Source organism: Streptomyces cacaoi, from assembly GCF_006539165.1.
Lineage (GTDB): Bacteria > Actinomycetota > Actinomycetes > Streptomycetales > Streptomycetaceae > Streptomyces > Streptomyces cacaoi.
Window position 1 is genome coordinate 1 of the sequence record NZ_BJMM01000022.1, and the last position, 115,343, is coordinate 115,343.

General features: G+C 73.1%; 101 protein-coding genes, 1 tRNA gene and 1 pseudogene (1 of these 103 running past the window's edge). 83 read left to right on the forward strand and 20 right to left on the reverse strand.

What is annotated here, in order from left to right; all coding sequences use genetic code 11:
• The first annotated feature begins 103 nt into the window (after positions 1–103).
• Positions 104–176: transfer RNA gene (locus SCA03_RS20370), tRNA-Glu, on the forward strand.
• 335 nt (positions 177–511) lie between these two features.
• Here the strand turns inward: SCA03_RS20370 and ndgR are convergent.
• Positions 512–1,228 (reverse strand): IclR family transcriptional regulator NdgR, encoded by a 717-nt coding sequence (ndgR, locus tag SCA03_RS20375; protein ID WP_030884359.1) that lies wholly within the window; start codon positions 1,226–1,228, stop codon positions 512–514.
• Between the two features lie 142 nt (positions 1,229–1,370).
• Here ndgR and leuC point away from each other — a divergent pair, with 142 nt between their 5' ends.
• The 4 genes from leuC to SCA03_RS20395 all read left to right on the forward strand — a co-directional run bounded on the left by leuC (position 1,371) and on the right by SCA03_RS20395 (position 4,746).
• The gene (leuC, locus tag SCA03_RS20380; protein ID WP_030884354.1) at positions 1,371–2,795 is read left to right on the forward strand and encodes a 3-isopropylmalate dehydratase large subunit; all 1,425 of its coding nucleotides are present in this window, start codon (positions 1,371–1,373) and stop codon (positions 2,793–2,795) included.
• Positions 2,796–2,813: 18 nt separating this feature from the next.
• A complete protein-coding gene (gene leuD / locus SCA03_RS20385) occupies positions 2,814–3,407 on the forward strand; it encodes a 3-isopropylmalate dehydratase small subunit (RefSeq protein WP_030884351.1) in 594 nt (197 codons plus the stop codon).
• A gap of 287 nt (positions 3,408–3,694) precedes the next feature.
• Positions 3,695–3,949 (forward strand): SCO5555 family protein, encoded by a 255-nt coding sequence (locus SCA03_RS20390; protein WP_086813992.1) that lies wholly within the window; start codon positions 3,695–3,697, stop codon positions 3,947–3,949.
• A 125-nt stretch (positions 3,950–4,074) separates the two neighbouring features.
• Positions 4,075–4,746, forward strand: coding sequence for an HU family DNA-binding protein (locus SCA03_RS20395; protein ID WP_030884344.1), 672 nt, complete (start codon positions 4,075–4,077; stop codon positions 4,744–4,746).
• Between the two features lie 102 nt (positions 4,747–4,848).
• Here the strand turns inward: SCA03_RS20395 and SCA03_RS20400 are convergent, their stop codons facing one another.
• Positions 4,849–5,052: a hypothetical protein gene (locus SCA03_RS20400; protein ID WP_030884341.1), complete on the reverse strand. Its 204-nt coding sequence runs from the start codon at positions 5,050–5,052 to the stop codon at positions 4,849–4,851.
• Positions 5,053–5,115: 63 nt separating this feature from the next.
• A complete protein-coding gene (gene cofC, locus SCA03_RS20405) occupies positions 5,116–5,778 on the reverse strand; it encodes a 2-phospho-L-lactate guanylyltransferase (protein ID WP_170298000.1) in 663 nt (220 codons plus the stop codon).
• 230 nt (positions 5,779–6,008) lie between these two features.
• Here cofC and SCA03_RS20410 point away from each other — a divergent pair, with 230 nt between their 5' ends.
• The 3 genes from SCA03_RS20410 to SCA03_RS20420 are packed head-to-tail and all read left to right on the forward strand — an operon-like array spanning position 6,009 to position 9,020.
• The gene (locus tag SCA03_RS20410; RefSeq protein WP_030884335.1) at positions 6,009–6,827 is read left to right on the forward strand and encodes a lysophospholipid acyltransferase family protein; all 819 of its coding nucleotides are present in this window, start codon (positions 6,009–6,011) and stop codon (positions 6,825–6,827) included.
• A complete protein-coding gene (locus SCA03_RS20415) occupies positions 6,824–7,825 on the forward strand; it encodes an NAD(P)H-dependent glycerol-3-phosphate dehydrogenase (RefSeq protein WP_030884332.1) in 1,002 nt (333 codons plus the stop codon). Before SCA03_RS20410 ends, SCA03_RS20415 begins: the two co-directional genes overlap by 4 nt.
• Positions 7,826–7,883: 58 nt before the next feature.
• Positions 7,884–9,020, forward strand: a complete 1,137-nt coding sequence (locus SCA03_RS20420; protein WP_086813990.1) for a D-alanine--D-alanine ligase family protein — start codon at positions 7,884–7,886, stop codon at positions 9,018–9,020.
• A gap of 81 nt (positions 9,021–9,101) precedes the next feature.
• Here the strand turns inward: SCA03_RS20420 and SCA03_RS20425 are convergent, their stop codons facing one another.
• Both SCA03_RS20425 and SCA03_RS20430 read right to left on the reverse strand, forming a co-directional pair.
• Positions 9,102–9,617, reverse strand: a complete 516-nt coding sequence (locus SCA03_RS20425; RefSeq protein ID WP_030884325.1) for a DUF3515 domain-containing protein — start codon at positions 9,615–9,617, stop codon at positions 9,102–9,104.
• Positions 9,618–9,637: 20 nt separating this feature from the next.
• Complete coding sequence (locus SCA03_RS20430; protein ID WP_030884322.1) at positions 9,638–9,871, reverse strand: Lrp/AsnC family transcriptional regulator; 234 nt, start codon at positions 9,869–9,871, stop codon at positions 9,638–9,640.
• A gap of 331 nt (positions 9,872–10,202) precedes the next feature.
• Between SCA03_RS20430 and SCA03_RS20435 the strand changes: the two genes are divergently transcribed.
• A complete protein-coding gene (locus SCA03_RS20435) occupies positions 10,203–11,171 on the forward strand; it encodes a thiamine-phosphate kinase (protein WP_086814008.1) in 969 nt (322 codons plus the stop codon).
• Between the two features lie 24 nt (positions 11,172–11,195).
• Positions 11,196–12,131: a bifunctional hydroxymethylpyrimidine kinase/phosphomethylpyrimidine kinase gene (gene thiD / locus SCA03_RS20440; protein ID WP_086813988.1), complete on the forward strand. Its 936-nt coding sequence runs from the start codon at positions 11,196–11,198 to the stop codon at positions 12,129–12,131.
• Positions 12,132–12,376: 245 nt separating this feature from the next.
• On the opposite strand, the gene rpmB is transcribed toward thiD, so the two are convergent.
• Positions 12,377–12,562: a 50S ribosomal protein L28 gene (gene rpmB / locus SCA03_RS20445; RefSeq protein WP_016470082.1), complete on the reverse strand. Its 186-nt coding sequence runs from the start codon at positions 12,560–12,562 to the stop codon at positions 12,377–12,379.
• 256 nt (positions 12,563–12,818) lie between these two features.
• On the opposite strand from rpmB, the gene SCA03_RS20450 reads away from it, so the two are divergent.
• From SCA03_RS20450 to mutM, 9 genes are all read left to right on the forward strand, one after another.
• Entirely contained in the window at positions 12,819–14,609 is a 1,791-nt protein-coding gene (locus SCA03_RS20450; protein ID WP_230988831.1) for a DAK2 domain-containing protein, read from the forward strand.
• A 147-nt stretch (positions 14,610–14,756) separates the two neighbouring features.
• Entirely contained in the window at positions 14,757–17,030 is a 2,274-nt protein-coding gene (gene recG / locus SCA03_RS20455; RefSeq protein ID WP_230988833.1) for an ATP-dependent DNA helicase RecG, read from the forward strand.
• Between the two features lie 118 nt (positions 17,031–17,148).
• Complete coding sequence (rsmD, locus tag SCA03_RS20460) at positions 17,149–17,757, forward strand: 16S rRNA (guanine(966)-N(2))-methyltransferase RsmD (RefSeq protein ID WP_030884310.1); 609 nt, start codon at positions 17,149–17,151, stop codon at positions 17,755–17,757.
• A gap of 53 nt (positions 17,758–17,810) precedes the next feature.
• The gene (coaD, locus tag SCA03_RS20465) at positions 17,811–18,290 is read left to right on the forward strand and encodes a pantetheine-phosphate adenylyltransferase (RefSeq protein WP_030884308.1); all 480 of its coding nucleotides are present in this window, start codon (positions 17,811–17,813) and stop codon (positions 18,288–18,290) included.
• A gap of 68 nt (positions 18,291–18,358) precedes the next feature.
• On the forward strand, positions 18,359–19,627 hold the full coding sequence (locus tag SCA03_RS20470) for a F0F1 ATP synthase subunit B (protein WP_086813982.1): 1,269 nt from the start codon (positions 18,359–18,361) through the stop codon (positions 19,625–19,627).
• Positions 19,628–19,918: 291 nt separating this feature from the next.
• On the forward strand, positions 19,919–20,476 hold the full coding sequence (locus SCA03_RS20475; protein ID WP_051846852.1) for a YceD family protein: 558 nt from the start codon (positions 19,919–19,921) through the stop codon (positions 20,474–20,476).
• 2 nt (positions 20,477–20,478) lie between these two features.
• On the forward strand, positions 20,479–20,652 hold the full coding sequence (gene rpmF / locus SCA03_RS20480) for a 50S ribosomal protein L32 (protein WP_016470089.1): 174 nt from the start codon (positions 20,479–20,481) through the stop codon (positions 20,650–20,652).
• A 19-nt stretch (positions 20,653–20,671) separates the two neighbouring features.
• The gene (rnc, locus tag SCA03_RS20485) at positions 20,672–21,508 is read left to right on the forward strand and encodes a ribonuclease III (RefSeq protein ID WP_030884302.1); all 837 of its coding nucleotides are present in this window, start codon (positions 20,672–20,674) and stop codon (positions 21,506–21,508) included.
• A gap of 109 nt (positions 21,509–21,617) precedes the next feature.
• Positions 21,618–22,505 (forward strand): bifunctional DNA-formamidopyrimidine glycosylase/DNA-(apurinic or apyrimidinic site) lyase, encoded by an 888-nt coding sequence (gene mutM, locus SCA03_RS20490; protein WP_030893709.1) that lies wholly within the window; start codon positions 21,618–21,620, stop codon positions 22,503–22,505.
• A 28-nt stretch (positions 22,506–22,533) separates the two neighbouring features.
• On the opposite strand, the gene SCA03_RS20495 is transcribed toward mutM, so the two are convergent.
• Positions 22,534–23,469 (reverse strand): CAP domain-containing protein, encoded by a 936-nt coding sequence (locus tag SCA03_RS20495; RefSeq protein ID WP_086813980.1) that lies wholly within the window; start codon positions 23,467–23,469, stop codon positions 22,534–22,536.
• 271 nt (positions 23,470–23,740) lie between these two features.
• Here SCA03_RS20495 and SCA03_RS20500 point away from each other — a divergent pair, with 271 nt between their 5' ends.
• From SCA03_RS20500 to SCA03_RS20515, 4 genes are all read left to right on the forward strand, one after another.
• On the forward strand, positions 23,741–24,004 hold the full coding sequence (locus tag SCA03_RS20500; RefSeq protein WP_030884297.1) for an acylphosphatase: 264 nt from the start codon (positions 23,741–23,743) through the stop codon (positions 24,002–24,004).
• Positions 24,005–24,317: 313 nt separating this feature from the next.
• Positions 24,318–24,524 carry a hypothetical protein gene (locus tag SCA03_RS20505; RefSeq protein WP_030884295.1) on the forward strand — a complete coding sequence of 69 codons (207 nt, stop codon included), beginning with the start codon at positions 24,318–24,320 and terminating at the stop codon, positions 24,522–24,524.
• A gap of 282 nt (positions 24,525–24,806) precedes the next feature.
• Positions 24,807–28,367 (forward strand): chromosome segregation protein SMC, encoded by a 3,561-nt coding sequence (smc, locus tag SCA03_RS20510; RefSeq protein WP_086813978.1) that lies wholly within the window; start codon positions 24,807–24,809, stop codon positions 28,365–28,367.
• Positions 28,368–28,657: 290 nt separating this feature from the next.
• The gene (locus SCA03_RS20515) at positions 28,658–30,094 is read left to right on the forward strand and encodes a sugar porter family MFS transporter (RefSeq protein WP_030884289.1); all 1,437 of its coding nucleotides are present in this window, start codon (positions 28,658–28,660) and stop codon (positions 30,092–30,094) included.
• A 68-nt stretch (positions 30,095–30,162) separates the two neighbouring features.
• On the opposite strand, the gene SCA03_RS20520 is transcribed toward SCA03_RS20515, so the two are convergent.
• Positions 30,163–31,173: an LLM class flavin-dependent oxidoreductase gene (locus tag SCA03_RS20520; protein ID WP_030893714.1), complete on the reverse strand. Its 1,011-nt coding sequence runs from the start codon at positions 31,171–31,173 to the stop codon at positions 30,163–30,165.
• 122 nt (positions 31,174–31,295) lie between these two features.
• Between SCA03_RS20520 and ftsY the strand changes: the two genes are divergently transcribed.
• Positions 31,296–32,528, forward strand: a complete 1,233-nt coding sequence (gene ftsY, locus SCA03_RS20525; protein WP_030884283.1) for a signal recognition particle-docking protein FtsY — start codon at positions 31,296–31,298, stop codon at positions 32,526–32,528.
• Positions 32,529–32,675: 147 nt separating this feature from the next.
• Here the strand turns inward: ftsY and SCA03_RS20530 are convergent, their stop codons facing one another.
• Entirely contained in the window at positions 32,676–33,371 is a 696-nt protein-coding gene (locus SCA03_RS20530; RefSeq protein WP_086813974.1) for a bifunctional DNA primase/polymerase, read from the reverse strand.
• 368 nt (positions 33,372–33,739) lie between these two features.
• On the opposite strand from SCA03_RS20530, the gene nsdA reads away from it, so the two are divergent.
• The 21 genes from nsdA (at position 33,740) to SCA03_RS20635 (ending at position 54,780) form a co-directional block, all read left to right on the forward strand.
• Positions 33,740–35,230 carry a transcriptional repressor NsdA gene (nsdA, locus tag SCA03_RS20535; protein ID WP_030884278.1) on the forward strand — a complete coding sequence of 497 codons (1,491 nt, stop codon included), beginning with the start codon at positions 33,740–33,742 and terminating at the stop codon, positions 35,228–35,230.
• 302 nt (positions 35,231–35,532) lie between these two features.
• Complete coding sequence (locus SCA03_RS20540) at positions 35,533–36,834, forward strand: ammonium transporter (protein ID WP_086813972.1); 1,302 nt, start codon at positions 35,533–35,535, stop codon at positions 36,832–36,834.
• A gap of 339 nt (positions 36,835–37,173) precedes the next feature.
• Positions 37,174–38,727 (forward strand): signal recognition particle protein, encoded by a 1,554-nt coding sequence (gene ffh / locus SCA03_RS20545; RefSeq protein ID WP_030884272.1) that lies wholly within the window; start codon positions 37,174–37,176, stop codon positions 38,725–38,727.
• A gap of 41 nt (positions 38,728–38,768) precedes the next feature.
• Positions 38,769–39,323 (forward strand): GNAT family N-acetyltransferase, encoded by a 555-nt coding sequence (locus SCA03_RS20550; protein WP_051846865.1) that lies wholly within the window; start codon positions 38,769–38,771, stop codon positions 39,321–39,323.
• 82 nt (positions 39,324–39,405) lie between these two features.
• Positions 39,406–40,836 (forward strand): proline--tRNA ligase, encoded by a 1,431-nt coding sequence (proS, locus tag SCA03_RS20555; protein WP_086814001.1) that lies wholly within the window; start codon positions 39,406–39,408, stop codon positions 40,834–40,836.
• 209 nt (positions 40,837–41,045) lie between these two features.
• Complete coding sequence (locus SCA03_RS20560; RefSeq protein ID WP_170298136.1) at positions 41,046–41,711, forward strand: hypothetical protein; 666 nt, start codon at positions 41,046–41,048, stop codon at positions 41,709–41,711.
• A gap of 191 nt (positions 41,712–41,902) precedes the next feature.
• Positions 41,903–42,343: a 30S ribosomal protein S16 gene (rpsP, locus tag SCA03_RS20565; protein WP_030884264.1), complete on the forward strand. Its 441-nt coding sequence runs from the start codon at positions 41,903–41,905 to the stop codon at positions 42,341–42,343.
• Between the two features lie 2 nt (positions 42,344–42,345).
• Positions 42,346–42,585, forward strand: coding sequence for an RNA-binding protein (locus tag SCA03_RS20570; RefSeq protein WP_030884261.1), 240 nt, complete (start codon positions 42,346–42,348; stop codon positions 42,583–42,585).
• A 133-nt stretch (positions 42,586–42,718) separates the two neighbouring features.
• Positions 42,719–43,288 carry a ribosome maturation factor RimM gene (rimM, locus tag SCA03_RS20575; RefSeq protein ID WP_030884257.1) on the forward strand — a complete coding sequence of 190 codons (570 nt, stop codon included), beginning with the start codon at positions 42,719–42,721 and terminating at the stop codon, positions 43,286–43,288.
• Positions 43,285–44,100 carry a tRNA (guanosine(37)-N1)-methyltransferase TrmD gene (gene trmD / locus SCA03_RS20580; RefSeq protein ID WP_030884253.1) on the forward strand — a complete coding sequence of 272 codons (816 nt, stop codon included), beginning with the start codon at positions 43,285–43,287 and terminating at the stop codon, positions 44,098–44,100. The genes rimM and trmD overlap by 4 nt, the downstream gene beginning before the upstream one ends.
• 126 nt (positions 44,101–44,226) lie before the next feature.
• The gene (rplS, locus tag SCA03_RS20585) at positions 44,227–44,577 is read left to right on the forward strand and encodes a 50S ribosomal protein L19 (RefSeq protein ID WP_030884250.1); all 351 of its coding nucleotides are present in this window, start codon (positions 44,227–44,229) and stop codon (positions 44,575–44,577) included.
• A gap of 45 nt (positions 44,578–44,622) precedes the next feature.
• The gene (gene lepB / locus SCA03_RS20590; protein ID WP_030893723.1) at positions 44,623–45,342 is read left to right on the forward strand and encodes a signal peptidase I; all 720 of its coding nucleotides are present in this window, start codon (positions 44,623–44,625) and stop codon (positions 45,340–45,342) included.
• Positions 45,335–47,011 carry a signal peptidase I gene (lepB, locus tag SCA03_RS37285; protein WP_371863963.1) on the forward strand — a complete coding sequence of 559 codons (1,677 nt, stop codon included), beginning with the start codon at positions 45,335–45,337 and terminating at the stop codon, positions 47,009–47,011. The genes lepB (SCA03_RS20590) and lepB (SCA03_RS37285) overlap by 8 nt, the downstream gene beginning before the upstream one ends.
• The gene (lepB, locus tag SCA03_RS20600; protein WP_086813999.1) at positions 46,905–47,951 is read left to right on the forward strand and encodes a signal peptidase I; all 1,047 of its coding nucleotides are present in this window, start codon (positions 46,905–46,907) and stop codon (positions 47,949–47,951) included. The genes lepB (SCA03_RS37285) and lepB (SCA03_RS20600) overlap by 107 nt, the downstream gene beginning before the upstream one ends.
• A 68-nt stretch (positions 47,952–48,019) precedes the next feature.
• Positions 48,020–48,760 (forward strand): signal peptidase I, encoded by a 741-nt coding sequence (gene lepB / locus SCA03_RS20605; RefSeq protein WP_086813970.1) that lies wholly within the window; start codon positions 48,020–48,022, stop codon positions 48,758–48,760.
• Positions 48,761–48,799: 39 nt separating this feature from the next.
• Positions 48,800–49,123 carry a DUF2469 domain-containing protein gene (locus tag SCA03_RS20610; RefSeq protein ID WP_030884234.1) on the forward strand — a complete coding sequence of 108 codons (324 nt, stop codon included), beginning with the start codon at positions 48,800–48,802 and terminating at the stop codon, positions 49,121–49,123.
• 558 nt (positions 49,124–49,681) lie between these two features.
• Positions 49,682–50,002, forward strand: a complete 321-nt coding sequence (locus SCA03_RS36380; RefSeq protein WP_051847227.1) for a YraN family protein — start codon at positions 49,682–49,684, stop codon at positions 50,000–50,002.
• The gene (locus tag SCA03_RS20620) at positions 50,002–51,618 is read left to right on the forward strand and encodes a YifB family Mg chelatase-like AAA ATPase (RefSeq protein ID WP_141275559.1); all 1,617 of its coding nucleotides are present in this window, start codon (positions 50,002–50,004) and stop codon (positions 51,616–51,618) included. Before SCA03_RS36380 ends, SCA03_RS20620 begins: the two co-directional genes overlap by 1 nt.
• On the forward strand, positions 51,615–52,916 hold the full coding sequence (gene dprA, locus SCA03_RS20625) for a DNA-processing protein DprA (RefSeq protein WP_141275560.1): 1,302 nt from the start codon (positions 51,615–51,617) through the stop codon (positions 52,914–52,916). Before SCA03_RS20620 ends, dprA begins: the two co-directional genes overlap by 4 nt.
• A 295-nt stretch (positions 52,917–53,211) precedes the next feature.
• Positions 53,212–54,066, forward strand: coding sequence for an RNA polymerase sigma factor WhiG (whiG, locus tag SCA03_RS20630; protein WP_030892655.1), 855 nt, complete (start codon positions 53,212–53,214; stop codon positions 54,064–54,066).
• Between the two features lie 153 nt (positions 54,067–54,219).
• The gene (locus SCA03_RS20635) at positions 54,220–54,780 is read left to right on the forward strand and encodes a TetR/AcrR family transcriptional regulator (protein WP_030892657.1); all 561 of its coding nucleotides are present in this window, start codon (positions 54,220–54,222) and stop codon (positions 54,778–54,780) included.
• Between the two features lie 317 nt (positions 54,781–55,097).
• Here SCA03_RS20635 and SCA03_RS37405 read toward each other — a convergent pair.
• Positions 55,098–55,568 (reverse strand): annotated as a pseudogene (locus SCA03_RS37405) (M23 family metallopeptidase); the annotation flags it as partial.
• 1,085 nt (positions 55,569–56,653) lie between these two features.
• Here SCA03_RS37405 and rpsB point away from each other — a divergent pair.
• From rpsB to SCA03_RS20685, 9 genes are all read left to right on the forward strand, one after another.
• Positions 56,654–57,547, forward strand: coding sequence for a 30S ribosomal protein S2 (rpsB, locus tag SCA03_RS20645; RefSeq protein WP_030895006.1), 894 nt, complete (start codon positions 56,654–56,656; stop codon positions 57,545–57,547).
• Positions 57,548–57,689: 142 nt separating this feature from the next.
• Positions 57,690–58,526 (forward strand): translation elongation factor Ts, encoded by an 837-nt coding sequence (gene tsf / locus SCA03_RS20650; protein WP_086817629.1) that lies wholly within the window; start codon positions 57,690–57,692, stop codon positions 58,524–58,526.
• A gap of 187 nt (positions 58,527–58,713) precedes the next feature.
• The gene (pyrH, locus tag SCA03_RS20655) at positions 58,714–59,466 is read left to right on the forward strand and encodes a UMP kinase (RefSeq protein ID WP_030890604.1); all 753 of its coding nucleotides are present in this window, start codon (positions 58,714–58,716) and stop codon (positions 59,464–59,466) included.
• A 209-nt stretch (positions 59,467–59,675) separates the two neighbouring features.
• The gene (frr, locus tag SCA03_RS20660) at positions 59,676–60,233 is read left to right on the forward strand and encodes a ribosome recycling factor (protein ID WP_030890599.1); all 558 of its coding nucleotides are present in this window, start codon (positions 59,676–59,678) and stop codon (positions 60,231–60,233) included.
• A gap of 39 nt (positions 60,234–60,272) precedes the next feature.
• Positions 60,273–61,481: a phosphatidate cytidylyltransferase gene (locus SCA03_RS20665; RefSeq protein WP_030890596.1), complete on the forward strand. Its 1,209-nt coding sequence runs from the start codon at positions 60,273–60,275 to the stop codon at positions 61,479–61,481.
• Positions 61,482–61,665: 184 nt separating this feature from the next.
• Entirely contained in the window at positions 61,666–62,778 is a 1,113-nt protein-coding gene (gene rlmN, locus SCA03_RS20670; RefSeq protein WP_086817630.1) for a dual-specificity RNA methyltransferase RlmN, read from the forward strand.
• 165 nt (positions 62,779–62,943) lie between these two features.
• Entirely contained in the window at positions 62,944–64,020 is a 1,077-nt protein-coding gene (locus SCA03_RS20675; RefSeq protein WP_086817633.1) for a thiamine ABC transporter substrate-binding protein, read from the forward strand.
• A complete protein-coding gene (locus tag SCA03_RS20680) occupies positions 63,996–65,714 on the forward strand; it encodes an ABC transporter permease (protein ID WP_030890587.1) in 1,719 nt (572 codons plus the stop codon). Before SCA03_RS20675 ends, SCA03_RS20680 begins: the two co-directional genes overlap by 25 nt.
• Positions 65,715–66,767, forward strand: coding sequence for an ABC transporter ATP-binding protein (locus SCA03_RS20685; protein ID WP_086817631.1), 1,053 nt, complete (start codon positions 65,715–65,717; stop codon positions 66,765–66,767).
• Positions 66,768–66,773: 6 nt separating this feature from the next.
• Here SCA03_RS20685 and SCA03_RS20690 read toward each other — a convergent pair whose 3' ends face one another.
• From SCA03_RS20690 to SCA03_RS20705, 4 genes are all read right to left on the reverse strand, one after another.
• Positions 66,774–67,973: a hypothetical protein gene (locus tag SCA03_RS20690; protein WP_086817632.1), complete on the reverse strand. Its 1,200-nt coding sequence runs from the start codon at positions 67,971–67,973 to the stop codon at positions 66,774–66,776.
• Positions 67,955–68,734, reverse strand: coding sequence for an ABC transporter ATP-binding protein (locus SCA03_RS20695; protein WP_030890577.1), 780 nt, complete (start codon positions 68,732–68,734; stop codon positions 67,955–67,957). Before SCA03_RS20695 ends, SCA03_RS20690 begins: the two co-directional genes overlap by 19 nt.
• Positions 68,735–68,896: 162 nt before the next feature.
• The gene (locus SCA03_RS20700) at positions 68,897–70,294 is read right to left on the reverse strand and encodes an aspartate aminotransferase family protein (protein WP_051847066.1); all 1,398 of its coding nucleotides are present in this window, start codon (positions 70,292–70,294) and stop codon (positions 68,897–68,899) included.
• Entirely contained in the window at positions 70,279–70,770 is a 492-nt protein-coding gene (locus SCA03_RS20705) for an Lrp/AsnC family transcriptional regulator (RefSeq protein ID WP_030890571.1), read from the reverse strand. The genes SCA03_RS20700 and SCA03_RS20705 overlap by 16 nt, the downstream gene beginning before the upstream one ends.
• A 164-nt stretch (positions 70,771–70,934) precedes the next feature.
• On the opposite strand from SCA03_RS20705, the gene SCA03_RS20710 reads away from it, so the two are divergent.
• Entirely contained in the window at positions 70,935–72,368 is a 1,434-nt protein-coding gene (locus SCA03_RS20710) for a gamma-aminobutyraldehyde dehydrogenase (protein WP_030895012.1), read from the forward strand.
• Between the two features lie 90 nt (positions 72,369–72,458).
• On the opposite strand, the gene SCA03_RS20715 is transcribed toward SCA03_RS20710, so the two are convergent.
• Complete coding sequence (locus SCA03_RS20715; protein WP_078874031.1) at positions 72,459–73,493, reverse strand: adenosine deaminase; 1,035 nt, start codon at positions 73,491–73,493, stop codon at positions 72,459–72,461.
• Positions 73,494–73,706: 213 nt separating this feature from the next.
• Here SCA03_RS20715 and SCA03_RS20720 point away from each other — a divergent pair, with 213 nt between their 5' ends.
• From SCA03_RS20720 to SCA03_RS20755, 8 genes are all read left to right on the forward strand, one after another.
• The gene (locus tag SCA03_RS20720; RefSeq protein WP_141275562.1) at positions 73,707–74,273 is read left to right on the forward strand and encodes a DUF4190 domain-containing protein; all 567 of its coding nucleotides are present in this window, start codon (positions 73,707–73,709) and stop codon (positions 74,271–74,273) included.
• Positions 74,274–74,561: 288 nt separating this feature from the next.
• A complete protein-coding gene (locus SCA03_RS20725; protein WP_030890560.1) occupies positions 74,562–76,085 on the forward strand; it encodes a gamma-aminobutyraldehyde dehydrogenase in 1,524 nt (507 codons plus the stop codon).
• A gap of 120 nt (positions 76,086–76,205) precedes the next feature.
• Entirely contained in the window at positions 76,206–77,444 is a 1,239-nt protein-coding gene (locus SCA03_RS20730) for an ABC transporter substrate-binding protein (RefSeq protein ID WP_030895015.1), read from the forward strand.
• Positions 77,445–77,506: 62 nt separating this feature from the next.
• The gene (locus tag SCA03_RS20735; protein ID WP_086817434.1) at positions 77,507–78,772 is read left to right on the forward strand and encodes an ABC transporter ATP-binding protein; all 1,266 of its coding nucleotides are present in this window, start codon (positions 77,507–77,509) and stop codon (positions 78,770–78,772) included.
• Positions 78,769–79,701, forward strand: a complete 933-nt coding sequence (locus tag SCA03_RS20740; protein WP_086817432.1) for an ABC transporter permease — start codon at positions 78,769–78,771, stop codon at positions 79,699–79,701. Before SCA03_RS20735 ends, SCA03_RS20740 begins: the two co-directional genes overlap by 4 nt.
• Entirely contained in the window at positions 79,701–80,615 is a 915-nt protein-coding gene (locus SCA03_RS20745) for an ABC transporter permease (RefSeq protein ID WP_086817430.1), read from the forward strand. Before SCA03_RS20740 ends, SCA03_RS20745 begins: the two co-directional genes overlap by 1 nt.
• A gap of 136 nt (positions 80,616–80,751) precedes the next feature.
• A complete protein-coding gene (locus SCA03_RS20750; RefSeq protein ID WP_086817428.1) occupies positions 80,752–82,194 on the forward strand; it encodes an NAD(P)/FAD-dependent oxidoreductase in 1,443 nt (480 codons plus the stop codon).
• Positions 82,195–82,322: 128 nt separating this feature from the next.
• Complete coding sequence (locus tag SCA03_RS20755) at positions 82,323–82,817, forward strand: hypothetical protein (protein ID WP_086817426.1); 495 nt, start codon at positions 82,323–82,325, stop codon at positions 82,815–82,817.
• Positions 82,818–83,119: 302 nt separating this feature from the next.
• On the opposite strand, the gene SCA03_RS20760 is transcribed toward SCA03_RS20755, so the two are convergent.
• Together SCA03_RS20760 and gabT are read right to left on the reverse strand one after the other, a co-directional pair.
• Positions 83,120–84,103 (reverse strand): phosphatase PAP2 family protein, encoded by a 984-nt coding sequence (locus SCA03_RS20760; protein ID WP_230988832.1) that lies wholly within the window; start codon positions 84,101–84,103, stop codon positions 83,120–83,122.
• 444 nt (positions 84,104–84,547) lie between these two features.
• Positions 84,548–85,897 (reverse strand): 4-aminobutyrate--2-oxoglutarate transaminase, encoded by a 1,350-nt coding sequence (gene gabT / locus SCA03_RS20765; protein ID WP_030890537.1) that lies wholly within the window; start codon positions 85,895–85,897, stop codon positions 84,548–84,550.
• 824 nt (positions 85,898–86,721) lie between these two features.
• On the opposite strand from gabT, the gene SCA03_RS20770 reads away from it, so the two are divergent.
• The 12 genes from SCA03_RS20770 to SCA03_RS20825 all read left to right on the forward strand — a co-directional run bounded on the left by SCA03_RS20770 (position 86,722) and on the right by SCA03_RS20825 (position 103,520).
• Positions 86,722–88,776: a type IV secretory system conjugative DNA transfer family protein gene (locus tag SCA03_RS20770; protein WP_037852873.1), complete on the forward strand. Its 2,055-nt coding sequence runs from the start codon at positions 86,722–86,724 to the stop codon at positions 88,774–88,776.
• 114 nt (positions 88,777–88,890) lie between these two features.
• Positions 88,891–90,753: a PucR family transcriptional regulator gene (locus SCA03_RS20775; protein WP_086815342.1), complete on the forward strand. Its 1,863-nt coding sequence runs from the start codon at positions 88,891–88,893 to the stop codon at positions 90,751–90,753.
• A gap of 223 nt (positions 90,754–90,976) precedes the next feature.
• Positions 90,977–92,431, forward strand: a complete 1,455-nt coding sequence (locus tag SCA03_RS20780; RefSeq protein WP_030887290.1) for an aldehyde dehydrogenase family protein — start codon at positions 90,977–90,979, stop codon at positions 92,429–92,431.
• Positions 92,432–92,585: 154 nt separating this feature from the next.
• Entirely contained in the window at positions 92,586–93,353 is a 768-nt protein-coding gene (locus tag SCA03_RS20785; RefSeq protein WP_086815341.1) for a metallophosphoesterase, read from the forward strand.
• Between the two features lie 200 nt (positions 93,354–93,553).
• Positions 93,554–93,802, forward strand: coding sequence for a hypothetical protein (locus SCA03_RS20790; RefSeq protein ID WP_141275563.1), 249 nt, complete (start codon positions 93,554–93,556; stop codon positions 93,800–93,802).
• 387 nt (positions 93,803–94,189) lie between these two features.
• Positions 94,190–96,115, forward strand: a complete 1,926-nt coding sequence (locus SCA03_RS20795; protein WP_086815340.1) for an acyl-CoA dehydrogenase family protein — start codon at positions 94,190–94,192, stop codon at positions 96,113–96,115.
• Between the two features lie 75 nt (positions 96,116–96,190).
• Complete coding sequence (gene dxr, locus SCA03_RS20800; protein WP_030887299.1) at positions 96,191–97,468, forward strand: 1-deoxy-D-xylulose-5-phosphate reductoisomerase; 1,278 nt, start codon at positions 96,191–96,193, stop codon at positions 97,466–97,468.
• A complete protein-coding gene (locus SCA03_RS20805) occupies positions 97,465–98,769 on the forward strand; it encodes a M50 family metallopeptidase (protein ID WP_030887302.1) in 1,305 nt (434 codons plus the stop codon). The genes dxr and SCA03_RS20805 overlap by 4 nt, the downstream gene beginning before the upstream one ends.
• A gap of 158 nt (positions 98,770–98,927) precedes the next feature.
• Positions 98,928–100,085 carry a flavodoxin-dependent (E)-4-hydroxy-3-methylbut-2-enyl-diphosphate synthase gene (gene ispG / locus SCA03_RS20810; protein WP_030887306.1) on the forward strand — a complete coding sequence of 386 codons (1,158 nt, stop codon included), beginning with the start codon at positions 98,928–98,930 and terminating at the stop codon, positions 100,083–100,085.
• A 128-nt stretch (positions 100,086–100,213) separates the two neighbouring features.
• Positions 100,214–101,056 carry a GNAT family N-acetyltransferase gene (locus SCA03_RS20815; RefSeq protein WP_371863964.1) on the forward strand — a complete coding sequence of 281 codons (843 nt, stop codon included), beginning with the start codon at positions 100,214–100,216 and terminating at the stop codon, positions 101,054–101,056.
• A 75-nt stretch (positions 101,057–101,131) separates the two neighbouring features.
• On the forward strand, positions 101,132–101,710 hold the full coding sequence (locus tag SCA03_RS20820; protein ID WP_051847071.1) for a GNAT family N-acetyltransferase: 579 nt from the start codon (positions 101,132–101,134) through the stop codon (positions 101,708–101,710).
• A 97-nt stretch (positions 101,711–101,807) separates the two neighbouring features.
• Entirely contained in the window at positions 101,808–103,520 is a 1,713-nt protein-coding gene (locus SCA03_RS20825) for a proline--tRNA ligase (RefSeq protein WP_030887315.1), read from the forward strand.
• Between the two features lie 220 nt (positions 103,521–103,740).
• Here the strand turns inward: SCA03_RS20825 and SCA03_RS20830 are convergent, their stop codons facing one another.
• From SCA03_RS20830 to SCA03_RS20840, 3 genes are all read right to left on the reverse strand, one after another.
• On the reverse strand, positions 103,741–104,697 hold the full coding sequence (locus SCA03_RS20830) for an aminoglycoside phosphotransferase family protein (protein ID WP_030895036.1): 957 nt from the start codon (positions 104,695–104,697) through the stop codon (positions 103,741–103,743).
• A gap of 101 nt (positions 104,698–104,798) precedes the next feature.
• Positions 104,799–105,278 (reverse strand): ferritin-like domain-containing protein, encoded by a 480-nt coding sequence (locus SCA03_RS20835; RefSeq protein WP_086816802.1) that lies wholly within the window; start codon positions 105,276–105,278, stop codon positions 104,799–104,801.
• The gene (locus SCA03_RS20840; RefSeq protein WP_086816800.1) at positions 105,275–105,877 is read right to left on the reverse strand and encodes a hypothetical protein; all 603 of its coding nucleotides are present in this window, start codon (positions 105,875–105,877) and stop codon (positions 105,275–105,277) included. The genes SCA03_RS20835 and SCA03_RS20840 overlap by 4 nt, the downstream gene beginning before the upstream one ends.
• Positions 105,878–106,138: 261 nt before the next feature.
• On the opposite strand from SCA03_RS20840, the gene rimP reads away from it, so the two are divergent.
• The 8 genes from rimP to SCA03_RS20880 all read left to right on the forward strand — a co-directional run.
• The gene (gene rimP, locus SCA03_RS20845) at positions 106,139–106,681 is read left to right on the forward strand and encodes a ribosome maturation factor RimP (protein WP_030887327.1); all 543 of its coding nucleotides are present in this window, start codon (positions 106,139–106,141) and stop codon (positions 106,679–106,681) included.
• A gap of 2 nt (positions 106,682–106,683) precedes the next feature.
• The gene (gene nusA, locus SCA03_RS20850; RefSeq protein WP_030895040.1) at positions 106,684–107,712 is read left to right on the forward strand and encodes a transcription termination factor NusA; all 1,029 of its coding nucleotides are present in this window, start codon (positions 106,684–106,686) and stop codon (positions 107,710–107,712) included.
• Between the two features lie 162 nt (positions 107,713–107,874).
• Positions 107,875–108,162 (forward strand): YlxR family protein, encoded by a 288-nt coding sequence (locus tag SCA03_RS20855; protein WP_078873844.1) that lies wholly within the window; start codon positions 107,875–107,877, stop codon positions 108,160–108,162.
• Positions 108,163–108,317: 155 nt separating this feature from the next.
• A complete protein-coding gene (gene infB, locus SCA03_RS20860; RefSeq protein WP_078873845.1) occupies positions 108,318–111,332 on the forward strand; it encodes a translation initiation factor IF-2 in 3,015 nt (1,004 codons plus the stop codon).
• A 158-nt stretch (positions 111,333–111,490) separates the two neighbouring features.
• Positions 111,491–111,787: a DUF503 domain-containing protein gene (locus tag SCA03_RS20865; RefSeq protein ID WP_030887336.1), complete on the forward strand. Its 297-nt coding sequence runs from the start codon at positions 111,491–111,493 to the stop codon at positions 111,785–111,787.
• Positions 111,788–111,811: 24 nt separating this feature from the next.
• Entirely contained in the window at positions 111,812–112,273 is a 462-nt protein-coding gene (rbfA, locus tag SCA03_RS20870) for a 30S ribosome-binding factor RbfA (RefSeq protein WP_030887338.1), read from the forward strand.
• Positions 112,274–112,276: 3 nt separating this feature from the next.
• Positions 112,277–113,227, forward strand: coding sequence for a tRNA pseudouridine(55) synthase TruB (truB, locus tag SCA03_RS20875; protein WP_086816798.1), 951 nt, complete (start codon positions 112,277–112,279; stop codon positions 113,225–113,227).
• Positions 113,228–113,693: 466 nt separating this feature from the next.
• On the forward strand, positions 113,694–115,343 hold the beginning of the coding sequence (locus SCA03_RS20880) for a serine protease (protein WP_174864505.1). It continues 2,232 nt past the right edge of the window; the window shows 1,650 of its 3,882 coding nt (coding positions 1–1,650); the start codon lies at positions 113,694–113,696; its stop codon lies beyond the right edge, outside the window.

Below are 115,343 nucleotides of genomic sequence, written 5' to 3' on the forward strand. Positions count from 1 at the left end.
CCTAGCACGCCGCCCTCTCAAGGCGGTAGCGCCGGTTCGAATCCGGTCGGGGGTACGGTTCCGGCCCAGGATCCACAGGATCCCAGGGCGCGGTTCCAGGAGAGCCCCCGTTGTGTAGCGGCCTAGCACGCCGCCCTCTCAAGGCGGTAGCGCCGGTTCGAATCCGGTCGGGGGTACTCGATCATGAAGGCCCCGCACTTCCCGGTGCGGGGCCTTCGGCGTTCACGAGACCGTGCCGGACGCCGCACCCTCACCGGCCGGGCACCCGCGTGCGCCGGCCCCGAGTTCACTCCTCGTACGCCGGTACCGCGTGGCGTTCCCGCTGCTTCCCCTCTGCGTCCACGCGGCACGAGTCCGCGGAAATCCCCTGCCCGGGCGGCACTTGACCGTGGCGACGGGTACGTTGCCGCGCCCGGCCGCCAACACCCGCCCGCCCGGGCCGCGTTCGACCGGCGTGCCCCGGCGGGGGAGTGGTGGCGGAACGAGAGCGCCCCGGCCGGGCCCGGCGGGCTCAGCTGGGACGCCGCAGCGCCTCGCTGAGCCGGGCCGCCGCGTCCACGATGGCCTGGGCGTGCATCCGGCCCGGGTGGCGGGTGAGCCGCTCGATGGGGCCGGAGACGGAGACGGCGGCGACGACGCGGTTGGAGGGGCCGCGCACGGGCGCCGAGACGGAGGCCACACCCGGCTCCCGCTCGCCGATGGACTGGGCCCAGCCGCGGCGGCGGACCCCGGAGAGCGCGGTCGCGGTGAACCGGGCGCCCTGTAGGCCGCGGTGCAGCCGCTCGGGCTCCTCCCAGGCCATGAGGATCTGCGCGGCGGAGCCGGCCTTCATCGGCAGCGTGGAGCCGACCGGCACGGTGTCCCGCAGTCCGGACAGCCGCTCCGCCGCGGCCACGCAGATGCGCATGTCGCCCTGCCGCCGGTAGAGCTGTGCGCTCTCGCCCGTCACGTCCCGTAGGTGGGTGAGCACGGGCCCGGCCGAGGCCAGCAGCCGGTCCTCACCCGCGGCAGCGGCCAGCTCGCCGAGCCGCGGGCCGAGTATGAAGCGGCCCTGCATGTCGCGGGCCACCATGCGGTGATGTTCGAGGGCCACCGCCAGGCGGTGCGCTGTGGGGCGCGCGAGACCGGTCGCAGCGACCAGCCCGGCGAGGGTGGCCGGACCGGACTCCAGAGCGCTCAGTACGAGAGCCGCCTTGTCGAGAACGCCGACGCCGCTAGAGTTGTCCATGCGTCGATACTCCCGTCTCACAGTATGAAACGCAAGTTCAATTTCCCCGGGGACGCGCCAACCTGGAGACCACACCGCAGCACTGGAGCGGTGAACTGGTCTCGACATGTGGTCGGCAGCGCTGCCGACCGGAGGGAAAGCGATGGGACGGACACTCGCGGAGAAGGTCTGGGACGACCATGTCGTCAGGCGCGCCGAAGGCGAGCCGGACCTCCTCTTCATCGATCTGCATCTGCTGCACGAGGTGACCAGCCCGCAGGCCTTCGACGGACTCCGCAAGGCCGGGCGGACGGTGCGCCGCACGGATCTCACCATCGCGACGGAGGATCACAACACCCCCACCCTCGACATCGACAAGCCGATCGCCGACCCTGTCTCCCGTACACAGCTGGAGACGCTGCGCAAGAACTGCGCGGACTTCGGGGTGCGTCTGCACCCGCTGGGCGACGTCGAGCAGGGTGTCGTGCACGTCGTCGGCCCGCAGCTGGGGCTCACCCAGCCGGGGACGACCGTCGTCTGCGGCGACAGCCACACCTCCACGCACGGCGCGTTCGGCGCGCTGGCCTTCGGTATCGGCACCTCGCAGGTCGAACACGTGCTGGCCACCCAGACGCTGCCGATGGCGCCGTTCAAGACGATGGCGGTCACCGTGAACGGTGAACTGCCCGAGGACGTCACCGCCAAGGACCTCATCCTCGCCGTCATCGCCCGGATCGGCACCGGCGGCGGCCAGGGCTACGTCATCGAATACCGCGGCGAGGCCATCGAGAAGCTCTCGATGGAGGCCCGGATGACGATCTGCAACATGTCCATCGAGGCAGGCGCGCGCGCCGGGATGATCGCCCCCGACGAGACCACCTTCGCCTACGTCCAGGGCCGCGAACACGCGCCCCGGGGCGCGGAGTGGGACGAGGCCGTGGCCTACTGGAAGACCCTGCGCACCGACGAGGACGCCGTCTTCGACCACGAGGTCGTCATCGACGCCACGGAGCTGGCGCCCTTCGTCACCTGGGGCACCAACCCCGGCCAGGGCGCGCCGCTGTCCGCCACGGTGCCCGAGCCGGCGTCCTTCGCCGACGAGAGCCGGCGCCTCGCCGCCGAGCAGGCGCTGGAGTACATGGGCCTGCGGCCCGGCCAGCCGCTGCGCGAGGTCGGTGTCGACACCGTGTTCGTCGGCTCGTGCACCAACGGCCGTATCGAGGACCTGCGTTCGGCCGCCGCCGTGCTGGACGGCCGGACCGTGGCCGAGGGCGTGCGGATGCTGGTCGTGCCCGGTTCCGTGCGGGTGGCGCTCCAGGCCGTCGAGGAGGGGCTGGACAAGGTGTTCACCGCCGCCGGCGCCGAATGGCGGCACGCCGGGTGCTCGATGTGCCTGGGCATGAACCCCGACCAGCTCAGCCCCGGGGAGCGCGCCGCGTCCACCTCCAACCGCAACTTCGAGGGCAGGCAGGGCAAGGGCGGCCGCACCCACCTGGTCTCCCCGCAGGTCGCCGCGGCCACCGCCGTCGTGGGCCGGCTGGCCTCTCCCGCCGATCTGTCCGACGTGACCGAGCCCGCAGCGGTCTGAGGATAAGGAGCCCTGTTCATGGAAGCCTTCACCACCCACACCGGCCGTGCCGTCCCGCTGCGTCGCAGCAACGTCGACACCGACCAGATCATTCCCGCGCACTGGCTGAAGAAGGTCACCCGCGACGGTTTCGAGGACGGTCTGTTCGAGGCATGGCGCAAGGACCCGGACTTCGTGCTCAACCAGAGCGCGTACAAGGGCGCGACCGTGCTGGTGGCCGGCCCCGACTTCGGCACCGGCTCCTCCCGTGAGCACGCCGTCTGGGCACTGCAAAACTACGGCTTCAAGGCCGTCATCTCCTCGCGCTTCGCCGACATCTTCCGCGGCAACTCCCTGAAGAACGGGCTGCTCACGGTCCTTCTGCCGCAGGAGACGGTGGACGCGCTGTGGAAGCTGACCGAGGCCGATCCGACCACCCCCGTCACCGTCGACCTCGTCGAGCGGAAGGTCGTCGCGGCAGGCATCGAGGCGGAGTTCGAGCTGGACGAGAACGCCCGCTGGCGTCTGCTGGAGGGGCTGGACGACATCAGTCTGACCCTGAAGAACGAGGACGCCATCGTCGCGTACGAAGCCTCCCGCGCTTCCTTCAAGCCCCGCACACAGGCGGCCTGAGTCCCCTTCACCGATGTGCTGCGCCCCCGCCACCGAGGCGGGGGCGCAGTGCTGTGTGCGCACGTGTGTGCGTGAATGAATGACGTGAATTAATCTTGAGCACCGGTTCCTTTCGTACTAAGGGACGGTGCCGCTCGTAACCCGCCCAGGCGGGCCGCGACGTCGGGGCCCAACTACCGCTGTGACCAGGGCTGTTGGCGCCACCGGGGGTGTCGGGGCCGCCCTCGCCGCCCCGCTACGGGGCCCCGCTGGAAGCGACAACTCATCCCAGATGGCACAATCACCGCATGGAACGCGACGGTCAACTGGAGCTCTACGACCGGCTCGCTACCCGACTGAAGGAAGCGCATTCCCGGGTGCGCTCCCCGCAAGTCCCCGACAGCGCACGGGTCGCGCTGACCCGGAAGCTGCTCATCATCACCGCGGCTTCGAAGCACGATCTCGCCGATGCGCAACGGCGCCTGGAGCGCCTGATGACCGACATCGACGAGGGACGATTCCCCGACGGGCACAGGGACGTGCACGTCGACGGACTTCAGTGAAGGTCGAGTCCGTTGCGGCACAAGGGTGATTCGCCCGTTTCGTGTTTGATTTGCGGTATATATCTGCCTAACGTGCGAAAAAGCTTGAACACATTGGTTCCAGCAATGTCTCCGAAGGGGAAGACGTGAACAAGGCGCAGCTCGTTGAAGCAATCCAAGACCAGCTCGGTGGACGTCAGCAGGCCGCGGACGCGGTCGATGTCGTTCTCGACGCCATCGTCCGTGCGGTCGTCTCCGGTGAGCGTGTTTCGGTCACCGGCTTCGGTTCTTTCGAGAAGGTCGACCGCCCGGCCCGTTACGCGCGCAACCCGCAGACCGGCGAGCGGGTGCGGGTGAAGAAGACCTCCGTGCCCCGCTTCCGCGCGGGCGCCGGCTTCAAGGACCTGGTGAGCGGGGCGAAGAAGCTCCCGAAGAACGATGTCGCGGTGAAGAAGGCCCCGAAGGGCAGCCTCTCCGGCGGCACCGCCACCAAGAAGGCCGCCGCCAAGAAGGCCACCGCGAAGAAGACCTCGGCCGCCAAGAAGGCGACCCCGGCGAAGAAGACCACCACGGCGAAGAAGACCACGCCGGCGAAGAAGACCACCACGGCCAAGAAGACGACCCCGGCGAAGAAGACGTCGGCGGCGAAGAAGTCGACGACGGCGAAGAAGGCCACCCCGGCCAAGAAGACGTCGGCGGCGAAGAAGACCACCGCCAAGAAGGCGCCCGCACGCAAGAGCACCGCGAAGAAGGCGCCGGCGCGCAAGACGGCGGCACGCAAGACCACCGCCAAGAAGACCACCTCGCGCAGGCGGTAATCCCCCGCGGCAGCGTTCGCCGCACGCGGCATCGCCGGGCCGGGCTCCTTCGGGAGCCCGGCCCGCGGCCGTTCCGGGCACCGGCGCGCTACGGAGCGTGCGTCACAGGGTCTGTAGCGTGACGAGGGTGATGCGCCGCTCGGCGCCGTCACCGTCCGTCTCGATCCGCACGCGCTGACCGGGGCGCAGCAGGCGCAGCCCGCCCGCCTCGAAGGCCGCGGCGTCGAAGGAGAGGGGGCTCCCGTCGTCCAGCAGGACGCTGCCGGTGCGGGAAGCGGGGTCGTAGGTGTACGCCGTGGCCTGCATGCAGCGCACCCTACCGGGGCGCACGGCGGCCCGCGCGGGCTCGGGGCAGCGGCTCACGCCGGCTCAGCAGACGGCCCGGCCCGCGAGCAGCGCCGAGGTGAACTCCCCCACACCCAGCTTGAGAGCGGCGCGGAGATCTGCCGGGGTGTCCACGTCCTGCCGCACGCTCTCCACGCCCCTCGCGGCGATCTCCCGGGCGCCGGAGGCGCGGTGACGGGCCCGCGAGCGGCCGCCGAAAGCCGGCTCCAGCGCGGCCCCCGGCACGGCGGACAGAAATGTGGTGCCGATTTCAGCGGCGTCGGGGAGAAAAGCGCGGGAATAGCGGGATGCCGCATTCAGGACCCGGTGCAATTCCTCGGGGCGCAGCGCCGGGAGATCCGCGTTCAATGCCGCCAGAGCCGCTCCGGAATCCGCCGAGCGCACGGCGTCGGCGCCGTGGGAGAGCGCCGCGTTCAGGCCGTCCGCCGGTTCGTCGGGCACGATGCGGGCGCCCAGTGCGGCGAGTGCCCGGCCGGCCTGCGGATCGTCCGTGACAACCACCACATTCCGCACCGGTTCGCAGGCGAGTGCGGCCTGCACGGTGTCCTGTGCGAAGGCCAGCGCGAGCCGCGGCAGGGGAGTGCCGTCCGCGGCTCCGGAAAGCCGGCTCTTGGCCCGGGAGAGCGGCTTGAGCGGGATCAGCAGGGTCCACGCCACTGGCGTCACAGGTGGCTGTGTCGGTTGCATCGGCACCATTCTGGCCTCCCGCCGGGAGACGCGAGAGCCGTGGGGTTACGGTGTGCACGACACCTGAGGACGGACAGTGTGCTCGACAGGGGGGCCGTGCGCGGCGACACTTGTGCGGTTGTCGATTCCCCCCAGAGGAGATGGTGTCCGGGTGTCCCGCCATACTGCGTCCGCCCCGGGAACAACGCCCGGCCCACCGGCCGGAAAAGCAGAGCACAAGGGGGCCAGCAATGTCGCGGAGTGACGGGAAAACCGGGAAGGGCTTCTGGTACCGACTGGCTGCGGTTTTGGCGAAACCGCCGCTCGTCCTCTTCTTCCGGCGCGACTGGCGCGGCATGGAACACATGCCGGCCGACGGCGGGTTCATCACCGTCGTCAACCACAACTCGGCGCTGGATCCGCTCTCCTACGCGCACTACCAGTACAACACCGGGCGGGTGCCCCGCTTCCTGGCCAAGGACAGCCTGTTCAAGAGCGGTTTCGTCGGCACGGTGATGCGCGGGACCGGGCAGATCCCCGTCTACCGCGACTCCACCGACGCCGTCGACGCGTTCCGGGCCGCCGTCGCCGCCATCGAGCGGGGCGAATGCGTCGCCTTCTACCCGGAGGGCACGCTCACCCGCGACCCCGAGCACTGGCCCATGGTGGGCAAGACCGGTGCGGCCCGGGTGGCGCTGCTGACCAAGGCGCCGGTCATCCCCGTGGCCCAGTGGGGCGCCAACCTCGCCGTGCCGCCCTACGCCAAGCAGAAGAAGCTGCGGCTCTTCCCGCGCAAGACCCTCACGGTGCAGGCCGGTCCGCCGATCGACCTGTCGCGCTACCACGGCAAGGAGCCCACCGCCGAGGTGCTGCGCGAGGTGACCGACGTCATGATGGACGCGATCACCGAGCAGCTCGCGGTCATCCGCGGTGAGGCCCCGCCCGCCGAGCGCTACGACCACCGCAAGGTGGCCACGCGCCGCCGGGAGAGCCGTCAGCAGCGACTGCCGCAGCAGCAGGGCCGGGCAGCCGCCCCCGCCGAGGCGGCGGAAGGAGAGAAGAACGCGTGACGAAAGCCGCTGTGTTCGGCACCGGTTCGTGGGGCACCGCCTTCGCGATGGTGCTCGCGGACGCCGGGTGCGAGGTGAGCCTGTGGGGCCGCCGGGCCGAGGTCGTCGAAGCGGTCAACGCCACGCACCGCAACCCCGTGTACCACCCCGGCACCGAACTGCCCGCCGGCGTGACGGCCACGACCGATCCCGCCGAGGCCGCGCGTGACGCCGAGTTCACGGTGCTGTCCGTGCCCTCGCAGACGCTGCGCGGCAACCTGGAGTCCTGGGCGGGGCTGTTGCACCCGGACACCCTGCTCGTCTCGCTGATGAAGGGCGTCGAGCTGGGCACGGCCAAGCGCATGAGCGAGGTCGTCGAGGAGGTCGGGAAGGTGCCCGCCGAGCGGGTCGCGGTGCTCACCGGGCCCAACCTCGCCCGGGAGATCGCCGCCCGGCAGCCCGCAGCCGCCGTGGCCGCCTGCGCCGACGAGGCCGCGGCACGCGCGCTCCAGGCGGCCTGCCACACCGCGTACTTCCGGCCGTACACGAGCACCGACGTCGTCGGCTGCGAACTGGGCGGCGCGGTCAAGAACGTCATCGCGCTGGCCGTGGGCATCGCCGACGGCATGGGCCTGGGCGACAACTCCAAGGCGTCGCTGATCACCCGCGGGCTGGCCGAGACCACCCGGCTCGGGCTCGCGATGGGCGCCCAGGAGCAGACGTTCGCGGGGCTGGCGGGCATGGGCGACCTGGTGGCCACCTGCTCCTCGCCGCTGTCGCGCAACCACACCTTCGGTACCAACCTGGGCCGCGGCATGACGCTCCAGGAGACGATCGCCGTCACCCGGCAGACCGCGGAGGGCGTCAAGTCCTGCCAGTCCGTGCTGGACCTGGCCCGGCGGTACGGGGTGGAGATGCCGATCACCGAGACCGTCGTCGGCATCGTGCACGAGGGCACGGCTCCGCACGTCGCGCTCAAGGAGCTGATGTCGCGCAGCGCCAAACCCGAACGGGCCTGACGCGCGGCGGCGTCCGGATCGTCGGCCCGCACGGGTGACGCGGTAAAGTCCCAGCGTTATGAGCAGCCACAGCCCCTCACCCAAGCCCCGAGTCGCCGTCGTCTTCGGCGGGCGCAGCTCCGAGCACGCGATCTCCGTCGTCACAGCGGGAGCCGTGCTCTCCGCCATCGACCGTGACAAGTACGAGGTGCTGCCCATCGGCATCACGGCGGACGGCCGCTGGGCGCTCACCGCGGACGATCCCGAACGGATGGCGATCGAGGACCGCAAGCTGCCCGACGTCGCCGAGCTGGCCGACTCCGACACCGGCGGGGTGCTGCTGCCGGTGACCCCCGGCGCGCGCGAGGTGGTGCACACCGAGCCCGGTCAGGTGCCCAAGACGCTCGGCGAGGTCGATGTCGTCTTCCCCGTCCTGCACGGCCCGTACGGCGAGGACGGCACCCTCCAGGGGCTGCTGGAGCTGTCGGGGGTGCCGTACGTGGGCGCCGGGGTGCTGTCCTCGGCGGTCGGCATGGACAAGGAGTACATGAAGCGGATCTTCACCTCCTTCGGCCTGCCGGTGGGGCCGTATGTGACGATCCGGCCGCGGGAGTGGGAGCGGGACCCGGCCGGTGCCCGCAAGAAGATCGTGGACTTCGCCGCCGACCACGGCTGGCCGGTGTTCGTGAAGCCCGCCCGGGCGGGCTCCTCCATGGGGATCAGCAAGGTCGATCAGCTGGCGGGCATCGACGAGGCCGTCGAGGAGGCCCGGCGCCACGACCCGAAGATCATCGTCGAGTCGCTGCTGTCCGGCCGCGAGATCGAGTGCGGCGTCCTGGAGTTCGAGGACGGGCCGCGGGCGAGCGTCCCGGCCGAGATCCCGCCGGTCAGCTCGCACGACTTCTACGACTTCGAGGCCAAGTACATCGACTCGACCTCCGGCGTCGTCCCCGCCCCGCTGACCGAGGAGCAGACGGCGCGGGTGCAGGAACTGGCCGTCCGCGCCTTCGAGGCGGCGTCCTGCGAGGGCCTGGTGCGGGCCGACTTCTTCCTGGGCGACGACGGCGAGTTCGTCATCAACGAGATCAACACGATGCCCGGGTTCACGCCCATCTCGATGTACCCGCGCATGTGGCAGGAGAGCGGGGTCAGCTACCCCGAACTGGTCGACCGGCTCCTCCAGGCCGCGCTGAACAGGCCGACGGGGCTGCGCTGACGCGGCGGTACGTCCGAGGGCACATCGGAGGGACACATGGCGCGGGGCGCGGCGGCGCTGCCGGGGAGCCGCTCCCCGCGCTCACTCCGGGTTCTTCTCCGGCACCGCGCCGTCGACGGCCTTCGCCAGATCGGTCAGCGCGTTGACCTCCGGCGCGTAGTGGTCCGGGACCTCCACCTCGACGTAGGCGACGCGCCCGGTGGTCGTGAAGCGGTAGCCGCCGTCGTGCTTCTCCAGCAGCCAGGACACCCCGTTGACCTCGGCCGCCTCCGCGACGGGGTCGTACTCCTCGCTGCCGGGCCTGAGCTTCTCCGGCGCGGGCACACCGCAGCGCAGTGCGATGGCCGGATCGCCCCACACCGCCGTGTAGTCCGACTCCGGTTCGGCTGTGCCGCGGCGCTGCCCGTCCACCTTCTGCGGCAGTGCGTCGTGGAGGGCGCGGCACGCGGCCGCGGCCCGGCCCGACGGGCTGGGAACCGCGGGGTGCGCACCGTCGTCGCTGAACGAACAGGCGGAGACCAACAGGGCGAGGGAGCCGCACGCGGTGAGGAGCGCACCGGGGGCGGCTCGCGGGACGGACCGGCGACGAGTGCTCACCGGGCGAGCATACGGGGGGTCTAGAGATGGACGATGGGGCAGGTCAGGGTGCGCGTGATGCCCTCCACCTGCTGCACCTTCGCCACCACCATGCGGCCGAGTTCGTCGACGGTGTCCGACTGGGCACGCACGATCACGTCGTACGGACCCGTGACATCCTCGGCCTGGATCACGCCGGGGATCTTGGAGACGATCTCGGCGACGGCCGAGGCCCTTCCGACCTCGGTCTGAATCAAGACGTACGCCTGTACCACGGAACCTCCCAGGGGGCCGCGAGGATCATGCGGGGCGAGAAGAGTCGCCACCGTACCGCGTCCTCCTACCCGCCGGGAGGCCCGCGCAGCCGCCCGGTACGGCGGTTGACGCCCGCCGGCGGCGGCCCGGACAGGCGTGTGGACGGCAACGCGCGGCGCCGGCCGGGCCGGTGTACCCCGGGCAGCGCGCGGGCCGCGCACACTGTGGACACAGCGAGAGAGCGACTGACGTGAGCGAAGGGGCCATGCAATGCGGGATCTGAACGGCGGCACCGCGACCGGACCCTCACCCTCCGGCGTGGAGGCCGCCAGCGGCCCCGCACCGGGCCGGGTGCCGGGCACCGTGGGGGAGTTGGGGGAGTTCGGCCTCATCCGGGAGCTGACCTCCCGGCTGACGTCCACGCCCGCCGTGCGTCTCGGACCGGGTGACGACGCCGCCGTGGTCGCGGCCCCCGACCGCCGGGTCGTCGCCTCCACCGACATCCTGCTCGAAGGACGCCACTTCCGCCGTGACTGGTCCACCGCCTACGACGTGGGCCGGAAGGCCGCAGCGCAGAACCTCGCCGACATCGCGGCCATGGGCGCCGTCCCCACCGCGCTGCTGCTCGGCCTCATCGTGCCCGCCGAACTCCCCTCGAACTGGCCCACGGAGCTGATGGACGGCATCCGGGACGAGGCGCAGGTCGCCGCGGCCGCCGTGGTCGGCGGCGACGTGGTGCGCGGCGACAGCATCGCCGTCTCCATCACCGCGCTCGGCGATCTGCGCAACAAGGAGCCCGTCACCCGTTCCGGGGCCGCACCGGGCGACCGTGTCGCCGTCACCGGCTGGCTGGGCTGGTCGGCCGCCGGACACGCGGTGCTCTCCCGCGGGTTCCGCTCGCCGCGCGCCTTCGTCGAGGCCCACCGCCGGCCCGAGCCGCCCTACCACGCCGGTCCCGCCGCCGCGGGGCTCGGCGCCACCGCCATGACGGACGTGAGCGACGGGCTGATCGCCGACCTCGGCCACATCGCCGAGGCCAGCCGCGTCCGTATCGACGTCCGCTCCCGCGATCTCGACGTGCCCGCGCAGATGGCCGACATCGGCCAGGCCGTCGGCGTCGACCCGTTGCAGTGGGTGCTCACCGGGGGCGAGGACCACGCGATCGTGGCCACCTTCCCCGCCGACCAGAAGCTGCCGGCACGCTGGCGGATCATCGGTGAGGTGCTCGCGCCCTCCGCGCTGCCGCACGTCACGGTCGACGGCGCACCCTGGGACAGAGCCGGAGGCTGGGACCACTTCTCGGACCCCGTCGAGCGCTGACGGCCGCGGGGTACCGTCGGGCGCATGCGACCCGAGCCCTCCGGGCCCTCCGAGGCCCCTTCCTCTCCGTCCGCTTCCCCGTCCGGGCCTTCCTCCGCGGCGTCGTCCGCTTCCCCCGGGCCGATATCCGCGCCGCCGCAGCAGGCCGCGGACGACCGGGCGGGGATCCCGCCGTACGTGCCGCCGCGGGTGCTGACCGTCGCCGGGTCCGACTCCGGCGGCGGGGCGGGTATCCAGGCCGATCTGAAGACGATGCTGGCGCTGGGCACCCACGGGATGAGCGTGATCGCGGCCGTCACCGCACAGAACTCCCGCGGTGTGCAGGGCTACTGGGAGCTTCCCGTCGAGGCGGTGCGCGCGCAGTACCGCAGCGTCGTGGACGACATCGGGGTACAGGCCGTCAAGACCGGCATGCTCGCCTCGGCCGAGCTCGTGACGACCGTCGCGGGGCTGCTCGGCGCGACCCCGGCCCCGGTCGTCGTCGACCCGGTGGGCGTCTCCAAGCACGGGGACTCCCTGCTGGCCCCCGACGCGGTGGACTCCGTCCGCACCGAACTGCTGCCCGTGGCCACCGTGGTGACGCCCAACCTCGACGAGGTCGCCCAGCTGACGGGCGTGCACGTCGAGGACGAGACGGGGATGCGGCAGGCCGCCGAGGCGGTGCTCGGGCACGGGCCGAAGTGGGCGCTGATCAAGGGCGGGCATCTGCCCGGCGAGCCCGTCGATCTGCTCACCGACGGTGACGAGGAGCACTGGCTGCGCTCGCCGCGGCACGACAACCGGCACACCCACGGCACCGGTTGCACGCTCGCCAGCGCGCTCGCCGCCCATCTCGCCCTGGGGCTGGAGGTGCCCGCGGCGGCGAAGGCGGCCAAGGAGTTCACCACCGGGGCGATCGCCGCCGGCTTCCCCCTCGGGGACGGGCTCGGGCCCGTCGACCACGGCTGGCGGCTGCGGTAGCGCGGACGCGGCGGCCCGGGCACCCGCGGGTGCCCGGGCACGCGGAAAGCCCCGGGCACGCGGAAAGCCCCGGGCACGCGGAAGGCCCCGGGCACGCGGAAGGCCCCGGGCACACGGAAGGCCCCGGGCGCAGGGGGCCCGGGGCCGAGCAGCGTGCGGGCACACCAAAACCGGCCCGCTGCGAGGCGGGCCGGCTGTGTGTCCGGCTTACGGCAGGGAGCTGGCGCTGCGAGACGTCGAGGACGTCAGCGCGAGACCTTGCCGGCCTTGATGCACGAGGTGCAGGCGTTGAGGCGCTTCGGCGTCCCGCCGACCACGGCACGCACACGCTGGATGTTCGGGTTCCAGCGACGGCGGGTGCGGCGGTGCGAGTGGGAGATGTTGTTGCCGAACTCCGGCCCCTTGCCGCAGACGTCGCAGTTCGCAGCCACGGGTCACTCCAAAGACTTCAGATACACGTACGGTGAATCCCGGCGGTGCAGGATCACGGATGACCGGCAGAGCCAGGGGGGAACGCTGCCGATCGGAGCGAATCGAGCGAACCGTCCGGATCAGGCAACCGGAGCAGCATACAACGGCCCCTCTCGAACACGGAAACCAGGGCCTTCCACCCCGCCCCCGACCTGGGCTTCCGTCGCCGCTCGCACTAGCCTTCGGGCAACCCCGCGCCCACAGGAGGTCCCGCACGTGCCGTATCCGCTCGACCCCGTCACGGTACGGCGGTGGTGCTCCCTGGGCCGGGCGGCCCTGCGCGCGGAGTGCGCGCGGATGGACGCGATCAACGTCTTCCCGGTCGCCGACGGCGACACCGGGACCAACCTCTGCCTGACCTTCGAGGCCGCGGCGGAGGCCGGGGAGGCGGCGGGCACCGGAAGGGCCGGGAAGCCCGGGGTCACCGGGGAGGCCGGAGAGCCCGGAGAACCCGGAGAGGCCGGGACCGGCGAGGGCTCCGGAGGTCCGGGAGGCGCCGGGGACGAGGCCGCCGGGGTGCGGGTGCTGCGGGCCATGGCGCGGGCGGCGCTGCTGGAGGCGCGGGGCAACTCCGGGACGATCCTCGCTGAGTACCTGCGCGGGATGGCCGAGGGCCTCGCGGAGGCCGTCGCGGCCGGACCGGGCGACCGGCTCGCGCCCGTACTGCGGCGCGCCGCGCAGGCCGCGTACGCCGCCGTCGCACGCCCCGTCGAGGGCACCGTGCTCACCGTCGCCACGGCCGCGGCCGACGCGGCGGAGGCCGGCCGGGATCCGCTCGCCGCGGCCCGCGCCGCCCTCGACGCCACCACCGGCCGGCTGTCGGCGCTCTCCCGCGCCGGTGTCGTCGACGCGGGGGCCCTCGGCCTGGTCGCGCTGCTGTCCGCTCTCGACGCCGCCCTCGCCGGCGAGGCGGGGCCCACCGCTCCCGGCGGCCGCGCGGCGCCGGAGCCGGCAGCCTGCGCGGCAGTGCCCCGGCCGGCCGCTCCGCCGCCCGGGCCCGAACCCTGCTTCGAGGTGATGTACCTGCTGGAGGGCGCCGACGCGGCCGCTGTCGACGACCTGCGTGACGCCCTGGACGCACTCGGTGACTCGCTCGTCATCGGCGGCGGCGACGGCGGCGGGAGCGTCGGCGGTGACGGCGTCGACAGTGGTGACGGCGGTGACGGTGCTGCCCTGTGGAGCGTGCACGTCCATGTGCACGACGCGGGCGCCGCCGTCGAGGCCGGTCTGGCGGCCGGGCGCCCCCGCCGGATCCGGATCGCGTATCTGCCCGTCCGGCCCGCCGCCGACTGCGCCCCCGACGGCACGGGCGGGCCCGGGGAGACCGGAGCGGCCCAGACGGCCGGGCAGGGCACGCGCGCCGTCGTCGCCGTCGTCCCCGGGGACGGGCTCGCCGGGCTGTGCCGCGAGGCGGGCGCCCACGTCGTGCCCGCGCACGAGGCCGGGCGGGCCGGTGCGCTGCTGGAGGCCGCGGACGCGTCCGGCGCCGCCGAGGTCGTACTGCTGCCCAACGGCACGGAGTTCCAGGCCGCGGCCGCCCGCGCGGCCGAGGCCGCGCGCTCCCGGGGCGTGCGCGCCGCCGTCATCCCCACCCGCGCCGCCGTGCAGGGGCTCGCCGCGCTCGCGGTGCACGCGCCGGAACGCCGGTTCGACGAGGACGTCGTGGCGATGACGTCCGCCGCCGGAGCCACCCGGTACGGCGAAGTGACCGTCGCCGCACGGGAGTCGTGGACGACGGCGGGCGTCTGCCAGGCCGGTGACGTGCTCGGCCTCGTCGACGGCGACATCGCCGTCATCGGCCGCGGCGTCGGCGACGTGGCGGCCGAGGTGCTCGACCGGATGCTGGCCGGCGGCGGCGAACTGGTCACGCTCGTGCTCGGCGAGGGGGCGCCGGCGGGGCTCGCGGGCGCCCTGCGCTCCCATGTGCGCGCCCGGCACCTGGCGGTGGACACCGTCGTCTACGAGGGGCAGCGCCAGGACGCGCTGCTGCTGCTCGGCGTCGAGTGACCGGCACCCGGTGACCGGCTGACGCGCCCCGCCGCCGCTGTCGGAGCCGTCCGGCAGGATGGACGCGTGCCTGCGTCAGAACCCACGCGAGACGAACCGCTCCAGGAGCCGCTGAAGAACCTGCTCGGCGGCAGCACCGCCAAGGTGATGTCCGAACATCTCGGGCTGCGCACCGTCGGCGATCTGCTCCACCACTACCCGCGCCGGTACGCCGAGCGCGGCGAGCTGACGCGGCTGTCCGACCTCCCGCTGGACGAACACGTCACGGTCGTCGCGCAGATCGCCGACGCACGGGTGCACACCTTCAACCGGGGCAAGGGGCAGCGCCTGGAGGTGACGCTCACCGACGGCAGCGGCCGGCTCCAACTGGTCTTCTTCGGCCGCTCCGTCCACTTCCACAAGCGGGAGCTGCTGCCCGGCCGCCGCGGTATGTTCGCGGGCAAGGTCGGCGTCTTCAACCGCAGACTCCAGCTCTCCCACCCGGACTACAAACTGCTGGACGAGGAGAGCGGCCGCGCGGACGTGGAGCGCTTCGCGAACGAACTCCTGCCGCTCTACCCGGCGTGCAAACAGCTGTCGTCCTGGAGCATCGAGCAGTCGGTCGGCACCGTGCTGAACACCCTTCAGGCCACCGGCTGGCGCGGGCTCGCCGATCCCCTGCCCGCCGCCCTGCGCGAACAGCGCGGCCTGCTGCCCCTGCCCGAGGCGCTGGAGAAGATCCACCGCCCGCGCACCAAGGCCGACATCGCACACGCCCGCTCCCGCCTCAAGTGGGACGAGGCGTTCGTGCTCCAGGTCGCGCTGGCCCGGCGCAGGGCCAGTGAGACGGAACTGCCGGCGGCCGCACGGGAGCCGGTGCCGGGCGGGCTGCTGGACGCCTTCGACGAGCGGCTGCCGTTCACGCTCACCGAGGGCCAGCAGGCCGTCGGCCGGGAGATCTTCGCCGACCTGGCGACGGAACACCCCATGCACCGCCTCCTCCAGGGCGAGGTGGGCTCCGGCAAGACGCTCGTCGCGCTGCGGGCGATGCTCGCCACCGTCGACGCGGGCGGCCAGGCGGCGCTGCTGGCCCCCACCGAGGTCCTGGCCCAGCAGCACCACAGGTCCATCACCGAGATGCTGGGGGAGCTGGCGGGGGAGGCAGAGCAGCGCGGAGCGCTTCCGGCGACGGGCGGTGGTGGGCGACGGGCGGGCCTGCCGGGCGGCGCCGCGCAGGGCACCCGCGTCGTGCTGCTGACGGGCTCGATGGGCGCGGCGGCCCGGCGCCAGGCCCTGCTCGACCTGGTCACGGGCGAGGCGGGCATCGTCGTGGGCACACACGCCCTCATCGAGGACAAGGTCACCTTCCACGATCTGGGTCTCGTCGTCGTCGACGAACAGCACCGCTTCGGTGTCGAGCAGCGCGACGCCCTCCGCGCCAAGGGCAAGCAGCCCCCGCATCTGCTGGTCATGACGGCGACGCCCATTCCGCGGACGGTCGCCATGACCGTCTTCGGCGACCTGGAGACGTCCGTCCTCGACCAGCTCCCGGCCGGCCGCTCCCCGATCGCCACCCACGTCGTCCCCGCGAAGGACAAGCCGCACTTCCTCGCCCGCGCCTGGGAACGGGTGCGCGAGGAGGCCGAGGCGGGGCACCAGGCGTACGTCGTCTGCCCGCGCATCGGGGACGAGGACGAGACGGGCGCGGCACGCGGCACGCGCCAGGCCGCCGGGGCCGCCGAAGCCGCCGGAGCCGCCGAGAACGCCGGGGCCGCCGAGGACGCAGCGGACGCCGAGGAGCCCCCGGCCGAGGACGGCGCGGACAAGCGCCCCCCGCTGGCCGTGGTCGACGTCGCCGCGCAGCTCACGGCCGGGCCGCTGTCCGGCCTGCGGGTCGAGGTGCTGCACGGCCGGCTCGCGCCGGAGGCGAAGGACGAGGTGATGCGGCGCTTCGCCGCCGGCGAGGTGGATGTGCTGGTGGCGACGACGGTCATCGAGGTCGGCGTCAACGTCCCCAACGCCACCGGCATGGTGATCATGGACGCGGACCGTTTCGGCGTCTCCCAGCTGCACCAGCTGCGCGGCCGCGTCGGCCGGGGCTCGGCGCCCGGCCTGTGCCTGCTCGTGACGGACATGCCGGAGGCGAGCGCCGCCCGCTCCCGGCTGGAGGCGGTCGCCGGCACGCTGGACGGCTTCGAGCTGTCCCGCATCGACCTCGAACAGCGCCGCGAGGGCGACGTCCTGGGCCAGGCCCAGTCCGGCGCCCGCACCTCCCTGCGGATGCTCGCGGTCATCGAGGACGAGGACGTCATCGCCGAGGCCCGCCAGGAGGCCACCCGGCTGGTCACCGAGGACCCGGGCCTGGAGGCGCACCCCGAACTGCGCACCGCGCTGGACGCGTTGCTCGACGAGGAACGCGAGGGCTACCTCGACAAGGGCTGACCGCCCGGCCCCCGGCCGTCCGCGGGGAGCACGTCCCCGGGAGTCCGCCCGCCGGAGGGCCGCCCGGTGCCGCCGTGGGATCCTCGAAGCCCCTCCCCGGACCACCGAAGGACCTTCCATGACCCGCGTCATCGCCGGAGCCGCCGGCGGCCGGCGCCTGGCCGTACCGCCGGGCACCGGCACCCGCCCCACCTCCGACCGCGCCCGCGAGGGCCTCTTCTCCAGCTGGGAGGCACAGCTCGGCGGGGCCGCCGCCTGGCAGGGCGTCCGCGTGCTGGACCTGTTCGCGGGCTCCGGCGCGGTCGGCCTGGAGGCGCTCTCCCGGGGCGCGGCGCACGCCCTGCTCGTCGAGGCGGAGCCGCGCGCCGTGCAGGTCATCAGGGAGAACGTGCGCGGCGTCGGGCTGCCCGGCGCCGAGGTGCGCGCCTCGAAGGCCGGGCGGGTCCTGGCCGGCGACCCGCCGGCGCACCCCTACGACCTCGTCTTCCTCGACCCTCCGTACGCGGTCACCGACGACGATCTCCGCGAGATTCTGCTCACACTCCGTGCGCGGGGGTGGCTGACCGCCCACGCGCTCGCCACCGTGGAGCGCAGCACCAGGGGCGGCGATTTCCGCTGGCCGGAGGGGTACGAGCCGCTCCGGTCCCGTCGTTACGGCGAGGGAACCCTTTGGTACGGTCGCGCCGCCGCGCGGGAGGCAGCCCAGGCCGCCGCCGCGTCATGCTGAGTTCATCCGGGGCCGGGCCCCGGGCCCGCCGTCCGGAGAGCGAGGAGACGCCAGTGCGTCGCGCAGTCTGTCCGGGGTCCTTCGACCCCATCACCAATGGACACCTCGACATCATCGCCCGCGCATCCAAGCTGTACGACACCGTGTACGTCGCGGTGATGATCAACAAGTCGAAGCAGGGCCTGTTCACGGTCGACGAGCGCATGGACCTGATCCGCGAGGTCACCGAGAGCTTCGGCAACGTCCGGGTGGAGGCGTTCCACGGTCTCCTCGTCGACTTCTGCAAGGAACGCGACATCCCGGCGATCGTCAAGGGCCTGCGCGCCGTCAGCGACTTCGACTACGAACTCCAGATGGCGCAGATGAACAACGGCCTCTCCGGCGTCGAGACGCTCTTCGTCCCGACCAACCCCACCTACAGCTTCCTCTCCTCCAGCCTGGTCAAGGAGGTCGCCACCTGGGGCGGCGACATCTCCCACCTCGTCCCCGACGCCGTCCACGAGGCGCTGTCGCGCAAGCTCGACAGGTCCTGACACACAGCGCAGGCCCTCCTTCGGGGAACGGGTGACGACCGCGCGGCCACGGGCCGTACAGTCACCCCGTGGACGTACAGCAGAAACTCGACGAGATCGTGGCGGCCGTCGACGGGGCCCGCTCGATGCCCATGTCCGCCTCCTGCGTGGTCAACCGGGCCGAACTGCTCGCCATGCTCGGCGAGGTGCGCGAGGCGCTGCCCGGCTCGCTGGCCCAGGCGCGCGAAGTCCTCGGCGGCCGCGACCAGGTGGTCGCCGAGGCCCGCGAGGAGGCCGAACGGATCCTCGACTCGGCCCGCGCCGAACGCGGCTCCCTCGTCTCCGGCACCGAGGTCGCCCGCCGCGCCCAGGAGGAGGCCGACCGGATCCTCGCCGAGGCCCGCCGCGAGGCCGAGGAGATCCGCACCGAGGCCGACGACTACGTCGACAGCAAGCTCGCCAACTTCGAAGTCGTCCTCAGCAAGACCATCGGCTCCGTCGACCGCGGCCGCGAGAAGCTCCTCGGACACGGCCCCGGCGCCGAGGAGTGGAGCGAGGACTACGCCGAGGACGCCCCCGAGCGCACCGGCGACCCGGAGGAGCTGCGCCGCCGTGCCGACTCCTACGTCGACGCCCGCCTCGCCTCCGTCTCCGCCGTGCTCGCCAAGACCCTGGAGGCCGTCGGCCGCGGCCGGGACAAGCTGCGCGGCCACCAGCCGGTGGACGAGCTGGCCGCCCACATGGCCGCCCAGGACGGCACGGACGGCTTCGCCGGCCACACCACCGACGCCGACTACCTCGCCGGGCTCGCCTCCACCGACGACCCGTACCGCCCCGCCGACGGCACCGACGGCGCCGAGGGCACCCACGGCGGCTACGGCACCCGGACCGCACCGGCCCAGCCGCCCGCCCCGCCCGCGGCCCCGCCGATGCCGCAGACCGCGCCCGCGGCCGACCCGTACCAGATCCCGCAGCAGGCCCAGGCCCAGCAGCAGTACGGCTACGACGGACAGCAGGACCCGTCCTACGCCCACACCGCCCAGCCCGGGAGCTTCGAGGGCTACGGCGGCTACGGCAGCGGCTACGGCGGCTACGACAACGGCGGCACCGACGGCTACGGCGGCGCCTACGCCCCTGCCGACGCCTACGGCACCCCGGCCGACCCCTACGCCTGGAACCAGCAGCCGCAGCCGGCGCACTACCCCCAGCAGGTGCCCTACACCCACTACCCGGAGGGGGCGCCCCAGCACGCACCGCAGCAGTCCGGGGGCCAGCTGGAGGAGACCAGCCTCTTCGAGACGAGCATGCTCGATCTGGAGCAGGTCAGGGAGTTCGAGCGCCGCAACCGCCAGGGCTGACCACCGCGCCCCGCCGCCCGGCTGCCCTCCTCGCCGGTACCGCCGCCGGGCGGCAGCCGGGCGCCGGGCGGCCTCCGCCCGGATTGGGTCATCGCGGGGGCGTCCAGTATTCTGTCTCTTCGGCTGCGCGTACGCGGTCGGACAGCGATCGATCAGCCCCCGGCTGCGGCAGGGAAGCGGCTGTGCGAGCTGAGTTTCACCCGGAGAAAGCAGGAAGCCCTGAACGCCCCCCTCGACCACCGCGCCCCTCTCGTGTTCGACACACGCGAGCTGGGACGGCGTCCTGGTGCGATGAAGCGGCTCTCCCGCGAGGTGGAGTCCCCCGGCGATCTCGGAGTCGAGTTCATCCGGGTGCCCGACGGCGCGACGATCCAGCTGGATCTCCGTCTGGAGTCGGTCATGGAGGGGGTGCTCGTCACGGGCACCGCCCGTGCACCGCTGACGGGTGAGTGCGTAAGGTGTCTGGAGCCGATCGAGCAGGAGCTCGAAACGGACTTCCAGGAGATGTTCTCCTACCCCGACGCCGATGACCGGGGCCGCCCCCAGGCGGACGCCGGCGACGACGCCGAGGACGAGGACAGGCTCTTCCTCGAGGGCGATCTGTTCGACCTCGAACCCGTGCTGCGTGACGCGGTGGTGCTCGCACTGCCGTTGCAGCCGGTGTGCCGGGAGGACTGCCCCGGCCTGTGCCCCGAGTGCGGGGCCAGGCTCGCGGACGATCCCGGTCACAAGCACGACGACGCCGTCGACATCCGTTGGGCGGCATTGCAGGAACTCGCCGAGACCATGAAGGACGGCGAGAAGGACAACGCGCCCCGCTCCGGCGGGGATGACCCACAGGAGAAGTAGCCGTGGCTGTTCCGAAGCGGAAGATGTCGCGCAGCAACACGCGCCACCGCCGGTCGCAGTGGAAGGCTGCGGTCCCCACCCTGGTGAAGTGCGAGCGCTGCCGCGAGCCGAAGCAGCAGCACATCGCGTGCCCGAGCTGCGGCACCTACAACAAGCGTCAGGTCCTCGAGGTCTGATCGGCGGGTGACGGGCTTCATGTCGGACGCCAGTACTCCCGACACCTCCGACCGCGCAGCGGGCGGACCGGCGGAGCTGGTGGATGCGGCCTCGTCCTACACGCTTCTGGAAGGGCGGCTCGGGTATCACCTGGAGTCCGCCCTTCTGGTGCGTGCACTGACGCACCGCTCGTACGCGTACGAGAACGGTGGGCTGCCCACCAACGAACGTCTCGAATTCCTCGGTGACTCCGTCCTCGGGCTGGTCGTCACCGACACCCTCTACCGCATGCACCCCGACCTCCCGGAGGGGCAGCTCGCGAAGCTGCGTGCCGCGGTGGTCAACTCCCGCGCCCTCGCCGGCGTCGCACGCGGGCTCGACCTGGGCGCCTTCGTCCGGCTCGGCCGCGGCGAGGAAGGCACCGGCGGCCGGGACAAGGCGTCGATCCTGGCGGACACCCTGGAGGCCGTCATCGGCGCGGTCTATCTCGACCAGGGGCTGGACGCGGCCTCCGAACTGGTGCACCGCCTGTTCGACCCGCTGATCGAGCGCTCGTCCAACCTCGGAGCGGGCCTCGACTGGAAGACGAGCCTTCAGGAGCTGACGGCCGCCGAAGGACTCGGCGTCCCGGAGTACCTGGTCTCGGAGACCGGTCCCGATCACGAGAAGACCTTCACGGCTGCTGCCCGCGTCGGTGGTGTCGCGTACGGCACCGGCACGGGACGCAGCAAGAAGGAAGCCGAGCAGCAGGCGGCCGAGGCCGCCTGGCGGGCCATCTCCGAACGGAGCGGCTCCGCCGCCGGTGAGGCGACGGCCGACGGCTCCGGCAAGCACGCGGCCGGGCAGGGCTCGCAGGGCGCCTCCACCGGAAGCTGAACCTCCGCTGCCGCGGCCCGGCGCACGCCCGGGCCGCGGCAGCGTACCGCCACGGCGTGGCGCACCGGGGCAGGGCACCCGCGCCGGCCGCCCTCCCCGAAGGAGACCCGTGCCCGAGCTGCCCGAAGTCGAAGTCGTCCGCCGCGGTGTCGAACGCTGGGCGGCCGGCCGCACGATCGCCTCCGTCGACGTCCTCCACCCCCGGGCGGTACGCCGCCACACCGCCGGCGCGCAGGACTTCGCCGCCCGTCTGCGGGGGCAGCGCCTGGGCCCGGCCCTGCGCCGCGGCAAATATCTGTGGCTGCCGCTCGCCGACGAGGCGCACGCCGTCCTCGTCCATCTGGGCATGAGCGGCCAGCTCCTCATCCAGCCCGCGGCCACCCCCGACGAGCGGCATCTGCGGGTGCGGATCACCTTCGACGACGCCGAGGCGGGCGAGCTGCGCTTCGTCGACCAGCGCACCTTCGGCGGGCTCTCGCTCCACCCGTGCACCGCGGACGGACTGCCCGAGGTGATCGCCCATATCGCCCGCGACCCGCTCGACCCGGAGTTCGACCAGGCGGCCTTCCACACCGCGCTGCGCCGCCGCCGCACCACGATCAAGCGCGCGCTGCTCGACCAGTCGCTGATCAGCGGCGTCGGCAACATCTACGCGGACGAGGCGCTGTGGCGCTCCCGGCTGCACTACGACCGCCCGACCGGCACCCTCACCCGGCCCCGCACCGCCGAACTCCTCGGCCACATACGGGACGTGATGACGGCCGCCCTGCACGCGGGCGGCACCAGCTTCGACAGCCTCTACGTCAACGTCAACGGCGAGTCCGGCTACTTCGAGCGCTCCCTGGACGCCTACGGCCGCGAGGACGAGCCCTGCCGCCGCTGCGGCACCGCCATGCGCCGCCGGCCCTGGATGAACCGCTCCAGCTACTTCTGCCCCCGCTGCCAGCGCCCGCCGCGTACCGCCACGACCCCGCCCCTGACGCCCGGCCGCACCTGACCGCCGGCCGCGCGGACCGGCCGCCGTTTCAGAAGCCGAAGTCCTGTGTCCACCAGGGGCCGCCCTCGGCGAAGTGCGCGCCGACGCCGAGCGTGCGGTAGTCGCAGTTGAGGATGTTGGCCCGGTGGCCCGGGCTCTTCATCCACGAGTCCATCACCGACTGCGCGTTGGCCTGGCCCCGGGCTATGTTCTCGCCGCCCAGATCGGTGACGCCCGCGTCCTCGGCCCGGTCCCAGGGGCTGCGGCCGTCCGGCGCGGTGTGCGAGAAGAACCCGCGCCGGGCCATGTCCTCGCTGAAGTCCGAGGCCAGGTCGCCGAGCTCGTCGTCCGCCCGGACGGGCCGGCAGCCGGCCTTCGCCCGCTCCTGGTTGACCAGCGTGAGCACCTGCTCCTCCGCCGCGCTCTCCGGATCGGCCGTGCCGTCGCTCCCGCGCGGCGCGCCGCCGTGCCCGCCGCGGTCCGCGCGGTCCTGCGCCGGGCTCTCCCGCGCGGGCTCCGCCGGCCCCCGCGAGGCGTCCTCGTCGTCCGTGTGCCGGGACGAGGGTGTGGCCGCGGGCGCTTCCGGCCGCTGCGAGGGGCCGGTGCCGGGCCGGGACGGCGACGGCGGGGCGGCGGAGGGGCCGGACCGCTCCTGGTCGTGTCCGGTGGCGGGGTCGCCCGTCCGGTCCGGGACGGCCACGGACGGTGTGGTCCCGGGCACCAGTCCGGACGGCCCGTCGGCCTGCACCCTGCCGTCCTCCGGCCCGGAGCCCAGGTCGCCGGGCCCGGGCACCAGCCCGGAGGCGACCGCGACGGCTCCCATCGCCATCGCGGCGGAGGCCCCCAGCAGCCCGGTCCGTACCGGTGCGGCGCCGCGGTTGTGGGCGCGCGCGGCCCGGTGGCGGGCCCCGGCGGCGCCGGTGTCGTGCGGCCCGGGGGCGGTTGTGGGAGGCGGAGTCGGGGTGTCCCGTCGGTGGCGGCCCATCTGCGCTGTCCTCACAAGTGCTCGGCGATCACGACGGCTTGGTCCGTCGGCTTCACCCCTGCGTGTGAAGCGGGTCGACGCGCAATGTACGGCATCGCACGCCACCCGGATGTGCCCGCCGAGGAATTGTCCGGATAGCGTGCACCCCATGTCTGCAAGCGCATCGCACGAGAGCGCGGGCCCGCTCGCGGCGCCCGGGGGAGAAGGGGAGCCCGTCGGTCCGGCCCCGGCCGGGGCGCCGGCGGAGCCGGCCGCGGGAGAGCCGGCCCGGCTGACGGCCTGGGTGCGCGGCGAGGTACAGGGAGTCGGGTTCCGCTGGTTCACCCGCGCCGCCGCGCTGCGCATCGGCGGTCTGGTCGGCTTCGCGCTCAATCTGGCGGACGGCCGGGTCCAGGTGGTGGCCGAGGGCGCGCGGGAGGAGTGCGGACTGCTGCTGGACTGGCTGCGCGGCGAGGACACGCCCGGCAGGGTCGACGGCGTCACCGAGATCTGGGACGCACCGCGCGGTGGCTATCTCGGCTTCGCGATTCGGTGATCCACAACGGTTGCCAAGACAGGCGCGCCGTGCAAAGCTGCCGCAACGACCGAGCCGAGTGGATCTTCCCAGCCCCGTCGGGCGGCCACCCTCCGGCGCTTCCGCGCCGTCGAGCCTGTGGCACGCCCGGGGCTGCTGTGTGTGATCGTGTTGACCGTCAAACCATTTGGTGAGACTCTGGAAGCCCCGCGCACCTGAGCTGTTTGATCGAGAGATTGCAGCAGAAAAGTCCAGAGCAGACTCTTGCGGGTGCGTTTTCCCTCACGACCCACCTGACCGACGATCGGTCACTCAGTGTGGAGGACCATCCATCATGGCAAAGGCGCTTCTCGGTTACGTCGGCGGCTCCGACCCCCGAGTTCTCGCCGAGATGCGACGGCTTCAGCAGCGTGTTCAGGACCTGGAATCCGAGCTCGTCCGGATCCAGGCCGAGAACGACGCCCTGGCGGCCGCCGCCCGGCACTCCGACTCGGTACTCGACGGCATCGACGTACCCAAGGGTGAGCCTGCTCTGACCTGACGGCCCGCCGGGCGCGACGGGCTGAAGCAGGACAGCCGTATACGGAATCTGTAAGGGACGCTTCGGCGTCCCTTCATCGTGTTTCCCCCTCGACGCTCCCCGCGCGCCGCGCCGGGACCTCGGTTCCCTCCGCCCACCGTCTCGCCGGCGCCGCTTTTCGTTACCGACTGATGTGCCCCCGCCACCTTCGGGTGAAACACCGCGGGGACGCGTGACAACCGCTCCGCGCGGTGGCGCCGTCCACGCGACATCCGCGGGCCGACATCGGTAGGGTCCACACGCGTGCACCTCAAGAGCCTGACACTGCGGGGGTTCAAGTCCTTCGCCTCCGCCACGACGCTGCGCTTCGAGCCCGGCATCACCTGCGTCGTCGGCCCCAACGGCTCCGGGAAGTCCAACGTCGTCGACGCGCTGTCCTGGGTCATGGGGGAGCAGGGCGCCAAGTCGCTGCGCGGCGGCAAGATGGAGGACGTCATCTTCGCCGGTACCACGGGGCGGCCCCCGCTGGGCCGTGCCGAGGTCTCCTTGACCATCGACAACGCCGACGGGGCGCTCCCGATCGAGTACGCCGAGGTCACCATCACGCGGATCATGTTCCGCAACGGCGGCAGCGAGTACCAGATCAACGGAGAGACCTGCCGGCTGCTGGACATCCAGGAACTGCTGTCCGACTCCGGCATCGGGCGGGAGATGCACGTCATCGTCGGGCAGGGCCAGCTCGACGGTGTGCTGCACGCCGATCCCACCGGGCGGCGGGCGTTCATCGAGGAGGCCGCCGGCGTCCTCAAGCACCGCAAGCGCAAGGAGAAGGCGCTGCGGAAGCTGGACGCGATGCAGGCGAACCTGGCGCGGGTGCAGGACCTCACCGACGAACTGCGGCGGCAGCTCAAGCCGCTGGGCCGGCAGGCCGCCGCGGCACGCAAGGCCCAGGTGATCCAGGCCGAACTCCGGGACGCACGGCTGCGGCTGCTGGCGGACGACCTCGTCCAGCTGCGGGAGGCCCTGCGGACCGAGATCGCCGACGAGGCGGAGCTGAAGCGCCGCAAGGAGGACGCCGAGGCCCGGCTGAAGGAGGCGCTGCGGCGGGAGGCCGACCTCGAACAGCAGGTCCGTACGCTGGCGCCGCGGCTGGAGCGGGCGCAGCACACCTGGTACGAGCTCTCCCGGCTGGCCGAGCGGGTGCGCGGCACCGTGGGCCTGGCCGACCAGCGGGAGCAGCACGCCGCCGCGCCGCCCGCCGAGGAGCGGCGGGGCCGGGATCCGGAGGACATGGAGCGCGAGGCCGCGCGGATCCGCGAACAGGAGGCGGAGCTGGAGGCCGCGCTGGAGGCCGCGTCCACCGCGCTGGAGCAGACCGTCGCCCACCGCGCCGAGCTGGAGCGGCAGTTGGAGCAGGAGGAGCGCCGGCTGCGGGACGAGAGCCGGGCGCTCGCCGAGCGGCGCGAGGGGCTGGAGCGGCTGCGCGGCCGAGCGGGCGCCGCGCGCAGCCGGGCCGGTTCGGCGCAGGCCGAGATCGACCGGCTGGCGGCTGCCCGGGACGAGGCGCTCCAGCGGGCCGCCGAGGCGCAGGAGGAGTACGAGGCGCTGCGCGCCGAGGTGGAGGGGGACGGCGCCGAGGATGGTGACGACGGCGGTCTGGAGGGCGTCCACGAGGCCGCCAAGCGGGAACTGGCCGAGGCGGAGACGGCGTTCGGGTCGGCGCGGGACGCGCTCACCGCTGCCGAGCGGGAGCGGGCGGCGGTCTCGGCGCGGCACGACGCGCTGGCGCTGGGGCTGCGCCGCAAGGACGGCACCGGGGCGCTGCTCGCGGCGCGGGACCGGCTGACCGGGCTGCTGGGCCCGGCGGCCGAACTGCTGACCGTCACCCCGGGGTACGAGCTGCCGATAGCGGCGGCGCTGGGCGAGGCCGCCGACGCCGTCGTCGTCGAGACGGTTTCGGCCGCGACGGAGGCGCTGCGGCTGCTGCGCAAGGAGGAGGGCGGCCGGGCCGCGCTGCTGGTCGGGGAGCCGGGGGATCCGGGCGCTGCCGCCGGGCCCGGTACCGGCGCCGGGGTCGGCCGGGACGCCGTCTCGCTGGTCGCCGCGCCGGAGGCGATCCGCCCCGCGGTGGCGGCGCTGCTGCGCGGGACGGTCGTCGTCGACACGATCGAGGACGCCGAGGCGCTGGTGGGCGCGCGGCCGGAGCTGACGGCGGTGACGGCCGAGGGCGACATCGTGGGGGCGCACTTCGCCAAGGGCGGTTCCGAGGGCGCGCCCAGTCTGCTGGAGGCGCAGGCCGCGGTGGACGAGGCGGCGGCGGAGCTGACGCGGCTGGATACGCGCTGCGCCGCGCTCGCCGAGGAGCAGGAGCGCGCGAAGGAGCGCCGGCGTGCGTGCGCGGCGCGCGTGGAGGAGTTGGGCACGCGGCTCAGCGCGGCGGAGCGGGAGAAGTCCCGGATGGCCGGGCGGCTCGGCACGCTCGGCGGCCAGGCCCGTGCGGCACGGGGGGAGGCGGACCGGGCGGCGGCCGCGGTCGGCAAGGCACAGGAGGCGCTGGAGCGGGAGACACGGCAGGCCGAGGAGCTGGCGGAGCAGCTGGCGGTGGCCGAGGAGGAGCAGGAGGCGGAGGGCGCCGCCGAGCCGGACACCTCGGTGCGGGACCGGCTGTCGGCGGATGCGGCCAACGCGCGGCAGACGGAGATGGAGGCGCGGCTCCAGGTCCGTACGCACGAGGAGCGGGTCAAGTCGCTGGCGGGGCGCGCGGATTCGCTGGACCGCGGCGCGCGGGCGGAGCGGGAGGCGCGGGCGCGCGCCGAGGCACGGCGGGCCCGGCTGCGGCACGAGGCGGAGATCGCCGGGGCCGTGGCCTCCGGCGCGCGGCAGCTGCTCGCGCACATCGAGGCGTCCGTGGAGCGCGCCGGGCAGGAGCGGGAGGACGCCGAGCGGGCGAAGGCGGAGCGCGAGCAGGCGCTGGCCGCCGAGCGCGAGCGGGGCCGCGAGCTGAAGGACGAGCTGGACAAGCTCACGGACTCGGTGCACAAGGGCGAGGTGCTCGGTGCCGAGAAGCGGATGCGGATCGAGCAGCTGGAGGCCAAGGCGCTGGAGGAGCTGGGGGTCGAGCCCGCCGGGCTGGTGCGGGACTACGGCCCGGACCAGCCGGTGCCGCCGCCGGCCGAGGGCGAGGAGGCCGATCCGCAGGCGCAGCCCGTCCCGTTCGTCCGGGCCGAGCAGGAGAAGCGGCTGAAGGCGGCCGAGCGCGCCTACCAGAAGCTCGGCAAGATCAACCCGCTGGCGCTGGAGGAGTTCGCGGCGCTGGAGGAGCGGCACCAGTTCCTCAGCGAGCAGCTGGAGGACCTGAAGAAGACGCGCGCCGATCTGCTCCAGGTCGTCAAGGAGGTCGACGAGCGGGTCGAGCAGGTCTTCACCGAGGCGTACCACGACACGGCGCGCGAGTTCGAGGGCGTCTTCTCCCGGCTGTTCCCGGGCGGTGAGGGCCGGCTGGTGCTCACGGACCCGGACGACATGCTGACCACCGGGGTCGATGTGGAGGCCCGTCCTCCGGGCAAGAAGGTCAAGCGGCTCTCGCTGCTGTCGGGTGGCGAGCGGTCGCTGACGGCGGTGGCGCTGCTGGTGTCCATCTTCAAGGCGCGGCCGAGCCCCTTCTATGTGATGGACGAGGTCGAGGCGGCGCTGGACGACACCAATCTCCAGCGGCTGATCCGGATCATGGAGGAGCTGAAGGACAGCTCGCAGCTCATCGTGATCACGCACCAGAAGCGCACGATGGAGGTCGCCGACGCGCTCTACGGCGTCTCGATGCAGGGCGACGGCGTCTCCAAGGTGATCAGCCAGCGGCTCGGCTGAGGCGGGCCCAACCGGCCCCGCCCGCACGGGCGTTGACCCCTCCGGGGCCACCGGTCTCCCTTCTGGGAGCGGTTCCCGGAGGGGTTTTCTTCATGCTTCTAACGCAGCCCTCCACGGCGTGTGTCCGGGTTCGCACGGAGCCCCCTATTGACTTCGATACGTGAAGGCATACAGTCGATGGCGCCACCCGAGCATTCAAGCTGTGTCGCCTCTTGCGGGCGTCGTCCCCGAAGGTGGCGTCCCCCCACCGGCTTCCCACCGGCACCGTCGCCGGACCTCAGGAGAAGAACGTGACCAGCACCGCGCAACCAGCGCCGACAGCGCGGTCCGAGGTGAGCGTGCCGTCCGCGCCGCACCTCGGCCGAGTCGTCTTCATCACCGCCGCGGCCGCCATGGGCGGCTTCCTCTTCGGCTACGACAGCTCAGTGATCAACGGCGCCGTGGAGGCCGTCCGGGGCCGCTTCGACGTCGGCTCCGCCCTCCTCGCGCAGGTCATCGCCGCCGCGCTGATCGGCAGCGCGATAGGCGCCGCGATAGCCGGACGGGTCGCCGACCGCATCGGCCGCATCCCGGTCATGCGGATCGCCGCCGTCCTGTTCACCGTCAGCGCCGTCGGCTCCGCGCTGCCCTTCGCCCTGTGGGACCTCGCCCTGTGGCGTGTGCTGGGCGGCATCGCCATCGGCATGGCCTCCGTCATCGGCCCCGCCTACATCGCGGAGGTCTCCCCGCCCGCCTACCGCGGCCGGCTCGCCTCCTTCCAGCAGGGCGCCATCGTCCTCGGCATCGCCGTCTCCCAGCTGGTGAACTGGGGCATCCTCAACCTCGCCGGCGGAGACCAGCGCGGCACCCTGGCCGGCCTGGAAGCCTGGCAGTGGATGCTCGGGATCATGGTCGTCCCGGCCGTCGGCTACTTCCTGCTGTCCTTCACCATCCCCGAATCGCCCCGCTTTCTGATCTCCGCCGGACGCGAGGCCGACGCCCGGCGGGTCCTCGCCGGTGTCGAGGGGGAGCACGGCGGACTCGGCGCACGCGTCCGCGAGATCGAGACGGCGATGCGCACCGAGCACCGGTCCACCTTCCGGGACCTGCTGGGCGGCCGCGCCGGACTGCTGCCCATCGTCTGGATCGGCATCGGGCTCTCCGTCTTCCAGCAGCTCGTCGGCATCAACGTCGTCTTCTACTACTCCTCGACGCTGTGGCAGTCGGTGGGCATCAACCCCGAGAGCTCGTTCTTCTACTCGTTCACGACCTCGATCGTGAACATCGCCGGCACCGTCGTCGCGATGCTGTGCGTCGACAGGATCGGCCGCAAGCCGCTCGCGCTGATCGGCTCCGCCGGTATGACCGTCTCCCTGGCCGCCGTCGCCTGGGCGTTCGCCGCCCGGACCGGCTCCGGCGACGACGTCACCCTGCCCGATGTGCAGGGCGCCGTCGCGCTCGTCGGCGCGCACGTCTTCACCCTGTTCTTCGCCCTCTCCTGGGGCGTCGTCGTGTGGGTGCTGCTCGGCGAGATCTTCCCGAGCCGGATCCGGGCCGCCGCGCTCGGCGTCGCCGCCGGCGCCCAGTGGATCGCCAACTGGGCCATCACCGCCAGCTTCCCGAGCCTGTCGGAGTGGAACCTGTCGTCCACGTACGTCGTCTACACCGTCTTCGCCCTGCTCTCGATCCCGTTCATCCTCAAGTGGGTGCCGGAGACCAAGGGCAAGGCGTTGGAGGAGATGGGCTGATCAACCCCGCCCTGCCCACTCCTCGCCGCGGGCGCCGGCCCGGACAGCCGGGGCGGCGCCCGCGACCGCTACGCGGACAGCTCGCCCAGCCGCGGCACGACCTTCTCCACCAGCAGCCGCAGCGAACTCCAGCCCTCCTCGACGGGCATGCCGCCGCACAGCGGATGCAGCAGCAACTGCCGCTCGCCCGCGTCCGGTTGCCGGGACAGCAGCTCAAGACACTCGTCCGGCGTCACGAACCGGTACACGCCCTCCTCGCGCAGCTCCTCCACCGTGCCGGACCGCGTACGCATCAGCGAACGTGCGTCCGCCTCCTGCCACGAGGCGTACCGCTGTGCCTCGTACAGGAAGTGCTGCCCCAGCTCGGCCCAGGCCCGCTCCGGATCCTCGGTCAGATGCAGCGTCGGCAGCTCCTCGGGCGGCATCAGGCACAGCGGCGTACTGCCGTGCTCGGCGCACCGCTCCTCGTAGTAGCGGGCCAGCTCGGGCAGGTGCGCCGGCAGGAACAGCGGCAGCCCCAGCCGGGCGGCACGCCGCGCCGTGGGACGGGAGCCGCCGCCGACGCACAGCATCGGATGCGGACTGCTGTGCGGCCGCGGCGTCACCCGCACCCGCCGGCCCCGGTAGGTGAACGGCTCGCCCGTCCAGGCCGCCAGCACGGTCTCCAGCATCTCGTCCTGGAGCGCACCGCGGCGCGCGAAGTCCAGGCCGAACGCCTCGTACTCCTCGGGCCGGTAGCCGATGCCGGCCACCGTCATCAGCCGCCCGCCGCCGACCAGGTCCAGCACCGCCAGCTCCTCCGCCAGCCGCAGCGGGTCGTACAGCGGGCCCAGGATCGCGCAGGCCGCCACGGCGACGCGCCGGGTGCGGCCGAGCAGGGCACCGGCCAGGGTCAGCGGGGAGGGCAGCCAGCCGTCCTCGGAACCGTGGTGCTCCTCGACCATGAGAGAGGTCACACCCTGCTCGTCGGCGTATCCGGCCATCTCCAGTGCCGCCCGGTAGCGCTCGCCCGGTGGCTCGGGAGGGGCCGCCGGCGAAGAAGCGGGCGGGTGTACGAGGTTGAAGCGGATGTTGCTCATCACTGTCGGCACGGTCACGTGGACACCCCTGTTCAGCCGTCGGTACGGCGCGGACCGTAGCGAAGCGCGCACGAAGAGGGAATGGCCCCGAAGCACGGACGGTGGCGGATACTGGTTCCGCTATGGAAATCGTCATCCTTGTTGTAGTCATCGCCGTGGTCCTGGTGGGCGCCGCCGCCGGGCTCGTCGTCAGCGCGGGCCGCCGGAAGAAGGCGGCCGGCACCGAGCAGCCGGCGCCCCCCACGGCCACCACGACCGAGACCCGCACCGCCGAACCCCACGTCGGTGAGGAGGCCGAGGGCACCACGGAAGGTGCCCGCAGAACCATCGAGGAGGTCGGCCTTCCCGAGGCCGAGAGGGAGCCCGAGGCCGAGGCCGCGCCGGCCCCCGCCGCCCCCGCCGAGCCCGAGGTCGAGATCCCGGCCCCCGCCGCCGGCCGGCTGGTCCGGCTGCGCGCCCGGCTCTCCCGCTCCCAGAACTCCCTCGGCAAGGGCCTGCTGACCCTGCTCTCGCGGGAACACCTGGACGAGGAGACCTGGGAAGAGGTCGAGGACACCCTGCTGACCGCCGACGTCGGCGTCGGCCCCACCCAGGAACTCGTCGAGCGGCTGCGCGAGCGCGTCAAGGTCCTCGGCACCCGCAGCCCGGAGGAACTGCGCGGTCTGCTGCGCGAGGAACTCCTCACCCTCGTCGGCCCGGACATGGACCGCACCGTCCACACCGAGGCGCAGGGCGCCGACGACCGGCCGGGCGTCGTCCTCGTCGTCGGCGTCAACGGCACCGGCAAGACCACCACGACGGGCAAGCTCGCCCGGGTCCTGGTGGCGGACGGCAAGTCCGTCGTGCTCGGCGCCGCCGACACCTTCCGCGCCGCCGCCGCCGACCAGCTGGAGACCTGGGGTACCCGTGTGGGCGCCCGCACGGTGCGCGGCCCGGAGGCCGGCGACCCGGCGTCCGTCGCCTTCGACGCGGTCAAGCAGGGCACCGAGGCGAGCGCCGACGTCGTCCTGATCGACACCGCGGGGCGGCTGCACACCAAGACCGGCCTGATGGACGAGCTGGGCAAGGTCAAGCGCGTCGTCGAGAAGCAGGGCCCGGTGGACGAGGTGCTGCTGGTCCTGGACGCGACCACCGGCCAGAACGGGCTCGTGCAGGCCCGGGTGTTCGCCGAGGTCGTGGACATCACCGGCATCGTGCTCACCAAGCTGGACGGCACGGCCAAGGGCGGCATCGTCGTCTCCGTGCAGCGCGAGCTGGGCGTGCCCGTCAAGCTCGTGGGCCTGGGCGAAGGCGCCGACGACCTCGCGCCGTTCGAGCCGGAGGCCTTCGTGGACGCGCTCGTCGAGGAGGCGTGAGCGCACCGGTGCCCCGGCCTCCGGCCGACCGCACCCCCGCGTTCGCGCTGCCCGCACCGCAGCCCCTTCCGCACCGACCGGAGCCGTCGCGGCGTACCCCCGTACCGCCGCGGCGGCTCCGTCCTGTGCGGCCCGGTGCCGGCCCGTTCAGCGGGTGGCCGAGCGGTGGCACACGTAGGCCAGCGTGCCCAGCAGCAGCCGGGCCTGCGGCGGGCGGCGCCGCTCCGGTGCCGGCGCCCGCAGCCAGCGCACCGGGCCGTCGCCGGCCAGGTCCGAGGGGGGAGCGGTGATGTACTCGCCGGCGCCCCGCGCCCGCAGATCCAGTCCCGCGTCGTCCCAGCCCATCCGGTAGAGCAGCTCGGGCAGTTCGGCGGCGGCGCCCGGCGCGACGAGGAACCAGGCCCGGCCGTGCGGGGTGGCCGCGACCGGGCCCAGCGGCAGGCCCATCCGCTCCAGCCGGGCGAGCGCGCCGCGCGCCGGCGCGTCCGCCACATCGATCACGTCGAACGCGCGCCCGGTCGGCAGCAGGACGGCCGCGCCGGGCACCTGCGCCCAGGCGTCCGTGGCCTCGGCGAGCGTCGAGCCGGCCGGCACTTCCAGACCGGCGTCCAGCGGATGCGCGCCGGGCGAGGGGCAGACGCCCGCACCGCACGAGCACCGCAGCCGTCCGCCGGAGCGGGCCGCCCGCGCCCCCGGCACCACGTCCCAGCCCCACAGGCCGGTGTACTCGGCGACCGCGGTGCACACCGAGGTGCGGGCACGCTTCCGCGCACCGGGCCGCGTCAATTCCCTGATCTCACGCAGACCGCCGAGACCACCGATGGCGCCGATCGTGAAGCCCATGCTCCCTCCAACGGGTCCCCTCAGCCTGTAGTTACGAGCGACGCTGCGCACAGTGACGACCGGACGGCGAGCGGAGCGGCCGTGACTCCGCGCAGGCGTTCCAGGGCGTCAAGTCAAGCGGCTGGAGAGGCTCCCGGGTTCATTCGAAGGGGTGGCGAATGGTGGCGATTTCCCGACCGCACTCGCGCGACTCGTGATCGTAGGATTACTTTCGGTGCACACAGTGGAGAGCAACTCTGCGGCCGGACCCGTCGGTTGGGGCTCCGCTGCCGGATGTGACCGGCAGCCGGGCGGCACCGCCGACGCGTCCCGGGAGCGCCGGACGGCGGTCCCGCACACGGCCGCGAGGCGGAGTGGGGGCGTGTCCCGTGAACGACGGTGGCCAGGCCGGCAAGTGCCCGAACGAACGGCTGGGCTCGTGGTTCCTGCGCAGTGGGTGGTCCAAGGGCGAGCTGGCCCGTCAGGTCAACCGCCGTGCGCGGCAGTGCGGTGCGCACCACATCAGTACCGACACCTCGCGGGTACGCCGCTGGCTGGACGGCGAACAGCCGCGCGAGCCCATCCCGCGCATCCTGTCCGAGCTGTTCTCCGAGCGCTTCGGCTGCGTCGTCGCGGTCGAGGACCTCGGTCTGCGGCCCGCCCGGCAGTCCCCCGCGGCCTCCGGGGTCGACCTGCCCTGGGCCGGGCCGCAGACCGTGGCACTCATCAGCGACTTCACCCGCAGCGATCTGATGCTGGGGCGCGGCGGATTCCTCGGCGCCTCCCTGACGATGTCCGCCGGGCCCGCGCTCATCGAGCCGCTGCAACGGTGGCTGGTGCCGGCACCCGCCGGTGAGGCCCCCGCCGGCGCACCGTCCGGCGCCGCCCGGCGCGCCCCCCGGCTGTCCGGCCCGGAGCTGGAACTGCTGGAGCAGACGACCGGCATGTTCCGCAGCTGGGACGCGCAGTGCGGCGGAGGGCTGCGCCGCAAGGCCGTCGTCGGGCAGCTGCACGAGGTCACCGAGCTGCTCCAGGAGCGCCACCCCGAGCCGGTACGGCGGCGGCTGTTCCGGGTCACCGCCGAACTCGCCGAGCTCGCCGGGTGGATGAGCTACGACATCGGGATGCAGCCCATCGCGCAGAAGTACTTCGTGCTCGCGCTGCACGCCGCCAAGGAGGCCGGGGACCGGCCGCTGGGCTCCTATGTGCTCAGCAAGATGGCCCGCCAGATGATCCACCTGGGCCGCGCCGAGGACGCCCTGGAGCTGATCCACCTCGCCCAGTACGGCAGCCGGGAGGGCTCGACGCCCCGGACGCAGGCGATGCTGCACGCGCTGGAGGCCCGCGCCTACGCCAACATGGGCCAGCCGGGCAAGTGCAAGCGGGCCGTGCGGATGGCCGAGGACACCTTCGCCGACACCGGTGCGCACGACGGCGACCCGGACTGGATCCGCTTCTTCTCCGAGGCCGAGCTGTACGCGGAGAACGCCCACTCCTACCGGGATCTCGCCTACTCGGCCGGGCGCAGCCCCAGCTACGCCTCGCTCGCACGGCCCGTGATGGAGCGCGCCGTCGAACTGTTCGGGCGTGAGGCCGCGGAGACCGAGGGCGGCGGCCACCAGCGCTCCTACGCGCTCAACCTCATCGGCATGGCCAGCGTGCATCTGCTCCAGCGCGAACCGGAGGAGTGCGCGGCCCGTGCCGCCCAAGCCATCGATGTCGCCGGGCAGTTGCGCTCCGAGCGGGTCAACAACCGGCTGCGGCGCACCGCGGCCGGCGCCGTGCGGGAATTCGGGCGCAGCGGTGAGGTCGTGCACCTGAGCGAGCGGCTGCGTACCGAGCTGCCCGAGAACGAGTACGCGCGGGCGGCCGCGGGCTGAACCGGCCGCGGGCCGGAACGGCCGCCGGGTCGACGCCCCCCCCCGGCGCGCTCCGCCGCCGGTGCTCCGGCGCGCCCCGGCCGTGCCGTCGCTCTGCCGCGGCGGTGCCGTTCCGTCCGGGCCCGGGCGCGCGCGGCCCGCGAGCGGCGCACGACACCTCCCCGTAACGCACCGGGCCGCGATGTCACCGCGGGGAAACACCGGACGGCACCGCTGGAAACCGCGCTCGGCGAATCTGGCGCACACGACCCGCCCCGGGCCCTGTGCGCGGGGCGTGACCCGCTCGACGCCGAGGAGCCGAAGTGAACGGCGCGGACACCGCCTTCGTCCTGATCAGCGCAGCACTGGTGATGCTGATGACACCCGGCCTCGCCTTCTTCTACGGAGGCATGGTCCGGGTCAAGAGCGCACTCAACATGCTGATGATGTCCTTCGTCTCGCTGGGCATCGTCAGCGTCCTGTGGGTGCTCTACGGCTATTCCCTGGCCTTCGGGCCGGACGTCGGGGGCGTCGTCGGCTCCCTCGATCTCGCCGGCCTGCGGGGGATCTCCGCCGGGACCCTCACCGGCGAGGACGGCATCCCCGTGCTCGCCTTCGTCCTCTTCCAGATGATGTTCGCCGTCCTCACCCCGGCACTGATGAGCGGGGCGCTCGCGGACCGGGTGAAGTTCGGCGCCTGGGCGGTGTTCCTCGCACTGTGGGTCACCGCCGTCTACTTCCCCGTCGCGCACTGGGTGTGGGCAGACGGCGGCTGGCTGCACGAGCTGGAGGTCGTCGACTTCGCCGGCGGGACGGCCGTGCACATCAACGCCGGGGCCGGGGCGCTCGCCGCCGTCCTCGTGGTCGGCCGCCGCCTCGGCTTCCCCGCCGAACCCATGCGGCCGCACAGCCTTCCGCTGGTCGTCCTGGGGGCGGCGCTGCTGTGGTTCGGCTGGTTCGGGTTCAACGCCGGCTCCGCGCTCGCCGCCGACGGCAGCGCCGCCACCATGGCGCTCAACACCCAGATCGCCACCGGCGCCGCCGTCTGCGGCTGGCTCGTCCACGAGCGGCTGCGGCACGGCGCGTGCACCACGCTCGGCGCGGCCTCCGGAGCCGTCGCCGGGCTCGTTGCCATCACACCGGCGGGCGCCGACGTCAGCCCGCTGGGCGCGCTGCTGACCGGCCTCGTCGCCGGGCTGGTCTGTGCCTGGGCCGTGGGCCGGAAGGTCGCGCTCGGCTTCGACGACTCCCTCGACGTCGTCGGTGTCCATCTCGTCGGCGGCCTCGTCGGGACCCTGCTGGTCGGCTTCCTCGCCGTCGACGGCGTGGGCGGCCTCGAACAGTTCGGCAAGCAGGCCCTCGGCGCCTTCTCCGTCCTGGCCTTCTCCTTCGTCGTCTCCTGGCTGCTGGCCCAGCTCGTGCACAGGACGATCGGGTTCCGCGCCGAGGCGGAGGACGAGCGCGCGGGCGTCGACCGGGCCTATCACGCGGAGACCGCCTACGACTTCGGCGCCGTCGGCTCCTCGGCCCGCCCCCGCACATCCGTGGCGCGGCCCGTCTCCCGGATCGCGGCGGTGCCGCCCGGCACGGACGGCGCCAAGGTGGACGTGAGCGCGGAGGTGTGAGCGCCCACAGCTGAGCGCGGACGCCTGACCGCCCTCAGCTGTCCGACTGCCTCCATGGGGGCGCGGAATTTCCGAGCGGGCACATATGAGGCACATCACCGGAGCGGGCGGGCAGCTGCGCCGCCTCGCCGCGCTCGGGTCCTGCCCGGCCACCCGGTGTGCCGCGCCCGGCACCCGAGGAGAGCCCGGCCGGGCCGCCGCCACGGGGGAGGGCGCGGGCCCGGGCGGGCGGGGCCCGGGTGCGGCGGGGAATCCGGCAGGCGGGGATGCCCGTGCGGCGCGGGCGGATACCCTTGGCAGGACTGACCCCCGCCATCGACCCGAGGACCGACGAGCGCTGTGTTCGATACCCTTTCCGACCGCCTGAGTGCGACGTTCAAGAACCTCCGGGGCAAAGGGCGCCTCAGCGAGGCGGACATCGACGCCACCGCCCGCGAGATCCGTATCGCTCTGCTGGAAGCGGACGTGGCCCTTCCTGTCGTCCGCGCCTTCATCAAGCAGGTGAAGGAGAGGGCGCTCGGTGCGGAGGTCTCCAAGGCTCTCAACCCCGCCCAGCAGTTCATCAAGATCGTCAACGAGGAACTGATCGGCGTCCTCGGCGGCGAGACCCGTCGGCTGCGGTTCGCGAAGACCCCGCCGACCGTGATCATGCTCGCCGGCCTCCAGGGCGCCGGCAAGACCACCCTGGCCGGGAAGCTCGGCCTGTGGCTCAAGCAGCAGGGCCACACCCCGATGCTGGTCGCGGCCGACTTGCAGCGGCCCAACGCCGTCAACCAGCTGTCGGTGGTGGCCGAGCGCGCGGGTGTCGCCGTCTTCGCGCCGGAGCCGGGCAACGGCGTCGGCGATCCCGTCCGGGTCGCGCAGGACTCGATCACCTACGCGCGGGACAAGCAGCACGACGTGGTCATCGTCGACACCGCCGGCCGGCTCGGTATCGACCAGGAACTGATGCAGCAGGCGGCGGACATCCGCGACGCCGTCTCGCCCGACGAGATCCTCTTCGTCGTCGACGCCATGATCGGCCAGGACGCCGTCTCCACCGCCGAGGCGTTCCGCGACGGCGTGGGCTTCGACGGTGTCGTGCTCTCCAAGCTCGACGGTGACGCCCGCGGTGGTGCGGCCCTCTCGGTCGCCCAGGTCACCGGCAAGCAGATCATGTTCGCCTCGAACGGCGAGAAGCTCGACGACTTCGACGCCTTCCACCCCGACCGGATGGCCTCGCGCATCCTCGGCATGGGCGACATGCTCACCCTGATCGAGAAGGCCGAGCAGACCTTCAGCCAGCAAGAGGCCGAGAAGATGGCCGCCAAGCTGGCGAAGGGCCCCAAGGAGTTCACGCTCGACGACTTCCTGGCGCAGATGGAGCAGGTCCGCAAGATGGGCTCGCTCTCCAAGCTGCTCGGCATGATGCCCGGCATGGGCCAGATGAAGGACCAGATCAACAACCTCGACGAGCGCGAGGTCGACCGCACCGCGGCCATCATCAAGTCCATGACGCCCGCCGAGCGCGCCGAACCGACGCTCATCAACGGCTCGCGCAGGGCCCGTATCGCCCGCGGTTCCGGCGTGGACGTCAGCGCCGTCAAGAACCTCGTCGAGCGCTTCTTCGAGGCCCGCAAGATGATGTCGAAGATGGCCCAGGGTGGCGGCATGCCCGGAATGCCCGGCATGCCGGGCCAGGGCGGCGGCTCCAAGAAGAAGGGCAAGCAGCAGAAGAAGGCCAAGGGCAAGCGCCAGTCCGGCAACCCGATGAAGCGCAAGCAGCAGGAGGAGGCCGCCGCCGCACGCAAGGCCGACTCCGACGGCAACGCCTTCGGTATCCCCGGCCCCGGCCAGGACGCGGGCAGCTTCGAACTGCCGCAGGAGTTCAAGGACATGCTGCCCCCGAAGTGAACCCGCCGTGACGGGGGCGGATGATGACAGGCATGTCGTCCATGCCGCCACGTGTCTACATCCGTCCCCCGCAGGCCACCGACGCCCGGCTCTACAGCGAGGCCGTCGTCCGGTCCGCCGACCACCTCAGGCCCTGGAACCCCGTCGAGCCCGACGGCCTTCCCGACCTGCTGCGCCGCCAGGGCCCCACCCTGCGGACGTTCATGATCTTCGACCGGGAGGACGACGGCCTCGTCGGCAGGGTCAACGTCGCCAACATCGTCCGCGCCCGCTTCCGCAACGGTGCGCTCGGCTACGACAGCTACCTTCCCTACGCCGGCACCGGACGTATGACCGAAGGGCTCCGGCTCGTCGTCACCCGCTGCTTCGCGCCCGTACCCGAAGGGCTCGGACTGCACCGCCTGGAGATCAACGTCCAGCCGGAGAACTCCCGCTCCCTCGCCCTCGCCAAGCGCCTCGGCTTCCGCCACGAGGGGTTCTCGCCGCGCATGCTCTACCTCAACGACGCCTGGCGCGACCACGAACGCTTCGCCCTCACCGCCGAGGAATGGCCGCCGGCTCCCTCCGGCACATCCGTCACCTCCGACGCCGTCTGACACCCCGGCGCACGCCCCCGCGCGCCCCGCCCAGGGGAAAACCGGCCGGACGCGCGACGTGCCCGGCCCTACGATGCCCGGCATGGCAAAGACACCCGTCCTCACGCCCAGGGCGCAGGACTTCCCGCGCTGGTACCAGGAGTTGGTGAACAAGGCGGAGCTGGCCGAGAACGGGCCGGTGCGCGGGACGATGGTGATCCGACCGTACGGCTACGGCATCTGGGAACGCATGCAGGCCGGCCTGGACGCACGCATCAAGGAGACGGGCGTACAGAACGCCTACTTCCCGCTGCTGATCCCGCAGTCCTACATGACGAAGGAGGCCGAGCACGTCGAAGGCTTCTCGCCGGAGCTGGCCGTCGTCACCCACGGCGGCGGCAAGGAGCTGGAGGAGCCCGCCGTCGTCCGGCCCACCTCCGAGACGATCGTCAACGAGTACTTCGCCAAGTGGGTGCACAGCTACCGCGATCTGCCGCTGCTGATCAACCAGTGGGCCAACGTGGTCCGTTGGGAGATGCGGCCCCGGCTGTTCCTGCGCACCTCCGAATTCCTCTGGCAGGAAGGTCACACGGCGCACGCCACCTACGAGGAGGCGCGCGACTTCGCGGCCCGCATCCACCGCGACGTGTACGCCGCCTTCATGACCGACGTCCTGGCCGTCGACGTCGTGCCCGGCCGCAAGACCGCACGCGAACGCTTCGCCGGAGCCCTCAACACGCTCACCCTGGAGGCGATGATGGACGACGGCAAGGCCCTCCAGATGGGCACCAGCCACGAACTCGGCCAGAACTTCGCCCGCGCCTTCAACACCGTCCACACCACCCGCGACGGCCGCCGGGAACACGTCTGGCAGACCTCCTGGGGCAGCACGACACGCATGCTCGGCGCCCTGGTCATGGCGCACGGCGACGACGACGGCCTGCGGCTGCCGCCGCTGCTCGCCCCGCAGCAGGTCGTCGTCCTCGCCGTCAAGGGCGACGAGCCCGTGCTCGCGCGGGTGCGCGAACTGGCCGCGCGGCTGCGCGTCGAGGGCCTGCGCGTACACGTCGACGACCGCACGGACGTCCCCTTCGGCCGCCGCGCGGTCGACTGGGAGCTCAAGGGCGTGCCCTTCCGCGTGGAGATCGGGCCGCGCGACCTCGACGATCCGTCGGGAGCCGGGGGAACCGCGACCCTGGTGCGGCGCGTTCCCGGTACCAAGGAGCAGCGCCCGCTCGCGGAACTGCCCGCGCTGCTGCCCGGCCTCGTACAGGAGGACCAGGCGCTGCTGCTGCGCCGCACACGCGAGCGGCGTACGGAGCGCACCAGCGACGTGCGTACCATCGACGAGGCCGCACAGGCAGCGGCGGCCGGCGGCTGGGCCCGCATCCCCTGGGCCCTGCTCGGCCCGGAAGGCGAGCGGCAGCTGGCGGCGCGGTCGGTGACGGTGCGCTGTCTCACCGCGGAGGACGGCACCGTCCCGGCCGAGGACGACGCCCCGGGGAACCTGGCCCTGGTGGCCCGCGCCTACTGACGCGGGGGCCCGCCCCGACGAGCGGAGCACGAGCGGGCACGGCACCGGCGCGGCCGGACCGCGAAACGTCCCGGGATGCGCCCGGTGCCGCGCTTCCGGGATTTCCGGCGGCTTCCGGGGGCTTCCCGGGGCTTGCGGCCGGTTCGGCGCGCCCGCCCCGGCTCGGGCGCCAAAGCCGAGAACTGACTGGTACGTGCAAATTATTTGGGATGCCCCGGAATCGGAACACCGCCGCTGTCCCGCTCGTTGGGAACGACGTGAGCACGACACCACCAGTTCTCGCCGCCGAGCTGGCAGCCGCCTGGGCCGATATTCAACGGCACCACCCCGAGCTGCCGGATCTGGCCGCACCTGAATCGCTGATCGGGGAGTCGTCGTCCGCCTGCGGCGCCGGGCTCTCCTTCGAACGGCTGCTGCACGAGGCAGTCCACGGCATCGCGGCGGCCCGCGGTGTGCGGGACACCTCGCGGGCCGGCCGCTACCACAACCGCCGGTTCCTCGCGATCGCCGAGGAGCTGGGGCTGGACCACCCCGAGGAGCCGCACCCCAGCAGCGGCTTCTCGCTCGTGGCCCTCACGCCCGAGACGAGACGGCGCTACCGCACGACGACGGAACGCCTCCAGCGGGCCCTGAAGGCGTACAGCGCCGCCACCGAGAACGACACCGGGCGCAGCTTCCGCGGCCCGGCCGCCCGGCACGGCTCCTCCGGTGGCGGGGTGCGGGTCAAGGCCGTCTGCGAGTGCGGGCGCAACGTCCGGGTCGTCCCCTCCGTGCTGGCCCAGGCGCCGATCATGTGCGGGGCCTGCGGCAAGCAGTTCCGCATCCCGGCGGACGCGGCCGCCGTACAGCCCGAGCCGGTCGGCGCGGGCCGCTGAGACGCACAGCCGGCGGGGGGGGAGGGTTTCCTGGGGGTCCGAGCGGTGTGGCATCATGGTCGGCTGAACTCGGCAGCCGCACAGGATCCCTCTCTCCTCCGGCTGACGCGTCCATCGGACACCCGGCACCTCAACCCCACGGGGATCGCCCGTCGTGTCCACCCACGTCAAGACCAGGAGACACCACACCCGTGGCAGTCAAGATCAAGCTGAAGCGTCTGGGCAAGATCCGTTCGCCTCACTACCGCATCATCGTCGCCGACGCCCGCACCCGCCGTGACGGCCGGGCCATCGAGGAGCTCGGTCTCTACCACCCGGTGGAGAACCCCTCGCGTATCGAGGTCAACTCCGAGCGTGTGCAGTACTGGCTGGGTGTCGGCGCGCAGCCGACCGAGCCGGTCGAGGCCATCCTCAAGGTCACCGGTGACTGGCAGAAGTACAAGGGTCTGCCGGCCCCGGCGCCGATGAAGGTCGCCGAGCCCAAGGCCGACAAGCGTGCGCTCTTCGAGGCCGCGGCCAAGGAGTCGGCGGACGAGCCCCAGGGTGAGGCCATCACCCAGAAGGCGAAGAAGGGCGACAAGAAGGCGGACGAGTCCAAGGCCGACTCGGCGTCCGAGTCGACCGAGGCGTGACCATGCTCGAGGAAGCCCTCGAGCACCTGGTGAAGGGCATTGTCGACCACCCCGACGAGGTGCAGATCGCGTCCCGCAATCTGCGCCGCGGGCGCGTGCTGGAGGTCCGGGTCCACCCCGACGACCTCGGCAAGGTGATCGGCCGCAGCGGCCGCACCGCACGCGCGCTGCGCACCGTCGTGGGTGCCCTCGGCGGCCGTGGCGTCCGCGTCGACCTCGTCGATGTGGACCAGGTCCGCTGAACGCTGGACATGTAACCGCATGCAGCACCGGCACGGGCCGGGGACGGCACACCGCCGCCCCCGGCCCGTTGTCGCGGGCGCACCGCCTCGGCCGGTGGCCGCGGGGCGCACACACCGAGCACGGAGAGACACAGTGCAGCTAGTCGTCGCGCGCATCGGGCGCGCCCACGGCATCAAGGGCGACGTCACGGTCGAGGTCAGGACGGACGAGCCCGAACTGCGGCTGGCACCCGGCGCCACCCTCGCCACGGACCCGCCCACCGCCGGGCCGCTCACCATCGAGGCCGGCCGCGTGCACAGCGGCCGGCTGCTCCTGCGCTTCGAGGGCGTCGGCGACCGCAACGCCGCCGAGGCCCTGCGCAACACCCTGCTCATCGCCGAGGTCGACCCGGACGAGACGCCCGAGGACCCGGAGGAGTTCTACGATCACCAGCTCGTCGACCTCGACGTCGTCACCCGCGACGGCACCGCCGTCGGCAGGATCGAGTCGGTGGCCCATCTGCCCGCCCAGGATCTGCTCGTCGTCCGCGCCGAGGACGAGCGCGAGATCCTCATTCCGTTCGTCGCCGAGATCGTCCCGGAGATCGACCTGGACGCCCAGCGCGCCGTCGTCGACCCCCCGCCGGGCCTGCTCGACGGCGGGAGCGAGACGGACGCCGCAGCGGGCGAGGGCGGAAGCGAAGACGAGGGACGGTCCCGGTGAGGCTCGACGTCGTCACGATCTTCCCGGAGTACCTGGAGCCGCTGAACGTCTCCCTGGTCGGGAAGGCCCGCGCCCGCGGCGACCTCGACGTCCGCGTCCACGATCTGCGTGCCTGGACCCACGACCGGCACCACACGGTCGACGACACCCCCTACGGCGGCGGCCCCGGCATGGTGATGAAGCCGGAGCCCTGGGGGGAGGCGCTCGATGAGGTCCTCGCCGACGCCGGGGACGACGAGCAGCCCGTCCTCGTCGTCCCCACGCCCAGCGGGCGTCCCTTCACCCAGGAGATGGCCGTCGAGCTGTCCGGCAAGCCGTGGCTGGTGTTCACCCCGGCCCGCTACGAGGGCATCGACCGCCGCGTCATCGACGAGTACGGCGAGCGGCTCGATGTGCGCGAGGTCTCCATCGGCGACTACGTCCTGGCCGGCGGGGAGGCACCCGTCCTGGTCATGGTGGAGGCCATCGCGCGGCTGCTGCCCGGGGTGCTGGGCAACGCCGAGTCGCACCGTGACGACTCCTTCGCACCCGGCGCCATGGCCGGGCTGCTGGAGGGTCCCGTCTACACCAAGCCGCCCGAGTGGCGCGGCCGCGGCATCCCCGAGGTCCTGCTCAGCGGGCACCACGGCAGGATCGCGCGGTGGCGCAGGGACCAGGCGCTCGCCCGCACCGCGGACCACCGGCCCGATCTGATCGCGGGATGCGACCCGTCGGCCCTCGACAAGCACGACCGCGCGGCGCTCGAAGCGCTGGGCTGGCGGCAGGGAACGGACGGCCGATTTTGGCCGGAAGGCGAGCACGTGGAAGAATAGGCCGCTGCCTCACATCCGGCCCGCGACCCTGCCACAGGGGGACCGACGCCCGGCCGGAGTGACGCTCCCATCACTCAACGATCATTCCGTTGATGACCTGTGGCATCAGCGAGGAAGCAGACGGACATGTCCCACCTTCTCGACAGCGTCGACGCCGCGTCCCTGCGCAGCGACATCCCGGCGTTCCGCCCCGGCGACACGGTCAACGTGCACGTGCGCGTCATCGAGGGCAACCGCTCGCGTGTGCAGCAGTTCAAGGGCGTCTGCATCCGCCGCCAGGGCGACGGTGTGCGCGAGACCTTCACCGTCCGCAAGGTCAGCTTCAGCGTCGGTGTCGAGCGCACCTTCCCGGTGCACACCCCGATCGTCGAGAAGATCGAGGTCGTGACCCGCGGTGACGTCCGCCGCGCCAAGCTGTACTACCTGCGCGAGCTGCGCGGCAAGGCCGCCAAGATCAAGGAGAAGCGCGAGAACTGATCTCGCGTACTGCGGTGTCCCTAACGGGGGTTAGGCTTCCGTCCGATGGACACCCAGGAACAGCAGAACGCATCGGAGCGCGACCGCTCTTCCGTACCCCCCGAGGGACAGAAGCGCTGGTCGCGCTCCGTTCGTCTGTGCCTGTGGGGCGGTGGCGTACTGGGTGCCCTCTTGCTGACCAATGTCTTCGTGATGCAGCCTTTTCTGATTCCGAGCTCCTCGATGGACCCCACGTTGCGCGTCGGTGACCGCATCCTCGTCAACAAGCTCGCGTACCGGTTCGGGGGCCTGCCGGAGCGCGGCGACGTGATCGTCTTCGACGGCACCGGGTCGTTCGCCGGCGACGAGGAGACCGGCTCCGGCTCGGTGGCCTCGGCGCTGCGTGAGGCCGGCGCGGCGGCGGGCCTCGTCCCGTCCGCCGAGTCCGACTACGTCAAGCGCGTCGTCGGTGTCGGCGGGGACCTGGTGAGCTGCTGCGACAAGCGGGGGAGGATCGAGGTGAACGGCCGCCCGGTGAACGAGCCCTATCTGCATCCCGGCGACGCACCCTCCGCCGTCCCCTTCGAGACCCGCGTTCCCGAAGGACGGCTGTGGGTCATGGGCGACCACCGCGCCCGCTCCAGCGACTCCCGCGACCATCTCGGAGAGCCCGGCGGCGGCACCGTCCCCGTGGAGCGCGTGATCGGCCGCGCCGAGTGGATCGGCTGGCCGCCCAGCCGCCTCGGATCGGTGGCAGCCGGCGCCGCGCCGGGCGGCCATGACTGACCGCACCGGGCACGGCCCCGGTGGAACCCCCCGCCCCCGGCGGCGCTACGCCTACGGCGTCCCGAGCGAGTACGACGACGAGTACGGGCAGTACGACGGGCCGGGCGCAGCCGGCAGCGCCGCCCACGGCAACGGCCACGCGAGCCCGGAAACCCCGCCCGGACCGCCCGCACCGCCCGGCATCCCGGGCCCCGGACCCGGATACCCCCGGCAGCAGCCCGCCGCCCCGGCGAACGGTCACGGCCCGGCAGCGCCGCCGCCGAACGGCCCCGGCCCGGCCGCACCGCCGAACGGCCAGGGCCCCGGCTACGGAGCGTCCGGCCACGGCCGGCCCGGCTTCGGACCGCCCGGCTCCGGCGGGGCACAGCAGCCGTGGCCGCAGGGCGAACCGCCCGCGCCCGGCGTCTACAACCCGTACCAGGGCCGCTACACCTACACCGAGCCCTACGACTACACCTCCGGCAGCGCCACCGGCGGCCCGCCCGCGCACGGCGGACACCCCGCGCCGCCCCCGCCCGGCCCGGCGCAGGAGCCGCCCGCGCCCGACGCGGGGGAGACGCTGGCGCTGCGCGGTCCCCGCTCCGTCCCGCCGCGACAGCCCGGCGCACCGGCCGGCGCCGACGGGCACGGGCCCGCGTACGAGGGCCCCGGCGAGAGCCGGGACGAGGGCCAGGCGGCGCCGACCCGGCGTGCGGGCCAGGGCCGGGCCGACCGCAGGCGGGCGGCGAAGCGCATCAAGCGGCGCCGGCGGCTGTCGGCGACGAAGGAGATCCCGATCCTCATCGGGGTCGCCATCCTCATCGCGCTGGTGCTCAAGACCTTCCTCGTGCAGGCGTTCGTGATCCCCTCCGGCTCCATGGAGCAGACGATCCGGGTCGGGGACCGGGTGCTGGTGGACAAGCTCACCCCCTGGTTCGGCTCCAGGCCCGAGCGCGGGGACGTGATCGTCTTCGAGGACCCCGGGGGCTGGCTGGACGAGGAGCACAAGCCGAAGAAGGACCCTCCGTTCGGCATCAAACAAGGCAAAGAATTCTTGACCTTCATCGGTCTGCTGCCGTCCGACGATCAGCAGGACCTGATCAAGAGAGTGGTCGGCGTCGGCGGTGACACCGTCGCCTGCTGCAACGACCAGGGCCGTATCACCGTCAACGGGCACCCGTTGAACGAGCCGTACGTCCACCCGGGCAACGAACCCTCGCGGATCAAGTTCAAGGTGAAGGTGCCCCAGGGGCGGGTCTTCGTGCTGGGGGACCACCGTGCCAACTCCGGGGATTCCCGCTACCACATGCGGGAACCGCACCAGGGAACCATCTCGGAGGACCTGGTCGTTGGCCGGGCAGTCGTCATCGCCTGGCCCTTCGATCATTGGAGACGCTTGGAAGAGCCGAAAACCTTCGCGTCGGTCCCCGATGCGGCCGGTGCGGCCGCGGCGCCCGCAAGACGAGAGAATCCAGTGGCGCAACTCCCGTTCTCTGCGGAACTCCCGCTCGTTATGGGAGTGGTGGGCCTGTACCGGCTCTCGGACAGGCGGCAAGGCAGTGTGAGGAGTGAATGTGGGGGACTTGGCGGTCGGCGCACGGTCCGGCTCCGGCGACCCGGAGGACGAGCGTCCCGGACGGGACGGCAAGGCGGGCGACGCGGGGCCGCCGGCCGTGGACAGAGGGAGTGACGGGGTGACCGCCGGCGCGGAAGGCACGTCCCCGGGGGACGACGGCAGCAACGACCGGGCGTCGGACGTACCCGGCGGCACGGACGCCGCACAGTCCGGCCAGGGAGCGAAGAACGCGAAGAACCCGAAGAAGCAGCAGCGCGCCTTCTGGAAGGAACTGCCGCTGCTCATCGGGATCGCGCTGGTCCTGGCCCTGGTCATCAAGACCTTCTTCGTGCAGGCGTTCTCCATCCCCTCCGACTCGATGCAGGACACCCTCCAGCGAGGGGACCGCGTCCTCGTCGACAAGCTCACCCCGTGGTTCGGCTCGACGCCCGACCGGGGCGAAGTGGTCGTCTTCCACGACCCGGGCGGCTGGCTGCCCGAGGCCACGGTCGACGAGAACCCGGTCCAGCAGGCGCTCAGCTTCATCGGTCTGCGCCCCTCGGCCAACGAGAAGGACCTCATCAAGCGGGTCATCGCGGTCGGCGGCGACACCGTGCAGTGCGAGGAGGGCGGCAAGGTCCGCGTCAACGGCACACCGCTGGACGAGAAGGACTACATCTACCCCGGCAACACCCCGTGCGACGACAAGCCGTTCGGCCCGGTGAAGGTTCCCGAGGGCAAGCTGTGGGTGATGGGCGACCACCGCCAGGACTCCCTGGACTCGCGGTACCACCAGAACCAGCCCGGCGGCGGATTCGTCCCCGAGGAGCAGGTCGTCGGCCGCGCGATCGTCAAGGCGTGGCCCATCAACCGCTGGGGCACGCTCCCGGTCCCCGACACCTTCGACCAGAAGGGCGTACAGGCATCCGGAGCCCTGGGCGCCGCGCCCGCCGCCCTCGGTGTCGCCGGGGCCCTGCCGCTGGTGCTGTGGCGGCGCAAGCGGCTTCTCACCAGGGCACCGGGGCTCGCACCGCAGGGCGCAGCGGCCGGCCGAAGGGATCCTGCCGAGGGCTGACGTCCTCCCGTACCCCCGGGTAGTGTTCGCGCAGATCTTCGAAGGCGCGCGAGAGCGGGGGAGCGGAAGTGGGCAAGACTCAGCGTCCCGACGCCGAAGAGGGCCACAGCCGCCTGGGGAACACACTCTCCGGGCTGGCGGTGGCCCTCGGCTGTGTCCTCTTCCTCGGCGGTTTCCTCTGGGGCGCCGTGCTGTACAAGCCGTTCACCGTCCCCACCGACTCCATGGACCCGACGGTGAAGTCCGGCGACCGTGTGCTCGCCGAACGCACCGACGGCGCCGATGTGCACCGCGGCGATGTCGTCGTCTTCCAGGACGCCGTGTGGGGCGACATGCCCATGATCAAGCGGGTGGTCGGTGTCGGCGGCGACAAGGTCGCCTGCTGCGACCGGGACGGACGGCTCACCGTCGACGGCATCCCCGTCGACGAGCCCTATCTCCGCTCCCAGGGGCGTGGCGGCCGGGAGCCCTTCTCCACCACCGTGCCGGACGGCAAGCTCTTCCTCCTCGGCGACAACCGGCAGGACTCGCTCGACTCCCGGACCCACCTGGAGGACGCCGGACGCGGCGCGGTGCCGCGCTCGGCCGTCTCCGCCCGGGTCGACGCCGTGGCCTGGCCGATGGGCGAGGCGGGCATGCTCCCGGAGGCCACCGGCTTCGCCGACCTGCCCGCCGGCACCTCCGAGCCGGGGCCGCTGCCGCTCGTCCTGCTCAGCGTCGTCGTCGGCGCGGTCCTGGTACTGGGCGGCGCCGCCTACGGGCCGCTCGCGCGGCGCTTCACAACATCGGCACGCCGCCGCTCCGGGTGACGCACAATGGGGGGACGCACGGCTGAAGGGGAACATGCCATGAGCGCCGAGGACCTCGAAAAGTACGAGACCGAGATGGAGCTGAAGCTCTACAGGGAGTACAGAGACGTCGTCGGTTTGTTCAAGTATGTGATCGAGACCGATCGGCGCTTCTATCTCACCAACGACTACGAGATGCAGGTCCACTCCGTGCAGGGCGAGGTCTTCTTCGAGGTCTCGATGGCGGACGCCTGGGTCTGGGACATGTACCGGCCGGCACGTTTCGTCAAACAGGTCAGAGTCCTCACCTTCAAGGACGTGAACATCGAGGAACTCAACAAGAGCGAACTCGATCTGCCGGAGGACACCGGCTTCAAGAACTGACGGGTCGGCCCCACCGGTCCACCGGCCCGGGCACCATCGACCCGGCCCCTCCACCACCACACCGACGCCCGGACCACCGCGGTCCGGGCGTCGTCACGCGACCTCACACACACGGGTGACGAAGTTGTCCACACCCGCGAGGTTGTCCCCAGAAAACGACCAAGATCCCCACGCCGCTTCCCGCCGGGCCACAGTCGGCCTCGGAGGTGATGGGGAATGACCACCGACAAGACCCGCCCCACCCGGCCCGCACCGGCCACCGCCCCGGCCGACGGAAGCGGAGAACCCACCGCACGCACCGCACGCCGAAGCCCACAACGCCCACCCGCCCGCACCCGGACCCGCCCTCCCGCCCCACGGACGGCCCCGGACACCGCACGCACGCGGTCCGCGAGTTCCCCCGGGCCCACCGGCCCCCGAACAGCGGCCAGGCCGGCAGCCCCCGCAGCGGCCAGGCCCGCCCGCCCCGGCACCCCCGAGCCCGCGCCCGGCACACGGAACCCAGGAAAGGCACGCAACGCCCTCGGCCGCTACGGCGAGGACCTCGCCGCCCGACGGCTGCGCGAAAGGGGCATGGTCGTCCTCGAACGCAACTGGCGCTGCACCGAAGGCGAGATCGACCTCATCGCCCGCGATCGCGACGCCCTCGTCATCTGCGAGGTCAAGACCCGCCGCACCACCGCCTTCCAGCACCCCATGGAGGCGCTGCCGCCACGCAGGACCGCGCGCCTCAGGCGCCTCGCCGCACGCTGGCTCAGCGAACGCTGGCTCGCACGCCACGGCCAGCCGCCGCCCGGCGGCGTCCGCATCGACCTCATCGGCGTCCTCCTGCCCCAGCGCGGCGCACCCACCGTCGAACACATCCGGGGAGTCGGCTGATGGCATTCGCCCGGACCAGCTCCGTCGCCCTCGTCGGCGTCGAAGGCGTACCCGTCGAGGTACAGGCCGACCTCGAACCCGGCGTCGCCGCCTTCACCCTCGTCGGCCTCCCGGACAAGAGCCTCACCGAAAGCCGCGACCGGGTACGCGCCGCCGTCGTCAACTCCGGCGTGCCCTGGCCCCAGAAAAAGCTCACCGTGGGACTCAGCCCGGCCTCCGTGCCCAAGAGCGGCAGCGGCTTCGACATCGCCGTGGCCTGCGCCGTCCTCGCCGCCGCCGAACGCATCGACCCCCGCACCATCGCCGGGCTCATGATGATCGGCGAACTCGGCCTGGACGGCCGCATCCTGCCCGTCCGCGGCGTCCTCCCGGCCGTCCTCGCCGCCGTCGACGCCGGATACCGGCACGTCGTCGTCCCCGACCAGACCGCGGCCGAAGCCTCCCTCGTCCCCGAGGTCTCGGTCACCGCAGTACGCAGCCTCAGCCAGCTCATCGCCCACCTGACCGGCGAACCCCCACCCGAGGAGAGCGACGACCGCCCCGACCCACCCGTCCCCGGCGGAAACACCCTGCAACAGTTCACCGACCCCCGCATCACCGCCGACCCCGGCCGCGACCGCCTCCTGGACCTCGCCGACGTCACCGGCCAGCAACACGCCCGCCGAGCCCTCGAAATCGCCGCCGCCGGACGACACCACCTCTTCTTCACCGGGCCACCCGGAGCCGGGAAAACGATGCTCGCCGAACGCCTCCCCGGGCTGCTGCCACCGCTCAGCCGCACCGAAGCCCTCGAAGTCACCGCCGTGCACTCCGTCGCCGGAGTGCTCCCGCCCGGCCAGCCCCTCGTCGTCCGGCCGCCCTACTGCGCACCACACCACTCCACCACCATGGCCGCACTCATCGGCGGCGGCACCGGCGTACCCCGGCCCGGAGCCGTCTCCCTCGCCCACCGAGGCGTCCTCTTCCTCGACGAAGCAGCCGAATGCGGCCCCCGCGTCCTCGACGCCATGCGGCAACCCCTCGAATCAGGCCACGTCACCGTCGCCCGCGCCGCCGGCATGATGCGCATGCCCGCCGCCTTCCTCCTCGTCCTCGCCGCCAACCCCTGCCCCTGCGGCCGGCACGGCAGCCCCGGCACCGCCGCCCTGGGTTGCGAATGCCCTCCCGCCTCCGTCCGCCGCTACCGCGCCCGGCTCTCCGGCCCCCTCCTCGACCGCGTCGACCTGCGCGTCCCCGTCCAGCCCCTCGGCCGCGCCGAACTGGCCGCCGCCGGAACACGCGGCGAACCCACCGCGGCGGTCGCCGACCGCGTGGCAGAAGCCCGGCACCGTGCCGAAGCCCGCTACCGGGAAACCCCCTGGAAGACCAACAGCGAAGTCCCCGGCCACGAACTGCGCACCCGTTACCCCGCCGAATCCGGCGCCCTCCACGAAGCGGAAGCCGACCTCGAACACGGCGTTCTCACCGCACGCGGCCTCGACCGGGTACTCCGCGTCGCCTGGACCATCGCCGACCTCGCAGGCCACCCCTGCCCCACCCGCGACGACGTGAACAGCGCGCTGGAGATGCGCACCGGCGTCCGGCGCGGCCGACTCGTACCGGAACGCCCCGCATGACCACCCACGACACCCCACCCCACGACTCCGGGACCCACCCGTCCCTTCGGCACGAGCCCCGACAAGAGCCACCCGAGCCAGAGACCGGCCCGAAAGCCCCCTCCACCACCCGCCCGCACAACGGAACTTCGCCACCGGAAGCCCCGCCCGACAGCCCGGCACCGCCCTCCGACGCCGAACGCCTCGCCCGCGTCGCCCTGACCCGCATCGCCGAACCCGGCGACACCCTCGTCGGCGGCTGGCTCGCCACCCTCCCGCCACGCGCCATCCTCGACGCCCTCACCACCCCCGGCGCTCCCGCCCTGCCGGACGCCTCCCCACGGCGCTGGGCCGGCCTCAGAGCGCGCGCCCAGAACATCCGCCCGGAGGACGACCTCGAATCGATCACCCGCGCAGGAGGACGGTTCCTGTGCCCCGGAGACCCCGAATGGCCCCGACAACTGGACGACTTGGGACCGGCCCGGCCCATCGGCCTCTGGGTACGCGGCACCCCCTCGCTCCGTACCCTCGCCCTGCGCTCCGTCGCCCTCGTCGGCTCCCGCGCCTGCACCGACTACGGCGCACACTGCGCCACCCACCTCGCGGCAGGTCTCGCCGAACGCGGCTGGAGCGTCGTCTCCGGCGCCGCTTACGGCATCGACGCCGCCGCGCACCGGGGAGCCCTCGCCGCCGGCGGGCCCACCCTCGGCGTACTGGCCTGCGGAGTCGACGTCGGCTACCCCTCCGGCCATCAGGAACTCATCCGGACCATGGCCGAACGCGGGCTGCTCCTCGCCGAACTCCCACCGGGCGCACACCCCACCCGGCCCCGGTTCATCCTGCGCAACCGTGTCATCGCCGCCCTCACCCCGGGAACCGTCGTCGTCGAAGCAGCGCTGCGCAGCGGGGCGCTCGTGACCGCACGGCGCGCCCTCGCACTCGGACGACATCTGATGGGCGTCCCCGGTCCCATCACCTCGGGACTCTCCCAAGGTGTGCACCAACTCCTGCGCGGCGAAGCCGTAGTGATCACGGACGCCGACGAAGTGATCGAAATGGTCGGCATGATGGGCGAACTCGCTCCACAGCGCCGCGGCCCCTCCGTCCCACGCGACGCGTTGAACGCCGAATGCTCACGCGTTCTGGAAGCCATGCCCGGCCGGGCATCAGCCGAACCTGCCGGGCTCGCCCGCGCCGCCGGGGTACCGACCCGGCTCGTTCTCGCGCATCTGCACGAGCTCCAGGCCCTGGGATTCGTCGAACGCGACGGTGCGCACTGGCGGTTGGCGAGACCGGGGAAGGCGCACTCGATCGAGTGAAGAGCCGGTCCTTGACCTGGGGCTATCGAGTGAAAGGCTGAGCCATGTGCACGTGCCGCCCGGCGCCCACCGGGTGGACGACGGGCGCTGGCGCACCCGTCTCACGTGCACCGCGTCGGGCGATGAGGCTCTTCCGGAAGCGACGGGACCGGGCTGGTGGGCACGGAACCGGGCACAGAGACGTCTGATCGCCCAAAGCGACGCTACGGTCACGCTACGCTCACACCATCTCTCAATGAGACACACGGTTCCGCACACCAACAGACCACCACCAGCAGAACGGCTCAAGGGACGCATGCCTCAGCATTTCTCCCGGCCCGACCACACGGCCACAGCGGCCACCGCCGCCGTACAGGCCGCGGTGGACGACGACACGGCCAGGACTGCGCCCAGCTCGCTGGAGGAACTGTGGCGGTCCTACAAGGCGAACGGCGACAGCAGACTCCGCGAGCAACTGATCCTGCACTACTCGCCGCTGGTCAAATACGTGGCAGGAAGAGTCAGCGTCGGCCTGCCACCCAACGTGGAACAGGCCGACTTCGTCTCCTCCGGGATCTTCGGACTCATCGACGCCATCGAGAAGTTCGACCCCGAACGCTCCATCAAATTCGAGACCTACGCCATCACCCGCATCCGCGGCGCCATGATCGACGAACTGCGGGCGCTCGACTGGATCCCCCGCTCCGTCCGGCAGAAGGCCCGCGCCGTCGAACGGGCCTACGCCACGCTGGAAGCCAGACTCCGCCGCAGCCCCTCCGAGGCAGAGGTCGCCGACGAGATGGGCATCGCCACGGAAGAACTCCACGGCGTTTTCAGCCAGTTGTCCCTCGCCAACGTCGTCGCCCTCGAAGAGCTGCTGCACGTCGGCTCCGACGGCTCGGACCGGCTCAGCCTCATGGACACCCTTGAGGACACCGCAGCCGACAACCCCGTCGAGATCGCGGAGGACCGTGAACTGCGCCGGCTGCTCGCCCGCGCCATCAACACGCTCCCCGACCGCGAAAAGACCGTGGTCACGCTCTACTACTACGAGGGACTCACGCTCGCCGAGATCGGCCAGGTCCTCGGCGTCACCGAGAGCAGGGTCAGCCAGATCCACACCAAGTCCGTCCTCCAGCTGAGAGCCAAGCTCGCCGACGTCAGCGGCTGACCGGCCACCGGACGGGCCGGGACACAGAGGGCGAAGCCGCCCCACAGGAGAAACGGAACGGGCCGCCCTCCCCAGGAAAGCGGGGGCCTGCCTGTAGGGACGACGGGCCGTCGTCCGTAAGCTGGATATGTGCCCAGGATTCGAGCGGCCTCCGTGGCCGAGCACCGGACAATGCAGCGCGCGGCCCTGCTGGACGCCGCCCGGTCACTGCTGTCCGAGGGCGGAACGGAAGCGCTGACCTTCCCCGCGCTCGCCCAGCGAACGGGACTCGCACGCTCCTCCGTCTACGAATACTTCCGCTCCCGCGCAGCCGTCGTCGAAGAACTCTGCGCCGTCGACTTCCCCGTCTGGGCAGCCGAGGTCGAATCGGCGATGGCCGAGGCCGACAGCCCCCGCGACAAAGTCGAAGCCTATGTGCGCCAGCAGCTCACCCTCGTCGGAGACCGCCGGCACCGCGCCGTCGTCGCCATCTCCGCCGGTGAACTCGACGCCGGCGCCCGCGAACGCATCCGGGCCGCGCACGGAGGACTGATCTCCATGGTCGTCCAGGCGCTGGAAGACCTCGGACACCAGCAGCCCCGACTCACGGCGATGCTGCTGCAAGGCGTCGTGGACGCCGGCGTACGGCGCATCGAAATGGGAGCCGCCGAAGTACCGGAAGAGATCATCCAGGCCACCGTGTCGATGGCGCTGGACGGGGTGAAGGGCGCCTGAGCGAAACGCTCGCCTTGGGGCCCCTCCCCCCCTCCCCCTCCCCTCCCCCTCCCCTCCTCCCCCCACCTCCTGCTCTGTCACGCCTTTCGGATGAGCGTGATGGCAGCTCGGAGCCGTGCGACACCGGTGCGGTGTCGCCCTGTGTTGTCGCGTGAGCGTGTGCTCCGGCGCAGTCGGCGGTGTGCCCAGCCGGCTGCGCAGATGAGTAGTGCGGTCGTCATCACGGTGTGTGAGGTCTGCCTGTCACCGGCGGTCCGGGGTGCGCCGATGAGCGTGTGGTGTGCGGGTCCGCCTTCCCGTGGGAGCGGGATGCCGTGGACGGGCAACAGTCGGCTGGGGCCGTAGCCGAGCAGCCCGGGCGGCAGCAGGGTCAGTGGGTCCAGGTAGCGCCTGCCGCGGAGGAGCCCCCAGTGCAGGCAGGCGGCAGGGCAGTGTCTTCGGACGGCCTTGCGCTGGTGGGGTCTGTCCTTCCGCTGGTCAGGGGTGTCGGGTTTGCTCTCGCTGTCGGGGGCGAGGGTGCCCACTTGTTGTCCGGCGGTGACGTGGTCGCCTTTGTGCACGGTGGGGTGCACTGGCTGGTAGGCGGTGCGCAGGGGCGGTTTGCCGGTGGCGTTCAGTTCGATGGAGACGACTTCTGTGCCGGCGACTTTTCCGGCGAAGGAGACGGTGCCTGCGGCGACTGCGCGGACGGGTTCGCCGGGTGCGGCTGCGAGGTCCACTCCTCGGTGCCCTGCGGCCCAGGGGGCGGGAGGTGGCTCCCAGCCGCGGCGCACGGCGGGGCGTGGTCGGCCGTCGGGCGCCTCGATGGGCCAGGCCCGGTCACGGGGGTCGGTGTCGGTGTCGGTGTCGTGGGGTTTTTCTGCTGGTCGGTGACGGGGGTGCCCGCTCCCGGAAGTGTGTTCCGGGAGCGGGCGGGCTCCCGCACCCGCCGACGGGGGACGGGCAGGAGCGGGCGCGGGAGCGGTCCGGGGTGGGGCGGCCGGTGCCGAGGGGGCGAGGGCGAGTGCGAGGGCGGTCGCCGCGGTGAGGGTCGCGGTGGCCGGGGCCCACGTGCTGCGTGGGCCGGGTCGGTGTCCGGGCCCTGCGCGCGGGCGGAGCTGTGAGGGCCTGCCGAGGAGGGCGGGGCGCCGTGGCTGCGGGACGGGTGCGCGGCGGGATCGGCGTCGGGGGTCCGGGCGGTGCCGGGGGCGTGAGGTGCCGGGCCGCACCGGCGGCACGGGAGTCGTCGGGTGCGAGAGGCCAGGAAGCGGCGGTTGGGTCGGTGGGGGCGAAGGGTCCGGGAGCGGCGCGGGGGTGGGGGTGACGTCGCCAGGGGCTGTGGTGGCGGTGGAGGTTGCGCCGGTGTCGGGGGTCGCACCGGTGTCAGGGGGTGTGCCGGTGCTCGGGGCTGTAGTGGGGGCGGGGGTGGTGGGGGTGCCGGGAGGGCTGGTGGGTGTGCTGGGGAGGGGGTTCGGGGGTGGGGAGTGGTGGGGCATGGGATGAGGGTGCCGGGGCGGCGGGGTGGGTGGGGATCTTGGTGGAAATCTGGGGAGTACCGGGGAGTTGTGGAAAAGTCGGTCGCTCGGGCGGGTGGCCGGGGGTGGGGGAGACGTGGGTGTCGGGTGGGGAGGGGGAGAGGGGGTTGCGGTACCCGGCGGGAGCGGGGGGTGGCGCGGGTCCCGTACACTGCTGGTGCGGCCCGGGTGACCGGGCTGACTTCGCACGCCCCGCCACCTTCCTTCGGTGGCCGCGCCACTCGGTCCCAGGGACGGTCTGCAGCACGGTGCTTGCGCACGGTGTTCCGGTCGGTTCCCGGGCGGCGCGCAGGGGCGTCAGGACGCGGGGGCCATCCGGCCCGCGCTGATGACAACCGAGCAAACCAAGGAGAACGGCCATGGCCGTCGTCACGATGCGGGAGCTGCTGGAGAGCGGCGTCCACTTCGGGCACCAGACCCGCCGCTGGAACCCGAAGATGAAGCGCTTCATCTTCACGGAGCGCAACGGCATCTACATCATCGACCTGCTCCAGTCGCTGTCGTACATCGACCGCGCCTACGAGTTCGTCAAGGAGACCGTCGCGCACGGTGGCTCCATCATGTTCGTCGGCACCAAGAAGCAGGCCCAGGAGGCCATTGCCGAGCAGGCCACCCGCGTGGGCATGCCCTACGTGAACCAGCGCTGGCTCGGCGGCATGCTGACCAACTTCTCCACCGTCTACAAGCGTCTGCAGCGCCTCAAGGAGCTGGAGCAGATCGACTTCGAGGACGTGGCCGCCTCCGGCCTCACCAAGAAGGAGCTGCTGGTCCTCTCCCGTGAGAAGGCCAAGCTGGAGAAGACGCTGGGCGGTATCCGCGAGATGCAGAAGGTGCCCAGCGCCGTCTGGATCGTGGACACCAAGAAGGAGCACATCGCCGTCGGTGAGGCGCGCAAGCTCAACATCCCGGTGGTCGCGATCCTCGACACCAACTGCGATCCCGACGAGGTCGACTACAAGATCCCGGGCAACGACGACGCGATCCGCTCCGTCACGCTGCTGACCCGTGTGATCGCCGACGCCGTGGCGGAGGGCCTGATCGCCCGCTCGTCCGGTGGTTCCGGCGAGGCCAAGGGCGAGAAGGCCGCCGGTGAGCCGCTGGCCGAGTGGGAGCGCGACCTCCTGCAGCAGGGCGGTGCCGAGAAGGCCGCCGAGGCGGAGAAGCCGGCCGAGGCCGCTGCCGCCCCGGCTGCCGAGGCCGCTCCGGCCGCCGAGGCCGAGCAGGCCGAGAAGCCCGCCGAGCAGCAGGGCTGATCCGCCGGCCGCGCGATGCGCGGGTCCCGCAGACCACGGGAGGTACGGCGGGGGCAGGCGCCCCCGCCGTACAGCCGTGGGGTGGTCCGCTCCGCGCGGCCGATCCATCCTCATCGACTTTCCGAGAAGAGATTCACAGACCATGGCGAACTACTCCGCCGCCGACGTCAAGAAGCTCCGGGAGCTCACCGGCGCCGGCATGATGGACTGCAAGAAGGCGCTGGACGAGGCCGAGGGCGACGTCGACAAGGCCGTCGAGATCCTGCGTGTCAAGGGTCAGAAGGGCGTCGCCAAGCGCGAGAGCCGTACGGCCGAGAACGGCGCGGTTGTCGCCCGGATCGCCGCGGACAACTCCGCCGGTGTGCTGGTCGAGCTGAAGTGCGAGACGGACTTCGTCGCCAAGGGTGACAAGTTCCTCGCGGTCGCCGAGGCCATCGCCGCGCACGTGGAGTCGGTCTCCCCGGCGGACATCGAGGCGCTGCTCGCGTCCGAGATCGAGGCCGGCAAGACGGTGCAGGCGTACGTCGACGAGGCCAACGCCACCCTCGGCGAGAAGATCGTGCTGGACCGTTTCGCGCAGTTCTCGGGTGCCTACGTCGGCTCGTACCTGCACCGCACCAGCCCGGACCTGCCCCCGCAGGTGGGTGTGCTGGTCGAGCTGGACTCGGCCGACGCCGACATCGCCAAGGACGTCGCGCAGCACATCGCCGCGTTCGCGCCGAACTACCTCTCGCGTGAGGACGTTCCGGAGGAGACCGTCGCCAACGAGCGCCGGATCGCCGAGGAGACCGCGCGTGAGGAGGGCAAGCCGGAGCAGGCCCTGCCGAAGATCATCGAGGGCCGGGTGACGGGCTTCTTCAAGGAGAACGCCCTGCTGGACCAGCCCTTCGCGAAGGACAACAAGAAGTCCGTCCAGAAGGTTCTGGACGAGGCCGGCGTCTCGCTGAAGCGCTTCGCCCGCTTCCGCGTCGGCGCCTGACGGCCACCTGACGTAACCCACGAGCCGGTTGTGCGTCCGTCCCCGAGGGGACCGCGCGGCGTACGGAACCGGCCCGGCCCGATAAGCTCGGGTACAGGGCAGTTGTGACGAGGAGGCCATTGCCGGACAGGGAACCGCGAGGATCCGACGGCAGTGGCCTCTTTCGTATGTGCACGAGGAGATCTCCATGAGCAAGGACACCGACAAAGACAGCGATCGACGGCGGCGCTTTCTGCTGAAGCTCTCCGGCGAGGCGTTCGCCGGCGGAGGCGGCCTCGGTGTCGACCCCGACGTCGTGCACAAGATGGCGAGAGAGATCGCCTCGGTCTGCCGGGACGGCGCGGAGATCGCCGTCGTCATCGGCGGCGGCAACTTCTTCCGCGGAGCCGAGCTCCAGCAGCGCGGCATGGACCGGGCCCGCTCCGACTACATGGGCATGCTCGGTACCGTCATGAACTGCCTGGCCCTCCAGGACTTCCTGGAGAAGGAGGGCATCGATTCGCGGGTGCAGACCGCCATCACCATGGGCCAGGTCGCGGAGCCCTACATTCCGCTGCGGGCCATCCGGCATCTGGAGAAGGGCCGCGTCGTGATCTTCGGCGCGGGCATGGGGATGCCGTACTTCTCCACCGACACCACGGCCGCCCAGCGCGCGCTGGAGATCAACGCCGAGGTCATGCTGATGGGCAAGAACGGCGTGGACGGTGTGTACGACTCCGACCCGGCGCACAATCCCGCCGCGGTGAAGTTCGACGCGCTGGAGTACGGCGAGGTCATCACGCGGGATCTCAAGGTGGCCGATGCGACGGCGATCACGCTGTGCCGGGACAACAAGCTGCCGATCCTGGTCTTCGAGCTGCTGGCCGAAGGCAACATCGCCCGTGCGGTCAAGGGTGAGAAGATCGGCACCCTGGTGAGCAACCAGGGCACCCGCGGCTGAGCGCGCCGGAAACCGGCGGCCCGCCCGGTGACGCCACAGGCAACCCCGCGGCGTCCGAAGGGCCCGGTACGGGGATGGACAACGGCCTGCCGGTCGTACACCGTGCAGGAACCGGGGCACTGCGGGGGCCGGGGCGGCCCGCGGGCCGGGTTTTGCTTCACAGCCCCGGATGAACCAGTCAGGCTCATTCATCGAACCAGGAGCACGTGGTGATCGAAGAGACCCTCCTCGAAGCCGAGGAAAAGATGGAGAAGGCGGTTGTGGTCGCCAAGGAGGACTTCGCCGCTATCCGCACCGGCCGTGCGCACCCGGCGATGTTCAACAAGATCGTGGCGGAGTACTACGGGGCGCCGACGCCCATCAACCAGCTCGCGTCGTTCTCGGTGCCCGAGCCGCGGATGGCCGTGGTGACGCCGTTCGACAAGAGCGCCCTGCGCAACATCGAACAGGCCATCAGGGACTCCGATCTGGGCGTCAACCCGTCCAACGACGGCCAGATCATCCGGGTCGTCTTCCCGGAGCTGACCGAGGAGCGGCGCAGGGAGTTCATCAAGGTCGCCAAGACCAAGGGTGAGGACGCCAAGATCTCGATCCGCAGTGTCCGCCGCAAGGCCAAGGAGACGCTCGACAAGTACGTCAAGGACGGCGAGGTCGGCGAGGACGAGGGCCGGCGGGCCGAGAAGGAGCTGGACGACACCACCGCGAAGTACGTGTCGCAGGTGGACGAGCTGCTCAAGCACAAGGAGGCCGAACTCCTCGAAGTCTGAGGTCCATCAGCGAAGGTCCGAGGTCGAAGGCTGCAATCTGTGAACGACTCAACCTGGGGAGCGGCGCAACCGAGCGCGGAGTACTGGGGCTCTCCCGGCCAGGGGCCCGGTGTGCCGCCGGTGGCCCCCCGGCCCGCCGGAGCGGGCGCGCCCGGATACGACGTGAGCGCCGTCGTGCACGATGTGGACGGCGAGGCGTCGCAGACTCGGCGTATGCCCATGGTGCCCGACCCAGGTGAGGAGGCCGGCGGCGCGGACGCCGGCCGCCGCTTCGGCCAGCGCGGTCCCGATGCTGCCGGCGGATCCGACGACGGCCGGCGCGGCCAGGAGCCCGCCGGCGTCCCTCCTGTTTCTCCCGGCTCGCCTGCCTCTTCCGCTTCGTCCGCGTCTTTCGATGCCGCTTCGGCGCCCGAGCAGGGGGAGCGCAAGAAGAAGCGTGCCGGCCGTGATCTGCCTGCCGCGATAGGGGTCGGGGTCGGTCTGGGTGCGGCCGTGGTGGCCGCGCTGCTGCTGTACAAGCCGGTGTTCCTCGGCGTCATCGTCGTCGCGGTCGTGGTCGGCCTGTGGGAGCTGACGTCGCGGCTGTCGGAGCGCAAGGGCATCCGGGCGCCGCTGGTGCCGCTCGCGGTGGGCGGTGCCGCGATGGTGGTCGCCGGGTACGTGCGGGGAGCCGAGGGCGCGTGGGTCGCGATGGGGCTCACCGCGCTGGCCGTGCTCGTGTGGCGGATGACGGAGCCGCCCGACAACTATCTGCGCGATGTGACGGCGGGACTGTTCGCCGCGTTCTATGTGCCGTTCCTGGCCACGTTCGTGGCCCTCATGCTGGCCGCGGACGACGGGCCCTGGCGGGTGCTGACGTTCCTGCTGCTGACCGTCGTCAGCGACACCGGTGCCTATGCGGTGGGCTGGCGGTTCGGGCGGCACAAGCTCGCGCCGCGGATCAGTCCCGGCAAGACCCGGGAGGGGCTCGTCGGCGCGGTGACGTTCGCCATGGCGGCCGGTGCGCTGTGCACCGAGTTCCTCATCGACGGCGGTACCTGGTGGCAGGGGCTGCTGCTGGGGCTGGCCGTGGCCGCCACCGCCACCCTCGGGGATCTGGGGGAGTCGATGATGAAGCGGGATCTGGGCATCAAGGACATGGGCACGCTGCTGCCGGGGCACGGCGGCATCATGGACCGGCTCGACTCGCTGCTGCCGACCGCGCCGGTGGTCTGGCTGCTGTTCGTCCTGTTCGTCGGGGCGGGCTGAGCGTCCGGGCGGGCCGATCCGTCGGGGGCGGGCCGAACGCTCCGGTTACGCTGGAGAGGTCTGCGGCCGCGCCCCGCCGGGGAAGGTCCCGGCCCGGGAGCCGGGTTGTCGCAGGTGTCGCCCGGCCGATGTCCCCGCTGCCGGTGGGGGTCGCCTTTCCGTGCAGTGTGAGGAGTATCTGCCCATGCCTGGGCCCGCCCCCGGAGAACTCACGTTCGTCGCGCCGCGTGGTGCGAAGAAGCCGCCGCGGCATCTCGCCGATCTCTCTCCCGCCGAGCGGCGGGAGGCGGTGGCCGCCGCCGGTGAGAAGCCGTTCCGTGCCAAGCAGCTCTCGCAGCACTACTTCGCGCGGTTCGCGCACGATCCCGCCGAGTGGACCGACATTCCCGCCGCGGCCCGCGGGCCTCTCGCCGAGGCGCTGCTGCCGGACCTGATGAGCGTGGTGCGGCACATCAGCTGCGACGACGACATGACGCGCAAGACGCTGTGGCGGCTGCACGACGGCACGCTCGTCGAGTCCGTGCTGATGCGCTACCCGGACCGGGCCACGATGTGCGTCAGCTCGCAGGCCGGCTGCGGCATGAACTGCCCGTTCTGCGCGACGGGGCAGGCGGGTCTGGACCGGAACCTGTCGACGGCGGAGATCGTGCACCAGATCGTCGACGGCATGCGGTCCCTGCGGGACGGCGAGGTGCCCGGCGGGCCGGCGCGGCTGTCCAACATCGTCTTCATGGGGATGGGGGAGCCGCTGGCCAACTACAAGCGGGTCCTGGGGGCCATCCGCCGGCTGACCGACCCGGCGCCGGACGGGGTGGGGCTGTCGCAGCGGGGCATCACCGTCTCCACCGTGGGGCTCGTCCCGGCCATCCACCGCTTCGCCGACGAGGGGCTGACCTGCCGGCTCGCGGTCTCCCTGCACGCGCCCGACGACGAGCTGCGCGACACCCTCGTGCCGGTCAACACCCGCTGGAAGGTGCGCGAGGTGCTGGACGCTGCGTGGGAGTACGCGGCGCGCTCCGGGCGGCGGGTGTCCATCGAGTACGCCCTCATCCGGGACATCAACGACCAGGCGTGGCGGGCGGATCTGCTGGGCCGGCTGCTGAAGGGCAAGCGGGCGCACGTCAACCTGATCCCGCTGAACCCGACGCCGGGCTCGAAGTGGACGGCGTCGCGGCCCGAGGACGAGGCCGAGTTCGTGCGCACGTTGCAGCTGCACGGTGTGCCGGTGACGGTGCGGGACACCCGGGGTCAGGAGATCGACGGGGCGTGCGGCCAGCTCGCGGCGACGGAACGGTGAAACGCGACTGATAGTGTTCGAACACCGGCCGTGCCGCGGCCGGTGACAACCGAACAGCCGACAGGGGAGCGCCCACAGCGCTGAGAGTGCGGCCGTACGCTCCGTACGCACCGCAGACCCTCGAACCTCGCCCGGGTCATGCCGGGTAGGAAGTCGATGCACACGATGACCACGCACGCGCGGCGCGCCGTCGCCGCCTCCACAGCCGTCCTCGCCCTGGCCCTGGTGGCCACTGCCTGTTCCGGATCGTCCGGCGGGGAGGACTCCCGGACCGTCACCCTGGTCACCCACGACTCCTTCGCCGCGTCCAAGGGCGTGCTGCGGCAGTTCACCCAGGAGACCGGCTACAAGGTCCGGGTGCTGCGCGGCGGTGACGCCGGGGCCGCGGTCAACCAGGCCGTGCTCAACAAGGACAATCCGCAGGGCGATGTCTTCTTCGGCGTCGACAACACCCTGCTGTCCCGGCCCCTGGACGAGGGGGTGTTCGCGCCGTACCGGGCCAAGGGCCTGGAGAAGGTGCCCGAGCGGTACCAGGCGGACAAGGGTCGGCACCGGGTGACGCCCGTCGACACCGGCGAGGTCTGCGTCAACTACGACCGGGCGTACTTCGCGAAGAAGCACCTCGACCCGCCGCGCACGCTGGACGATCTGACGAAGCCGCGCTACCGGAACCTGCTCGTCACCGAGAACGCGGCCACCTCCTCGCCCGGGCTGGCGTTCCTGCTGGCCACCGTCGACCGGTACGGCACGAAGGGCTGGCAGGGGTACTGGAAGAAGCTGCGCGCCAACGGTGCCGAGGTGGTCGACGGCTGGGAGCAGGCGTACAACGACCGCTTCAGCGGTTCGCGCGGCGGCAAGGGCAAGGGCGACAAGCCGCTCGTCGTCTCCTACGCGTCCAGCCCGCCCGTCGAGGTGGTGGACGCGAAGCCGAAGCCGAAGCAGGCGCCGACCGGTATCGCGGAGGACACCTGCTTCCGGCAGACCGAGTACGCGGGGCTGCTGAAGGGCGCGGGCAACGCCAAGGGCGGCAAGGCGCTGCTGGACTTCCTGCTCGGCAAGCGGTTCCAGGAGGACCTGCCGTTGCAGATGTTCGTCAGGCCGGTGCGTGCGGACGCGAAGCTGCCCGAGCTGTTCACCCGGTACGGGCAGGAGCCGGACGACCCGGCCACGCTGCCGCCGCAGAAGATCGCCGACAACCGTGAGCAGTGGATCAAGACGTGGACGTCGCTCGCGGTGAAGTGAGGCGGCGGGCCGTGCCCGGCCGGCGCGGCACCTGGGCCCGGCTGGGGCTGATGGCCGGGCCCGTCGTGTTCTTCGCGGTGTTCTTCGGCTACCCCGTCGCCGCGATCGTCGGCCGGGGTCTGCACGAGGACGGGCGCTGGCAGTGGGGGCGCTTCGGCGAGGTGCTCGGCGATCCGGACATCCTGCGCGTGCTGTGGTTCACGGTGTGGCAGGCCGCCGCCTCGACGGCGCTGACGCTGGCGGTGGCGCTGCCCGGCGCCTGGGTGTTCGCGCGGCTCGACTTCCCCGGCAAGCGGCTGCTGCGGGCCGTCGTCACCGTGCCGTTCGTGCTGCCGACCGTCGTCGCCGGCTCGGCGTTCCTGGCGCTGGCGGGGCGCGGCGGTGTGCTCGACGAGTGGTTCGGGGTGCGGCTGGACACCAGCGTGTGGGCGATCCTGCTGGCGCACGTCTTCTTCAACTACGCCGTCGTCGTGCGGACCGTCGGGGGGTTCTGGGCGCAGCTGGATCCCCGGCAGGAGGAGGCGGCGCGGATGCTGGGTGCGGGGCGGCTCGCGGCGTGGCGGCGGGTGACGCTGCCGGCGCTGGCCCCGTCGCTGGGGGCTGCGGCGCTCATCGTGTATCTGTTCACCTTCACCAGCTTCGGCGTCATCCAGGTCCTGGGCGGGCCCCGGTACGCCACGCTGGAGGTGGAGATCTACCGGCAGACGGAGGCGCTGTTGCAGCTGCCGACGGCCGCGGTGCTCACGCTCGTGCAGTTCGCGGCCGTCGCCGTGCTGCTCGCCGTGCACGCCCGTTCGGTGCGCCGCCGGGAGAGCGCGCTCCGTCTCGTCCCCGCGGAGCAGACCGCGCACCGGCCCGCCGGGGCGGGGCAGTGGACGGTGCTGGCCGGGGTGCTCACCGTGGTGGCGCTGCTGCTGGTGGCGCCGCTGGCCGTGCTCGTCCAGCGGGCGTTCCAGGGGCCGGACGGCTGGAGCCTGGCCTGGTTCCGGGCGCTGGGCCGGGAGTCGGCCTCGGGGACGTTCGCCGTGCCGCCCGTCGAGGCGATCGGCAACTCGCTGTCCTACGCGGCAGCGGCGACCGGTATCGCCCTGCTGATCGGGGTGTCGGCGGCCGCCGCGCTCACCCTTCCCGGCTCCCGGCGGGGCACGGGCAGGGCGGCGCGGGCCGGCCGGCTCGTGCGCGGGTTCGACGCGCTGCTGATGCTGCCGCTGGGCACGTCGGCGGTCACTGTCGGTTTCGGTTTCCTCATCGCGCTGGACGAGCCGCCGCTGGATCTGCGCTCGTCCTGGATCCTCGTGCCGCTCGCCCAGGCGCTGGTGGGTGTGCCGTTCGTCATCCGCACGATGGTGCCGGTGCTGCGCTCGGTCGATGTGCGGCTGCGGGAGGCCGCCGCCGTGCTGGGGGCTTCGCCGCTGCGGGCCTGGCGGGAGGTCGACCTGCCGCTGGTGCGGCGTGCCGTGCTGGTCTCCGCCGGGTTCGCGTTCGCGGTCTCGCTGGGCGAGTTCGGCGCCACCGTGTTCATCGCCCGGCCCGACGCGCCGACGCTGCCCGTCGCCGTGGCCCGCATGCTGGGCCGGGCCGGCGAGGCGCACTACGGGCAGGCCATGGCGCTGAGCACGATCCTCATGCTCGTGTGCGCGGGTGTCCTGCTCGCGCTCGAACGGGTCCGCACCCCCGGTCAGGGAGAGTTCTGAATGCTGCAACTGGAGGACGTCACCGTCCGGTTCGGCGGGCACACCACGGCCCTGGAGGGGGTGTCGCTCCGGGTCGCCGACGGGGAGATCGTCTGTGTGCTGGGGCCCAGCGGCAGCGGCAAGTCGACGCTGCTGCGGGTCGTCGCCGGTCTCCAGGACGCCGACGCGGGGCGGGTGCTGCTCGCCGGCCGGGACCTGGCGGGCGTGCCCGCGCACAAGCGGGGCGTGGGGCTGATGTTCCAGGACCACCAGCTGTTCCCGCAGCGGGACGTGGCGGGCAATGTCGCCTTCGGGCTGCGGATGCACGGCAGCGGCCGGGCCGAGACGGAAGGCCGGGTCGCCGAACTGCTGCGGCTGGTGGGCCTCCCGGACGCCGGACACCGGGCCGTGGCCGCGCTGTCCGGCGGGGAGCAGCAGCGCGTCGCCCTGGCCCGCGCGCTGGCGCCGCGGCCGCGGCTGCTCATGCTGGACGAGCCGCTCGGGCAGCTCGACCGCGGCCTGCGCGAGCGGCTCGTCGTCGAACTGCGGGCCCTCTTCCACCGGTTGGGCACCACCGCGCTGGCCGTCACCCACGACCACGGTGAGGCGTTCGCGCTGGCCGACCGCGTCGTCATCATGCGCGAGGGCCGGATCGCGCAGGCCGGCGGCCCGCTGGAGGTGTGGCAGCGGCCGGCGGACGCCTTCGTGGCCCGCTTCCTCGGCTTCGACAATCTCGTGCCCGCGACCGTGCGCGGTGAGCGTGCCGAGACGGCCTGGGGGACGGTGCCGGTGCCCGCCGGGACGCCGCAGGGCGAACGGCTGCTGCTGGTGCGCCCGCACGGGGTGCGGCTGCGGCCGGCGGGTGAGGGCCTGGAGTGCACCGTCGAGGCGCGCACCTTCCGGGGCGGGGACGGCTCGACCGTCACCGTGCTGCTGCGGCCGCGGCAGGGCCCCGCGCTGGAGGCGGCCTGCACGCTGCGGGAGGCGCCGGGCGAGGGCAGCGGGGCGTGGGTCGACTTCGATCCGCGTGAGGTCGTCGCGCTGCCCCCGCAGGACGTGCCCGCCGCCGGCTGAACGCGCTCAGGTCAGCGGCAGCGCCGCCAGGACGGCCGTCCCGCACAGCACCAGCGCGAACACCGCGCCCAGCACGCCGGTGCGGGCCAGCGTCACCCGCCGCCGCAGCGCCCGCGGGGCGCCGAGCCCGTCCAGTACCCGCGCCGCCGCGCGCCGCAGCCGGCGGGCCCCGGCCAGCGCCGCCAGCGCGCTGCCCGCCGCACAGCACGCCACCAGCGTGACGCCCAGCACCGCCTGCGGCCCCAGCGGGCGCACCCCTTCCGCGCCCAGCCGGACCCGGGCCAGCGCGGCCAGCGCCGCACCCACCGCGCACGCCAGCCCCAGCGCCCGGCCCACGTGCGGTGCCTCGCGTTGCAGCGCCCGGCCGGCCAGCAGCCGTACGGCGCCCGGCCGGTGCACCGCCAGCAGCCGGCCCGTCAGCGACACCAGGCCCGGGCCGGCCACCACCAGGCCGAGCGCCGCCAGCAGCCACCCGGCGGCCAGCGGTGAGGCCGACAGCTCACCGGGCCGCGGCAGACCGCCGTGCCCGGCGGCGCCCGACACCGAGGCGCGCGGCAGCAGTGTGGCGGCGTACCCGGTCAGCGCCAGGCCGCAGACGATCAGTGCGCCGCCGCCGAGCAGGCCCGCGTGCCGCACGGTGCGCCCCGCCGGACGCCGGGCACCGCCGCGGGTGGCGCCCGCCGGGGCCGCCCGGTGTTCGGGGTCCCGCACGGGGCGCACGGCCCACGCGGCGCAGACCGCTGCGGTCAGCGGGACGATGCTCAGCAGTGTGAGCGTGGCCGGCAGCGGCAACGCCTCGGTGGGCAGCGGCAGCCGGTGGCCGGTGCCGGGCAGGTGCAGCGTGCCGTGGGAGCCGGCGGCGGCGGGGGAGACGAGGGCGCTGCCCAGGGCGCAGGGCAGCGCCGTCGTCGCGGCGGACAGCCGGGGCAGCCGGCCGGCGCCCAGCCCCGCGGCCTCCAGGCCGAGCCGGGTGTCGGTGCGCGGTTCGGTACGGGCCAGCGCGGTGGCGAGATGGGCGGCGGCGGCCAGCGGCAGCAGGCACCACAGCAGGCGCAGCGCGGCCTCGCCGGCGCGGAGGGGGTGCTGCTGTGCGTGGGCGAGCGCGGCGAGCAGCAGCAGGCCGATCCCGGCCGAGGTGGCCAGCAGCACGAACCGCAGCAGCAGGCCGAGCGGGCCGGAGCACAGGGTCAGACGGAGAGCGAGCACGCCGCTTCGCCTTCCCCGGGGGCGGGCAGCGGGGCCGGGCCGGGGCTCAGGCCCCGTACGCGGCGGCCGTCGTCGAGCGCCATACGGCGGTCGGCGAGGGCGGCGCCGGTCACGTCGGCGGTGCGTGCCGCGTGGGTGAGCGCCAGGTCGTGGGTGGTGAGGACGACGGTGATGCGGTGCGAGCGGGCCGCGGCGGCGAGCGTGCGCAGGATCTGGGCCCGGTCGGAGCGGTGCAGCGGGGCCGTCGGCTCGTCGGCGAACAGGACGGCGGGGGAGTGGACCAGCGCGCGGGCCACCGCGACGCGCTGGCGCTGGTCCTGCGCGAGGTCGGCCGGACGGTGGCGGGCGCAGGAGGCGACGCCCAGTCTGTCCAGCCACTCGTGTGCGGCCTTGCGGGCCGCGCGGTGGCCCGCGCCGTGCAACAGGAGGGGGAGGGCGGTGTTCTCCCGGACGGTGAGTTCCGGTACGAGCCGGGGGCTGCTGTCGATCCAGCCGAAGTGGCGCAGCCGGAGCCGTTCCCGGGCGCCGCGGCCGAGGGAGTGCAGCGGCTTGCCGCGGAAGAAGATCTCGCCGCCGGTGGGCCGCAGCCGCCCGGACAGGCAGTGCAGCAGGGTGGATTTGCCGCTGCCGCGGGGGCCGGTGACGGCGAGGACCTCGCCCTCCCGAAGGTGCAGGCCGATGTCCCACAGCGCGGGGGTCGGGCCGTAGGCGTGGTGCAGTCCGTGTGCTCTGAGTACCTCGCCGTCCGGCGGAGCGGCCATCGGGGACCTCCACTCGACTCTGTGCCGTTTCGTTCCCTCTGGAGGGTGAAACGAGGGGCGGGGGTATCGGTCACTGGAACCGACACCCCCGCCCCTCGCGTCCGGTCCGGCCGCGCGCGGGCGTGCGCGGTGCGGCGGGCCGGTGCACGGCTCAGCGGGCCGTCACAGCTTCGTCCACGCCTCCGTGAGGACGGAGCGCAGGATCTGCTCGATCTCGTCGAAGGTCTTCTGGTCGGAGATGAGCGGCGGCGCGAGCTGGACGACGGGGTCGCCCCGGTCGTCGGCGCGGCAGTACAGGCCCGCGTCGAACAGCGCCTTGGACAGGAAGCCGTACAGGACGCGCTCGGACTCCTCCTCGGTGAAGGTCTCCTTGGTGTTCTTGTCCTTGACGAGTTCGATGCCGTAGAAGAAGCCGTTGCCGCGGACGTCGCCGACGATCGGCAGGTCGTGCAGCGTGCTGAGCGTCCGGAAGAACGCCGACTCGTTGTCGAGCACGTGCTGGGTGAGGTTCTCGCGCTCGAACAGGTCGAGGTTGGCCAGGGCGACGGCCGCCGAGACGGGGTGGCCGCCGAAGGTGTAGCCGTGCAGGAAGGTGTTGTCGCCCTTCCAGAACGGCTCGGCGAGGCGGTCGGAGATGATCGCGGCGCCTATCGGGGAGTAGCCGGAGGTCATGCCCTTGGCGCAGGTGATGATGTCGGGCACGAAGCCGAACTTGTCGCAGGCGAACATCGTGCCGAGCCGGCCGAAGGCGCAGATGACCTCGTCGGAGACGAGCAGGACGTCGTACCGGTCGCAGATCTCGCGGACGCGCTGGAAGTAGCCGGGGGGCGGCGGGAAGCAGCCGCCGGCGTTCTGCACGGGCTCCAGGAAGACGGCGGCGACCGTCTCGGGGCCCTCGAAGAGGATCTGCTGTTCGATCTGGTCGGCGGCCCAGCGGCCGAACGCCTCCGGGTCGTCGCCGTGGATCGGCGCCCGGTAGATGTTGGTGTTGGGCACCTTGTGCGCGCCGGGCACCAGCGGCTCGAACGGGGCCTTCAGGGCGGGGAGTCCGGTGATGGACAGGGCGCCCTGCGGGGTGCCGTGGTAGGCGACGGCCCGGGAGATCACCTTGTGCTTGAGGGGGTTGCCGGTCAGCTTGTGGTACTGCTTGGCCAGCTTCCAGGCCGTCTCGACGGCCTCGCCGCCGCCGGTGGTGAAGAAGACCTTGTTGAGGTCGCCGGGCGCGAGGGCGGCGAGGCGCTCGGCCAGCTCGACGGCCTTGGGGTGGGCGTAGGACCAGACGGGGAAGAACGCCAGCTCCTGGGCCTGCTTGGCGGCGGCCTCGGCCAGTTCGGCACGGCCGTGCCCGGCCTGGACGACGAACAGCCCGGCGAGCCCGTCGAGGTAGCGCTTGCCGTCGGTGTCGTAGATGTAGGTGCCCTCGCCGCGGGCGATGGTGGGCACCGGGGCCTTCTCGTACGACGACATGCGGGTGAAGTGCATCCACAGGTGGTCGTGAGCGGTCCTGGAGAGGTCCTGGGTTGTCGGGCTGTCCTTGCTCACTGTTATCGCGTTCCCCATGTGTAGGTCTGCTTGCGCAGCTTGAGGTAGACGAAGCTCTCGGTGGATCGCACGCCGGGCAGGGCCCTGATGCGCTTGTTGATGAGTTCCAGGAGGTGCTCGTCGTCGTGGCACACGACCTCGACGAGGAGGTCGAAGGAGCCCGCCGCGATCACGACGTAGTCGACCTCGTCGATCTCGGCGAGCGCGTCCGCGACCGGTTCGACGTCCCCGTCCACCGTGACGCCGAGCATCGCCTGCCGCATGAGACCGACGGTGAGGGGATCGGTCACGGCGACGATCTGCATGACGCCCTGCTCCTGGAGTTTCTGGACGCGCTGGCGCACGGCCGCCTCGGACAGGCCGACGGCCTTGCCGATGGCGGCGTACGGGCGGCGCCCGTCCTCCTGGAGCTGTTCGATGATCGCCAGGGACACGGAGTCCAGGGACGGGGAGCTGTGCTTCTTCGAGTCGCGGGCCACGGGGCCACTGTGCATGAGACCTCCGCCGTCCCGCAACCCATGAACGATGTAATCAGTCGAGAACGCGTCGATTGGAAACTGATTCCGTTGTCTTAGCGGGTCAGGTGTATCGAATGCGTTGACTTGGCGGTTAGGGTGGCGGTCTCACCCATTGGACAACGGAGCAGGAGGGGTGCGAAGTGACCACCGAGCTGCGTCGGCTGCGCAACTACATCGACGGGGAGTTCCGGGACGCCGCTGACGGGCGGACCACCGAGGTGGTCAACCCGGCCACCGGCGAGGCGTACGCCACCGCGCCGCTGTCCGCGAGCGCCGACGTCGACGCCGCCATGGCCGCCGCCGAGGCCGCCTTCCCGGCCTGGCGCGACGCGACGCCCGGCACGCGGCAGCGCGCCCTGCTGAAGATCGCCGACGCGCTGGAGGAGCGCGCCGACGAGCTGCTGGCCGCCGAGTGCGAGAACTGCGGCAAGCCGCTGGAGCTGACCCGGCAGGAGGAGCTGCCGATGATGCTCGACCAGATCCGCTTCTTCGCCGGTGCCGCCCGGATGCTGGACGGCAAGTCGGCCGGCGAGTACATGGAGGGCCTGACGTCCTTCGTGCGCCGCGAGCCGCTGGGCGTGTGCGCGCAGGTCGCGCCGTGGAACTACCCGGCGATGATGGCCGTGTGGAAGTTCGCGCCCGCGCTGGCCGCCGGCAACACCGTCGTCCTCAAGCCCTCCGACACCACCCCCGCCTCGACGGTCTTCCTGGCCGAGGTGATGGGCGAGATCCTGCCCAAGGGCGTCTTCAACGTCGTGTGCGGCGACCGGGACACCGGGCGGCTGATGGTCGAGCACAAGACCCCGGCCATGGCCTCGATCACCGGCTCCGTGCGCGCCGGTATGCAGGTGGCCGGGAGCGGCGCCAAGGACCTCAAGCGGGTGCACCTGGAGCTGGGCGGCAAGGCGCCCTGCGTGGTCTTCGACGACGCCGACATCCCGGCGGCCGTCGAGGGCATCCGGGACGGCGGGTTCTTCAACGCCGGCCAGGACTGCACCGCCGCCACCCGCGTCCTGGTGCAGGAGGGCGTGTACGAGGAGTTCGTACGGGCCCTCGCCAAGGCCGCCGAGGAGGTCAAGACCGGTGACCTGGCGGACGAGGACTGCTTCTACGGCGCCCTGAACAACCCCGGCCACCTGGAGAAGGTCGCCGGGTTCATCGACCGGCTGCCCGCGCACGCCAAGGTCGAGGCGGGCGGCGAACGGGTCGGCGACAAGGGGTACTTCTACGCGCCGACCGTCGTCTCCGGGCTCCGGCAGGACGACGAGATCATCCAGAACGAGGTCTTCGGCCCCGTCATCACCGTGCAGAAGTTCACCGACGAGGCACAGGCCGTCGCGTGGGCCAACGACGTCGAGTACGCGCTGGCCTCCTCGGTGTGGACCACCGACCACGGCACCGCGATGCGGATGTCCCGGGTCCTCGACTTCGGCTGCGTGTGGATCAACACCCACATCCCGCTCGTCGCCGAGATGCCGCACGGCGGCTTCAAGAAGTCCGGCTACGGCAAGGACCTGTCGATGTACGGGCTGGAGGACTACACCCGCATCAAGCACGTGATGACCGCGCTGTGACGCCGGCCTGACCGCCCGGCCCGGGGCCGCGCCGGCCCCGGGCCCGGGCACCGCCCGCACCGGGCGGCGGCCCCGGCCGGGAAGCCGTGCTCAGGGCGTGCGCCGCTGCCAGGCCGTCAGATGGGCGTCGATCTCCTCCGTCAGCCGGGACTTGGCCGCGGTGTCCAGGAACGAGGCGCGGACGGCGGCGCGGGCCAGCTCGGCCACCCCGGCCGCGTCGAGGCCGAGCAGCCCGGCCACGATGCCGTACTCGGTGTTCAGATCCGTGCCGAACATCGGCGGATCGTCGCTGTTGACGGTGATCGTGACGCCCGCCTTGACCATCTCGCCGACCGGGTGCTCCGCCAGCGTGTCGATCGCCCGCGTCGCCACGTTCGAGGTCGGGCACACCTCCAGCGGGATGCCGCGCTCGGCCAGGTGCTCCAGCAGCCGCGGGTCCCGGGCCGCGCTGGTGCCGTGGCCGATCCGCTCGGCGCGCAGCGAGGTCAGCGCGTCCCAGATCGTCTCCGGGCCGGTCGTCTCGCCCGCGTGCGGGACGCTGTGCAGGCCCGTGGCCAGCGCCCGGTCGAAGTACGGCTTGAACTGCGGGCGGGGCACCCCGATCTCGGGGCCGCCGAGGCCGAAGCCCACCAGCCCGTCCGGTGCCATGGTCGTGGCGAGCCGCGTCGTCTCCTCGGCGGCGGCCAGCCCCGCCTCGCCCGGGATGTCGAAGATCCAGCGCAGGACGACGCCCAGCTCCCGCTCGGCCGCCGTCCGCGCGTCCTCGATCGCCTCCAGGAAGGCGCCGTCCGGGATGCCGCGCGCCACCGACGAGTACGGGGTGACGGTCAGCTCCGCGTAGCGCACCGACTGGCGGGCCATGTCCCGCGCCACCTCGTAGGTGAGCAGCCGTACGTCCTCCGCGTCCCTGACCAGGCCGACGACGGAGAGATAGACCTGGATGAAGTGCGCGAAGTCCGTGAACGTGAAGTAGCCGGCGAGCGCCTCCGGATCCGAGGGCACCCCCGCCTCCGGGTGCCGGGCGGCCAGCTCCGAGACGATACGGGGCGAGGCCGAGCCCACATGGTGGACGTGCAGTTCGGCCTTGGGCAGCCCGGCGATGAAGTCGGCCAGGCCGTCCGGCACCGAGGGCGCGGGTGCGGCCTGCGCGGGCGCGGCGGACGGCGTCCCGGACAGCGGGGCGTGCAGCGGATCGGACAAGGGTTCCTCCGGCTACGTCGAACGAGGGGATCATCGTAGGACGCCGCGCCGTCCGGCGTGCTCCCACCTGCGCTTAGCATGACAAAACGCGCGCGGCCGGCCGGCCGGCGGTCCGGCCGCAGAGGGGAGAGGGACAGCATGGACACCGGGGGTCGCAGGGAGTACGACCCGTGGGCGCCGCCGCCCACGCCGGGCGGGCCGCCGGCCGTCCCGTCCGAGGGGCCGCCGCCCATTCCGCGCGCACCCGGCGGCGGTGCGTCCCACCCGCCCGCCGGCGCGTTCCCCTCCCCGTATCCGCCGGCGGCGTCCGGGCCCTACGGCTACGGCTGGCCCGGGCCGCCGCTGCCCACCGGGCTGTCCGTCGCCTCGCTGGTGCTCGGGATCCTCAGCATCGTCCTGGTGCTGACCATCTGGGGCAGCTTCGTCTCGTTCGTCACCTCCCTCGTCGGGCTGTGCCTGGGCGCGCGGGCCCGCGGCCGGGTGCGCGCGGGCCGGCAGGGCGCGGCCGGGCAGGCCACGGCCGGATTCGTGCTCGGGCTGATCGGGCTGGTGGTCTCCGCGGTCGTGGCGGTGCTGCTGGTGCTCGGGCTGTCCGAGGCGGGAGAAGGCGGCGGGGGCGGTGAGCCGGGCGGCGGGTCCTCCGGTTCCGGTGACACCTATGACGCGCGGGCTGCGGCCGTGCCGCTCGTCGACCGGCGGGGCTGAGGCGGGATCGGCGGGGCTGAGGCGAGTTGAGGCGGGGCGGGCGGGACCGGCGGGACCGGGTATCGATTCCGTGGATTCCGTAAAAGGTTTCGACGGAATCCCTTGTTCGATACCGCTGCCCCTGTCAGGATCTGCTGCCAGCAACGGCTCGTGCCACGGCGTGGATTCCGCGCCGCCGAGTGTCCGGGGCCGGGCGTCCGCCGTCCGCCGCGGTCAGCCGGTCCGGCGGCGGCGCACCGCCGTGGGCCGTGGCCGGGACAGGCAGCGCCGCACAGGCAGGAGTCCTCGATGGTCCAGCGCTTCGACGTGTCCGAGCGGTTCGCGGCAGGCACCCAGTACATCGCCGGGAAGACGGTGCCCGGCACCTCGGACCTGCGGCTCACCGTGGTCGATCCGGCGACGGGCGCTCCCGTCCTCGGCCACCGCGCGGCCGGCGCCGCCGATGTCGACGCCGCCGTGCGCGCGGCCCGCGACGCCCTGCCGCACTGGGCCGGGGCCACCCCCGGCGAGCGTTCGGACGCCATGCACCGCTGGGCGGCCCGGCTGCGGGAGCTGGCCGGTGAGCTGGCGTACGCCGAGTCGTTGCAGTGCGGCAAGCCCCGCAAGCTCTCCGAGGAGTTCGACGTCCCCGGCTCCCTGGACAACGTGTCCTTCTTCGCCGGGGCCGCACGGCACCTGAGCGGCGTCGCCGCCGCGGAGTACAGCGGTGAGCACACCTCCGCCGTGCGGCGCGAGCCGATCGGCGTCATCGGGTCCGTCGCGCCCTGGAACTATCCGCTCCAGATGGCCGCTTGGAAGGTGTTGCCGGCCGTCGCCGCCGGCAACACGATCGTGCTCAAGCCCTCCGAACTCACGCCGCTCACCTCGCTGATGTTCGCCCGGGCGGCCACCGAGGCGGGCATCCCCGACGGCGTCGTCAACATCGTCACCGGCACCGGAGGGGAGGCGGGCGAGGCGCTCGTCGCCCACCCCGACGTCGCCATGGTGTCCTTCACCGGGTCCACGGCCGTCGGCCGCCGTATCGGTGAGATCGCCGCCTCCGGGCCGCGCGCCGCCAAGCGGCTCCACCTCGAACTCGGCGGCAAGGCCCCGTTCCTGGTGTTCGACGACGCCGACATCGAGGCCGCCGCGCACGGCGCGGTCGCCGGCGCGCTGATCAACTCCGGCCAGGACTGCACGGCGGCGACCCGCGCCTATGTGCAGCGCCCCCGCTACCAGGAGTTCGTCACCGCCGTCGCCGACCTGATGCGCACCGTCCGGCTGGGCGCCCCGTTCGCCGACGGCACCGACCTGGGGCCGCTCGTCTCGCACGCCCACCGCGACCGGGTCGCCGGGTTCGTCGAGCGGGCGCGGGGCTACGCACGCGTCGTCACCGGGGGCGAGGCACCCGGCGGCGAACTGGCCGACGGCGCCTACTACCGCCCGACGCTGATCACCGACGCACCGCAGGACAGCGAGATCGTCCAGCAGGAGGTCTTCGGGCCCGTACTGGCCGCGCTGCCCTTCGACACGGACGACGAGGGCCTCGCGCTCGCCGACGACACCCCCTACGGGCTCGCCGCGTCCGCCTGGAGCCGCGACGTCTTCCGCACCGGGCGGGCCGCGCGGGAGATCCGGGCCGGATGTGTGTGGATCAACGACCACATCCCGATCATCAGCGAGATGCCGCACGGCGGTTACCGCGCCTCCGGCTACGGCAAGGACATGTCCGCCTACTCCTTCGAGGAGTACACGCAGATCAAGCACGTCATGACGGAGAACACCGGCGCGGTGCGCAAGGACTGGCACCGCACCGTCTTCGGCGACCGCTGAACAGGCCGCCGCCCGGTTCCGCACGCCCGCACGCCCGGTCCCCTCCCCAGCCCGCACGCCCGGTCCCGCTCTTCCCGCCGCCGTCCTTCCTCGCCGTCCCCCTCCTCCGGAAGGCACCCCATGGACCTGTACGAAGGCATGCCGGAGTCCGTCGCCCGCGCCTGGGAGCGCGGCCTGACCAGCGGGCGCGCCGCGACGAGCCGCCGCAGGCTGCTGCGTGCCGCCGCGCTCGCCGCCGCCGGAGGCACCCTGGCCGCCTGCGGCATCCCGCCCGCCTCCGGCAGCAGGGGCGACGGGTCCGCGCGCGACCCGGACCACTCCCGCAGGGAGAAGGTCCTCGACTTCGCCAACTGGCCGCTGTACATCGACGTCGACGACCGGAACAAGAAGAAGCGGCCGACCCTCGACAGCTTCGAACGCGAGAGCGGCATCCGGGTCCGGTACGTCGAGGACATCAACGACAACAACGAGTTCTACGGGAAGATCAAACCCCAGCTCGCCGCCGGCCAGGACACCGGCAGGGACCTGATCTGCCTCTCCGACTGGATGGCCGGACGCGTCATCCGGCAGGGCTGGGCCCAGCGCCTGGAGCCCGCGCGGATGCCGCACGCCGTGGCCAACCTGGAGGACCGCTTCCGCACGGCCGCGCACGACCCCGGGCGGCAGTACAGCTATCCGTGGGCCGGCACCGCCTGCATCGTCGCGTACAACAAGAAGGCCACCGGGGGGAAGAAGGTCGCCAGCGTCCGGCAGCTGCTGGAGGACGAGTCCCTCAAGGGGCGCATCTCCATGCTCACCGAGATGACCGACACCGTCGGTCTGACCCTGCTGGACATGGGCGTCGACCCGGAGAGGTTCACCGACCGCGACTTCGACGCCGCGCTCGCCCGCATCCAGCGCGCCGTCGACCGCAAACAGCTGCGGCGGTTCACCGGCAACGACTACATGGACGAGCTGAACTCCGGTGACATCGCCGCCTGTCTGGCCTGGGCCGGCGACGTGGTCCAGCTGCGGCTGGACAACCCCGACATCGCCTTCACCGTGCCGGACCGGGGCTATCTGTTCGGCACCGACGACCTGCTCGTCCCCGCCAAGGCACGGCACCGGCGCAACGCCGAGGCGCTCATCGACCACTACTACCGGCCGGCGGTCGCGGCCGAACTGGCCGCCTGGGTCAACTACATCTGCCCCGTCACCGGCGCGCAGGCGGAGATGGCGAAGACCGACAAGGCGCTCGCCGCCGACCCGCTCGTCTTCCCGGACGCCTCGATGATCGCCAAGGGGAAGAACTTCCGGCCCATGAGCGCCGGTGAACAGGCCCGCTACGAGGAGAAGTTCTCCCAGCTCATCGGCGCCTGAGGGGCGTCTTCGCGTCAGCACGGGCCGCACCCGGCGGCCCCCAGCCACCCCGAGGACCGGCCATGACCATCCTGCTCAGCGGCGTCAGCAAGACCTTCGGCGACTTCACCGCCGTCCACCCCCTCGACCTGTCCGTCCCCGAGGGCTCGTTCTTCGCGCTCCTCGGCGCCTCCGGCTGCGGCAAGACCACCACGCTGCGGATGCTCGCCGGGCTGGAGGAGCCCAGCAGCGGGCGCGTCCTGCTCGGCGACGACGACATCACCGGCCTGCCGCCGCACCGGCGCCCCGTCAACACCGTCTTCCAGAACTACGCGCTCTTCCCGCATCTGGACGTCGCCGAGAACATCGCCTTCGGGCTGCGGCGCCGCAGGACCGGACGGATACGCGCGCAGGTCGACGAGATGCTCGACCTCGTCCAGCTCGGCGCCCTCGCGCACCGCAAGCCGCGGCAGCTGTCCGGCGGCCAGCAGCAGCGGGTGGCGCTCGCACGGGCGCTCGTCAACCGGCCCCGGGTGCTGCTGCTGGACGAGCCGCTCGGCGCCCTCGACCTCAAGCTGCGCCGCCGGATGCAGCTGGAGCTGAAACGGATCCAGACGGAGGTCGGCATCACCTTCGTGCACGTCACACACGACCAGGAGGAGGCCATGACGATGGCCGACACCGTCGCCGTGATGAACGAGGGGCGCGTCGAACAGCTCGGCGCGCCCTGGGAGTTGTACGAGCATCCGCGTACCCCGTTCGTGGCCAACTTCCTGGGCACCTCCAATCTGCTGCGGGGCGAGCCGGTGGGCCCCGGCGGCGAGGAGGGCGACGACAGCGCGGGGGACGGTGCGCTGCGGGTCCGGGTGGCGGGCGCCCCCGCGCCGCTGCGGCTGCCCCGCCCACCCGCCGCCGCGGGGACGGCCGCAGACGGGGCGGGCACCGGCGGAACGAGCGCCGAGGAAACGGCCGTCGGCGAGGCGGGCACCGGCGGAACGAGCGCCGAGGGAACGGCCGTCGGCGAGGCTGCCACCGGTGGGCCGCTGTTGCTCGGGGTGCGTCCGGAGAAGATCGCCCTCGCACCGGCGGACGCCGCGCACACCGTGCCCGAGGGCCACAACGCCCTGCCGGGGCGCATCACCGACGCCGGATACCTCGGGGTCTCGCTGACCTACATCGTCGAGACCGACGCCTGCCGGGAGTTGACCGTCTACGCGCAGAACGTGGAGCGCGACACCCGGCTCACACCCGGCACCCGCGTCGTCGCCCACTGGAGCCCCGCGCACACCTTCGGGCTGGACGCCCAGGGGCACGGGCAGGACGCGACCGCCGGCCGGGAGGCGCCGTGACCGCCGTCGTCCCCGCCGCACCGCCGGCCGCCGCCGGTCCCGAACCGGACCCGCCGTCGGCCCGGCGCACCCGGCGGCTCACCCCCTACTGGCTGCTGCTGCCGGCCGGACTGTGGCTGGCCGTCTTCTTCGCCGCGCCGCTCGTCTACCAGGCGTCGACGTCCGTGCAGAGCGGCTCGCTGGAGGAAGGCTTCCGCGTCACCTGGGAGTTCTCCCACTACACCGACGCACTGGCCGCCTACGGGCCGCACTTCCTGCGCTCGTTCGCCTACGCCGCGATCGCCACCGCCCTGTGCCTGCTCATCGGCTACCCGCTCGCCTACATGACGGCGTTCCGGGCCGGACGGTGGCGCAACCTGGTGCTGGTGGCGGTCATCGCGCCGTTCTTCACCAGCTTCCTCATCCGCACCCTCGCCTGGAAGACGATCCTGTCCGACGGAGGCCCCGTCGTCGGAGCCCTGGACGCCCTGCACGTGCTCGACGTCACCGGCGCACTCGGGCTCACCGGCGACACCCGTCTGCTGGCCACCCCGCTGGCCGTGGTGTGCGGACTGACCTACAACTTCCTGCCGTTCATGATCCTGCCGCTGTACAGCTCGCTGGAGCGGATCGACCCCACGCTGCACGAGGCCGCCCGCGATCTGTACGCCACCCCCGCCGCCACCTTCCGCAAGGTGACCTTCCCGCTGTCGCTGCCCGGCGTCGTCGCCGGCACCCTGCTCACCTTCATCCCCGCCTCCGGCGACTACATCAACGCGCAACTGCTCGGCTCCCCGGCGGAACAGATGATCGGCAACGCCATCCAGAAGCAGTTCCTCAACGTCCTCGACTACCCGGCGGCCGCCGCCATGTCCTTCCTGCTGATGGCGCTCATCCTGATCGTCGTCAGCGTCTATCTGCGCAAGGCCGGAACGGAGGAGCTGGTCTGATGTCCCTCGCCGCACACACCCCGGCACCGACGGCCCCGGCACCGCCCGGCGGCGCACCGCCCGCGCCGCGGCCACCGGCCGGTACCGCCGCCTGGACGGCGCCGCTGCGGTGGCTGCGCCGGCACGCCGTCGTCCTCGCCGGCTGCGCCGCGCTCGGCTACCTCCTGCTGCCCAACGCCGTCGTCCTGCTGTTCTCCTTCAACAAGCCCGCCGGACGCTTCAACTACGCCTGGCACGCCTTCTCCACCGACGCCTGGACGGACCCCTGCGGCGTCGCCGGCCTGTGCGGCTCCCTCGGGCTCAGCCTGCGCATCGCCCTCCTCGCCACCCTGCTGGCCACCGCCTTCGGGACGCTCGCCGCCTTCGCGCTGGCCCGCTACCGCTTCCGCGGCAAGAGCACCACCAACGCCCTGATCTTCCTGCCGATGGCCATGCCGGAGGTCGTCATGGGCGCCTCCCTCGGCACGCTCTTCCTCAACACCCGGATCGGCTTCGGCTTCGTCACGATCCTCATCGCACACGTGATGTTCTGCCTGAGCTTCGTCGTCGTCGCCGTCAAGGCCCGCATCATGAGCATGGACCCGCGGCTGGAGGAGGCCGCGCGCGATCTGTACGCCGGGCCCGTGCAGACCTTCTGGCGCGTCACGCTGCCGCTGGCCGCGCCCGGAATCGCCGCCGGGGCGATGCTCAGCTTCGCGCTCTCCTTCGACGACTTCATCATCACCCAGTTCAACGCGGGCCCCTCCACCGTCACCTTCCCGATGTTCGTCTGGGGCGCGGCACAGCGCGGAGTGCCCGTCCAGGTCAATGTGGTCGGCTCGGCGATGTTCGTGCTGGCCGTCGCCGTCGTACTGGCCGGACGACTCGCCGCGAGCCGGCGCCGCACCCAGGAACGGAAGGCGGCGGCAGGCTGAACCCTCGCCTCCGCCCGGCCCCCGCCGGATTGCGCCGACGGCGGGCCCGGGCCCCGGCACACCGGACCGGCACCCACCACGACCGGCCTGCCGTCGACGCGACCGCAGGCAGCACCGAGCACGAGGAGCCAAGACCGTGAGCCGAGCCGCCGAACCGGCCGCCGAACAGGAGCGCGCCCGGCGCGCGTTGCGCGCACTCGCCGACGCCGCACCACAGCCCTACTGGCTGGACGATCCCGGACGGCCCGCGCCCCGGCCCGCGCTCGTCGGGGACGAACACTGCGATCTGCTCGTCGTCGGCGGCGGATACAGCGGCCTGTGGACGGCGCTGCTCGCCAAGGAACGCGACCCGCGCCGCGACGTCGTCCTCGTCGAGGGCGACCGGATCGGCTGGGCCGCCTCCGGACGCAACGGCGGCTTCTGCGCCGCGTCCCTCACCCACGGCTTCGGCAACGGGCTGGCCCGCTGGCCCGACGAACTGGCCGCGCTCCAGGACCAGGGACAGCGCAACCTCGACGCCATCGAGGACACCCTCGCCCGGTACGGCATCGACTGCGACTTCGCCCGCACCGGGGAGATCACCGTCGCCACCGCGCCGCACCAGGCCGAGGAACTGCACGAGGAGTTCGCCCGGGCCCGCGCCCTCGGCCTGGGCGAGGGACTGACCTGGCTGGAGCGCGACGCGGTCCGCGCCGAGGCCGACTCCCCGACCTTCCTGGCCGGACTGTGGGACCGCACCGGGGTCGCCCTGGTCAACCCCGCCCGGCTCGCCTGGGGACTGCTGCGCGCCTGCGAACAGGCCGGCGTACGCGTCTACGAGCACACCCCCGCGACCCGCCTGGGCGCCCGGGGCGCGCGGGTGGCCGCGGCGACGCCCTACGGCCGGATCCGCGCCCGGCACCTCGCGCTCGGCACCAACGCCTTCCCCCCGCTGCTGCGCCGCGTCCGCCCCTACATCGTCCCCGTGTACGACTACGCGCTGATGACCGAACCGCTCACCCCCGACCAGCTGGCCGCGATCGGCTGGCGGCGCCGCCAGGGCCTCAGCGACGGCGCCAACCACTTCCACTACTTCCGGCTCACCGCCGACAACCGCATCCTGTGGGGCGGTTACGACGTGCTCTACCACTACGGCAGCCGCGTCTCCCGCGACCACCACCAGCGCCCCGAGACCTTCGCCCGGCTCGCCCGGCACTTCTTCCGCTGCTTCCCGCAGCTCGACGGGGTCCGCTTCACCCACCGCTGGGGCGGCGTCATCGACACCTGCTCGCGCTTCTCCCCGTTCTTCGGCACCGCGCTGGACGGCAAGGCCGCCTACGCCGCCGGCTACACCGGACTGGGCGTGGGAGCCACCCGGTTCGGGGCCGCGGTCATGCTCGATCTGCTCGACGGGGAGCGGACCGACCGCACCGCCCTGCGGATGGTGCGCAGCAAGCCCCTGCCGTTCCCGCCCGAGCCGCTCCGCTGGGCCGGCATCGGCCTCACCCAGTGGTCCCTCGCCCGCGCCGACGCACACGGCGGGCGGCGCAATCTGTGGCTGCGGGCCCTGGACGCGGCCGGCATGGGCTTCGACAGCTGACGGCCCGCGACCCACCGGAGAAAAATTCCGCCGGCAATCCGCCCCGACCCGTGTAAGAACCCCGGCACCGGCCGCTCTCCCTCGTGATGACCTACGCATGCACGCACGCACGACGAGGGGGCGGTCCGATGAAGGGCACCGCGGGGGACGACAGCGCTGTGGAGTGGCTCGCGGCGGCGGCCCCGGATCCGGGGGCCTGCCTGCGGGAGTGGGAGAGCAACCCGCTGGGGGTCGCACTGCTGCCGGCGGGGCGGCTGTGGGACGTGCTCATCGTCGGCGGCGGCCTCGGCCACGCCGCCTTCGACGTGCTCACCCGCTGCCTCGACCGACCCGGACCCGTGCTCGCCGACTTCGGCGACGCCCGCCTGGGATTTTTCGTTCCGCCGGGCACGGCGGCCCGCTGGCTCGGCACCGGGATCCGCTGCGCCGGGCACGGCACCTGGATCGTCGTTCCCTACCCGGGACGGGTCACCGGGGGCACCCGCTGGATCGTTCCGCCGGACGGCAGGGGCACCCTCAACGACCCCGCGCTCGTGGAACTCGCCCTGCACGACGCGGCCGGGCGGATCGCCGGCCGGACGGAGAACGGGGACTCCGGCCGGACGGAGACCCCGTACCAGTGACGCCCCGCCCGGCGGCCCGGCCCCGGCCCCGGCCTGGTTCTGGCCCTGCCAGGTCCCGGCCTCTGCCTCGTCCGGGCGCCGGGCCTGGCCCCGGCTCTGGGCCGGACCCGGCCCGGCGGTGCTGTCCGGCGCCGCCGGGGTCGGGGCCTGACGTTCGCCGGGCTCGCCGGGTGGGTCGGGTCGGTCGGGTCGGCCCGGCCTCCTGGCCTCCTGGCCTCCTGGCCTCCCGGCCTCCTGGCCTCCCGGCCTCCTGGCCTCCCGGCCTTCCGGCCTTGTCGGGCTCGCCGGTCCTGGCGGCGGTGTCAGCGTGCGCCGGGGCCGGGGCCGGGGCCGGGGCCGGGGCTGGGATCGGGGCCGGACTCAGGCCCGGAGCCGGGCTCGGGACCGCGCCCGAAGTCGGAGCCGGAGCTGGGGTCGGGGTCGGGCGCGGAGCCGTGCTCGGGCAGAGGCCGTGATGCGGAGCCGGAGCCGGAGTCGGCCGGTGGCCCGGAGGGGCCGTGCGGGGGCCCGGTGCGGTGCCGCGCGGTCCAGCGGCGGGCGGTGAGCGCGGCCGCCGACAGCAGCGGTACGGCCAGACACCAGGCGGCCAGGACGTCGGCCGGCCAGTGGTAGCCGCGCCACACCAGTCCGAGCCCGTTGCCCACCACGAGCAGCACGACCAGCCAGAGCAGCGAGGGACGCAGAACACGCAGAAGACGCGGAGCACCGAGCGGTCTCCCCGCGCCCGTGTCCGTACCGTGCCGTCCCGGCAGCAGCGGCCGCAGCAGGAGGAACGCGGCGCCGAACGCGACGGCCGTGGTGGCGGCGTGCCCGGAGGGGAAGTACCCGGTGCCGCCCAGCGGGCCGGGCCGGTGCGTCCAGCTCTTCAGTACGGAGACGACGGGCGCCACCGCGGCCAGGGCGACGGCGGCACACACGACGGACCGCCATGAACCGCCCCGGGACCGCACGAGCGCGTACACCGCCGCCGCGCACAGGACCGGCACCGCGACCGGCGGATTGCCGAGGTCGGCCAGGAGTTCGGCGTCGGCACGCGGCGGGGCGGCGGCGCGCAGCGCGTCCCCGAGCCGCTCGTCCGCCGAGCGCAGCGGCCCGTCGGCGAGCACCTGCCAGGTGAGGACGGCGAGCAGCGCACAGCACAGCGACCACAGCAGGGCGCGGGCACGCGGGGAGAGCGGCGGGGCGGCACCGGCCGTACCAACGGCCGACCGCCCCGGAACGAGGCGGGATGTTCCGGGGCGGACGGAGCGACCGGCTCTCCGCGGGCCCCGGGGGGTGTGGGACAAGCGGGTGTCCGATCGGTCAGGTGCGTTGCGCTGGCACAGCCCGGCCTGTCCCGGGGAGAGACAAGCACGGACGGGAGTCGCCGAGGGCGCTGCTCCGCGGCTCCCGGCGGACGGAAGAACCGTACGTCACGCCGCCCCCGCGCCGACAGCCGGATCACGCTGCTGACATGGCCCTCGCACAGCTTCTTCACCGGGCACCGCCGGGCCACCACGGAAGCCCCGTTTCCGATCCGGCTCCCGGTCCGTTTCCGACTCGTCCCCGATCCGGCCCCCGTCCGGCTCCTGACACGGCGACGCCGCGGCTCCTCCGTGGAAGGGAGCCGCGGCGCGGCCGTGCGGGGGAGCGGGGCCGTCACCAGGACAGGTGGCGGACGGCCCGCGCCCGTCCCCGTGGGACCGGGAAGCGGAAGGGCGGTCCCACAGGACCCGCGGTACGGACGGGTCTCACAGACCCGAGATGGCGTCCTCCAGGACGTCCAGGCCCTCGTTGAGCAGCTCCTCGCCGATGACCAGCGGCGGAAGGAAGCGGACGACGTTGCCGTAGGTGCCGGTCGTCAGCACGAGCAGGCCCTGCTGGTGGCACGCCTTCGCCAGCGCCGCGGTCGCCTCCGGGTTCGGCTCCTTGCCGCCCGGCTTGACCAGTTCGATCGCCAGCATCGCGCCCCGGCCGCGCACATCCCCGACGATCTCCGAACCGGCGGCGATCTTCTCCAGCCGCGGCTTCATGATCTCCTCGATACGGCGGGCCTTCGCGGGCAGGTCCTGCTCACGCATGGTCTCGATCGCCCCGAGCGCCGCGGCGCAGGCCACCGGGTTGCCGCCGTAGGTGCCGCCGAGCCCGCCGCTGTGCGCGGCGTCCATGATGTCGGCGCGGCCGGTGACGGCGGCGAGGGGCAGGCCGCCGGCGATGCCCTTGGCCGTGGTGATCAGGTCCGGGACGATGCCCTCGTCCTCGCAGGCGAACCACTGGCCGGTGCGGCAGAAGCCGGACTGGATCTCGTCGGCGACGAAGACGATGCCGTGCTCCCGGGCGAAGTCGGCGATACGCGGCAGGAATCCGCGGGCCGGCACGATGAACCCGCCCTCGCCCAGGACCGGTTCGATCACGATGGCGGCCACGTTCTCCGCACCGATCTGCTTGGTGATCCGGTCGATGGCCTCGGCCGCGGCCTCCTCCGCACAGTTGTCCGGGCCGGTCAGCCAGCGGTACGGGTAGGCCACAGGAACCCGGTACACCTCGGGCGCGAACGGGCCGAAGCTGTGCTTGTAGGGCATGTTCTTCGAGGTGAGCGCCATCGTCAGATTGGTACGGCCGTGGTAGCCGTGATCGAAGACGACGACGGCCTGACGCTTGGTGTACGCCCGCGCGATCTTGACGGCGTTCTCCACGGCCTCGGCGCCGGAGTTGAACAGGGCGCTCTTCTTGGCGTGGTCGCCGGGGGTGAGCGCGGCCAGCTCCTCGCACACCTCGACGTACGGCTCGTAGGGCGTGACCATCACACAGGTGTGCGTGTAGTCGTTGAGCTGCTCGGTGGCCCGCCGGACCACGGCCTCGGCGCTGTTGCCGACCGACGTCACGGCGATGCCGGACCCGAAGTCGATGAAGGAGTTGCCGTCGACGTCCTCCAGCACCCCGCCGCCCGCGCGCCGGGCGAAGACGGGCATGACGGTCCCGATGCCCGCGGCGACCGTGGCCTGCTTACGGGCCATCAGCTCCTGCGACTTGGGCCCGGGGACGGCGGTGACGACGCGCCGCTCCTGGGGGAGGGCGGGGCCTCCGGACAGTTCCGTCATTGCGGTCATAGCGCACTCCTCGGGAGGAACGGGGGGTCTGGCACTCCGCAGGCTAGGGGCAGGCCGACGGGGGACACATGCACCGCTTGGGAGAAGTACCGCAGACGTGTTGGCCGCGGCGGACATAGGCGGGAGGAGCGCCGCTCCGCCGGGGCGCCGTGCCGGGGCGTGGGGTGGTGCTCCGCCGGGTGGTGTGCGGGGCTGCCGGGGCGTGCGGTGCTGCCGGTGCGCCGGGCGGTGCCGGACCCCGTCCCCGGGCCAACTGGGGTGACCGGCAGCTAGATTGGAGGCGGAGGACACCGGCCGGCGCGGACCGGTGCGTCGGGGACCAGGGAGCAGAGGCGCACATGGACATGGGGCTTCCCCACCGGAAGCGGGACACGGGCGGCGCACACGACCCCGTGCACGGCACCCCGGGCTCCCTGCCGGGAGCCCCTGCCGACCCCGGTACGCCGGGGCCCGGGAGAGCGGCTCCCCCGGCGCCCGGAGCGGAACTCCCGGACCGGGCCGCCCCCCTGGCGCACGGCGACACCCCGGACGCCCCCGGGACGCCCGCCGCGCCCGCACACCCTCCGGCCGCGCCACCGCCGGGCCCGTATCCACACCCGACGGGCGGGCCGTATCCGGCGGACGCGCCGTACGCGACGGACCCGTACGCGACGGACGGGGCGTACCCGGCGGAGGTGCCACGTCCGGCGGACACGGCGCACGCGTCCGGCCCCCGGCCGCCGGGGCAGCAGGCAGCGGCCGGGAGCGGTGCGCAGCCCGGCCCGCAGACCCCCGGCACGGGCGGTGGCCACGGGTTCGAGTCCGTCCCGCCGCCCATGCCGCAGGGCGCACCCGCCGCCGGGCCGCCGCTCGTCGACTGGCTGCGCATACCCCGGCCCGAGGCGGACCCCGGCGTGTGGCGCTGCGGCTACGCGCCCCGCCCACCGGAGGACCCGGAACGCATCCCGGCACGCCAGTTGGTGAGCGGGGCGATCGTCTCGTTCCTCATCGCGTGGCTGCTGTGGTCGCTGCTGTGGAACAGATACCTGGGCAGCTTCTGGCTCTGGCCGCTGTTCGCGATGACGCCCGACGCGGTCGGCACCGCGGCACGTTCGGTGATCTCGTACGTCTACTACACCGCCGTCGCCGGGGCGATCCTGGTCGTCTTCGGCCGCATCGGCCACTGGCCCGAGCTGGCCCGCCGCACGGTGGCCCGGCTGCGCGGCGGCCGGGCCCGGCCCGGTGGGACGACGCAGGACACGCCCGAGGCGGTGCCGGCGCCGGTGCCGCCCCCGCACCTCGACCCGGCCGAGTGGCCTCAGCTGCGTGCCGCCGGCGCCGCGGAGGCCGCCGACCGGCTCGCGGAGGAGCTGCGCTCCGGCCGGATGACCGATGTCGACCAGGCGCGTATCGCGCGTGCCTGGCAGTCGGTGCGCACCCGGCCGGAGCGGCTCGCGGCGTTCGTGGACAGCGTCCGCACGCACGGCGCCGCGGCCTGCGGACACCCCTCCGGGGAGCGGAACCTGTCCGTCCGGGCGGCGCGGCACGATCTGTCGGTGCGGCAGGTGCGGATCGGCACGGCCGCCGACGCGGAGCGCAACCCGTACGGGTACCGGGGCGTGGGCATCGCGCTCGATCCCTCGCTGCTGGGCACGTCGGCGCTGGCGGTCGGCCCGCCCGGCACCGGCAAGACGAGCCGGCTGGCCCGGCCCGTCGCCGAGTCGCTGTGCCTCCAGGCGCTGGCGGGGCAGGCGGCGGTGATCGCGGTGAGCCCGGCGGGGGAGCGGTTCGTGCCGGACGAGTCCTTCGACGTCGTCATCCGGCCGGGGCGGCCCGAGTCGACGCACGATCTCGATCTGTACGGCGGCACCACCGATCCGGACGAGGCGGCCGGCATGCTCGCCGAAGCACTCGTCGGCGACCTCGGTACCGCGCTGCCGGGCGGCGACAGCCGTCGCGCGGCGACCTGCCTCGCGCAGCTGCTCGGCCCCTTCGTCGCGGTGCACGGCCGCTTCCCCACGGTGCCGGAGCTGCGTGAGCTGCTGGACGCCGGGCCCGGCTCGCTGGACGCGCTCCGCGCGCGGCTGCACGCGGAGGGCCGGGACGCGCTGCTGCGCGAACTGGACGCCTTCGAGCGGCAGTCGGGGCGTGCGGGCGACGTGGTGGCGCTGCTCGCCGAGCGGATCGCGCTGCTGGACCGGCCGGCCTTCGCCGACTTCTTCCAGCCGGAGGGCACCGGCCGCGGCGACGGCCGGCGGCCCTTCTCGGCCCGCGCGCTGGAACATCCGCTGCGGGTGCGGATCGACCTGCCCGAGCGCGGCCACGCCGAGGCGTCCCGGATCCTGGCGCGGCTGATCCTCGCCCAGTTCACGGAGTGCGTCGTCGCCCGCCGGGACCAGTCGCTGTTCGCCTGCCTCGTGCTGGACGACGCCGCGCAGACGGTCACCCCGCAGGCGCTGCGCGCCCTTCAGCGGCTGCGTTCCGTGCACGCCGGGGTCGTGCTGACCCTGCGGGCGCTGGACGATGTGCCGCAGCCGCTGCGCGCACCGCTGCTGGGCGCCGTCGGCTGCCGGATGGTGTGCGCCGGTGTGACGCCGTGGGACGCCGAGCGGTTCGCCGAGGTGTGGGGGACGGAGTGGGTGCAGACCCGGACCGTCACCAACCGGCAGCTGGTGTCGGACGAGCCGGTCACCCGGGTCCTGCACGCGGTGCGGCGGCTGGCCACCGGGAAGTACGTCACGGCCGAGTCGGTCACCGTCCGCAGCGAGCAGCGGGAGCGCTGGTCGGCCTCCGACCTGGCGAACGAGTTGCAGCCGGGGCACGCGGTGCTCTCGGTGACCACCGTGCGGGGCGAGCGGACCCCGCCCATCCTCACCAGGCTGGGGGAGTGACCGGCCGGGCCGTGCTCCGGGCCTTCGGCCGTGCCGTGCCGGTGGGCCGGGCGGTTCCGGGCGGCAGCCGGTCCGGGGCGGGGCGTGCGCCGGCGGCTGTACCGTGAAGGCGTTATGCCACCGACCCTTGCCGCTCTCGTCCAGCACTCCGCGCTCCGGCTCTCCGTGCTCACGGGGCACGACGGCCTGGACGCGCAGGTGCGGTGGGCGCACGCCAGTGAGCTGGCCGATCCGACCCCCTACATGGACGGCGGCGAGCTGATCCTGTTCACCGGCCTGAAGCTGGACGCCGAGGACCCCGAGGCGATGCGTGCCTATGTCGACAAGCTCGTCGGCAAGGACGTGGTCGGTCTGGGCTTCGCCGCGGGCGTCAACTACGAGGGGGTGCCCGGCGCGCTGGTCGACGCCTGTGCGCGGGCAGGGCTGCCGCTGCTGGAGGTGCCGCGCCGCACCCCGTTCGTCGCGATCACGAAGGCGGTGTCGGCGGCGATCGCCGCCGAGCAGTACCGGGCGGTGACGGCCGGGTTCGACGCGCAGCGCGAGATGACCCGGGCCGCGCTCTCCCGCGAGGGGCCGTCGGCGCTGCTGGCCCGGCTGGCCTCGCAGATCGACGGCTGGGCCGCGCTCTACGACGCCTCCGGCGCCGTCGTCGCGACGGCTCCGGCGTGGGCGGTGCGCCGGGCGAACCGGTTCGTCGCCGAGGCCGAGCGGCTGCGTGACCGGCCGGCCCCGGCCAGCGCCGTGGTGAGCGAGTCGGACGGCGGCGACGACCGGGTCGAGTTGCAGACCGTCGGCGGCGGCCGGCGGGCCAAGGCGGTGCTGGCGGTGGGGACGGCGGCGCCGCTGGGCACGGCCGAGCGGTACGCGGTGCACTCGGCCGTCGCCCTGCTGACGCTGACCACGGAGCGGTCCCGCGCGCTCCAGGAGGCCGAACAGCGACTGGGCGCCGCGGTGTTGAAGATGCTGCTCGTCGGCGAGGGCGATCACGCGCGGGCCGTCGCGGGCCAGCTGTACGGCGGGCTGCTGGACGCCCCGATGCGGGTCGTCGTCGCGGAGCCGGCGTCCGCCACCGCGGTGCGGCTGGCCCGCTCCGGGGTGACCGCGACGGCCCGCGGCGCGGAGGTCCTGCCCGGCGCGACCGGGCCTGCGACGGCACCGCCGGCACCGTCGGGCCCGCGCCGGACGGCGAAGGGCACGCAGGCGAGGGCGCGGCAGACCGGGGAGCCGGGGGCCGTGCCGGCGGGCGGCCGGGCCGGGCGCGCCGGTGCGGGCGCCGCGGACTCCCCGGCCGCCCCCGCGCAGGGCGTGGTGCTGGGCGCGGGCGGCGGCGCCGATGCGCAGGGCGAGAGCTTCGCGCGCCTCGTCCAGCCGCTGGAGGAGCTGGCGGACGCCGTCGAGACGGCGGCGGCACGCAACGGTGAGGCGGTGCTCGTCGTGCCGGACGGGGCGCGGCTCGCGGTGCTGGCGACGGACGGCGGCGCCGCGGTGGCGGCGTGCGCCCGGTTCGCCGCGACGGCCGAGGCCGCGCAGCCGGCCCGGCGGCCGGGCGGCGGCGACGAGGGGCTGGCGATCGGTGTCTCGGCGCCCGCGGGACTGCCCGCCGTCGCCAACGCCTTCAAACAGGCCGATCAGGCGCTGTCGGTCGCGCGGCGGCGCGGTGTGCCGCTGATCGAACACGAGGACGTGGCCGCCGGTTCGGTGCTGCCCCTGCTGGCCGACGACGCCGTGCGGGCGTTCGCGGACGGGCTGCTGCGTTCCCTGCGGGAGCACGACGCCAACGGGCGCGGCGATCTGGTCGCCTCGCTGCGTGCCTGGCTCTCCCGGCACGGCCAGTGGGACGCGGCGGCGGCCGACCTCGGTGTGCACCGGCACACGCTGCGCTACCGGATGCGCCGCGTCGAGGAGATCCTGGGGCGTTCGCTGGACGACCCGGATGTCCGCATGGAGCTGTGGCTGGCCCTCAAGGCCACCGGCTGAGCGTCCCGGGCCGCGCGGGACGCCGGGGCCGGGCCGCTGCCACCGGCGGACCGCCTGCGAGGTCTCCATCGCGTAGTACGTCCGGGTCCGAGTGCTACGTGAAGGACAAGAAGCGTGCGGCGTCCCAGCCCCTACCGTGGACGCACACACGCAGCCGTGCAGTTCCGCGTGTGCCGCGTACTTCCCGTACGCCCCGGATCCCGCTTACGGAAGGGCGATCGCAGTGACGACAGCGACTTCTCCGCACGCATTCTGGCTCGCCGGTCGCAGGGCCACGGGCGACTCCACGCTCGATGTCACCTCGCCCTGGGACGGCAGGCACGTCGGCACGGTCAGCGTGCCCACGGACGACCAGGTCGAGGAGGCCGTCGCCGCGGCCGCCGGTGTCGCCGAGTCGTTCGCCGCGACCCCGGCGCATGTGCGCGCGGCGGCCCTGGACCATGTGACGGCCCGCCTGGTGGAGCGCACCGAGGAGATCGCGCAGCTGATCTCGGCCGAGAACGGCAAGCCCATGAAGTGGGCCCGCGGCGAGGTCGGCCGCTGCGTCTCCGTCTTCCGCTGGGCCGCCGAGGAGGCCCGCAGGTTCAACGGCGGCGAGGCGCAGCGCCTCGACTCGGACGCCGGCGGCACGGGCCGCCTGGCCTACACCCGGCGCTTCCCCTACGGCCCGGTGCTGGGGATCGCGCCGTTCAACTTCCCGCTCAACCTGTGTGCGCACAAGGTCGCCCCGGCCATCGCGGTCGGTACGCCCATCATCCTCAAGCCGGCGCCGGCCACGCCGCTGTCCGGGCTGCTGCTGGGCGAGCTGCTCGCCGAGACGGAGCTGCCCGCCGGCTCCTGGTCGGTGCTGACGGTGCCGAACGACCGGATGCCGGCGCTGGTCCAGGACGAGCGGCTGCCGATCATCTCCTTCACCGGCTCGGACACCGTCGGCTGGGCCATCCGCGACTCGGTGCCGCGCAAGCGCGTCACGCTGGAGCTGGGCGGGAACGGCGCGGCCGTCGTGCTGGGCGACTGGTCCTCGGAGGCGGACCTGGACCACGCGGCGCAGCGCATCGCCACCTTCTCCAACTACCAGGCGGGCCAGTCCTGCATCTCGGTGCAGCGGGTGATCGCCGACGCCTCCGTGCACGACCGGCTGGTGCCCAAGGTCGTCGCTGCCGTCGAGGCGCTGAACTGCGGCGACCCCGCGGACGACACCACCGATGTGGGCCCGCTGGTCAGCGAGGACGCGGCGCGCCGCGTCGAGTCCTGGGTGTCGGAGGCCGTCTCGCGCGGCGCGACGCTGCTCACCGGCGGCAAGCGGGAGGGCGCCGCCTTCCAGCCGACCGTCCTCCAGGACGTGCCCCAGGACACCCAGCTGGGCTGCGAAGAGGTGTTCGGCCCGGTGATGTCCTTCGTCAAGGTGAACGGCGAGGAGGAGGCGTTCGCCGCCGTCAACGACTCCAAGTTCGGCCTCCAGGCAGGCCTGTTCACCCACGACATCCAGGCCGCCTTCCGTGCCCACCGGGCGCTGGAGGTCGGCGGCGTGGTCGTCGGCGACGTCCCCTCCTACCGCGCCGACCAGATGCCCTACGGCGGCGTCAAGGCGTCCGGTGTGGGCCGCGAGGGCGTCCGGTTCGCCATGGAGGACTACACCTACGAGCGGGTCATGGTCCTGACGGGCATCGACCTGTGACCCCGGCCGCGCCCCGGCGCGGCCGAACCCTTCCGTCCGCACCGGCGCCGGGCGTCCCGCGCGGGGCGTCCGGCACCGGTCGTCGGGGCGGACGCGGCCCGGCGTATCTTCGGGTCTCCCGGGCGTACGCCACGAACGGGAGGACGGAGCGGGCATGTTGGCCTTCGCGCAGCTCAGCGACATACACCTCGGCCAGGACCGGGGAGACGACGGCGCCCGCGCGCGGGAGCGCACCGAGCGGGTGCTGGCCCATCTCGCCGGGCTGCCGGGCCGGCTCGACGCGGTCCTGCTGACCGGTGACATCGCCGACCACGGTGCTCAGGCCGAATACTCCCTCGCCGCCGAGCTGTTCGGCCGGTACGGGCTGCGGCCGCTGATCTGCCCGGGCAACCACGATGTGCGCGGCGCCTACCGGTCCGTCCTGCTGGGCGGGGACGCCTTAGACGCCTCGCCCGTCAACGAGGTGCACCAACTCCTCGGCGGGACCTTTCTGATGTGCGATTCCAGCGTGCCCGGCGAAGGGTGGGGCCGGCTGGACGACGCCACGCTCACCTGGCTGGACGCGGCACTGGCCGCCGCGCCGCACGACAGGCCCGCCTTCGTGTGCTTCCACCACCCGCCGTTGCCGCTGCACGGCCAGTACGTCGACCCCATCCGGCAGTTCGGCGAGGACCGGCTCGCCGCGGTCGTGGCCCGGCACCCGCACGTGGCCGCGCTGCTGTGCGGCCACGCCCACACCCCGGCGGTGACCACGTTCGCCGGCCGGCCGCTCGTCGCCGCCCCCGGTGTCGTCTCCACCCTGCGGATGCCCTGGGAGGGCGAGGACGACGGGCCCCTGGACCATGCGTTGCCGCCGCAGCTGGCCTTCCACGTCCTCGACGACGAGGGCCGGTTGACGACCCACTTCCGCGTGGTGCCGTGAGCCGGATGCCCTCGCGTCCCGCCCGCCGCCGGGGCCCCCGGAACGGCGCCCCGCGGCGCAACCGTCGCCCGCCGGCAGGCGTCAACCCCGCGGGGGCAGGGCACACGAGCGGGTGACGGAAGCCCGTACGACGGGTGCCGGCGGACCGTCGGCCGCCCGGCCGGCACGGTCCCGGGGCCCTCGGTGCCGGGAGGGGGCAGATGCAGAGGCGATCACGGCAGTCACGGCAGCGGCCTCGGCCGGAGCGGCGACGCCGGAAGCAGCAGCCGGGGTGGCGACGCGAGGAGCACCGGCCGTACCGGGGGCGGCGGGACCGTCCGCGGCAGGGACGGCGGGAGCGGCTCGTCCGGAACGTCACGCTCGTGGTGGCCGCGGTGGCGCTGGCGCTGCTGGTGGTCTTCCTGGTGACCACGCTCGCCGCGGGGCCGGACGCACCGGACCACCGGTGACCCGGGCCGGGCGCCGGCCGTGCCGCAGCGCAGAGCGTCACGCCCGGGAGCCCGGCCCCGGCGACACCTCCCCCGTCCGGCGCCCGGCCCCCGTGGCCTCCCGGGCGTGACGCTCTCGCCGGGAAAAACGCTACGCGTGCGGCGCCACCGGATCGTCACCGTCCGGGCCGAGAATCCATCCCGTCCGGCGGCGGTGGCCGCACCGCGTCCTCCTACCAGCGGGGTACGCCGCGCGGCGGGGACGCGCCCCGCCCGGCGCGCGCCCGGGGAGCACGCCCGGTGTGCCCGGCGCCTGGTACGCACCGGGCGAATCGGGTACAGACGACCGCAGAGCACCCGCCGGTAGCCACCGGTCCCGCCGACTCGCACCGAACCGAGGTGAGCGAGATGACCGTCACCGAGCGCGAAGCACGAGCCGTGGCCGAGGCCGCGCGTGAGAAGGACTGGCGCAAGCCGAGCTTCGCCAAGGAGCTGTTCCTGGGCCGCTTCCGTCTCGACCTCATCCACCCGCACCCCGGGCCGGCCCCCGAGGACGCCGAGCGCGGCGAGGAATTCCTCGCCCGGCTGCGGGAGTTCACCGAGGCGCACATCGACGGCGCCCGTATCGAACGCGAGGCCCGCGTCCCCGACGAGGTCGTCACCGGGCTCAAACAGCTCGGCGCGCTCGGCATGAAGATCTCCACCGAGTACGGCGGCCTCGGCCTCGGCCAGCTGTACTACAACAAGGCCCTGGCCCTGGTCAGCTCCGCCAGCCCCGCCGTGGCCGCCCTGCTGTCCGCGCACCAGTCGATCGGGGTGCCGCAGCCGGTCGCGCTGTTCGGCTCCCCGGAGCAGCGGGACACCTTCCTGCCGCGCTGCGCCCGCACCGACCTCTCGGCCTTCCTGCTCACCGAGCCCGACGTGGGCTCCGACCCGGCCCGCCTGGCCACCAGCGCCGTGCCCGAGGGCGACGAGTACGTCCTGGACGGGGTGAAGCTGTGGACGACCAACGGCGTCGTCGCCGATCTGCTCGTCGTCATGGCACGTGTGCCCGAGCCGGCCCCCGACGACCCGCGCCGCGCCGCCGGGCACCGCGGCGGCATCAGCGCCTTCGTCGTCGAGGCCGGCTCGCCCGGCATCACCGTGGAGAACCGCAACGCGTTCATGGGGCTGCGCGGACTGGAGAACGGCGTCACCCGCTTCCACCGGGTCCGCGTCCCGGCCGCGCACCGGATCGGCGAGGAGGGCGCAGGACTCAAGATCGCGCTGACCACCCTCAACACCGGCCGGCTCTCCCTCCCGGCCACCTGCGCCGGGGCCGGGAAATGGTGTCTGAAAATCGCCCGTGAGTGGGGGGCCGAACGCGTCCAGTGGGGTCGGCCCGTCGCCCGGCACGAGGCCGTCGGCAGCAAGATCAGCTTCATCGCGGCGACCACCTTCGCCCTGGAGGCCGTGCTCGATCTCGCCTCGCAGATGGCCGACGAGAACCGGCACGACATCCGTATCGAGGCGGCCCTCGCCAAGCTGTACGGCAGCGAGATGGCCTGGCGGATGGCCGACGAACTCGTGCAGATCCGCGGCGGACGCGGCTACGAGACGGCGGAGTCCCTCGCCGCCCGCGGCGAACGCGGCGTCCCCGCCGAACAGCTGCTGCGGGATCTGCGGATCAACCGCATCTTCGAGGGCTCGACGGAGATCATGCACCTGCTCATCGCCCGGGAGGCCGTCGACGCACACCTGGCCGTGGCGGGCGATCTGATCGACCCCGGCACGACCCTGGCCGACAAGCGCAGGGCCGCGGTGGCCGCCGGCGGCTTCTACGCCGGCTGGCTGCCCCGGCTCGTCGCCGGGCCGGGACAACTGCCGGGAGCCTTCGGCGAGTTCGGGCGTCTCGCACCGCATCTGCGCTACATCGAACGCACCGCGCGCAAGCTCGCCCGGTCCACCTTCTACGGCATGTCCCGCTGGCAGGGCCGGATGGAGACCAAACAGGGCTTCCTCGGGCGGATCGTCGACATCGGCGCCGAACTCTTCGCGATGAGCGCCGCCTGCGTCCGGGCGGAGAAGCTGCGCCGCGACGGCACCGAGGGACGGGCGGCGCACCAGCTCGCCGACGCCTTCTGCCGGCAGGCCAGGCTGCGGACCGAGGAGCTCTTCGGCCGCCTGTGGTCCAACACCGACGACCTGGACCGCAAGGTGGTCGGCGGGGTGCTCGACGGGGCCTACGGCTGGCTGGAGGAGGGCATCGTCGACCCCTCGTCGCCGGGCCCGTGGATCGCCGAGGCGGTGCCCGGCGCGGCCACGAAGGAGAACGTCCACCGCCGGATCCCGTAGCGGACACCGGCGGGCACGCCCGTGCGCGGCCGGTGCGCTGTAGGGGCCGTCACCGGCAGCGGACACAATGGGGGCATGACCGACTCCCTCGCTGACCCGCATCTGCGTGCCCCCGGCAGTCCGACCGGGGCGGGAGGTGCACCGCGCGACATCGTGATCCTCGGCTCGACCGGCTCGATCGGCACCCAGGCCGTGGATGTCGTGCTGAAGAATCCGGACCGCTTCCGGGTCACGGCCCTGTCCGCGGCGGGCGGCCGGCCCCAGCTGCTCGCCGAACAGGCCCGCAGACTGGGAGTGCGCACCGTCGCCGTCTCCCGCGAGGAGACCGTCGGGCAGCTGCGCGAGGCACTGCGCGCCGAGTACGCCGGAGACACCGGTGGTACGGCCGGTCAGCTGCCCGAGATCCTCGCGGGCCCCGACGCCGCCACCGAGCTGGCCGCCTCGCCCTGCCACACCGTGCTCAACGGGATCACCGGCTCCATCGGCCTCGCCCCGACCCTCGCCGCCCTCAAGGCCGGGCGGACGCTGGCACTGGCCAACAAGGAGTCGCTGATCGTCGGCGGCCCGCTGGTGAAGGCCGTCGCCGAGCCGGGCCAGATCGTGCCCGTCGACTCCGAGCACTCCGCGCTCTTCCAGGCCCTCCTCGGCGGCACCCGCGGCGAGGTGCGCAAGCTGCTGGTGACCGCCTCCGGCGGCCCGTTCCGCGGCCGCAGCAGGGCGGAGCTGGCGGACGTCACACCGCAGGACGCGCTGGCGCACCCCACCTGGGAGATGGGCCCGGTCATCACCATCAATTCGGCCACGCTCGTCAACAAGGGCCTGGAGGTCATCGAGGCCCATCTGCTGTACGACATCCCGTTCGAGCGCATCCAGGTCGTCGTCCATCCGCAGTCGGCCGTGCACTCGATGGTGGAGTTCACCGACGGCTCGACCCTCGCCCAGTGCGGGCCGCCCGACATGCGGCTGCCGATCGCGCTGGGGCTCGGCTGGCCGGAGCGGGTGCCGCAGGCGGGCCCCGTCTTCTCCTGGACCGAGGCGATGTCCTGGGACTTCTACCCGCTGGACGAGGAAGCCTTCCCGTCCGTCCCGCTGGCCGCCCACGTCGGCAGCCTCGGCGGGACGGCACCGGCCGTCTTCAACGCCGCCAACGAGGAGTGCGTGGAGGCGTTTCTGGCGGGACGGCTGCCGTTCACCGGCATCGTGGATACGGTTGCCGCAGTGGTCGAGGAGCACGGCAGCCCGCGCGGAACCGGTCTGACGCTCGGCGATGTCCTCGACGCTGAGACCTGGGCGCGGCAGCGCGCGCGGGAGATGGCGGCACGGTCACAGGAAACAGCGGAGGCCCGCGCATGACGGCGTTCATGACCATTCTCGGCATAGTCGTCTTCGTCCTGGGTCTGCTGTTCTCCATCGCCTGGCACGAGCTGGGCCACTTCTCCACGGCCAAGATGTTCGGCGTCCGCGTGCCGCAGTTCATGGTCGGTTTCGGCCCCACCCTGTGGTCCAAACGCAAGGGCGAGACGGAGTACGGCGTCAAGGCGGTGCCGCTGGGCGGCTACATCCGCATGATCGGCATGTTCCCGCCCGGCGACGACGGCGCCGTCCGGCAGCGCAGCACGTCACCCTTCCGCGGCATGATCGAGGACGCCCGGGCCGCCGCCTACGAGGAGCTCCAGCCCGGCGACGAACACCGCATGCTCTACACGCGCAAGCCGTGGAAGCGCGTGATCGTGATGTTCGCCGGGCCGTTCATGAACCTCGTCCTGGCCGTGGTGATCTTCCTGACGGTGCTGATGACGTTCGGCGTCAACACCCAGACGACCACCGTCTCCTCCGTCTCCGAGTGCGTGATCCCGGCCTCGGCGCAGAAGGACACCTGCCCGCAGAACGCCAAGGACTCCCCGGCCAAGGCCGCGGGGCTGCGCGCGGGCGACAAGATCATCGCCTTCGACGGCCGCAAGGTCGACGACTGGGGCAGCCTCCAGCAGCACATCCGCGACACCACCGGCAAGGCCACGCTCACCGTCGAGCGCGACGGGGTGCGCCGCACGCTGCACGCCGACCTCATCGAGAACAAGGTCGCCAAGACCGACGGCAGCGGCGGCTACGTCGAGGACGAGTACGTCACCGCCGGCTTCCTCGGGTTCACCCCCGCCAGCGGCATCGTCCAGCAGTCCTTCCCGCAGGCCGTGAACCGGATGGGCGACATGATGGTGCACGGCGTCGAGGCCCTCGTCGCCCTGCCGGGCAAGGTCCCCGACCTGTGGAACGCCGCCTTCGAGGGGGCCGAACGCAAGCAGGACTCCCCGATGGGCGTGGTCGGCGCCGCCCGGGTCGGCGGTGACGTCTTCTCCCTGGACATCCCGCCGAGCCAGCGGGTCGCGACGATGCTCCTGCTGGTCGCCGGCTTCAACCTCAGCCTGTTCCTGTTCAACATGCTGCCGCTGCTCCCGCTGGACGGCGGCCACATCGCGGGAGCCCTGTGGGAGTCGCTGCGGCGCAATCTCGCCAAGGTGTTCCGGCGGCCCGACCCGGGCCCCTTCGACGTGGCCAAGCTCATGCCCGTGGCCTACGTCGTGGCGGGTGTCTTCCTGTGCTTCACGCTGCTCGTCCTCGTCGCGGACGTGGTGAACCCGGTCAGACTCACCGGCTAGCCGGACGCCGCCGGGCGGGGGCCGCGACGCGCTCCGCGCCGCCACTCCCGCCCGGACAGCGGGGAGTGATGTGCCCCTCGGTGCGGCCGTGCCGTAATCTCGGTGCCCTGGAGCCCGCGAACCCGGGACTTGATCGACACCGTTGGGGTTGCACGCTGATGACAGCGATTTCGCTCGGAATGCCGGACGTGCCGGCCAAGCTCGCCGACCGCCGGGTCAGCCGGAAGATCCAGGTCGGACCGGTGGCCGTCGGCGGAGACGCGCCCGTTTCCGTGCAGTCCATGACCACGACCCGCACCGCGGACATCGGCGCGACGTTGCAGCAGATCGCCGAACTGACCGCTTCCGGCTGCCAGATCGTCCGTGTGGCCTGCCCCACGCAGGACGACGCCGACGCGCTGGCGACCATCGCCCGCAAGTCGCAGATCCCGGTGATCGCGGACATCCACTTCCAGCCGAAGTACGTCTTCCAGGCCATCGAGGCCGGCTGTGCGGCGGTCCGCGTCAACCCGGGGAACATCAAGAAGTTCGACGACCAGGTCCGGGAGATCGCCAAGACGGCCTCCGAGGCCGGCACCCCGATCCGGATCGGCGTCAACGCGGGCTCGCTCGACAAGCGCCTGCTCGCCAAGTACGGCAAGGCCACCCCCGAGGCGCTGGTGGAGTCGGCGCTGTGGGAGTGCTCGCTGTTCGAGGAGCACGGCTTCCGCGACATCAAGATCTCGGTCAAGCACAACGACCCGGTCGTGATGGTCAACGCCTACCGGCTGCTGGCCCAGCGCTGCGACTACCCGCTGCACCTGGGCGTCACCGAGGCCGGCCCGGCCTTCCAGGGCACCATCAAGTCCGCGGTCGCCTTCGGCGCCCTGCTCTCCGAGGGCATCGGCGACACCATCCGGGTCTCCCTGTCCGCCCCGCCGGCCGAGGAGGTCAAGGTCGGCATCCAGATCCTGGAGTCCCTCGGCCTGCGCCAGCGCCGCCTGGAGATCGTCTCCTGCCCGTCCTGCGGCCGCGCCCAGGTGGACGTCTACAAGCTCGCCGACGAGGTGACCGCCGGCCTCGAAGGCATGGAGGTGCCGCTGCGCGTCGCGGTCATGGGCTGCGTCGTCAACGGCCCCGGCGAGGCCCGCGAGGCCGACCTGGGGGTCGCCTCCGGCAACGGCAAGGGCCAGATCTTCGTCAAGGGCGAGGTCATCAAGACCGTCCCCGAGTCCAAGATCGTCGAGACGCTCATCGACGAGGCCCAGAAGATCGCCGAGCAGATGGAGAAGGACGGCATCGCCTCCGGCGAACCCGTCGTCACCACCGCCGGCTGAGGCTCTGCCCCGCCGCCCGCCCTCCCGCGGGCGGCGACACCCGGCACGGCAGTCATGGGCAGAGGTACAGTGCGAGTGATCGATCCCTCGTGCCCCAGGGCCCCGCACGGTGAGGCGTCGCCGCGTTGTTGACCAGCACCTCCACCCGGCTCGTCGATCCGGCCGAGTTGCCGGACGCCCTGGCCGTTCTGCGCCGGGAGCCCGTCAACAACGCCTTCGTCGCCGCCCGGGTGCAGGCCGCGGGGCTCGACCCGTGGCGGCTGGGCGGCCAGATGTGGGGCTGGTACCGCGACGGCAGGCTGGAGTCCCTCTGCTACGCCGGGGCCAATCTGGTGCCGCTGTGCGCCGGCCCCGAAGCCGTCCGCGCCTTCGCCGAGCGGGCCCGCCGGCAGGGCAGGCGCTGCTCGTCCGTCGTCGGCCCCGCCGGCCCCACCGCCGACCTGTGGTCGTATCTGGAGCCGTACTGGGGCCCGGCCCGTGAGGTCCGCCGCAACCAGCCGCTGATGCTCACCGACCGGGTGCCCGACGACCTCGCCCCGGACCCGTTGGTGCGGCCCGTCACCCGCGACGAGATGGACATCGTGCTGCCCGCCTGCGTGGCCATGTTCACCGAGGAGGTCGGCGTCTCGCCGATGGCGGGCGACGGCGGCCTCGTCTACCAGGCCCGGGTCGCCGAACTCGTCTCCACCGGGCGGTCGTTCGCGCGGATCGAGGACGGCCGGGTCGTCTTCAAGGCCGAGATCGGCGCGGCCACCCCGTACGCCTGCCAGATCCAGGGCGTCTGGGTCACCCCCGAGCGGCGCGGCGAGGGGCTGTCGGAGACGGGCATGGCCGCCGTCGTCCGCTACGCGCTGCGCGATGTCGCCCCCGTCGTGAGCCTGTACGTCAACGACTACAACACCCCGGCACGGGCCGCGTACCGACGGGTCGGCTTCCGCGAGGTGGGCGCCTTCATGAGCGTGCTGTTCTGAACGGCACCCGGACCGGAGGCGCAGAAACGTGCCGTCTCTTCGCGGGGACAGCATCGAACAAGTAGCCTCCCGGCCATGCGCCATACTCCCGGGTGGCAGTCCCCGGACCCCCGGACGGTGGAGATCGCCCCGCTCGACCTGGTCGAACGCGCCGACGACGCCCTCGCCGTCCAGGCTCTCGCCTTCGGACTGACCGACGACGAGATCGGCGTCCGCCACCACATCGTGCAGCGCCACGCCATGCAGCCCGGAACCCGCGCACTCGGCGCCACCACCGAGAACGGCCGGCTCGTCGGCTTCGGCTACGGCATGCCGTGCGACCGCACCCACTGGTGGTCGACCGTCGTCCACCCCTATCTGCGCCAGGAGGGCAACGACGGCTGGCTCGACGACTCCTTCGTCGTCACCGAACTCCATGTCCACCCCGCCTTCCAGAGCCGCGGCATCGGACGGGAACTGATCACCCGGCTCACCGACGGCGCCGCCGAACCGCGCTCCCTGCTCTCCGCGCTGGACCTCGACAGCCCGGCCCGCGCCCTGTACCGGACGCTCGGCTACCGCGACCTGGCCCGCCGGGTGCAGTTCCCCAGCGCACCGCAGCCGTACGCCGTCATGGGCGCCTGGCTGCCGCTGCGCCGGCCCGAGGGCCGCTGACAAGGCGTTTCCGTGCGCCCGGCCGGGCCGGATAGGCTCCCTGGAGTCGTGTATCAGTCCGCCGCCTCTCCCGCGGCCCGCGAGCAGGAGTTCCCCCATGGCAGCCCGTGTCCAGCGTTTGTCCCGGTCCATGCTGAAAACGCTGCGTGACGACCCGGCTGACGCGGAGACGCTCAACCACAAGCTCCTGGTCCGCGCCGGCTATGTGCGCCGCACCGCCGCCGGAATCTGGACCTGGCTGCCGCTGGGCAAGCAGGTGCTGGAGAACGTCACACGCGTCGTCCGCGAGGAGATGGACGCCATCGGCGGCCAGGAGGTCCTCCTCCCCGCCCTGCTGCCGAAGGAGCCCTACGAGGTCTCCGGCCGCTACGAGGAGTACGGCGATCTGCTGTTCCGCCTCAAGGACCGCAAGGGCGGCGACTATCTGCTCGGCCCGACCCACGAGGAGATCTTCACCCAGGTCGTCAAGGACCAGTGCACGTCCTACAAGGACCTGCCGGTGATCATCTACCAGATCCAGACGAAGTACCGGGACGAGGCCCGCCCCCGCGCCGGCATCCTGCGCGGCCGCGAGTTCACCATGAAGGACTCCTACTCCTTCGACGTCACCGACGAGGGCCTCGCCGAGTCCTACGCCCTCCACCGCGCCGCCTACCAGCGCATCTTCGACCGCCTCGGCATCGACTACCGGATCGTCTCGGCGATCTCCGGCGCCATGGGCGGCTCCGCCTCCGAGGAGTTCCTGGCGCCCGCCCCGGCCGGCGAGGACACCTTCGCGCAGTGCCCCCAGTGCGGCTTCGCCGCCAATACCGAGGCCCTGTCGGTCACCGTGCCGCCCACCGCGACCGACGGCCACCCGCCCGTCGAACTCCTCGACACCCCGGACACCCCCACCATCGAGAGCCTCGCCGCGCACCTGGACGTCCCGGCGTCGGCCACGCTGAAGAACCTGCTGGTCAAGGTCGACGGGGAGATCACCGCCGTCGGCGTCCCCGGCGACCGCGAGGTCGACCTGGGCAAGCTGGCCGAGCTGCTCGCCCCGGCCGAGGTCGAACTGGTCACCGCCGAGGACTTCACCGGCCGCGAGGACCTCGTACGCGGCTACGTCGGCCCGCAGAACGGCATGGCCGGCAAGGCGTTCCGCTACCTCGCCGACCCCCGCGTCGCCCAGGGCACCTCCTGGATCACCGGCGCCAACGAGGAGGGCAAGCACGCCCGGAACGTGGTGTGCGGCCGGGACTTCGAGGTCGACCAGTACCTGGACGTCGTCGTGGTCGAGCCCGGCGACCCCTGCCCGCGCTGCGGCGCCGGCATCGAGCTGGACCGCGCCATCGAGGTCGGCCACATCTTCCAGCTCGGCCGCAAGTACGCCGACGCCTTCGAGCTGGACGTCCTCGGCCAGGACGGCAAGCCCGCGCGCGTCACCATGGGCTCCTACGGCATCGGCGTCTCCCGCATCGTCGCGGCGCTGGCCGAGCAGACCGCCGACGAGCAGGGCCTGTGCTGGCCGCGCGAGGTCGCCCCCGCCGATGTGCACGTCGTCGCCGCCGGCAAGGCCCAGCAGACGGAGGCGGCCCTGGAGATCGCCCAGCGCCTGGGCGACGCCGGTGTGCGCGTCGTCGTCGACGACCGGGCCGGGGTCTCGCCGGGCGTGAAGTTCACCGACGCCGAACTGCTCGGGGTGCCGACGATCCTGGTCGCCGGGCGCGGCATCAAGGACGGCCTCGTCGAGCTGAAGGACCGGCGCAGCGGCGAACGGGAAGAGCTGACCATCGAGGACGCTGTGCGGCGGGTTTCGGGAGGGGAGTAGGGGCTCTGGTGGTGCTGGGGGGCGTGGGGGCGCGCGTGTCCGAGGATGGGCCCACCCATCAAGGAGCCGCGCCCACCACCCGCCACCCCCTGACCTGCAAAAAACCCTACCCCCGCCGCCACCGCCCCGCCCCGGCTCCGGCCGAGGCCCCGCCCCCGCCGGGCTTGAAACTCCCGGAAGGAGTGACGATCCGCGGGGCGTCATGTCCGGGCAGGGGCGGTCACAGCCAAGCCGCGAATTCCAGCAGCATTTCCGCGTCGGCCGCCGCGCCGCCCGCTGCTTGCCGGACGGCGGATTCGACGGCGCGGTAGAGCGTCCACAGCCGGACCCGTTCGCGGGGTACGTCGAGCGCGTCGGCGAGTTTGTTGACGCGGCGCCGGATGGCTGCGGCGGCGCCGGTGGAGGCCATCAGGTCGTGCAGCCGGTCCCGGGCCAGCCGTCCGAGGTCGAATGCCGGTTCGCCGACGATCGGGTCGGGGCCGACGGTCAGCCAGGGGGCCCGTCCGTCGCTTCCGGCCGCCGACAGCACGGCTCCCTGCCGGAAGTCGCCGTGCAACAGCACGGTTCCGGCGTCTTCGGGCGGTGCGGCCAGCAGCGCGGCCCGGGCTTCCAGCGCCGCGTCGATCAGGGGTTCGGCGCCGGGCGGCGGCGCGGCCCGCATGAGTTCCACCTCGGTCCGCGTGTGCTCGGCGACGGATTCGAATCCGTGTCCGGGGCCCACCGGCACCCACAGCCGCCGGACGACGGAGAGCGCCTCCAGGGTGGCCTTGGCCTCCGGCAGGGAGCGCAGCGAGACCTCGTTGCGCAGCCGCTCCAGCAGCAGTGCCCCGTCGTCCGGCGCGGCACGCAGGACGCGGACGGCTCCGAGCCCGTGCCAGTGCGTGAGCGCTTCCTGCTCGCGCGCCGCCCGCACCCGCGCGGGGGCGCCGTCGGGCGCCACCAGCTTCAGCGCCGCCGGCGACCCGTCCGCCTGCCGCACGAGGACGACGACGCTGCTGCGCCCGCCGGGTGTGACGACCCGTTCCGCGGTCAGCTCCCACCGCCGCAGCGCCCGGGCCACCTGGTCGGACAGCCCGGCCAGCCAGGTGCGGGCCGCGGTGACCGCTGCCGCGTCCGGCTGTGCCTCCAGTGCGCGTACCAGCCGCTGCGGGGGTTCGAGGGGCAGTACGGAAGCCATGGGACGGCCTGGCCTTTCATTCGCGTCGTTCGCGGTGGGTCGCGGTGGGTGCGCGGTCGGTCTTCGGCGGGCGCCCGGCCGGTGCGGGGCGCGCGGCCGGTTCAGAGCACGCCGGGGGCCGTGGACCCGCTGGGCGAGGCGGAGGGGGACGCGGGCGCCTCGGCCGCGCCCAGTTCGGCGAGGCCGGGGAAGGCGACGCCGCCGCCGCGCCACCGCGCCGACCGGACGGCGGCCTCGCGCAGCGCGTCCGCTGCCTCGCGCCGCCGGGCTCCCTCGCCAGCTCGTACGAGGTCGGCGTACACGCCGGCGATCCGGTCCTCCAGGTGTGCCGCGAGCCGGATGGCGGCGGCGCTGTCGGGAACGGCGAAGGGCAGGTTGTAGGCGGCGGCGGCCGGCTCGGGTTCGCCGCCCAGCGCGCGCACCGTGCGGCGGAGTGCGTCCCGCCGTGCCCGGTGCGCGTCGTAGGCGGCGCGCGCCTCGTCCTTGCGGTCCTCGTCGATGCGTCCGCCGACGACGCCGTAGCCGTAGACGGCGGCGTGTTCGGCGCGCAACGCGGCCTGCACGGCGGTCAGTTGTCTCATCTGGGTGCTCCGGGGTGTTCCAGGAGGTAGACGTGGGCGCTGCCGCAGGCCGCCACGGAGGCCAGCAGCCGGGCCAGTTCGGGCGGTGCGGAGGACAGCGCCTTGGTGCGGCTGTCCGCCAGCCGGCGTTCGGCCTTCGCGAGTGCGCTGAGGGCGTCCTTCTCGTCGTGCGGCACGCTCTCCGTGTCCGGCTCGGGAGGGGCCCCGGTGCTGCCGGACGGTGCGGGAGTCGGTGAGCCGGACGGTGCGCCGCTGCCGGACGGCGACGGCGAGCCGCCGTTCTCCCGGGCGGCGCCGCCGTCGGTGTCCGCGAGGGCGCGCACATGGCGGGCGATCTCGTCGCGCAGGGGGCGCAGCCGGTCGCCGAGCGCCGGGTGCACGGTCAGTGTGCCCTGGTAGCGGGCGAAGAGCCGCTCGCTCTCGTGTGCGCTGCGGGCCCGCAGCGCGCGGGCGGCGTCGGAGCGTTCGGCGTCGGCCGGGGAGGCGTCCTGGCCGCTGCATCCGGCGAGCGAGGCGACGGCCGAGGCGGCGCCGAGCGCTCCCACGAGCAGCGACCTGCGACGGGGGGCCGCTGCTGCCGGTGTCGGCGTGCGCGTCATGGTGCACTCCCTGGACCCGGGCCCGGCCCGGACTTGCTGGCTCACGTGGCGGCGATCACCGCCACGCGAGGGTACCCGTGTGCGCTCCGGCGCCGGAGCCGGGCACCCCCGCCCTGCCCGGCCGGTACCCGGACGCCCCAGGGCCCGGCGGGTTCGCCGACCGGGTCGGCGCATGCCGTCACAGACGATAGGCTTGGGCGGCGACACGCCCCGTCGTACAGGCCCCCCTACAACAGCACACGCGGCCGAGGAGTCACCCGGATGAGCACCACCCAGAGCGAGAGGCTGCGCGGACTGCTGGAACCGCTCGTCAGCGCAAGGGGGTTGGATCTCGAAGAGATCGCTGTGACCCCGGCAGGGAAGCGGCGTGTGCTGCGCGTCGTGGTGGACGCCGACGACGGGGTCCAGCTGGACACGTGCGCCGAGCTGAGCCGTGTCTTCTCCGAGGTGCTCGACGAGAGCGACGTGATGGGCGGGGCGCCGTACGTCCTGGAGGTCACGTCGCCGGGAGCCGACCGTCCGCTGACCGAGCAGCGGCACTTCCGCCGCGCCGCGGGACGGCTGATCAAGGCACAGCTGACCGAGGAGGCGGGCGGCGGGGAGCTGACCGCACGCATCACCGGTGTGGACGACGAGGGCATCGACCTCGAAGTCCCCGGCGTCAAGGGACGCAAGCCCACGCAGCGCCGCCTCGCCTACGGCGAGATCGGCAAGGCGCGCGTGGAGATCGAATTCAATCGCAAGGCCGCGCAGAAGGCGCAGCACGAGTCCGCGGCCGCCGACGAGAACAAGGAGGAGGCGTAGCCGTGGACATCGACATGAGTGCCCTGCGCGGGCTGGTGAGGGAGAAGGAGATCTCTCTCGATCTGCTGGTGGAGGCCATCGAGTCGGCCCTCCTCATCGCGTACCACCGCACCGAGGGCAGCCGGCGCGACGCCCGCGTCGAGCTGAACCAGAAGACCGGCCATGTGACGGTCTGGGCCAAGGAGAGCCCGGAGGAGCTCGAAGAGGGCGCAGAGCCCCGGGAGTTCGACGACACCCCGACGGGTTTCGGCCGGATCGCCGCGACGACCGCGAAGCAGGTCATCCTCCAGCGGCTGCGGGACGCCGAGGAAGAGGTCACGTTCGGCGAGTACGCGGGCCGCGAGGGCGATGTCGTCGCCGGTGTGGTGCAGCAGGGCAAGGACCCCAAGAGCGTGCTGGTGGACATCGGCAAGCTGGAGGCGATCCTGCCGCCGCAGGAGCAGGTGCCCGGTGAGGACTATGCACACGGCACCCGCCTGCGTACCTACGTCGTCCGGGTCGCCAAGGGCGTCCGCGGTCCGTCGGTGACGCTGTCGCGGACGCACCCGAACCTGGTCAAGAAGCTCTTCGAGCTGGAGGTCCCGGAGATCGCGGACGGTTCGGTGGAGATCTCGGCCATCGCGCGCGAGGCCGGCCACCGCACCAAGATCGCGGTGCGTTCGGCGCGCTCCGGGCTGAACGCCAAGGGCGCCTGCATCGGCCCGATGGGCGGCCGGGTGCGCAACGTGATGGCGGAGCTGCACGGCGAGAAGATCGACATCGTGGACTGGTCGGAGGACCCGGCCGAGCTGGTAGCCAACGCGCTCTCTCCGGCGAGGGTGAGCAATGTCGAGATCATCGATCTCGCGGCCCGCTCGGCCCGGGTGACGGTGCCCGACTACCAGCTGTCACTGGCCATCGGCAAGGAGGGGCAGAACGCCCGCCTCGCCGCCCGGCTGACCGGCTGGCGTATCGACATCCGGCCGGACACCGCCGACGGCGGGTCGGCGGCCCAGGGGACGCCGGAGGAGCACGCGGCCGACCACGGCTGAGCCGGGCGGGGCGCGCGGTGACGCGCGTCCCGGGCATCCAAGCGCTTCTCCGCTCCGGGCTTCCGGGCACTCCTTTCCGGTGTCTTACGGCCGGGCAGCGAACGAGTAACGGCGTGCTCACCCCCTGGGGGGTCCGAGGCGCTGGGGAGGTAGACTTAATCAGTGTCTGTCCGGACGCGCGATCGGGCATGCCCGCAGCGGACCTGCGTCGGCTGTCGGCAGCGCACCGACAAGCGCAGTCTGCTGCGAGTGGTGGTGAACGGGGGAAGCCTGATCCCGGATCTTCGCGGTAGGCTGCCCGGCCGGGGTGCGTATGTGCACCCTGTTCCGGCGTGCCTGGAGCAGGCCGCGCGGCGCCGGGCGTTCAACAGGGCCTTCCGGGGTCCGGGCCCGTACGATCTCGCGGCTCTGCGCGAGCACGTGGAGCGGATCGCACAGACAGCACCGTAAGACAGCCCGTACGGAACCTCCCGTACGGGGAGAGGTACCTCGCGAGTCGGAAGTAGGTCGAGATTGCGATGAGCACTCGATGAGTACGCGATGAGTACGCCCATGCATCAGTAGCGAAGGTCCGGCGGACGATCCCCCGGGCCGTAAGGAGCGAAGTGGCTAAGGTCCGGGTATACGAACTCGCCAAGGAGCTCGGAGTCGAGAGCAAGGTCGTCATGGCCAAGCTCCAGGAGCTCGGTGAATTCGTCCGTTCGGCGTCCTCGACGATCGAGGCGCCGGTTGTCCGCAAACTGACCGACGCATTCGAGGCGGGCGGCGCCGGCGGCGCGAAGAAGTCCGCATCCAAGTCCGCGGGGTCCAAGCCCGCGGCTCCCCAGAAGCCTGCCGCACCCAAGCCGGGTGCCCAGGCGCCCAAGCCGGGTGCGCCCAAGCCCGGCCCGAAGCCGGGTCCCGAGGCCCCGGTGACGCCCGCGCAGGGCGAGTCCGGCGGTTCGGCCGAGGCGGCGCCCAAGCCGGGCGCTCCCAAGCCCGGCCCCAAGCCGACCCCCGCACAGCCCACCACTCCGGCGAAGCCGGACTTCCAGGCGCCCAAGCCGGGTGCGCCCAAGCCGGGCCCCGCGCAGCAGGCCCCGAAGCCGGGCGGTCCGAAGCCGGGCCAGGGTGGTCAGGGCGGCCAGGGCGGCCGTGGCCAGGGCCCGAAGCCGGGTCAGGCCCCCAAGCCGGGTGCGCGCCCCTCCGGGCCGCGTCCGGGCAACAACCCCTTCACCTCCGGTGGCTCCACCGGCATGGCCCGTCCGCAGGCGCCCCGCCCGGGCGGTCCGAAGCCGGGCCAGGGCCCGAAGCCGGGTGCGCCCAAGCCGGGTCCCGCCGGTCAGGGCGGTGCCGGCGGCCAGGGCGGTCCGCGTCCGCAGGCTCCGGGCGGCGGCCGGCCCACGCCGGGCAACATGCCGCGTCCGCAGGCCCCGCAGGGCGGCGGTCCGCGTCCGGGCGGTAACCGTCCGAACCCGGGCATGATGCCGCAGCGTCCGGCGGCGGGTCCGCGTCCGGGCCCGGGCCGCGGTGGTCCGGGCGGCGGCGGCCGTCCCGGCGGCGGCGGTGGCCGTCCCGGTGGTGGCGGCGGCTTCGGCGGTCGTCCCGGTGGCGGCGGTCGTCCCGGTGGTGGCGGCGGCTTCGGCGGTCGTCCGGGCGGCGGTGGCCGTCCCGGCTTCGGCGGCCGTCCCGGCGGTCCCGGTGGCCGCGGTGGCACGCAGGGTGCGTTCGGCCGCCCCGGCGGTCCGGCGCGTCGTGGCCGCAAGTCGAAGCGGCAGCGCCGCCAGGAGTACGAGCAGATGCAGGCGCCGTCCGTCGGCGGTGTGATGCTGCCGCGCGGCAAGGGCGAGACCGTCCGGCTCTCGCGCGGTGCCTCGCTCACGGACTTCGCGGAGAAGATCAACGCCAACCCGGCGTCGCTGGTCCAGGTCATGTTCAACCTGGGCGAGATGGTCACCGCGACGCAGTCCGTCTCCGACGAGACGCTGCAACTGCTCGGCGACGAGATGAACTACACCGTCCAGATCGTCAGCCCGGAGGAGGAGGACCGCGAGCTTCTCGAGTCCTTCGACATCGAGTTCGGCGAGGACGAGGGCGGCGAGACGGCGCTCATGCCGCGTCCGCCGGTGGTGACCGTCATGGGTCACGTCGACCACGGTAAGACGCGCCTTCTGGACGCCATCCGGAAGACCAACGTCATCGAGGGCGAGGCCGGCGGCATCACCCAGCACATCGGTGCCTACCAGGCGTCGACCGAGGTGAACGGCGAAGAGCGCAAGATCACCTTCATCGACACCCCGGGTCACGAGGCGTTCACCGCCATGCGTGCCCGCGGTGCGAAGTCCACGGACATCGCGATCCTGGTCGTCGCGGCCAACGACGGCGTGATGCCGCAGACCGTCGAGGCGCTGAACCACGCCAAGGCGGCCGAGGTGCCGATCGTCGTCGCGGTCAACAAGATCGACGTCGAGGGCGCCGACCCGACCAAGGTCCGCGGTCAGCTGACCGAGTACGGGCTGGTGGCCGAGGAGTACGGCGGCGACACGATGTTCGTCGACATCTCCGCCCGCCAGGGCCTGAACATCGAGGAGCTGCTGGAGGCCGTGGTCCTGACCGCGGACGCCTCGCTCGACCTGCGGGCCAACCCCGACCAGGACGCGCAGGGTCTCGCGATCGAGGCCCACCTCGACCGCGGTCGCGGCGCCGTGGCCACCGTGCTGGTCCAGCGCGGCACGCTGCGGGTCGGCGAGACCATGGTCGTGGGCGACGCCTACGGCAGGGTCCGCGCGATGCTCGACGACAAGGGCGAGAACGTCAAGGAAGCCGGCCCCTCGACTCCGGTCCTGGTGCTGGGCCTGACGAACGTCCCCGGCGCGGGTGACAACTTCCTGGTCGTCGACGAGGACCGCACGGCACGGCAGATCGCCGAGAAGCGGGCGGCGCGCGAGCGCAACGCCGCCTTCGCCAAGCGGACCCGCCGCGTCTCGCTGGAGGACCTGGACAAGGTGCTCAAGGCGGGCGAGGTGCAGCAGCTCAACCTCATCATCAAGGGCGACGCGTCCGGTTCGGTCGAGGCCCTGGAGTCCTCGCTGCTCCAGCTCGACGTCGGCGAAGAGGTGGACCTGCGCATCCTGCACCGCGGTGTGGGTGCGGTCACCGAGACCGACATCGACCTGGCGACGGGTTCGGACGCCATCGTCATCGGCTTCAACGTCCGCGCCGAGGGGCGTGCGACGCAGATGGCCGAGCGCGAGGGTGTCGACGTCCGGTACTACTCGGTGATCTACCAGGTCATCGAGGAGATCGAGGCGGCCCTGAAGGGCATGCTCAAGCCCGAGTACGAAGAGGTGGAGCTCGGCACGGCCGAGATCCGCGAGGTCTTCCGCTCGTCCAAGCTGGGCAACATCGCCGGTGTCATGATCCGCTCCGGCGAGGTCCGGCGGAACACCAAGGCACGCCTGGTGCGCGACGGCAAGGTCGTGGCGGAGAACCTCACCATCGAGGGCCTGCGCCGCTTCAAGGACGATGTCACCGAGATCCGCGAGGGCTTCGAGGGCGGTATCAACCTCGGCTCCTTCAACGACATCAAGATCGACGACATCATCGCGACCTACGAGATGCGGGAGAAGCCCCGCGTCTGACGGGTGGGATGGCCGGGGCCGTTCGCGGAGCAATTCCGTCGAGCGGCCCCGGCCCTCGCGTGTACGGTTCGTGGTGCCTGCGAGGCGGTACGAACCGGCCTCCGGTCTCCGCCGGAGGATTCCCAAGAGCCCCACGGGTGGCGTGAAACCCGCACGGTATGTACGTAGGGACACTGTCCTTCGATCTGCTCCTCGGCGACGTACGGTCGCTGAAGGAGAAGCGCTCCGTCGTCCGTCCGATCGTCGCCGAGCTGCACCGCAGGTTCGCGGTGAGTGTGGCGGAGACCGGCGATCAGCATCTCTACCGCCGGGCCCGGGTCGGGCTCGCCGCGGTCTCGGGGGACGCGGGGCACCTCACGGAACTGCTGGACCGCTGCGAGCGGCTCGTCGCCGCGCGGCCAGAGGTGGAGCTGCTGTCGGTTCGGCGGCGCTTCCACGGCGAAGATGACGAATGAGTGCACGAGCAAGGAGACGGACCAGTGGCCGACAATGCGCGAGCCAAGAGGCTGGCGGACCTCATCCGTGAGGTGGTCGCCGAGAAGCTGCACCGGGGGATCAAGGATCCGCGGCTCGGCACCCACGTGACCGTCACCGATGCCCGGGTCACCGGCGATCTGCGGGAGGCGACGGTCTTCTACACGGTCTACGGGGACGACGAGGACCGGAAGGCGGCAGCGGCGGGTCTGGAGAGCGCCAAGGGCGTGCTGCGGTCCGCCGTCGGCTCGGCGGCGGGCGTCAAGCACACCCCGAGCCTGACGTTCGTGCCGGACGCCCTCCCGGAGAACGCCCGGACCCTCGACGAGGCGCTCGCCCGGGCGCGCGCCGCCGACGAGGAGGTCCGAAAGGCGTCCTCCGGGGCCAGCTACGCCGGTGAGGCCGACCCGTACCGCAAGCCGGGCGAGGGCCAGGAGCCGGAGGACGGCGAGGACGAGAGCGTCTGAGCCGTGGCACGGAAGAAGGAGGACGGCCCGGGCGGGCTGCTCGTCGTCGACAAGCCCGCCGGGTTCACCTCGCACGATGTGGTCGCCAAGCTGCGCGGTATGGCCCGTACCCGGCGGGTGGGGCACGCGGGGACGCTCGATCCGATGGCGACGGGTGTGCTCGTCGTCGGGCTGGAGAAGGCGACCCGGCTGCTGGGGCATCTGGCGCTGACCGAGAAGGAGTACGTGGCGACGGTACGGCTCGGTCAGGAGACGGTCACCGAGGACGCCGAGGGGGAGCTGACGGCCTCGGCCGGCGCCGGCGGGCTGAAGCGGGCCGATCTGGACGAGGCCGTGGCCGCGTTGACGGGGGAGATCCAGCAGGTGCCCTCGGCGGTGAGCGCGGTCAAGGTCGACGGGAAGCGGGCCTACGCGCGGGTGCGTGAGGGCGAGGAGGTGGAGCTGGCCGCCCGGCCGGTGACCGTCTCGTCGTTCGTGGTGCACGACGTGCGGGAGGAGACGGCGGAAGACGGTACGCCCGTCGCCGACGCGCTGGTGTCGGTCGTGTGCTCCTCGGGCACGTACGTGCGGGCCCTCGCCCGGGACGTGGGCGCCCGGCTGGGCACCGGGGGGCATCTGACGGCGCTGCGGCGTACCCGGGTCGGGCCGTACGGGCTGGACGGCGCGCACACGCTGGAGCAGCTCCAGGAGCGCGTGGACGCGGAACGTCCGCTTCCCGTCCTGCCGTTGGGGGACGCGGCGGCCGCCGCCTTCCCGCGCTGGGACGTGGACGAGGAGCAGGCACGGCTGATCGGGAACGGGGCGCAGCTGCGCATGCCGGCCGGGGCCGTGGCGGTTCCCGGCGGCGGAGCGGTGCTGGACGGCCCGGTGGCCGTGTTCGGTCCCGGGGGGCGTTTCGTGGCGCTGGTCGAGGACCGCAAGGGGAGGGCGAAGAGCCTGGCGGTCTTCGCCTGAGGACCGGCGGGCTCGGCCCGCCTCGCCGTACCGGGGACCCCGGGGTGCGCTGCCGCGGCCCCGGGGTCCGTGCGTGTCCGGGACGGGATGCGCCCGAGCGCCGTGCGGTGGGTGACGACCGGGGCCGGTGGGGCGGGTGCACCGTGCGGCGGGCGCGTTCCGTCGTTCGCGCGCGTGCCCCGTGCGCCGAACGGCGTCGACGGCGCCCGCCCCACGATCCCCCTCCTGTCCCCCCGAGGTCTCCCTGTCCAGCTCTCGGCCGTGTTTCACCGGAACGAGCAGGCGCTCGGAGTGAATGACGGGCGCGGACGGGGGCGCGTTGGCTGCTCGGCCTGTCGCCACTGATCAACTGCGCTCTACCGTCGCACGGGGGTGGCACCGGCCCGTCCCGTGCGCCCGCGATGCGCGGGGCCGGCGGGGTTCCGGTCGCCTCCGGTGGCGGGGTCGGCGCGGAAGGTGCGGAACGATGGTGGCGGTGCGTGGGCGGCCCACTCTGGTGCGCATCTGTGACCTCGCGGGGCGTCCCCGGGGCGCGGGGGTCCCCGTCGACGATCTGGGCACGCTGGTGACGACCCATGAAGCCGTGGAGGGACTGGGCCGGGCCGTGGTGCACGCGCCGTGCGGGCGCACCTTCGTCGCGGGCAGCGGGGACATCACGCCGGTGCCGGAGTGGAACCTGGCGCTGGTCCGCACCGAGGGTCTCGCGTCCGTGCCGTGGGTGATCGCCGCCGAACGGCCCCGTCCCGGCGGCGCCGTCGACGTGCTCACCCCCGACGGCCCGCTGCGGACCGCCGTCACCGGCACCACCGCCGTCACCTACACCTCGACCGACCGCTACCACCCGCTCCAGCAGGTCCTCCAGCTCGATCTGCCCGAGGCCGTCCGCGTCCAACTGCGGCTGAGCAGGCCCGCGTCCGGGGCGCCCGTCGTCGACGCCGGTACCGGCGCGGTGCTCGCTCTGCTCGGCACCGCGCTGCACGCACCGGACCGTTCCTGCGGGTTCGCCGTCCCGCTGTACGCGGCCGGTGTGCTCGCGCCGGACGGGCCGCTGGCTGCGGTGCTGCGGCGCAACGGCGCGACGGTGCCCGGCTTCGGGCCCGATCTGAACCTGGCCGGTGCGCTGCATCTGACCGCGACATCCGCCGGGCCCGCCGTCGAGCGGTGCGCCCGGGCCGTCGACCGGCCCGAAGTCGCCCGGGAACTCGACGCGTTCGGGCGGGGGCCCGCCTCCGTCCTCGCCCTCGTGGGCGAGCCGGGCACGGGGCGGACCACGGAGCTGGCCGCGCTGGCCGCCCGGCGGGCACAGGGCCCGGAGCCGGCGCCCACGGTGTGGCTGCGCGGCGCCGAACTGCGCGCCGAGGACGACAGCGTGCGGGAGGCGGTGGGGCGGACGCTGGCCGCCGCCGGGCGGATCGTCGCCGCGTCCCAGCAGGGGGCGGGCGCGGGGGTGCTGGTGGGGGAGCCGGGCGGTGCGAACCCCGATGTGGTGGCGCGGCTGGCGCGGCTCGCCGGGCGTCCGCTGCTGGTGGTGCTCGACGCGCCGGAGGAGATGCCGCCGCAGCTGGCGCACCGGCTGCGGCGGTGGGCCGCGGGCACGGCCAGCTGGCTGCGGGCGTGCGGCGCGCGGATGGCCCTCGCCTGCCGTCCCGAGTTCTGGGAGCGGGCCGGGGCGCTGCTGCCGCCGGAGATGCTGTACGGCCCGGCTGCCGGTCCGGGTCAGGAACTGCCCGGACGCGGAGTCGGAGAGCAGAAGGGCGAGGAGTCGGAGGTGCCGGAGCCGGCCGGCCGCCCGGTGTCCGGCGGAGGCGTGCCGGGAGGGCCCGGGCTGCCCGGGTGTGTGCGGCTGGGCGGGCTCACCGGGCCCCAGGCGGCACGGGCGCGCGCGGTCCACGGGGTGGCGGAGGGGGCGCTGCGTCCGGGCGACGACGGGCATCCGCTGGTGCTGCGCATGGCGGGGGCGGTGCGGGCGGCGCAGGGCGGTGCGGCGCCGGAGGGCGGGGCGGCGGCCGGTGCGCCGCGGCGCGCGGAGGTCTTCTCGGCGCATCTGGATCTGCTCTCGCTGCGGATCGCGGAGCGGCTCGTGGGAGGGGGCCGTGCGCCGGGGGAGGTGCGCAGG

Bases quoted from the DNA above. Each gene is read 5' to 3' on its own strand.
- ndgR (WP_030884359.1), bottom strand. From the start codon at position 1,228: ATGGACAACTCTAGCGGCGTCGGCGTTCTCGACAAGGCGGCTCTCGTA.
- leuC (WP_030884354.1), top strand. From the start codon at position 1,371: ATGGGACGGACACTCGCGGAGAAGGTCTGGGACGACCATGTCGTCAGG.
- leuD (WP_030884351.1), top strand. From the start codon at position 2,814: ATGGAAGCCTTCACCACCCACACCGGCCGTGCCGTCCCGCTGCGTCGC.
- SCA03_RS20390 (WP_086813992.1), top strand. From the start codon at position 3,695: ATGGAACGCGACGGTCAACTGGAGCTCTACGACCGGCTCGCTACCCGA.
- SCA03_RS20400 (WP_030884341.1), bottom strand. From the start codon at position 5,052: ATGCAGGCCACGGCGTACACCTACGACCCCGCTTCCCGCACCGGCAGC.
- cofC (WP_170298000.1), bottom strand. From the start codon at position 5,778: ATGCAACCGACACAGCCACCTGTGACGCCAGTGGCGTGGACCCTGCTG.
- SCA03_RS20410 (WP_030884335.1), top strand. From the start codon at position 6,009: ATGTCGCGGAGTGACGGGAAAACCGGGAAGGGCTTCTGGTACCGACTG.
- SCA03_RS20420 (WP_086813990.1), top strand. From the start codon at position 7,884: ATGAGCAGCCACAGCCCCTCACCCAAGCCCCGAGTCGCCGTCGTCTTC.
- thiD (WP_086813988.1), top strand. From the start codon at position 11,196: ATGCGACCCGAGCCCTCCGGGCCCTCCGAGGCCCCTTCCTCTCCGTCC.
- recG (WP_230988833.1), top strand. From the start codon at position 14,757: ATGTCCGAACATCTCGGGCTGCGCACCGTCGGCGATCTGCTCCACCAC.
- rsmD (WP_030884310.1), top strand. From the start codon at position 17,149: ATGACCCGCGTCATCGCCGGAGCCGCCGGCGGCCGGCGCCTGGCCGTA.
- SCA03_RS20475 (WP_051846852.1), top strand. From the start codon at position 19,919: ATGAAGCGGCTCTCCCGCGAGGTGGAGTCCCCCGGCGATCTCGGAGTC.
- rnc (WP_030884302.1), top strand. From the start codon at position 20,672: ATGTCGGACGCCAGTACTCCCGACACCTCCGACCGCGCAGCGGGCGGA.
- SCA03_RS20495 (WP_086813980.1), bottom strand. From the start codon at position 23,469: ATGGGCCGCCACCGACGGGACACCCCGACTCCGCCTCCCACAACCGCC.
- SCA03_RS20505 (WP_030884295.1), top strand. From the start codon at position 24,318: ATGGCAAAGGCGCTTCTCGGTTACGTCGGCGGCTCCGACCCCCGAGTT.
- SCA03_RS20520 (WP_030893714.1), bottom strand. From the start codon at position 31,173: ATGAGCAACATCCGCTTCAACCTCGTACACCCGCCCGCTTCTTCGCCG.
- ftsY (WP_030884283.1), top strand. From the start codon at position 31,296: ATGGAAATCGTCATCCTTGTTGTAGTCATCGCCGTGGTCCTGGTGGGC.
- SCA03_RS20530 (WP_086813974.1), bottom strand. From the start codon at position 33,371: ATGGGCTTCACGATCGGCGCCATCGGTGGTCTCGGCGGTCTGCGTGAG.
- SCA03_RS20550 (WP_051846865.1), top strand. From the start codon at position 38,769: ATGCCGCCACGTGTCTACATCCGTCCCCCGCAGGCCACCGACGCCCGG.
- proS (WP_086814001.1), top strand. From the start codon at position 39,406: ATGGCAAAGACACCCGTCCTCACGCCCAGGGCGCAGGACTTCCCGCGC.
- SCA03_RS20560 (WP_170298136.1), top strand. From the start codon at position 41,046: ATGCCCCGGAATCGGAACACCGCCGCTGTCCCGCTCGTTGGGAACGAC.
- SCA03_RS20570 (WP_030884261.1), top strand. From the start codon at position 42,346: ATGCTCGAGGAAGCCCTCGAGCACCTGGTGAAGGGCATTGTCGACCAC.
- rplS (WP_030884250.1), top strand. From the start codon at position 44,227: ATGTCCCACCTTCTCGACAGCGTCGACGCCGCGTCCCTGCGCAGCGAC.
- lepB (WP_030893723.1), top strand. From the start codon at position 44,623: ATGGACACCCAGGAACAGCAGAACGCATCGGAGCGCGACCGCTCTTCC.
- lepB (WP_371863963.1), top strand. From the start codon at position 45,335: ATGACTGACCGCACCGGGCACGGCCCCGGTGGAACCCCCCGCCCCCGG.
- SCA03_RS20610 (WP_030884234.1), top strand. From the start codon at position 48,800: ATGAGCGCCGAGGACCTCGAAAAGTACGAGACCGAGATGGAGCTGAAG.
- SCA03_RS20620 (WP_141275559.1), top strand. From the start codon at position 50,002: ATGGCATTCGCCCGGACCAGCTCCGTCGCCCTCGTCGGCGTCGAAGGC.
- dprA (WP_141275560.1), top strand. From the start codon at position 51,615: ATGACCACCCACGACACCCCACCCCACGACTCCGGGACCCACCCGTCC.
- whiG (WP_030892655.1), top strand. From the start codon at position 53,212: ATGCCTCAGCATTTCTCCCGGCCCGACCACACGGCCACAGCGGCCACC.
- rpsB (WP_030895006.1), top strand. From the start codon at position 56,654: ATGGCCGTCGTCACGATGCGGGAGCTGCTGGAGAGCGGCGTCCACTTC.
- tsf (WP_086817629.1), top strand. From the start codon at position 57,690: ATGGCGAACTACTCCGCCGCCGACGTCAAGAAGCTCCGGGAGCTCACC.
- pyrH (WP_030890604.1), top strand. From the start codon at position 58,714: ATGAGCAAGGACACCGACAAAGACAGCGATCGACGGCGGCGCTTTCTG.
- rlmN (WP_086817630.1), top strand. From the start codon at position 61,666: ATGCCTGGGCCCGCCCCCGGAGAACTCACGTTCGTCGCGCCGCGTGGT.
- SCA03_RS20675 (WP_086817633.1), top strand. From the start codon at position 62,944: ATGACCACGCACGCGCGGCGCGCCGTCGCCGCCTCCACAGCCGTCCTC.
- SCA03_RS20685 (WP_086817631.1), top strand. From the start codon at position 65,715: ATGCTGCAACTGGAGGACGTCACCGTCCGGTTCGGCGGGCACACCACG.
- SCA03_RS20695 (WP_030890577.1), bottom strand. From the start codon at position 68,734: ATGGCCGCTCCGCCGGACGGCGAGGTACTCAGAGCACACGGACTGCAC.
- SCA03_RS20700 (WP_051847066.1), bottom strand. From the start codon at position 70,294: ATGGGGAACGCGATAACAGTGAGCAAGGACAGCCCGACAACCCAGGAC.
- SCA03_RS20705 (WP_030890571.1), bottom strand. From the start codon at position 70,770: ATGCACAGTGGCCCCGTGGCCCGCGACTCGAAGAAGCACAGCTCCCCG.
- SCA03_RS20720 (WP_141275562.1), top strand. From the start codon at position 73,707: ATGGACACCGGGGGTCGCAGGGAGTACGACCCGTGGGCGCCGCCGCCC.
- SCA03_RS20725 (WP_030890560.1), top strand. From the start codon at position 74,562: ATGGTCCAGCGCTTCGACGTGTCCGAGCGGTTCGCGGCAGGCACCCAG.
- SCA03_RS20730 (WP_030895015.1), top strand. From the start codon at position 76,206: ATGGACCTGTACGAAGGCATGCCGGAGTCCGTCGCCCGCGCCTGGGAG.
- SCA03_RS20735 (WP_086817434.1), top strand. From the start codon at position 77,507: ATGACCATCCTGCTCAGCGGCGTCAGCAAGACCTTCGGCGACTTCACC.
- SCA03_RS20745 (WP_086817430.1), top strand. From the start codon at position 79,701: ATGTCCCTCGCCGCACACACCCCGGCACCGACGGCCCCGGCACCGCCC.
- SCA03_RS20755 (WP_086817426.1), top strand. From the start codon at position 82,323: ATGAAGGGCACCGCGGGGGACGACAGCGCTGTGGAGTGGCTCGCGGCG.
- gabT (WP_030890537.1), bottom strand. From the start codon at position 85,897: ATGACGGAACTGTCCGGAGGCCCCGCCCTCCCCCAGGAGCGGCGCGTC.
- SCA03_RS20770 (WP_037852873.1), top strand. From the start codon at position 86,722: ATGCCGCAGGGCGCACCCGCCGCCGGGCCGCCGCTCGTCGACTGGCTG.
- SCA03_RS20775 (WP_086815342.1), top strand. From the start codon at position 88,891: ATGCCACCGACCCTTGCCGCTCTCGTCCAGCACTCCGCGCTCCGGCTC.
- SCA03_RS20785 (WP_086815341.1), top strand. From the start codon at position 92,586: ATGTTGGCCTTCGCGCAGCTCAGCGACATACACCTCGGCCAGGACCGG.
- SCA03_RS20790 (WP_141275563.1), top strand. From the start codon at position 93,554: ATGCAGAGGCGATCACGGCAGTCACGGCAGCGGCCTCGGCCGGAGCGG.
- SCA03_RS20795 (WP_086815340.1), top strand. From the start codon at position 94,190: ATGACCGTCACCGAGCGCGAAGCACGAGCCGTGGCCGAGGCCGCGCGT.
- dxr (WP_030887299.1), top strand. From the start codon at position 96,191: ATGACCGACTCCCTCGCTGACCCGCATCTGCGTGCCCCCGGCAGTCCG.
- SCA03_RS20805 (WP_030887302.1), top strand. From the start codon at position 97,465: ATGACGGCGTTCATGACCATTCTCGGCATAGTCGTCTTCGTCCTGGGT.
- ispG (WP_030887306.1), top strand. From the start codon at position 98,928: ATGACAGCGATTTCGCTCGGAATGCCGGACGTGCCGGCCAAGCTCGCC.
- SCA03_RS20820 (WP_051847071.1), top strand. From the start codon at position 101,132: ATGCGCCATACTCCCGGGTGGCAGTCCCCGGACCCCCGGACGGTGGAG.
- SCA03_RS20825 (WP_030887315.1), top strand. From the start codon at position 101,808: ATGGCAGCCCGTGTCCAGCGTTTGTCCCGGTCCATGCTGAAAACGCTG.
- SCA03_RS20830 (WP_030895036.1), bottom strand. From the start codon at position 104,697: ATGGCTTCCGTACTGCCCCTCGAACCCCCGCAGCGGCTGGTACGCGCA.
- SCA03_RS20835 (WP_086816802.1), bottom strand. From the start codon at position 105,278: ATGAGACAACTGACCGCCGTGCAGGCCGCGTTGCGCGCCGAACACGCC.
- SCA03_RS20840 (WP_086816800.1), bottom strand. From the start codon at position 105,877: ATGACGCGCACGCCGACACCGGCAGCAGCGGCCCCCCGTCGCAGGTCG.
- rimP (WP_030887327.1), top strand. From the start codon at position 106,139: ATGAGCACCACCCAGAGCGAGAGGCTGCGCGGACTGCTGGAACCGCTC.
- SCA03_RS20865 (WP_030887336.1), top strand. From the start codon at position 111,491: ATGTACGTAGGGACACTGTCCTTCGATCTGCTCCTCGGCGACGTACGG.